Source organism: Propionispora vibrioides (assembly GCF_900110485.1).
GTDB lineage: Bacteria > Bacillota > Negativicutes > Propionisporales > Propionisporaceae > Propionispora > Propionispora vibrioides.
Map to the genome: position 1 here is coordinate 57672 of NZ_FODY01000007.1, position 113392 is coordinate 171063.

Consider the following 113392-nt stretch of genomic DNA (forward strand, 5'->3'; position numbering starts at 1 on the left):
TATTCTATATTGTACTCATTAATGCAAAAATCTATGACCTGTTCCCCGGTCACCCGCATCCTGAAAGCCCAGATACTCGATGCACTTATCGCAAAGCGATTGCACCTGCATGATGCCGGCAGCCGTATCGACTTTAATTATATCCTGGCGTTCTTTTGCCGTCAAGCAATCAAACCCAAACTTCGCATCATCCACTTCTTCGACTTCAATCTCATCGATTGGCTCACCGCAGCAATCGCAAGTATAGTAGATTCTCACGTTCTCGCGCCTCCACTGTCAGACTAAATTCCTACGAAACCCGCAGCCGCTTGACCGCCAAAAGGTTCCAAGCCAGGTGCAACACAATCGCACCGGTCAAAGCCAGCCCAATCTGCCCTGTTTCCCGTAAGGTTACAACGGTCGCGCCGCCAAACAGACTATGCCCGGCGACACTAAGCAAAGCCGCCTTACTCCGCCCCCTGCCGCCAGTCAGCCAATCATAGCCGGCCTCAATCACGCCAAACACGACATGGGTCAAAAAAATATCGGCTCCCAAATAAAAAGAGAGCAGTGTCTTGGCACTTTCTTCGATGACAGGACTGTAAGTAATCACCGTTTTTACTCCGATACGAGTTAGCAGCGCCTTATTGACAATAAAGCTCAGCGCCGCCATCAGCACAGCGATCAGATAAGCCATTTCCAGCCTCCAAAGAAAAGTGAGTGGTCCATTTACTGCGAACGGACCACTTCTCTCATTTACTCCTAGCATTTCCCATCTGGCTGCAATTTATACTTGCAGTGGCCCACCAACCTTAAAAGCAGAAACTGCTGACGGTCAAAATTGGGCGGACCACTAGTGTCTTGGCAAAGTTATGAATTAGAATTATACAGTATAGATTTTTCTGCAATGCAAGGCGTAGGAGGCGCGCATATCGGCCATATGTAAGCCGACGACAACGCAGCAGTGCGGAAAAAGATAGGCTGTATAAACTAAGATTTAACTTGGTCAAGACACTAGGGCAGCACTTGCAGCGGATTCAACGGTTGGTCATTGAGGCGGACCTCAAAATGCAAATGCGGCCCGGTGGACCAACCGGTATTGCCCATATAGGCAATCACTTCGCCAGCCTCCACATACTGCCCCGGCTGTACTACCGACTGGGATAAATGGCCATATAAAGTGGAATACCCTCTGCCATGCTCTAAAATGACGGTTTTCCCATAGCCGTCACACCAACCGCTGAACGTTACCTTGCCGGCCATGGCGCCCCGCACCGGTGTTCCCACATCGTTGGCAATATCAATACCGCTGTGCAGCCGGCCCCAGCGATACCCGAACGGCGAGGTTATTTCTCCTCTGGTCGGCCATAAAAAGCGGGAGGTTGTCCCTCTGGACACAGGAGAAGCCTGCCGCAAGGGCAGCCGGCCACCGGGAATAAACAGTTTTTCACCTTCTGCCAGTACGGCATTATCGTCCTTCTTGCCGTTAGCAACCACAATAGCCGGAATATCGGCCTGATACGCGCGGGCAATCTCCCATAACGTATCGCCTGACCGTACCGTGTGCAGTACGCCTTTACCCGGTAGAATGGTAAGCTCCTGGCCGATTTGCAGCGTATCGTCGGACAGATCGTTCGCCGCCAGCAAAGTGGCGATATCCAATTGATATTGCTCGGCAATACCGCTTAAGGTTTCTCCTGACTGCACTACATGCTTACGCAGGGGAGCCAGTCCGGCTACGACGGTTTGCGGCGGTTCCGACACGGCCGGCAGCTCCGGTTTCTCCTGATTCGCCTCAAAGGAATGCCCTGCCTCGTCCCGGTGGGGCAAGTTAAGCACACTTACACTGGCCAACACAATGATGGCTAGTACAACAAAAAACCGCTGCACTGCCGCTTTATGCTCAAGAAAGTTATTCATAGCGCCTAATCACTCCGGTTTACAGATATGAGTTGTCCCTGGTATATGATAAGCAGCGCACTCTTTATTTATGCATAATTGCGGAGTTTTAAAATGATCATTGGTTGCCAAGCCGACTGCTGCAGCCCGTTTGGGTATAAAGCACTGGTTTTCCCCTACCACTCAAATAAAAAAAAATCGTACCAAAAGCTGAAGCACTCCACCAAAGCAAACCAACTGTATCCAAAACCGAATTTACCGGAATCAAGAGTACCGTCCCCATTAACCAGCCTGGCTCAAACGAATGTACCCGAAACCGGACTTCTCAAATCAAAAGAACCGTCCCCTCCTGTAGGCAAACAAAAAAGAGAGGATATTCTCCTCTCTGGCTGTAGCATATATTATTGATTGTGTCGGGAACATTTGGAAGGAATTAGTTCAATAAGTTCTAATTGCTCGGCCTGCTGCAGGTCCTTATCGGTCGCGGCCGATATGGCCTGGCGGCCGCCGCAGTGCTGGCACTGAAGTTCGATGCAGTCAGGCAGCACGACCGCTTCAATATCGACGGAGCCGCAGAGGCAATAAATGTGTCCCTTCTCGGCAATGTCGTGGATTTTATTGAGTACGTCAAACAAGATTTGGGGATTTTCAATATTTTCGTCATAGCTGTCGTAGCTGTCAATATCATCGTCCGTCTTTTCCCGAAGCAGCCGCTCAAATTCCCGCTGATTTCCGGCGATCATCTGCTCAACAGCTTCCCGCTCGCCCATAAAGCCCAGTTCTACCGTCTCATTGGGGCAATAAATTTTCTGAACCTGCATCTTGTCTATATGTTTTCGCCAAAGCTGCTTGCTATCCAGGCAAATAATATGATTGACCTCACAAACCACGCAAGGGATTTTCAGGAGATACTGACCGTGACCCACGCCAGTAATGGTTGCCTGTACCTGGCCACAACTGCAAACCAGTTCCCGGGACTGAGCCTTTTTCACGGTGAAAGCTGAAACATCATGCACATGAATTTTCCCACACCGGGAACAATACAGCGCCAATGAATAGACTGTACGGATAACCATACCTGTCTCCCTCCTCTCTACAAGGAATCTTCGCCAAGGATCAGAGAATTCCTGCCTAGGATGTGTCGTCAAACTAACGGAATGATCGATGGCGAGAGATTTTTGCGCCAGACGAGTTAAAATCTTGCAGGAAAGCGGCCCTATTCCAAAAAATTTTAACAAAGTATGAAACAAGAAGCGCCGTCAGGGAGCGTTTCGGATAGTTTGCTGACTGCAACAACGAAGGCTTACGAAAAATAGACCCGTCAATATTCACGGGATAGGGTTGATAGGTACTGGTGCTTCGCCAACTTTGAAATTGTAAATTAAATTTGCGGGGAATTTTTCGTAAGGCAAGGCGAAGGAGGTGCTTCTATCGGGAATAGGTAAGCCGCCGACACGAAGCCTTAAGAAAAAAACCGTAAAGAAATTACAGTTTCAGAGTCGGTGGAGCACTAAATATATAAACAGACCGGATAAAGACCTCCGAGGCCCTATCCGGTCTGTCCAAAACCGTCTTGTCGAATGTCAGCCGATCATTAACCGTGAAGCTGCGCAGCCGGCAATGTTTTCCGCCACCATACGGCAAACCGCCATAATATCAAAAGGTTTGGTAATATAGGCGTAGGCTCCCATTTCCCTTGCCTGGTTTACCAATTCCAGCTCTCCGTAGGCAGTCATCATAATGACTCTATCTTCCTGACGCATGGTCTTCAACTCCTGGAGCGTCTCAATGCCATCCATGCCGGGCATCTTCATGTCCATCAGGATTACTGCCGGATTGACCTCCTTCGCTCGCTGCACACCTTCATAGCCGTTTCCCGCCGTAACGACCTCATATCCTTCGTCAGTCAATACTTCGGTTAAAAGCCGTCTGATTCCTGGCTGATCATCGATAACCAGTACTTTGGATTTAGCCGCAGTCGTTGCTGTCATTTTGTTCACCCTGCCTCTGTTTTTAATTTAACAAAACATTAACAAAACATTTCCTCATTACATGTTTATTCGCACTGCATGACAAATATCCTTCTATATTTTGGTAATTGTTGTATTTATTTTAAAAATTCGCCAGCAGGTTCCTCCGGTTTTAGCCGGCAGCCAAGTATCCAATCAGTGCTCTGCCAACCTTGAAACTGGAAGATGGTAATGAGTCAAAATTTTGTCAGCCAAGACGGAGGAAGAAGGCATACCGTCAGTATTCACTGGATTAAGGCTGATGAGGTACTAGTGTCTTGGCAAAGTTATGAATTAGAATTATACAGTATAGATTTTTCTGCAATGCAAGGCGGAGGAGGCGCGCATATCGGCCATATGTAAGCCGACGACAACGCAGCAGTGCGGAAAAAGAGGCTGTATAAACTAAGATTTAACTTGGTCAAGACACTAACGTCTGCCCAGCGATTGCCGCACACTGTGCAGCCAGCCTGACAGGTGAAATACGAGCGGATTGTGGTAAACCTTCAGCGTATAGGTGGCGCTCGTGTCGTCTACGGTGAAAACAATATCATTATAGGGCGTAGGCAAGCCCCAGGTATTCATAATGGGTTGGCCGTTTTTAAGAACGCTGATCCGGTAGGCGCTGTCCCGCAAATAGAGCGGATATTTCAGCGTAACCGTATGCCTATGAGCCGCGTCGCTGGGTAACGTTTTTCCCAACAGTTGGACAGCATATTCGCTGACTCCGAAGGAATCACTTAGCCGGGCGCCATAAACCGCCTGGAGGTTTGGGGTATAGTAGTCGATATAGGCGCGGACCAGTTCACTGGCCGTAGCAAACCGCAGAAGGCCCTTTTCGGCGTAGGTCTGAGCCAAATAAGCCAAATGTTCGTCCAATGCCTGGAATTGTCCTCCCTCCAGACTTCTCCAGTCCCCATTGCCCAGCATGAACATGGCGTGGGTAAAGCCGTCGATCAGGTGGATGCCCGGTTTGATCTGCCCGTCAGTCATAAAGGCCCTCATGCCTTGATCGGCTTTTTCGTTCATCACTGCCGCCGTATCGGTATCATAGGCAATCGACGGTTTGGGCGTAGGTCTGAACTCAACCAGCCCGATTTCTTTAAAGTCACCGGCCGGCCGGTTGATATCGTCGGCCTTGGTAAAATAAATTTCCTGGCCGTAAGCGCCTGACGTACTGCCGCCCAGGTTGCCGTCGGCGTCGCTGGAACCCCAAAGTCCCACTTTCCGGTAGGCGTTAGTGCTCATCTGTTCATCCGCATTGCCGTTGCCAATATCGAACGAACCGGCCCGGGTGGTAATGAGCTGTCCTTGCCCGGAATCGGCGCTAAGCTCTTCCATAATGCGCTGATAAGTATATAAAATACCGGCCCGGCTGCTGCCATCACTGAAATCGCCTTCGGTAACGACCGAATGAGCCCAGCCGTGATGCAGGTGATTGGCCCATAAACCATCCACCGCCGCATTATAGGATAATACATTGCCCGGCAGCTCGGGATCATAATCGCTATGCATGTGCAGGGCGTATTCATGACCGTGGCGGCTTTGTTCCGTCACCGACTGCCGGATAGCCAGAGTGGCTTGCTGCCACTTGCCGGTAGTCGACTGGCCGGCAGCCCATTCGGCGGCTTTAACCGCCGGCCAGGCTGTGTAATGGGTCCACTTGGCACCATGCTGTTCGGCAATGGCGTTCAGCCTTTCGGCTTTTTGCACCAACTGGACGGTAAATTCCTCCGGGTCCAGCCAGCCGTTTGCGTTGCCCCAGGCTTTGGCATAACCGGCCGAATCGATCGGCTCCAAATCCTCGGTCATAACATAATAGACTGTGCCCGGCCCGGGGTCACGGACAGCCAGCTTGGCCAGATCGAAAGTCCGGTCCTCCACCGCCAGCCGTACCGGCCAGGGTTTTGTGAAATTGACCGTATCGGGGCGCTGTGCCTTAATTGTCCAGGACAGGCCGCGCGTTTCGCCAGGCAGCAGTTCAGTAACCTCCTGTGCGGCCGCGCCGACCACCACATAGCCATAACCCTCGGGTTCCACACAGCGCACCGTCAGTTTGTCAATCGGCTGCCGGCTGTGGTTGGTCAACCGGGCCTCTACAGTCAGCGTATCGCCTAGCACCGCAGCATAGGCGGGCTGCACGGCGGACAGTTCCACGGCCTTCGCCGGCGCCAGACCGGCAGTCAGGCCCTTAATCAGCGCATGCTGCCCCTGGCCGACCTTGACGGTCAGCCGGTAACGGGCAGCCATAGCCGGTTTAAAGCCGGGAACGGCCGCGGTGAACAGTGCCTCCGGCTCGCGGGCCAGCGATTCCCAACGACCCTCATAATTATTCACATACCGCTTATCCTGCCATTGGCTGTTTTGCTGCTGCGGCGGCAACGCTCCGGTAAACACCGTTCCCAGCCGGGCAATTTCCCCGCCTGTGGCATCCAGAGCAGTTAATACCACCTGCCCCGTCCCCTGGGTGGATAAAAATTCTACGTCACCGCTGAAAAAGGCGGCTATATCGGCCGGCTCTTCCAGTTTGTATTCGATCGTCCCGGTGTTGCCGGCAGCCAGCTCCAGCCGTTGTTCCGGTGCCGTGCCAGCCGTCTGCAGTACCCGGGCGCTGTTCCCCTCCCCGGTTTCACTGATTCGCTCCGCCAGTTGCCACATCGCCGCCTGCTCCGGGGCGACAGGCGTCAGGGCGGTCTTACCGGCGGGAGCAGTTCCGTTCCCGCCACAGCCGGCAAAAAGCAGCGCTATGCACAGCGCTGCCAGTATATATCGTTTCATATCAACATCCATCCTTATTCGCCAGGGAACCGCCGATCTAGTGAGCCTGTCGGTATGACAGGGGATTTTTTCGTCTAACAAGAAAGAAAAACCTAGAGGACAGTTGGGCTATTGCAAAGTTTTTTTAACCCAGTTAGACGGAAAAAGCCCCATCAGGACGGCAGTGCGAATAAATCAATGGTTCCTAAGGTTACAGATTAGGCGGCCAGGGTATGACGGCACTGGCCAATAAGATCATAATAATGAACATACCCGCTACTCCTGCCAGCAGAGGTGTCAGGAGGATGAGCACTGCCTTGGCGCCGGAAACCTGATAAGTCCCCTTAATGGCGTAAACATCCAGCCACAGACTCCAGACAAGGATGACCAAAAAAGACCCTGTCACTAAAAAGGCACTGATACCCGGCGGCATCAGAGACGACAACACCCATAGCGGTACTAAGAGCACCCGGGGAAAATGGGCAAAACCCAGCGCGGCCAACAGGCCCAGCGCGGTGCCCCGGCCACCGAACAATTCGGCAATCAGGTGCCAGACAGCCGTTCCCAACAGCCAAAACAAAAGACTGCCAAACAGCTCCAGCACCAGCATGACCCCGGGCGCCTGCGGCAGGCCGCTGGCTTTGACACCGAAGTATACCGCCCACATGGGAATGATCACACTGATCAAAAAGATGACTAACGCCTGCCCGATCGGTCGCCGCTCCGCAATTTTTTGCAAGGCTGCACGGGGATGAAACAGCACATCGTATACTTGCTCAAATATCGTATCCATTATTCCACCTGCCATTTTTCCGGCAAGGCCATCGGCGCCACTACCGGCAAATCATTTTTCAATTGATGGAACAAAAGCTGCCTGAGATCCACGCTTTCACTGGCGCCCATCAGCATGGACCAAGGTGACATTTTGCCGTATTCCTTGATTTCCGGCTTGCCCTTGATACCGGCCAGTTGTGCCGTTCCCTCCAGGGCATCGTACATATTGCCCAGTTCATCCACCAGTCCCAGCTCCTTGGCCTGATTGCCCGTGTAAATGCGGCCGTCAGCCAGCTGTCTGACTTTGGCCGGATCCATTTTCCGTCCCTCAGCCACGATGGTGACAAACTGGTTATACATATCGTCCACCATGGTCTGCACAATAGCCCGCTCTTCCTCTGTCATCGGCCGGTCCGGGGACAGGATATCCTTATGGGGTCCGCTCTTGATTTTCTCCTCGCGGATCCCGATTTTCTTATATAATTCCTCCCAGTTGGCATACGGCATATAGACACCGATGCTGCCGGTCAGCGTCGCCGGATTGGCATAGATTTTGTCGGTGCAGGCCGCCAGCCAGTAGCCGCCTGAGGCCGCCATATCGCCCATGGAGGTTACAACGATTTTCCCGGCAGCCCGGACCTTTTTGATTTCCTCGCCCACTTCCTGCGAAGCCGGCGCACTGCCACCGGGACTGTTGATGCGCAGAAGAATGGCGCGGACCGAGCTGTCGTCACGGGCCTGATGCAACTGCTTGATCAGGTTGTCGGTACCGCCATAATCGGAAAGCAGCGACGCCTGACCGCGGCCTCCCATAATGACACCATCTACATAAATAACAGCAATTTTAGGTTTTTCCTGCCCCGCCGATTTGGTAAGCCTGGGGAATACAAACGCGGCGGCCAGCAGCGATACGGCCACAATGCCTACAATCACAAGAACTACCGTTTTTTTATACATGGTCTACCTCCTTTTGACTAGGGCGTGTTTGCAAACTAATGAAATGATTCATGGCGAGTGATTTTTGCGCCAGACGAACTGAAATTTTGCAGGAATAGTGGCCCCTATTTCAAAAAATTTTAGTGAAGTATGGCACAAAAATCGCCGTCAGGGAGCGTTTCAGTTAGTTTGCAAACACACCCTAGTATGTATACAAAAGAAACTGCCGGTACTCCGACAGTTTCCTATTCATTATTTATTCTGCAGCGCCGCCTTGACAAAATCCCTGAACAGCGGGTGCGGATTGGTCGGACGGGATTTAAATTCCGGATGGAATTGGGTCCCGACGAACCAGGGATGATCTTTGATTTCGACGATTTCCACCAGTCTGCCGTTCGGCAAGGTTCCGCCAATGATCATGCCCGCGCTGGTCAGTGTTTCACGATAGGCATTATTAAATTCCAGCCTATGGCGATGGCGCTCATAGACAATTTCATCCTGATAGGCCTGCTGCGTCAGCGTCCCTTCCATAACCTTACAGGGATACACGCCCAGCCGCATGGTGCCGCCCTTTTCCTGTATGTCGATCTGGTCGGCCATCAAGTCAATGACCGGATGAGGCGTATCGGGATTCATTTCGCGGCTGTGAGCGCCTTCCAGTCCACAGACATGGCGGGCAAACTCGATAACGGCACATTGCATGCCCAGACACAGCCCGAAATAAGGTACCCTGTTCTCCCGGGCATAGCGAATGGCCTGGATTTTGCCTTCCACCCCGCGATCACCAAAGCCGCCCGGTACCAAAATGCCGTCCACATCGGCAAATACCGCCTTCAGATCTACATGATCCTTCTCGATTTCCTCAGCGTTCACCCATTTGATGTTGATTTCGGTATCGTTGGCAATTCCGGCATGACGGAGCGATTCGGAGACGCTCATGTAGGCATCCCGCAGGGCCACATATTTGCCGACAATGGCAATCGTCACCGCATGGGAAGGATGCAGGATCTTGTTAACCATCTTTGACCAGTCGGCCATATCGGCCTCGTTGGCCTGAATGTCCAATTTTTCCAGAGCAATCCGGTCAAGGCCTTCTTCCTGCATCATCAGAGGCACCTGATAAATGGTAGCGGCGTTTTTATTCTGAATGACCGCCTCTAGATCAATATCACAGAAGAGCGCCAGTTTTTCCCGCATTTCCGGTGAAATCTCATGGTCACTGCGGCAAACAATAATATCCGGCTGAATTCCGATGCTGCGGAGTTCCTTCACGCTGTGCTGGGTCGGCTTGGTCTTCAGCTCGCCGGCCGCCATGATATAAGGTACTAGCGTTACATGAATATACAGGGCGCCGTGACGGCCCACTTCTTTTTTCACCTGACGGATAGCTTCCAAAAACGGCAGGCTCTCAATATCGCCGACGGTGCCACCGATTTCGGTAATCACCACATCGGCATTGTCTTCCTTGCCAACCCGGTAAATCCGTTCTTTAATTTCATTGGTAATATGGGGAATGACCTGAACCGTACTGCCCAGATAATCCCCTTTACGTTCCTTGTTGATAACCGACCAGTAGATCTTGCCGGCGGTCACATTGGAGCTTTTGCTTAAGTTTATATCGATAAACCGCTCATAATGTCCCAGGTCCAAATCGGTTTCGGCGCCGTCTTCCGTTACGAACACCTCGCCATGCTGATAAGGACTCATGGTACCGGGGTCAATGTTTATGTAAGGGTCAAACTTTTGGATAGTCACTTTCAGGCCGCGGCTTTTGAGCAGCCGGCCCAGCGACGCAGCGGTAATCCCTTTACCAAGTGAAGATACAACCCCCCCGGTAACAAAAATGTACTTCGTCATACAATTTCCTCCTAGCAATGCCTCTTGCAATATTCAGTATACCCTCGATGCCAAGCTTTTAACATGAATAAGAGCGTGTTAAAAAACACGCAATGCTGTCATTGGAGAACTTATTTCTTATCCATTTCACTAAAGCTGATTTTAATCACGCTGATAATTTTATACTTGCCTGGTGAGCAGTGTCAAGTCATTCCTTGTCGCTTTCGATAGATTGTTCGGCATATTCCTGCTGAATCCCTTCAAATAGTTTGGCCCGCCGGTTATTTACCGCCGGCGCCGTCTCGGTTTCCTCCGAGACAGCCGCACGGGAAACCGCCCGCGGCGACCATTCAGCGAGTCCCCACATACCTTTTCCCATATGCACAAACCGGCTATCCATATTAATCTGCGTATGGACCTCGGCGATGGCATGGGCTGATGCTTTGTTCACACCCGCCTTCGCCTCCAGCGATTTGGTAATAAGTTCTTTAAAATACATGGGTTGATGCTGCTGCTGCAGAATTTCATATACAATATCAATATCGGAATTGCGATTCGTCATAGTTATTCCCTCCGGCCTAAATCTCATGATGTTTCAAAAGGTTCAAGCTGGTCTCTTATACTATTATCCCGTTGAAAATGTGATAAAATTTGTGAGGATTTTTGTTCACTGCAAGGCGGAGAACGCCGGCGGGCTGATGCCCGTCAAGGACGACAACGCAGCGGTGGCAAAAAAGACCGCAAAGCTATCATGGTTTTGGTAGGATGATAGTATTACCCTTTTCCACCTCTTTTTTCGTGCTATAATTCACCAAAAAACAGTAAATTCCTCTTTTTTTACATTTTTTCCGGGGCGTCTACGCCTAAAATAGCCAACCCATGGCGAAGCGTATGCTGCACTGCCGTAACCAGCGCGATACGTGAGCGCTGCAGTTCCTGATCCACCCCGATGATGCGGCACTGATTATAAAAGGTATGAAACAGCCCGGCCAGTTCATGGACATAGCGGGCAACCCGGTGAACAGCCCGCTCCTTAGCGGCATTGGAAATTTCCTCCGGATAATCGCCCAGCTTCTTGATCAGATCAATTTCGGCGGCTTCCTCCAGCCGTTCCAACCGGCAGGCCGCCACATCGCCGACGGAAATGCCGGCCTCCTGAACCTGACGGAAAATGCTGCAAATCCGGGCGTGAGCGTATTGAATATAATAGACAGGATTTTCATTGGAACGGGATTTGGCCAAATCGAGGTCAAAATCGAGCTGGCTGTCGATGGAACGCATAATGAAGAAAAACCGCGCCGCATCCCGGCCGACTTCTTCCATCAATTCAGTCAGCGTAACCCCCTGACCGGTACGCTTGGACATCTTGACCAGCTCGCCGTTTTGATACAGGCTGACCATTTGGAGAATAAGCACTTCCAAACAGTCCGGATCATAACCCAAGGCGGCGATAGCGGCCCGTACCCGCGGTATGTAGCCGTGATGGTCGGCACCCCAGATATTGATAAGCTTGTCAAAGCCCCGCTCCAGCTTGTTACGGTGATAGGCGATATCAGCCGCCAGATAGGTGGGCACGCCGTTGTCCCGGATAACCACCCGGTCTTTGTCGTCGCCACTCGCCGTAGAACGCAGCCAGAGCGCACCGTCCTGTTCATACATATGCCCCTTTTCTTTAAAAATGCGGCATACCTCAGCAATGGACCGGGCTTCGTGCAGCGTCCGTTCACTGAACCAGACATCGAAGGTAACATTAAACGCGGCCAGGTCTTCCTTCAGGGCCGCCAGTTTCTCCGACAAGGCCAGTTCCTTAAATACGGTCAGCCGTTCCGCTTCGGTCATATTCAGGTAGCGGTCACCCTCGCGGTTAATAATCCGCTGCGCCGTGTCGATGATATCATGGCCGTGATAGCCGTCCTCGGGAAAGGCCGCCGTTTGTCCCAGCAGTTCCAGATAGCGGGCATTGACGGAAGCGGCCAAATTGTCAATCTGATTGCCGGCATCGTTAATATAAAACTCGCTTTGCACCTCATAACCGGCGGCCCGCAGCAGGTTGACCAGCGTACTGCCGACAGCAGCTCCCCGGCCATGGCCCACATGGAGCGGACCGGTCGGATTGGCGCTGACGAATTCCACCTGGACTTTTTGGCCCTGACCGGCCGTTGTATTACCATAGGCGCTACCCTGCCGCAAAATACCCTGCAGCATCTCATAAAGCCAGTCGGCTTTCAGATAAAAATTAATAAAGCCCGGACCGGCAATCTCCGCCCGTTCCAGCCAAGTCCCCCGTAAATGGGCCACAATGGCCTCCGCAATTTTCCGCGGATTGGCTTTGGCCACCCGGGCAGCCTGCATCGCAAAATTGGTCGCATAATCGCCAAATTCCTTCTGCGGCGGCACTTCCAGCACAACGGCCGGCAAATCCTCCATAGCAAGGGTAAGCAAACCTTCGCTTACGGCCTGGTGAACGGCCTCCCTGATGGCCTCCTGCAGTACAATTTTCATATCCATGTAAACCTAATCCTCCCGTAAGGTAATCGACAAAGTATTGGCGCTTTGCCAATCCCCTGCTATTTCCAGTTCATATTCAATGTAAATCGCCGGCAATTCCTGGGCGCCGGCAGTTCCCGAAATATGTAGAACGCCGGTGACGACCGCCATGTCCAGATTGCCGAACGGCGTGGTGTAAAGGCTCTGCGTCTTTTGCCCCGGACGAAACACCTGCTTTTGTTCCACCTTGCCCATACGAAGCAGCGTCACTTCATCAGGCCGTACCTTGATCACCGTAGTCGTTCCTTCCAGGCCGGAAAGCTCCGTCTCCCGGTACTTGATATAACCCACACCGTTTTTTCGCACATAATCCCCGGTGCCGACAAGCTCGATGCGGTTTTCCTCCCCCTGAGCGTCCCGCTGCAACCCCGTTACGGTTACGACCACCTGTTTTGTCCGTTCTGCCATAAGTTACCTCTTTTTGCAAATCTCCGCATTTTCCGAACCAAACCTACATCGGCTTACACATGAATCTATTATAGCGTAATCCATGGCAATTGCCAATTTTGTTATAAAAAAAATAACGGAATTCCGGTCCGCCAAATAGCGGCCTTCCGTCCGTCAAGGGTTCTCTGGTATTAATGCCACAAGGTCTCAATATGGGCGCCTACGTAATAATACTTAAGAATGTCGGCGGCCTTCCAGCCCTGCTGAACATAGGTATAGGCACCCCACTGGCACAGGCCAACGCCGTTGCCCCAACCGTTCCCCTGAAACACAAAATTTTTCCCGTCATACGCCATGTCCGTAATTAACGTCGATTTCAGACGGTCATATCCGACTTGTTTGCGAAAATCCGCTCCGTACATCTTAACATTGCCGGCCCCGATATATAGGATACGGCCGGAGGGACCCCGTTCCAGAATTTTAATATCCGCCGGATTGCCCTGATAGCCTAAAATCCTTGCTACCTCGGCAGCCGGAATTTTCACGGTCCATACCTGCTGCTCAGGCGGTGCGTTCCAGAAGCAATTGTCCCGGACAGGTTGAAAGTAAGGCGTCGGCACCGGAATTTCCACCGGGAAGCTTTCCTCCTTAGTTGCGGCAATTTGCCCGTTGCAGGCACTGTAGATGGCATATACCAGGCTGTCGCCGTACATCAGCACCTGGCCGCGAGTCAGGCGCACCGCTTCCCGCACGGTATCATTGACCCGCTCCCGGGAGTAAGCTTGCAGCTCTTCCTTGGCCGTACTGACATCGGCGTTATGCAGTTTTTTAATCGTCCCAGCCTCTATTGCGTTGACTGTCAGTGTGCGGGAAGTAATTGCCTGGACCATCAGGGCTTCCAGTGGCCAGCTAGGTTCCATCTCTTTGGCGATCACACCCTCCAGATAGGTTTCCAGCGGCATAGTTTCAATCGTTTGCTTATCGGCCATCCAAACCCGCACAACCGGCTCGCGCTGATATTTTTGTACATTAAAGTGATTTGCCCCCGGCACCAGGGTCACCGCCAGCGGGTCTCGCTGCAGCGGGGTAAATTCATGCTCCGTCGGCGCCGAAGGCTGCCGTTCCAGCGGCTTGGCAGCCGGCGGCCGCAAAAAAAGAGCGGTGGCCGCCGTGACAAGGACTACGGCCAGAAGGGCTGTGTAAAATGCTTGGTTGTTTCTCATGTTTCCACCTCACCACAAGTGCTGGACCAGCCTTGAACGCAGAAAATGCTGACGGTCAAAATGTTGCCATCCGGCTTGTCGTCAGTCGGCATACTAACGGTATGCCTCCTTCCTTCGTCTTGGCTGGCAAAATTTTGCCTCGCCATCCTCTTTCCGTTTCAAAGCTGGTCCAGCACTAGTATATCCGCTTCCCTCCGCTTCATGCGCTGCCAGGCAGGGCGGAAAAATCTTTGCAACCTTATCCTATTTTTTGTGACGCAAAATACTGGCTGGCACCTGTCATAGTTTTGTCATATTTCCATGATATTCTAAATACATCAACCGGCGGACGGCTTTTCCGCTGAGCTAAGCAGGGATACCGTCCCGCCGTTTCCATAGATTGCCGGCTTTGCCGGCAATAGATAAAGGAACCACTGATTGATTCGCTCTGCGTACCCTGACAGATCTTTTCCGCCAGGCCAACAGGCACATTTCATCAGCGATTCCTAAGACTAAGGAGGAGTTACTATGAAAAAGAAAATATTAACCATGCTTGCCGGAACTATGCTGGTAGCCGGCACGGCCATGGCAGCGCCGATTTCCGATATACAAGAAGGTCAGACCACCGTAGGGTATACCCATTACAATCTAAGCTCCAATACCCATGACGTCAAAGACGACAGCTTCTATCTGGAAAGCGCCGTATCGCAAAAGTTCATCTTAGGCATTGAAAACAACAGCGCCTTCCCATACAATGGCGTAAAAGCCACCGACGTATACGCCCAGTATAAGTTGGACCCCAATGTCCGCCTGATTGCCGGCAACCGCAGCTATGAAGACGGTCCGGACAAAATGTTCTACGGCGTTGGCGCCAACGTGGCCCTGGCTCCCAAGCTGGACGGCTACGTGTCGGTAACCAACAGCAGTATTGCCACCGAATGGCAGACAGGCGTCAACTACAAGCTCGACAAACAAACCTCTTTAACTCTGGGCTACAAATCCTATAAGGAAGACCACGCCTCCACTCTCGACGGAGTAGGCTTTGGCGCCAACTATACCTTCTAAAATTACCCAATGGGAAAAACTGCCGGCAACGGCAGTTTTTTTTGTCCCTTCCCTCATTTCCGCCCCAGCCAAATCAAGACAAATTTCGGGAAATTAATTGCAAAACCGCCAGAGACTGCCATGGTTGGAACAGGATTTTGCGGAACGATGCAGAATATTATGCTTTATTCTGGATTCAACTATCTTATCCCGCAATCTTTATCCAAACCAATTAGACGGAGGCTGTATAATGAGCGCAATACGAATCATGATTGTAGACGATTCCCCCTTCTCCCGTACATTGCTTGCCGATGCACTGCAGGAAGAAGGCTATGAGATCGTCGGCGAAGCAGACGGCTTCGACTCCCTGATTGAAGTTTACACAGAGTGCAAGCCGGATATCGTCACCATGGACATTGCCATGCCTGGCGCCGACGGCTTTGAGTGCAGCAAAGCCTTACGCCTGCACGATCCCAAGGCCAAGATCATTCTGGTCAGTTCCATGAAGGATGAAGAAACCGAAGCCGAGGCTCGCCGGGCCGGTGTGGTCGGCTATCTGCAAAAGCCAATTGACAGCGAAAACCTGAACCGGGTTATTTCCAATGTTATGGCCCCTGACAGCTTGTTTAACACCTTGCAGACTACAGGATTGGATACCTTTAAAGAAGCTCTGTCGCAAAGCGTCACCCGCATGACAAAAACGACGGCATCCTATACGGAGGACATTCCTAACGAAACTTATATTTCACAGGGAATCACGGTTGTTATCGGGATTATCGGCCGCTATTCCGGCACTACAGTGATGGATATGCCGGTGGATGTCGCCGAAAAGATGGCGGAGAAAATTCTGCGGCGTGAAGCCAAAAACCGCGACGAAGTAGTGGCCATGGCGGCTGAGTTCGCCAATGTGGTAGCCGGCATCGCCTGCTCGATGCTAAATAAAAAGGAAAAAGCCCTGGGACTGCGGGTAGCGCCGCCCAGTGTGTTCCACGGCACGCCAACCGAAATTGTCAGCCCGACGGTAAAACTGACCGGTTGCTATGTGGATACCGACTTTGGCCGCATTTACCTGAGTGTTGGCTTTAAGAAAGGATCTGTCTTATGGATGTAAAGCTCATTAATCCGGTTTTGCAGGCCTTTGCCAATATTCTGCCGCAAATTGGCTTCCAGCAAAACATTGAGAAAAAAGGACTTTCCCTTATCGGCTCCACCCTTACCAATCCGGGACTGCTGCTGACCATCAGCATCGTCGGCCCGTTAAAAGGCACCGTGTTAATCGGTATGACGCTGGAAGCCGCTAAACACTTCGCCTCCAAGATGATGATGGGCATGCCGGTGGCCGAATTGGACCCGCTAGCCCAAAGCGCCATTTCGGAAATGGGCAACATGGTTTGCGCCAACTCCTGTACTAACTTTGCTGAAGCAGGCATCGGCGGCCTGGACATTTCACCACCGACCATGATGATCGGCGAAGGCGGCCATGTTATGCTATCCGTACCCAATGTCATTATGGTTAAATTTTCAATTGACAATATTGATGTGGATGTCTATGTGGGACTTATAAAATAACTTGACAAGCAATGTGCCAAAAGAGACAGTCCGGTGAATTTTTATCACCAGTCCTGCCTCTTTTTGTATTCTATCCGGTAGTGCTCCGATACCCTGGTTTTCAGCTTTACCAACGAATATTCCAGTTGGAGTACTTCCTGTAAGCAGTCAACAAACACATTCCATTCTTCAGACGTAAATCCCTCCCGGACCTTCTTGTCACCGCCAATGTTGTACAATTGATGCATGGCGGCTTCTGCCTGCCGGATATTCTGCATAGTAGCAAGCATTTGTTCCTTAATGCTCAACATAATGACCAATCCCTTCATTTTAAAAGAAAATACCCTCAACACGGTATTTTCTTTTATTTTAACAAGAAACAGGCATAATAGCAATAACTGACAGTTAACTTAATTTTACTCTTGGTTAACAGGCTTGTTCCCCTATGATGTGTAACTTCTGTTATTGGGTGATATGATACTATGCAATTTGGTGAAATTATAAAAGAGGTTCGGGAAAAGAATCTGCTAAGCCAGGAAGAAGCCGCCAAACAAATCGAAAAAACCTATGCCATCCGCCTGTCCGCTTCTTACTTAAGTATGATCGAAAGCGGGGCGCGCACTAATATAACCGTGAAAGTACTGCGTTCGTTGCTGCACTTTTACAAGCTTCCGGTGTCTGCTGCCGGCAGTCTCTTTGGTCAGGCCGGTACCGGTCAGTCGAAAATTGCCGAAGCCGCCGTCCCCTACCGCCTCGATCCACTCTTAATTCCGCCGGAACAGCTTGCCGCCCTGCCGGCGGAAGCCAGGCACACGCTCCAGGATTTTGTTGCCTTTATGCTCACCAGATATGGTGTAGTCAAATAAATTCTTTTTCCCTGATCAAAAACGGGACTGCCGCCATTTTTTATGGCGGCAGTCCCGTTTGCTATTTGTCCGTCTGTTGGCGTCAGTTTCACACACTGTCAAGTAAGCCAGTGTTCCAGCAACTTTGAAACAGGAAACTGCTGACGACGTATTGACCGTCAGCAATTTCTGTTTTCAGGCTAGTCATGCAATGTGAAACGGCTTGTCGCTGTTTTCAGCTCATTGGCCAGCGTGGCCAGACTTTGACTTGCCGCGGCGATTTCCTCAGCCGCTGCCGACTGCTCCTCGGTCACCGCCGATATCGTTTGGGCCTGGGCCGACATATCGTGATTGATACCGGCCATATCCCGCACTACTTCCAGAATCTGGCCGCTATTGGCCGCCATCTGTTCGGTCACGGCTGCCTCTTCTTTCATCAACGTCACGCTATGACCGATCCGGGAAACAATGTCGGCAAACGCCTGACCGGCCTGCTGCACCAGCCCGGCACCTTTTTTCACTTCGGCGGCGCCCCGTCCCATGGAAGAGACCGCCTGGCCGGTGTCCTGCTGGACGTTCCGGATCAAGTCGCTGATTTGCTGAGCCGCTTCCTGGGATTGTTCGGCCAGATGCCGGACCTCCTCGGCAACCACCGCAAAACCCCGTCCCTGCTCGCCGGCCCGCGCCGCCTCAATAGCGGCATTTAAAGCCAGCAAATTAGTCTGGGCGGCGATGCTGGCAATCAGCTCGACAATTTGTCCTATTTCCTGGGAACGGCTTTCCAACTGCCCGACCGTCGTCACCGACTCACTGACCGTATGCTCAATGCTTTCCATTTGCCGGACAGCCGCATCCACCGACTGCAGCCCTTCACGAGCCGCCTGAGCCGATTCCTCCGACACCTGAGTAATCCGTCCGGTATTGGCTGCCACCTGCGTGACACCCTGGGCAAGCTCTTCCAGCCGATTCATGACGTCGTCTGCCATGGCAGCCTGCTGGTCGGCTCCCTGGGCGGCGCCGGTAATTGATGCGGCCACCTGCCCGGCGGCTTGAGCCGACTGTTCGGCCGTATCAGTCAACTGGCCGGCCGAACTATCCACTTGACCGGCTAAGGTACTCACCTTTTCCAACAAAACGCGCAGATTGTTCCCCATCGTCTGCAACCCCTGGTCCATTTGCCCGATTTCATCCCGGCTGAAATGAACGGCTTCCTGGCGGCGGATGTGCCCCTGCGCGATTTCCTCGATGGTCTGTACCGCTTGGCCGATCCGCTTACTCAGCGAACGCACCAGCCGCCGGCTAAAGAAGCCGCCGATAAGCATAGCCAGCACCGTCAGCGACAACAGCAGCATACCGGTCAACGACGCAGCTTTATCGTTATTCTGCTTGTTTTCCTCGGCCTGCCGGGAGTTAAAGGTGGTCAGGTCATCCAGCAGCTTATTCAGATTCCCGGCATGGACCGCCAAATTCTGAACATAATAGGCATAAGCAGCCTGCTTCTGTCCACCGGTGGCCAATTCGATCACCTTGGGGCGGTGAGTCCGCCAGGCGGCCAATTCATCCTGAAAAATGGCATACTGCTCCCGTTCATACGCCGATAGCGGCAATTTTTCATAGCGCCCCAGCAGATTCCCGTTTTCGGCCGTACGGGCAGCCATATCCTGAACGAGCTCTTTCTCCCGTTCCTTATTGTCGGTGATCATCAGCTCCAGCAATTCCCCCTGCAGTGCTCTGATATTGGTAGCCGACCGGTTCAAATATTCATTGGGCAGCAGGTCCTCTTCATAGGTTGTACGCAGATTTCTGGCAGCCTGCTGGTTAAAATAATAACCGGCTATACCGACAACAGCTAAGAAAGCGATCAACAATGCCACAATGGAATAAAATTTACTGCCCAGACTATTGCCAAAGCCCTTCATTCCTACCACCCCAATTATGTATTAATCCCAAGCAGAAAGTTTTGCTCCCTGATTGTTACCATAACTATAATTATGGAGGATTCCCGGGCATTCGTCAAACTACGAATAGGACCAAAGTCCCATTTCTAGCTGGATATTCGGCAAAAAAAAGCAAACGGCCTGCTTCACGCACCGTTTGCTTCCTTTATTTTCCGTTATCTTACCGTTTCGGCAGAATTTCCAGCCAATACCCGTCCGGATCGGCGATAAAGTAAATTCCCATCGCCTTATTCTCATAGCAGATACAGCCCATATTCTTATGGAGTTCATAGGCCTGTTCAAAGTCATCAGCCGTAAAAGCCAGATGAAATTCATTGTCTCCTAACTGATACGGTTCTTTCCGGTCCTTGATCCAGGTCAGTTCCAGCTTATGGGGTGTACGGCCGTCACCCAGGAAAACGAGCGTAAAATCCGGTTTTTCCATCCGGCGCGTTTCCTCCAGGCCCAGCGCCTGTTTATAAAAAGCCAGGCTTTTCTCCAAATTGAGCACATTGAAATTATTATGGGCAAATACAAAACTCATCGCATTTCCTCCTGTCGCTTATTTTTTACCGGCGTTCCTTTTGCCGCTTTCGTATAAGCTGGTCAAAAAGCGCCGAATATCTCCCTGCAGTACTACGCCGTGACCGGTACAGAAAAACTCCGGCTCATAAGGCAGCAATTTCTCCAGCCCCGCCATAAACCGTTCAAACTCCCAGCCGCCCTGTGCCGCCTGCCCGGCTACATACTGACAGCAGCCTGCCCGGACTACCTCGCTGTCCGACACCAGTTTGCCCTCCGGCAACTCTTCGCCAAAAAAGCAAAAGAAGTCTCCCACAAACAGAATGCGGGTGGCCGCATCATAAAGCGCCACCGAACCGGGGCTGTGGGTATTGACATGAATAACCGCCAGAGCGTCCCTGCCACCAAACTGGAGCTCCGGCCCAACGCCACCGTCCGTAAAGAGAGAAAACTGTGGCGCCAGCGTCTCGGGCACCAGCACTAAATCCTCCCGGTGAATGAACTTGGCAGCCTGCCGGAAGGCGGCTGCACCTTCCACATGGTCCCAGTGGCCATGAGTCAGATATACGGTCCGCACCTGCTCCGTCGTAAGTCCGATGTCCTGCAGGGCCGCCTTAAGAATACCTTCATAGACTCGCGCCCCGGCATCAATCAATACCGCCTGGTCGCCCTGCGTTAAAATATATACATTGGCATAGGAAGGAACTCCCCAGGATTGAACATCATAAACGGCTAGAGCAGTTGCCCCTGGCGTCAGTTCCGACAATAAATACTTCATGGCAAGCCTCCTTCCGTATCTGCGGCCAGCGGCCGCGCCCTCAGTTTCCTGTAATATCCTGATACTTACATTTATATACCATCCGATTTTTCTTGTCAACCGGTCACCCGCCGGCGCCGGAAAAAACAAAAAGCCCCTCGCCGGCAAAGCGAAGAGGCTCTTGCTATCTACGACAGGCAACCATAGCACCTTGCGTCTGCGTTAAGTGACGCAACATACTAACCTGTGCTTATTTTTTGTATTTGCTGTCCAGGTCGGCAACCATCTGGATTTTCGGTGAGGAAGGACCAGGGGTGAATACCGATTCCAACCAGGTGGTAACGATTTTCTTAGCCAGTTCGGGGCCAATAACCCGGGCGCCCATGGTAATGATCTGGGCGTTGTTGCTCTTGATGGCTCTTTCAGCCGAGAAGGTATCATGACACAAAGCAGCGCAAACGCCAGGGATTTTATTGCCCACGATGCACATGCCAATGCCGGTGCCGCAAACCAGAACGCCTCTTTCAAAGCCTTGCTCCTTTACAGCCAGAGCAACTCGTTCACCGATTTCCGGATAGTTGGTAGCATCCTCGGGAGAATCAATACCAAAGTCTTTTACTTCATGACCCAGTTCCGTCATGTGTTTGATCAGAATTTTTTTCAACTCAAATGCTGCATTATCACTGCCAATTGCAATTTTCATGGCTCAGTCACCTCAAATTAATATTTTTATTAGGATTTGCGAAAACTTATTGAAACAACCAGGAAATTTTCCGGTTGCAACTTAAAAGGTTATCGGAAAACCGCCGGGCGTGATGTATTCTTCGCCGGCCGGCAATTCCGGTTTATCACCGTTTTATTTCGGTACGCTTTCCCAGTCCTTCAGGAATTTTTCGATACCGGCGGTTGTCAGCGGATGTTTGATCATTTCGGCAATGACTTTATACGGTACTGTTGCGATATGGGCACCCCGTCTGGCGGCCTGAATCACATGAATCTGCGTTCTGACACTGGCGGAAATGATTTCGGTAGGGATGTCGTGAATAGCAAAGATTTCAGCAATTTCATCAATCAGGCGCATGCCTTCGTCGCCGATATCATCCAGACGGCCGAGGAAGGGACTGACATAGGTTGCGCCGGCCCGTGCTGCCAGCAAAGCCTGAGCCGCTGAGAAAATCAAAGTGACATTGGTTTTGATGTTATTAGCCGAGAGAATTTTTACAGCCTTTAAGCCTTCTGCTGTCATAGGAATTTTAATGACGATGTTTTTGTGGATTTTAACCAGTTCTTTCGCTTCTTTCACCATTTGGTCCGCTTCCAGTCCGATAACCTCGGCACTGATCGGGCCGTCCACCAGCGTAACGATCTCTTTAATAACCTCTTCAAATACTTTGCCTTCTTTGGCAATCAAAGACGGATTGGTCGTTACACCACAAATTACGCCCATTTCGCTGGCCTTGCGAATCTCGTCCACATTAGCGGTGTCAATAAATAATTTCATACGCCACATTACCTCACTTTGCTATATTTTCCCAAACAAGCTAAAACGGCCGGAATGGCGGTTCTGAAAAAAGCTTCCATCCGTTTTATTCCGTTTCATTTGTTTTCCTTGACTATATAGTAACACTTAGTCATTTTTTTGTAAAAATGACTTATGGTTTAATATTATTTGTTTTAGTTATTCTATCGTTTATTATCGTTTCTTTTCTTTTTTATTCGCATTATTTTTATATTTTGTTATTATTCAATAATTTTTTTATAATGTTTTAAGGATTATTGAAAACATATTTTCATATTATCATTTTTTTGTTACAATTTAACCTAGAGCTATTTTTCATTCTATATGTTAAATATCTAGAAAGCGGGGATAGGTATGCTTCCTTTGGAGCGGAGAACAAAAATTTTGGAAGTTTTATATAAACAAAAAAAAATCACTACCAACGAGTTGGAACAATTGCTTGGCGTTTCAGCCTGCACCATCCGTAACGATTTGCGCAAACTCGAGGAGGACGGACTGGTGGAGCGTTCTCACGGCGGTGCCGTCATCCCCCAAAGCATTCAGCAGAACTTCAGCTTTTCCAAACGGCAGTTGATCAACAAACATGAAAAAGACATCATTTGCCGCAAAGCGCTGGATTTTATCCGCAACGGCAACTGTATCATCATCGACGCCAGTTCCACCTGCCTGACGCTGGCCAAGCATCTGCACGACTTCGAACGACTGATGGTGGTAACCAACGGAATCTACACCGCCTTGGAACTAAAGGACAATCCCAACATCAACCTGATTCTGACCGGCGGCATCGTCCGGCCCAAATCGGGTTCCCTCGAAGGTCTGCTGGCCAAAAATTTGATTAATCAAATCAACGCCGACGTCATCTTCGTATCCGCCCAGGGTTTTACGCTGGAGGAAGGCTTGACCGACTTCAATCTGCATGAATGCGAACTGAAAAAACTGATGATTTCCAAAGCCAAAAAAGTGGTTGCGCTTCTCGATTACCTGAAAATCGACCGGAACTCAAGCGCCAGCTTCGCCCGCGCAACCCAAGTCGATGTTATCATTACCGACGCCAAAGCTCCGCAGAGCTGTATCGAAAAATACCGGCAAGCCGGTATTGAGGTCGTTATCTGCGAATAACCGCTCGCTTTTTATAAAACAGGACAAAAGCCGCTGTCAAAAATGACAACGGCTTTTGTCCTGTTTTCGTTTTACTTTTTTCCTCTTATCCAGACAACAACAGAAAATATGACTGCCAGGGCAAAAAGAAACAACGGCATCAGCCAGGGATAATCCAGCATCACATGAGACTGCCAGGGATATAAATATTTTTCCATTTACCCCGCCTCCATCAACTATTTTCCCGAAGCCTGACTTTCCGTATTTTTTGTCCCCAGGAGTTTCCTACCCCAGGCTACAACGAGCAGGATCGCCGGCAGCACCAGAAATAGCGGCACCCATAAGTTGTAGGGCAATATCTTTAGACCGGTTTCAATATGATCCAACACACTGGCTGCCATCTTCAGCCCCAAGTACAGCACCACAGTGGTCGCGGGAAGAATAAAAATCCGGCTGTTCTGTACCCTGGTAAGCTTTTGCATGGCATAAATCGCCGCAAAGATATGAATGGAAATTTTGAAAAACGTGGTCGTCAAAAAGTACATAACCCCCAGCGCATCCAGATTTTGAATAAAATCCGCCACATTGATCTGTTGAATCAGCACATACAGCGGATAAATACTGCGGGAAAAAGTAGCCTCACTCAATACCGAGACCGCCACCGCATCAAGCAGTGCGATAAATAAACCGGTCACCATCGTGGCCAACAGCGTAGTGCGCACAATCTTATCCTGCCTTTTCACCAGAGGCCAGATCATGGTAAAATCTATGGTTTCCCCAAAGGACTGGGTTACCCCCAGCGGCCAGGCGGCCGCCCATATTCTGTCCCAGCCCTTGCCGGCTACCGGCAGTAACCGCTCGGTCTGGACAATGTCCGAACCGACAATCAACACCAATTCCACGATAAACAGCATGATGAGCACCGGGAGCCAAATTTCACCCAACCGGGCCAACGTTTCAATCCCGCAAAATAAAACATAGGCTACCATGATCATAAAAACCCCCAGTACCACCCAGTGGGGCGTCAACGGCAATATGGTAGTGGGAATCAAGTCCCGGACATCACCTAAACCACGGCCGGCGTCATAAAGCAAAAGAAGCGGATACATCCAGGCAATGGGCGTCCCCAGCCAACGGCCAAATTGCCGGGGATACCACTCTACCAGAGTCAAGCCGGGATGCAGCTTCATAAGCGCCAGATACAGCCCGATGGTCATGGCGCCAAGCACGGTAGAAATACTGGCGGCCAGCCAGGCATCTCTTCCCGCCGCTGAGGAAAACCCGAAAATAATAGTTGTACCAGTCTGAAACAGCATGGTAAGCACAAATAACTGATAAGTTGATATTCGTTCCATAGCTCCCTCTTATTTTACAAACTCTGATTCTTCCCTAGTCAACGATTTGGTTACAAAGCCGACCCGCGGGATTCGTACGTTAAGCGCCACCGGAATATCAAGCTCCGGAAACAGCTCATCCCAGGTGTCTTTGTAAGCATGAAGCCACTCCTTGGGATATTTCCGGTACAGCGCGGTGCCGAAGCCGACCGTGTCACTGCGGAATTGTTTCTGGATCAGGAAAAGCGCCCGTTCCACCCTTTTTTGTATCATATCTCCTACGGCGTCTTCAATATACACGATGGATTTCGGGTCACTTAGATCCATTTTCGAGGAACTTTCATATACGACTGCCTGCGTGATAATCGTCAGACTCATATGCAGCGTTTCTCCCTCGATTTGCGGCTTAAATTTCGCCTTAGCCTCCTTTAAGCGGACACTAATTTTGCCGCCCCCCTTGTCTTCCGGAATTGCCACGGTAATAACGCCTTGCTCCATCTCATCCCGCAGCCAAATCAGACCTCTGGCTTCTGCGTCATTCATCCAGCCGACTAGCTTATCCTTGTGAAAAATGGCAGCCCCTCGAATGGAAAGCGTTTTCTTCGGCTTTTTTTTGTTTTCCTGGCCGCTTTCCTGACTCTTTTCTTGGTCCTTTTTCTGACCGTTTTCCTCGCCTTTTTCTTCGTCCTTCTTTTTATGCTCCATAACCAGCGGCACCATCTCAAGCCGGCCGGCAACAGGGTTAGTGCCCTCCTCGGTCAGCATGGCGATAAAATCCTTAAGGTCAATCCGGACGCTGATCCCCATTTCCCCTTCCTCATGAATCAGTTCCGACACCGTTCTTTCTATGCCGGGATCGCCGGCCATGAGTTCAGCGATGTCATCCTGGGTAACCAGGACATGGGCCCGCAGGTTGGACTGGCGGTAACGGGAAAAAAAATCCAGAGCTTCATTAACGCCTGAGCGGGCCAGCCGCTCGCCAATGACAATAAACCGGACGTGGGAAAACATGATTTCTCTGGACGATTTCTCCTGCAAACGCCGGAAAGCATCCATAATGGTTTTGCCGTATTCCGACATAACAATGGTCGGCGCCCTGTCACCGCCATCACCTCCCCCACCGCCGCCGGCCGACGGAAACAGCCTGGGCGCCGGTATCAGCAGGGTAAGGCAGATATGGCCGTCCTCCAGCTTATCCACACCGACAGCGGTAACAATGGCCAAATCATTAATCTCCATCCGGTCCCAGCAGCCGGTCAGCCACAGCGTATTGATGACAATCAGCAAACAAACAGCCAGTTTCTTCACTTTGTCACCTCTGTTTCCGTTTTTTCTTCGGTCTGTCCGGCGGCGCAACAGGCCTCAAATCAGCTTTCATCCGCCGGGAATCCAGGCTGCCGGTAAAACCGGGGCGGGTAAGCATATCCCACCAGGGTGCGCGGATAAAGACATCCTTCAAGCTGCTCAGTTCCAGCGGAGCAACAGGTGACAAGTAAGGAACGCCGAAGGAGCGCAGGCTGGCCATATGAATCAAGATGGCCAGAAACCCCATAAATACCCCATAAAGCCCCAACGTGGCAGCCAGGATCATCAATACGAAACGCAATACCCTGATGGCAATGGCCTGATTGAAACGGGGCACGGTAAAAGAAGCAATCCCGGTAATGGAGACGGTGATAACCATGGGTGCCGAGACAATCCCTGCCTGAATAGCAGCCTGACCGATAACCAGGGCACCGACAATGCTCACCGTCTGTCCTACCGGCCGGGGCAGGCGGACGCCGGCCTCCCGCAAACCCTCGAAGAAAATTTCCATAATCATGGCCTCCACAAAAGCCGGAAAAGGAATATTCTCCCGGGAGGCGGCCATGGAAAACAGTAACGTCGTCGGAATCATGCCCTGATGAAAGGTCGACACGGCAATATACAGCGCCGGCAACAGCAAAGCGACAAACAGAAAGGCATAACGAACCAGCCGGATCAGGCTGGACCCAATAAACCGTTCATAGTAGTCATCCGGGGCCTGTATCATCTGGAAGAAAGATTGTGGGGCAATCAAGGCAAACGGCGTGTTATCCACCATAATTCCCACCTGCCCTTCCAGCAGGCAGCTAACCAGCTTGTCCGGCCGCTCGGTATAGGAAAGCTGCGGGAAAATGGAAAACGGATTATCTTCAATCAATTCCTCGATATTTCCACTTTCCAAAATGGCATCCACATCAATGGAATTGATTCTTTTTTCTACTTCGGCAAGCAGTGCCGGATTGGTAATTCCCTCCAAATAAGTAATTACCACATTGGTTTGGGATAAACGGCCGACCTGCAGCATTTTCATTTTTAACCGGGGCGTCTTCAATCGCCGCCGGATCATGCTGGTATTGGTGCGCAACGTTTCAATAAAGGCTTCCTGCGGTCCTCTGATCGCCGGTTCCACCGTAGGCTCACTGACGCTTCGTTTTTCCCATTTTTTTATACTGATGACCAGAGCCGCCTCACTGCCGTCAATCAAGAGCGCGGCATCACCGCTCAGAATTCCGGTCAGGATTTCCTGCAACGTGCCTACCTGAACAACCTGGGCCGAAGAAATGACCTGCTGTTCCAGAAAATTGCCGATAGTCTCCTCCGTCCTTTCGTCGGACAAAGGAATTTGCTGCCGGTAATACAGTAACGGTTTCACTATATTCTCGTTAAGCAGCTTATTGTCAATCAGACCTTCCACAAAAACAAGCAGGGCCTGCCGGGTATTGCCTATTTTGAAGTTGCGGAATACAATATCGGAACAATCGGCCAGCACAGACCGCACCAATGGTTCAACCGCTCCGATATCCGGGGCAAGCCGCTGGTTGCCGGTTATATGGCGGCGAAACGTTAGCAGCATGGTTTCCAGCTCGCCGGCCGTGCGCTTTGCCGTTTCAAGCGTCCGGTACAGATTCTGCAAAGCCTGTATGGATCGGGGGCGATCGGCACCAGACAAAGACTCCGACAGTTTTTTTATATGAATATCCTTCGCGCGTCTTCCTGCCAAGACTCCCCCTCCTTCCAAACAGACTGACCGGCCAGACAGTCTGCCTGCAGAGCTGCCACCGGTTATAGTATTAGGCCGTTTATGCTTTTTTAGTCTACCGGCCGGGAAAGTTTCCGGGAAACAGTACAGCGCTGGCAACGGCGGCCATGATTCCCGTCCGGTTTCCGGGCTAGGTAACCACTGATTAAATGAACCTGTCGGGCTGGCGAGAGATTCTTTTGTCTGCAAGGAAGTAAAACCGCAGGAATAGCGGCCCCTATTTCAAGGTTTTGCTGACGCAGCCAGGCGGAAAAAGCTCCGTCAGGACGCGTAGCGTGAATTAATCAGTGGTTACCTGAGGAATCGGCAGGAATATAAAAAACAGCCTGATCCTCGGTTAAGGACCAGGCTGTTTTTATACCGCTTTGTCGGTGGCCGGTAAGTCCGGCTGCTCTAGCTTCCGGATAAGTATCCGGTTAATCCGTACGTGATCAACTTCTTCAATCATAAATTGGTAAGGCTCAGCTACAAGGGTCTGGCCCACCTGTGGCGGCATTTCCACCTGCGAATACACCCAGCCACCAATGGTATCCACATCATCCGATGCCAGGTTACTGTCCAGCACATGATTGACTTCTTCCAGCAGCAGCCTACCGTCCACGGAATAACTGCCGTCTTCACGCAGTTCGACCGTCGATCGTTCTTCATCAAATTCATCCTGAATTTCGCCGACAATCTCCTCCAGGATATCCTCGACGGTAACCAGACCGGCTGTGCCGCCATATTCATCAACGACCAGCGCAATCTGCGACCGGGTCCGCTGCAGCAGTTTTAAAAGTTCACTAATCGGCATGAATTCAGGAATAGCCGTAATCTCCCGGACCAATTCCCGGATGGCCGGTTTTTCTCCTCTGGCGACGGCGGCCAGCAAATCCTTACTATGAACAAACCCGATGATGGTGTCCTTATCCGGATCGCACACCGGGTAACGGGTAAGCTTTTCCTCCAGGGCTGTTTCCAGGTTTTCCTCAAAGGTGTCCTGGGCATAGAGGCAAACCATATCGGTTCGCGGGATCATGACTTCCCGGGCGTTGCGTTCGGCAAATTCAAAAATATTATCTACAAAGGTGAGTTCCGTCATGTTTATATAACCCTGCTTATGGCTTTCCTCCATAAGAATACGGATTTCTTCCTCGGTATGCGCGGCCTCGTGTTCACTGGCCATTTCCATGCCCGCCAATTTAAGAATTTGATTGGCCACCGTATTCAACACCCAAATAAAGGGATACATCACCCGGTAGAAACCAATCAGGGGAACCGATGTCCATAAAGTGACGGCTTCCGCCTTTTGGATGGCCAGCGATTTAGGCGCCAGCTCACCAAGCACAATATGGAGGGCTGTAATAATGGAAAAGGCAATCGTAAACGCTACGGTATGAACCACCTGGAGCGAAAAACCGGCTCCCAGCATGACCGGTTCCAGCAAGCCGGCAACAGCCGGTTCACCAATCCAGCCCAGCCCCAGAGAAGCCAGAGTAATTCCGAGCTGGCAGGCGGATAAATAGGCGTCCAGATGTTCAATCAAATTCTTGGCAAACCTGGCACGCGTATTTCCCGCCTGCAGCAGCGTCTCAATCCGGGTGCTCCGCACCTTGACCATGGCAAATTCCGCGGCAACAAAAAAACCATTCAGCATAACAAGCAGCATAACTAAAAACAAATTTAACAATATAGACGCAGGGTCCAACAACTCCCTATCTCTCTTCTGTCAGATGAAATAATTCTGTCACAAACATTTCTCTCTATTTTTATTTCATCTTTCACGACAGCGAGGAGAATAGGTTCACCTCCTTTAATATTCCGAATTTTTTATCATACACCGGCCGCCGCAAAAGTATCGGCCACAATCTGCCGGGCTTCGTCCTGTATTTCCCGCAGATGATCTTTTCCTTTAAAGCTTTCGGCATAAATTTTATAGACATCTTCCGTACCGGAAGGACGGGCCGCAAACCAGCCGTTTTCCGTACATACCTTAAGTCCGCCGATCGCAGCCTGATTGCTGGGGGCTTTGGTCAACTTGGCCGTGATGGTCTCACCAGCCAGTTGATCGGCTCTCACCTGTTCCGGCGACAGCTTGGCTAATACCGCCTTCTGGGCGGTGTTGGCCGGAGCATCAACCCGGGCATATACAGGTTCACCAAACTTGTCGGTCAAACTCCGATAATATTCACCGGGGTCCCGGCCGGTTTTCGCCGTAATTTCCGCGGCCAGCAGACAAAGAATCATGCCGTCCTTGTCGGTTGTCCAAACCGTGCCGTCCTTACGCAGGAAGGAAGCGCCGGCGCTTTCCTCGCCGCCAAAGCCAAACGAACCATCTACCAGACCGGCAACAAACCACTTGAAGCCGACCGGCACCTCGCATAGCTTACGACCTAAGCTCTCCGCCACCCGGTCAATCATCGACGAGCTGACCAGCGTTTTGCCGATGGCAGCATCCTTCCGCCAGCCGCTGCGGTTTTGGAACAGATACGAAATAGCCACTGCCAGGTAATGATTGGGGTTCATCAAACCCACACTGGGCGTTACAATACCATGCCGGTCAAAGTCAGGATCATTGCCGAATGCCAGATCGTATTTGTTCTTTAGTCCGATTAGCCCGGCCATGGCATAAGGCGACGAGCAGTCCATCCTGATTTTGCCGTCACTGTCGACATTCATAAAACTAAAGGTCGGGTCCGGGTAGTCATTCAGTACATCAATATTCAGACCGTACCGTTCGGCAATAGGTCCCCAATAGCCAAGTCCCGCTCCGCCCAGAGCATCGGCCCCCAGTTTCAGGCCGGTAGCCCGGATGGCTTCCATATCGATAATCTGAGCCAAATCATTTACATAAGGTGTAATAAAATCATGCTCTTGAACCGACTCCATCTGCTTGGCCCGTTCATAGGGCAGGCGTTTCACCTCTTTGTTGCCGTTTTGCAAAAAGCCGTTGGCCTTATCGGCAATCCACTTGGTAATGGAAGTATCGGCCGGCCCACCATCGGGTGGGTTATACTTAATACCGCCGTTATCAGGCGGATTGTGAGACGGCGTAATGACAACCCCATCGGCCAAGCCGTCACGGCGGCCCCGGTTATAGGTTAAAATAGCATGGGAAATGCCGGGTGTAGGCGTATAGTTCATGTCCTTGGCCATTCTGGTCTCCACACCATTGGCGGCCAGCACCTCAATAGCCGAGATAAAGGCCGGCTCAGACAATGCATGGGTATCAAAGCCGATAAACAAAGGCCCGGTTATGTTTTTTTCCCGCCGGTAACAGCAAATAGCCTGCGTAATGGCATAAATATGGTCCTCATTGAACGTACCTTTAAGCGAGCTGCCGCGATGGCCCGATGTGCCGAAGGCTACCTGCTGGGCCGGGTCGCCGGCATCGGGATGATTCACATAATACGCGCTGATTAAACGGGGAATATTATCCAACAAACTTTTCGGTGCTTTTTTACCTGCTAACGAATGAACAGACATGATCAAATACACCTCCATACAGACTTTTCAATCTATTTTCAGCTTGTCGGACGGCCAGACCCGTGCCGGCACAGCAAGCAAGAAACGCCAACATGAATAAATCAGTAATTTTCTACCTTGACCGGTAAATCTTACTAAGATTTTCTACCACCAGGCAGGAAATTCCTGCTGCCGGTTGCAAACCGGCAAAGTCGTTTTATTATTTTCCAGAATATGTTATATTATTATCAACAGGATACCAGCAGGAAGGAATATACTTCCATTAGTGCTCTACCACCTTGAAAGCAGAAATTGCTGACGGTTAAAATTTCGTCATCCGTCGTTGTCGTCAGTCGGCATACTGGCGAATGCCTCCTTCCTCCGCCTCGACTGACAAAATTTTATCTCGCCATCATCTTCCAGCTTCAAAGTTGGCAGAACACTAGGTAACCGCTGATTAAATGAACCTGTCGGCCTGGCGAGAGATTTTTCCGTCAGTTAAGGAAGTAAAACCACAGGAATAGCGGCCCCTATTTCAAGGTTTTGCTGACGCAGCCAGGCAGAAAAAGATCCGTCAGGACGCGCAGCGTGAATTAATCAGTGGTTACCTAACTTGAGATTCTCGGCAAATTCCGTTATGATAATAGCATTCCTACTTTTATTCCGATTGAAACCATAAAGAATTCACCGGTGTAGCTATCAGCCTGCTGCCATAGACGCGATGTAAACTGCAGCCTGGGCACACCGCTGTTTTCCGGAGGAGGAACTATGCTGCCCCATGTAAAATCGTTTGCTGTCGGTGCCCTGCTAACTTTAGCACTAGTTTCAGGCCTTTGGGGGCTGCAGCAGCGGGAAACCGCCGGACCATCGGTCCAGCCGCCTGCTGTTGAAACGACGCCGTCCCAGGTCGCCACTCCCAATATTATGACTGTTACCCCGCTGCCGACCTTGCGGGTCCTCTACGGCCAGTCAGTGCCGTTTGAGGGGAGCGCCGCCTTTCCCCAGGCCATTGCCAGCCGCTTTGCCCAAAACCTGCACATTGTAAGTTTTCAGGCCACCGGCGAACATGCCGAAAAATCCCTGATTAAAATTGTCTGGGAAAATGGTCAGACCGATACCGTTTCCCCCGGCACTACCAATCTGGTCTTTCCGCCCGGCCGGCGGGCAGTCGAAATCACCGTAACCGGCTACAGTATGCACGAACGGAAACTGTTTAAGGACAGCCGCCGCCCCGGCACCCTGTCCTGGGAAATCCAATACGAAGCAGGCGAATAATCTTCAGAAAAATTTCGTCACCTTATCTCTGCCCTGCCATAGCAGGGTATTTCTTTTTAACAAACCAAGCCTTTGAAATATTCATAACAATCAACGCAAAATACCGGCCCTTCAACGCCCAGTATCATGCTTACCATTCTTTATCCGGAGTATTATGTACTATTTATAGTAAATAATTTGGGGAGGTAGAAAAATGAAATGGAATAGTAATCTATATGATAATAAACATTCTTTTGTAGCTGAATATGGTAAAGCGATGATTGATTTTGTAAATACGCAAAAAGGACAAAAAATATTAGATGTAGGATGCGGCACAGGGATATTGACAAATGAGCTGGCGAAAAATGGCGCAGCTGTTATTGGAACGGATTCATCAAAAGATATGATTGATGCGGCAAAATCCAATTATCCCCACTTAATTTTTCAGGTACAAGACGCAACCAATCTGCCTTATAAAAACGAATTTGATACAGTTTTTTCAAATGCAGTTTTTCATTGGATCCAGAATCAGGAAAAGTTGTTGCATTCAATTCATAATTCTTTAGGAAATAACGGGATGTTGATTTGTGAATTTGGAGCAAAAAATAACATAAGTCAAATTCAAACTGCATTTGAGGAGGCAGCCGGGCAAAAACGGTATATTTATTGTTCACCGTTCTTTTTTCCTTCAAAAGAAGAATATAAATTATTATTAGAACAGGCTGGGTTTGAAGTAAAACACATCATTGAATACGATAGGCCAACACCACTCGCTGATGGTGAAAAGGGACTGTACAATTGGATTTGCCAATTTTTTGCGGGTGATTTGCTGAATTTCTCAAATGAAGAAAAAGAAGAAATATTATTGGAAACAGAAAGACTTTGCAGAAACAGTATCTGGAAAAGCGGACAATGGATAGCTGATTACAGGCGTATTCAAGTTATTGCGGTTAGAAAAGTTAAGAAAGAATGAGGCTTCTCCAAGTTATAAAAGCGTGACAGCCGCTAAATTGCAGCAACCCAGGCAGCGACAGCCAGCGCGCTACAGGCCGGTGACCGTGAAATCAGCAGCGTGCTTTATGCGTTTGGCAAACGATCTGGCGGAATACATAATCAAAGAAACGCAAGCCTGTGCACCTGTATGGTGCACAGCTTGCGTTTTCTTATAAGGGAAACCAAAGCGTTGAATAGTGGCAACCAACACGCCTATCCTGCCTCACTATTCCCTCAAACTTTACAATCAGTTTCTTTCCCCTTAACGTCCGGACGATTCCCGCATACAGCAAGGAGGTTCCACCTTTTTCTCCATGCGTGCAGCCAAATAGGTCAGAATCACCAGGACGCCGATACAGCCTGCTATCGCGGGCCAGGAAAGAAACTGTTCCGGCAGCGACTGGTACAAACCAAACAGACCGAATAAGTAAAAAATCATAGCGGCACACCACTTAACTACCCGTTCGGGAATACGTTGTCCCATTACACAGCCAACCATGATGCCCAGCCCGTCGGCAATCATCATGCCTGTCGTAGTCCCCAGCCAAACCGGCAGCGCGTGGTTGAACTGTGCCGCCAGGGCTACTGTCGCCAGTTGGGTTTTGTCCCCCATTTCTGCCAGGAAAAAGGCGATCACCACTGTCCAAAAGGGATTGTACCGGCAGGATTTATCCTCGCCGGACAGTTCATCGCCCCGGATGGTCCACAGGCCGAATAAAATGAATGAAGCCGCCGCCGCGATTTGCACATATTGCAGCGGAATAAATTCCGTCAAATAGCTGCCCACCACTACCGCCAACAGGTGATTAACCAGGGTGGCCACAAAAATCCCCCACAACACGGTCTGCCAGCGGTATTTCGCGGCAAACGCCATAGCCAGCAATTGAGTCTTGTCCCCCATTTCCGCCAGAACAACAAAGACCAGCGAAGTCAAAAAAGCCATTACGATCTCCCCTTTTCCTGTGATCAGCAGGACTGGTCTCCGGTCCGACCGAAGCTCTCGTCCTTATTTATCCGATGACTAACCCGCTCTAAGACTCCCGCTCTACAAGCGGGAGTCTTAGAGCGGGTTAGTCCCTGGATAATTTCGGCTACAACTCAGGCGGCGTCCAAACGCCGTCTGAATTAAGTCTCCATTTATCCGATCAGAAAGACTGTCCCTTCCGATCATACAAAAAACGAGACCTTTAGTATGACACTAGGCCATACTAAAGGTCTCGCTAATTGACGGTAAGCCAACAAACAGAGCCAGACGGGAAACCGCCAGTATGTTGACTCTGTTTCCAAGAGCTACTCCCCTTTAGAAACTATCTTATGATTTTTATATTCTATACCATAAACGGCTTCACGTCAACCGTTTTGCGGCAAAAGGCCTGTTATTCCGCAGCGGGAGCTACGGCAGCCCTTTTTTTCAGGAAAATTTCATGGAACAGGTAAATGGCTGCCAGCAATGGAAAGCCGGTATACAGCACGATACGCTGGGATTCGTCGAAGTACAGACTGATAATGACGACCATGTTCAGCCCGATGGCCAGCATCGGTACCAGCGGATAGCAGGGCGTCCGGAATACCAGTTCCTTCACCGAACCGCCTGCCGCCAGAAATTTCTTGCGGAAATTCATCTGGCACCAGCCAATAATAACCCAGATCAGGCAGCCGGTCAGGCCGGTACTGGCCATTAGCCACAGATAGACGGTGTCTGCCGCATATTCACTGGTCAGCAGCGACAGGCATGCCAGAATCAGCGTAGCAATAACGCCGTAAAAAGGAACACCGTTGCGGTTCAGTTGACCAAGAAAGCGGGGTGCCAGACCTTCCTGGGCCATTGACCACAATAACCGCGAACAGGCGTAAAGGGCGGAATTGCCGGCCGATAATGCCGAAGTAAGCACCACAAAGCTCATAATATCCTGAGCGATGGGAATGCCAATGCGTCCGAACACGTGAGCAAAGGGACTTTCCAATACGCCGGCTTCCTGCCAGGGAATCGTTCCGGCCAGAATAATCATCGCCAAAATGTAGAAAATCATAATCCTGTAGGTAATGCCGCGAATGACACGGGGCACGTTTTTGCCCGGTTCCTTGCATTCGCCTGCCGCAATGCCCACCAGTTCAGCTCCCTGAAAGGAGTAGGAAACGGCAATCATCGTCAGAAACACCGCCGAAAACCCATTGGGGAAAATACCGCCGCCGGTATTGAAATTGCTGAGTCCAATAGCCCCTTCATGACCGGTAAAACCGAACATCAGGCCGGCTCCGGCAACAATGAAAGTCACAATAGCGGCAACCTTGATGCCGGCAAACCAGAACTCAGCCTCGCCGTAGGCCTTGACGGAAATAACATTCAATAAAGCCAGTCCCAGTGCAAAAATGCCGCTCCACACCCAGGTGTCGACCTGGGGAAACCAGTTATGCATGATAATTCCGGCCGCCGTAAAATCGGCAGCAATGCAGACCGCCCAGTTAATCCAGTACAGCCAACCGGTGGTAAAGCCTACGCCAGGCGAAATAAACTGGGACGCATAGCTTTGAAACGAGCCGGAAACCGGCATAGCCACCGAAAGCTCCGCCAGACAGAGCAGCACCATATACATAACAAAGCCGCCAAACAAATATCCGATGATGGCACCAGCCGGGCCGGCCTGGCTGATCGTCTGTCCCGAACCTAAAAACAAGCCGGTGCCGATCGTCCCGCCAATGGAAATCATCATCAAATGGCGCGATTTCATCTCCCGCTTTAGTTCCGGTTTGGCCGGGCAAAGCTCTTTCAAAATATCTTCCTGCTTATACATATAATACCTCCTAGTCTTAATGACCTGCAGCCTACCCGCCATAACCGATTCCTTCCGCTCACACACAAAAAAAAACGGTCGTGAGCCATCTCACAACCGTACGATTACCGCATAAACCAGCGCAGTAAAACTTTCTGTGAGATAGCGCTTCATCCAATGGTGGGAAACCCGGATGACAGTGTTGTATTTATTCAATACAACCCCAGCAGCCGCCCTGGCCAGGGCACGGCCGCTTCGGCGGGTATTCCTCCCCTGCAGTTTATCGCCAGCCAGCTCACTGCAGTTTCATAATCCCCGCACCTCTATCTGATCACCGTATTAAACTAACTTTTATTATACTTGATCACCTGTATTTTAGGAAGAGACTTTTACGTTTTTGTGCTAAAAATAAAAACAAATTCCGGACTTTGTACACTAAATTGCTATTTTTAATAGTTTCGTACAGGCTCACTTTGCCGTTTGGCCTTTACCTGATAACCGATGTACAGGCAAAGCAGCCAGGCCGGTGCGATATAGAGCGAATACCGCATATCGGGAATTAAAGCCATGATGACTAAAATGGAGGCCAGAAAAGCCAGGCTGATATAGGACGAAAAGGGATACAAGGGCAGCTTGTAGGTCAGTACCACTTTTTCGGCCTCTTTTTGCTGCCGGAATTTAAGCTGTACCAACAGGATCATAGCCCAGTTGATGATAATGGCGATAGTCGCCACAGCCATTAAATACAAAAACACCCGGTCCGGATCGATATAGCTGAGTAAAACGGCAAACAGCGTAACGCCTGACGATACCAAAATGGCAGCTACCGGAACACCGGAGGTATTCAATTTGGCGAACAGCCGCGGGGCATTTCCCTGCAGGGCCAGACCGTACAACATCCGGCCATTGCTGTATAGTGCACTGTTATAGGTGGACAGGGCAGCCGTCAGCACAACTGCGTTCAACAAATGGGCTGCAGCCGGAATACCCACATGGGTAAAGATTTGCACAAAAGGGCTGCCTTGAGTCCCCATTTCATTCCAGGGGAAAATAGCCAAAATAACGGTCAACGCTCCGACGTAGAATAATAAAATCCGCCAAACCACCTGATTGATTGCCTGAGGGATGGACTTCTTCGGGTTTTCCGCTTCACCGGCGGTAATACCGATCAGTTCCACGCCGCCAAAAGAAAACATGGCCATGACCAACGATAAAATAACGCCGTAAACACCGTTAGGCAAAAAGCCGCCATGCTGCCAGAGATTACCCAGACCAATCGGCACGCCGCCGTGGCCAAAGCCGAAAACAATAATAGCTACACCAAACACAATCATGCCGACAATAGCCAGCACCTTGATAATGGCAAACCAAAACTCAAACTCGCCGAAGGCTTTCACATGAATGAGATTGATGGCGGTAATTGCCACCAGGCAGACCAGCGCCGATACCCAGATGGGGATATCCGGCAGCCAGTAATTCACATAAGTGCCGACAACGGCAAGCTCCGCCATACTGACTACAATATAGTTGAACCAGTAATTCCAGCCACCAATAAACCCGGGCAGCTCACCCCAGTATTGGTAGGCATACTGACTGAAGGAACCCGATACCGGCTGTTCCACCGACATCTCACCCAAGGCCCGCATGATAAAGAAAATAATGATGCCGCCGATTAAGTACGATACCGTAATGGCCGGTCCCGCCAGCTTGATGACTGAGGCCGAGCCGTAAAACAAGCCTGTGCCGATGGCGCCGCCCAGCGCAATCATCTGAATATGACGGTTTTTAAGACCCCGCTGAATGTTTCCTTCCTCCGCATTAGGATGGTTCATGCTTACTTCACTCCACTTCCGTTACTTTTTTCTCCCAACTTATTTACACTCAGTAAATTATACATAACTATGTCCTCTGTGTAAAGTACACAATCACCCTATTTAACGCTGTTATCCCTGTCTACTGGCGACAGACATAGAAAAACATACCGCATACACAGCCGATCCGGCGCCTATTATCTGATTTTTTCAGCCGCCCACTGTGTTCTCCCGGAAAACACAACCGTCCGGCAATCCAGTTGCTAATCCGAACCGAAAAAACATAAAAACGGGCTGATCGCGCCGCTTTCGCGCGCCCAGCCCGCCTTATTATAAGCTATAAGCATTCCATTTAGCCTGTCCCAAGGAGTTTTCTCCGTCCTGTGTCGTTATTGTCAACCGGCCTACTCCGGTATACCTCTTTCCTTGGCCTTTGCCCTACGGGAAATCTGCTCGTCATCATCCTACAGGATTAGAGCTGATACGGTACTAGATCACTTTTTTCCTCTCCCGCATAAAGCGGACAAACTGCTCGGTTAGCTGCGGATCAAACTGGCCGCCGCTGCCTGTTTCAACATGAGCCACGCCCTGCGCCCTGGTCATAACAGCGCCATAGGGACGTTCATGAGTAACGGTGTCAAATACATCGATCAGCGAAAACAACCTGGCCAGCAGGGGAATTTTATCACCCTTTATGCCATAAGGATAACCCTTGCCATCCCAGCGTTCATGAAGAGCCAAAATAACCTCGGCCAACACCGCCTCCCCGATGGCCTGCGCCATTCGGTAGCCGATATCGCTGTGGCTTTTGACCAGTTCCCATTCCTCAGTTGACAAGGTTGTCTGTTTCCCCAGTATATCCCTGGGGATGGCCACTTTGCCAATATCGTGGAGTGCCGACAGCAGCACCAGCGGTTTCATATCCGGCCCGTCCATATCCAGGCCGATATACGTGGCAAACTCAGCGGCCAACTGACACACTCTGGCGCTGTGCCCGGCTTCTTCAAAGCAACGGGTATGCAGGGTATTTTCCATACCCATGATGATTTCCCGCCGCACTGTCCGGCTTTCCAGCAGCTTATGGCTGTACATCCGGCTTTCCGCGATACCGAACAATTCGGCCAGGGTAGCAAAGCCGTCCTCCCTGGTCGCCATGCCAATGGCGGCACTCAATGGAATAGGGGTGTTCGCCCGTTGCCGGCAGGCCGTCCGGATTTTGCAGCAAACCGCTTCGCATTCCTGACTGCTTGTGAGCGGCTGTAAGATCAAGAACTCATCGCCGCCCCAGCGGACAATAATATCGGTGGAACGGCTGGACTGTTTCAACACCTCGGCCATCGCCATCAGCAGGCTGTCGCCCTCGTGATGACCGAATACGTCATTTACCAGTTTAAGCCCGTTCATATCTATCAGAATGACACTTAACGGCGAAAACTCCATCTTTTCCAGTTCGGCGCGCATCATTTCAATATAAGCCCGGTTATATAGAGTAGTCAGTTTGTCATGGTAACTGAGATACCTGATTTTTTCTTCTGCTTTCTGCTTATCGCTGATATCGGTCAATACCAGCATGATCACCTGGCGATTAATGCCGTCACAGGGCTGTAAAATCTGTTTGCATTCCACATAGACCACTTTCCGGTTGATATGAAAAACCGGTGGCAATTGCTGCAACAGCTCATTCCCTTCAGTTTCATCGACCAGAAACACCTGACTCAGCAACTCCGCCAGTTCTTCCTGCTCGCCCTCGGGGTCCAGCAGCTCGACAATACCGGCACCGTTGATCTTACCGCCAAAAATACGGAGACATTCCGCACTGTAATACCGGTTTACCCGTAAGTCCGCTCCGAAAGTCAAAAAACCCTGGTTGGCATGATCCAGCAAATTTTGCATATCATGCTGGTACTGCTGCAAAAATTTCCCCTGCGTATCACTGATCCGAAACGTTTTACGGGTCATTTGCAGCAGCCGCCGGTAATTCTCGGCCAGTTCACGGTAACGGGGCAAGAGCGCATTGTCCGCATAGCGGGGATCAACCAAGTCACTCATCGTCTGGAGCAAAACCTGCTGCTCATTCCCAAACAGTTCTTCATCTTTTATCGTCCAGCTTACCTTATTGATCTTATTGGTAGTATTCATACTTCTCACCTTCTGACCTCATACGTCTTCCTCCAGCGGAATCAGACGGAAAGGCAGTTCCAAATCTTCCTGAAACTTCACCGCACATTCCTGCGCTACTTCGTTATCCCTGTCATAATACCACTGGACGACAACCTGCTTGCCTGACCGATACGCCGCCGCCAGCTTCTCCAAGAGCAGCAGGATGCACTTGGTACTGCCGGCATTGATATAAGGTATCTGGAAATAAAGCTCCAGCAGCATGGAACTTTCACACCCCGCTAAATATTCGTCCAGCCACTGAAAAACGGGCCCATAAAAGGCAAACGCATTATCCGGATAAGATTGTCCAATTATTTTCAGCCTATGCCGATCCTGTTCAAACAAAATCCCTGGCGTAGAACTGGTTTGCTCAATATGTAATGGCTTCATAATATCCTGGTTTCTCCTTTTATATTTACAAAGAATACCTTTTCGCCAGTCTTCACCCTATTCCCTTCCTATCGTCGTTTTCCGGTACGGTTTTGGCAAGAAATAATTTTTTAAACCCCGCATCGTCTGGCTGATGACCCGCTTCGACTTGACACACCCGCCGTCTTGGCTTTATTCTAAGGAAACAGAGTTCTTTTTCAAGAACCGCACTGACAAAAACCGCATTCCGCCTGTGATTGTCACGGATCTATCCCGTCCATCCATGGCGAACAACAAAGGAGAAGATATCCGATGACCACCTCGTTTCGTACTGTGCTTTGCACCGGCCTGCTGTTGGTGCTATTAACCGGCTTAGGCTGCTCCCAACAGGCGCCGGCCAAACCGGCTGAACCGGCCCGGGAAACGCAGCAGGCGCAAAGCGCCGATGTCAAAAACCGGACTGCCGTCTTTGAAACCTCCAAGGGCACCTTTAAGGTTGAACTGTTTGACGATAAAGCGCCCAAAACGGCCGGTAATTTTGCCACCCTGGCGCAAAAGGGCTTCTATAACGGTCTGATTTTCCACCGCGTTATCGATAACTTCATGATCCAGTCCGGTGATCCCAACGGTAATGGCACCGGCGGTCCCGGCTACACCATTCCCGATGAATTCAGCCCTGACTTAAAGCATGACAAGGCCGGCATTCTCTCCATGGCCAACCGTGGTCCCAACACAGGAGGCTCGCAGTTTTTCATCACCCTCGATGCCACGCCCTGGCTGGACAATAAGCATGCCGTCTTCGGCCGGGTAACGGAAGGCATGGATGTGGTGAAAGCCATTGGCAAAGTCAAAACCGGCGCCCAGGATAAACCATTGGAAGATGTGGTAATCAAAAAAATAACGATAGTGCTTCCGCCGGCGGAATGATGGAGTATGGCACCGAGAATTTTTTTCAGCAGGCAAGGCGGAGGAAGCGCACATATCGCACATATGTAAGCCGACGACAACGAAGTCTGCTGGAAAAAAGGCCGGTGATATACGGTCTTTCGCCGGAGGAAACCCTAGGATAGGAATGTTCCATTATGAAAAGAACCAAAGCCAACCTGCTGCTGCTCTTAACCTCCGCCATTTGGGGCTTTGCTTTTGTGGCCCAGCAAGTGGGCATGGACCACATTGGTCCCTTTACTTTTACCGCCGTACGGTTTGCGTTGGGCAGCGCCTCACTCATTCCGCTGATTCTCTATTTTAAGAAAACCGAAAAGCCCGCACCGGCGGCCACTGCCAATACCACCTATGTCGGTCTGGCAGCCGGCTGCATCCTGTTCTGCGGCGCTTCGCTGCAGCAGGTGGGCCTGCTGTACACCACGGCAGGCAAGGCCGCCTTCATCACCGGCCTTTATACCGTACTGGTGCCAATTGCCGGCATCTTTTTAAAGCAACGTACCAGCCTCATTACCTGGCTCAGTTCGCTGCTGGCCGTCACCGGGCTGTTTTTCCTGTGTGTTAAGGAAAATCTCACGCTGTCTTACGGTGACCTGCTGGAGCTGGTCGGGGCTTTCTTCTGGACGGCTCACATTATCCTGATCGATCACTTCTCCCATAAGGTGGACAGTCTCAAGCTGGCTTCGGTTCAGTTCGCCACCTGTTCGGTTTTAAGCCTGACCGCCGCCCTGGCTTTAGAGACCATCACGCTTGACGGCATCCGGCTGGCCGGCATTCCCATCCTGTACGGTGGTCTGGCCTCGGTGGGCATTGCTTACACCCTGCAGATCATCGGCCAGAAATATGCCTCGCCAACCCACGCTTCCATCATTCTCAGCCTGGAAACGGTGTTTGCCGCCATCGGCGGTTATCTGTTTCTCCAGGAAATCCTGGGTGTACGGGAACTTTGGGGCTGCCTCTTAATGCTGAGCGGTATGCTGCTCTCGCAGCTAAAAGGAACAGCCCCTCACGACAACAAGACGGCTGCCTGACAGGCCACGCTGAAGAGGCCGTTGCGCTAAGAAAGCGCAACGGCCTTATTTTTTTTGGTTCCGGTTTGGCCTTTTCCGGAAAAATACATTCCGCAGGATGAAAAATTGCCAGCTTACGTTAAGAAATCCGCCTGTGCCCTTTGGGTAGTTGTTTGAGCGAAGCGAGTTTACGGATTTTAGTAAGCTGGCAATTTTTCACATGATCAGAAAGCATAGACTTTCTGATCATAAGTAAGAACGACTAAGGCTTCTGTCTTCGTCCTTAGGGACTCGACACAAGCCAAGTCTTTTCTTAAGTATTTTGGAGGACAGGCCTAGCCTTTTGGGTCCCTTTGTGGCAATGACAAAGGGACAACAAGCTTTTTCTCCACACATACGGACTGTTTAAATAAACAAAATTATTTTGCGACAGCAGCCTATTACTTTTTCTGAACCGCTTCCGCCAGTTCATTTAAATAGGTCCACCGATCCAAGAGTTCGCTTAAGCGGGCATTGGTCTGCTCCTGCAACGCCACCAACTCCTGCAGGCGGGTGAAATCACTGCCACCGACGGCTATCTGCCCGTTGATGAGCGCCAACTCCGCCTCCACGCCGGCAATGACCGTTTCAATCTCCTCATACTCCCGCTGCTCCTTAAAGGACAGCTTGCGGGGCCGTACACTGTCCTTCACCGCAGCGGCCGGCTCCGGCACTGGCGGCTTGTTCTTGGGTATTTCCTCCTGTTCGCGGGCCGCTGCGGCATAATCACTGTAACCGCCGATATAGGGTTTGATGCGGCCTTCTCCCTCGAAAGCGAAGATTTTATCCGTCACCCGGTCCAGAAAATACCGGTCATGAGATACGGTGATCACAGCACCGGGAAAATCATCCAGGTAATCTTCCAGGACGGTCAGCGTCTGAATATCCAGATCGTTGGTCGGTTCATCAAGCAAGAGGACATTGGGCGCTTCCATCAGCACCCGCAGCAGGTAGAGACGCCGCCGTTCACCGCCGGACAACCGGCCGACAGGCAGCCACTGCAGGGCCGGTGGGAATAAAAACCGCTCCAGCATCTGGGCTGCCGTAATGTGGCCGCCGTCGGCTGTCGGCAGAATATGCCCGGCTTCCTTGATGTAGTCAATCACCCGCAGGTTTTCATCCATCTCCCGGCCTTCCTGCGAAAAATAGCCGATTTTAACGGTTTGACCGATGTCCACACTGCCGGCGTCAGGCAGCAATTGGCCGGCAATGATATTGAGCAGGGTGCTCTTGCCGCTGCCGTTAGGCCCGACAATCCCCACCCGGTCCTGTTTCAGGACAATGTAACTGAAATCCCTGATACACGTGCGCCCGTCAAAGCCTTTGGTTACTTCCTGCAGCTCAATAATCTTCCGCCCCAGCCGGCTGGATACGGCGCTGATTTCCAGCTTGCCGGCAGCCTCGTCCGGTTTGTCGTTCTGCAGGGTTTCAAACCGTTCAATCCGGGCCTTCTGCTTGGTACTGCGCGCCCTGGCGCCCCGGCTGATCCAGGCCAGTTCCTGCCGGAGCAGGTTCTGCCGTTTCCGTTCGGACGCTTCGGCCAGTTCCTCCCGTTCGGCTTTCTTCTCTAAAAACAGGCTGTAATTGCCGCTATAGCTGTACAGCCGTCCTTTATCCAGTTCAATAATCCGATTAGCCACACGGTCAAGAAAATACCGGTCATGAGTGACCATGATCAGTGCACCTTTGCGCTTTTGCAGATACTCCTCCAGCCAGGACACTGTCGCGTTGTCGATATGGTTGGTCGGCTCATCCAGGATGAGCACATCGGCTGGTGTGATCAGCGCCCCGGCCAGGGCAATCCGTTTGCGCTGGCCACCGGACAGCGTACTGACGAGACCGGTAAACTCCTGGATACCCAGCTTGGTTAAAATACTCTTGGCTTCGCTTTCCAGTTGCCACGCATGGTGAGCGTCCATTTGCTGCGACAGGGCAATCAGCCGCTGGGCGGCCGCGGCATCGCCCGGCCGCTCCTGACTGGCCAGCAGCGCCGCTTCATACTCCCGCAGCAGCCGCATAACCGGTGAATCGCCCTTAAACACCTGCTCCAGAACGGTGGCTGTTTCATCAAAGTCAGGGTTTTGCGGCAAGTATTCCAAATGGATGCCGCCGCCCCTGACAATCCGGCCGCTGTCAGCCTGTTCCCGTCCGGCGATAGTTTTTAAGAAGGTGGATTTCCCCGTGCCATTAACACCGATCAGCCCGATCTTATCGCCCTCATCCACACCAAAGGTAACCTGTTCAAACAGCATTCTCACGCCATAGCTTTTCGCCAATTCTTCGACTGATAAAAGATTCATCGTTTCTACCCTTTTCCTTTTCTTTGCAAAATCCGCTCCAGGGTGGCGGCAAATGCCCGGTCATCCTCACCGGTACGCGGCCGGGGGCCTTTGGTCCGGCCGCCGCCGCGGCGAAACCGGGCCTTCATTTCCCGTTCCTCCAGCAAAAAATCCATCGTTTCCGGCAGATATTCACGGCCTGACGGACTAAAGCAGTAAGCCTGTTTCCCTAAAATCATCGCGGCCAGTCCCCAGTCCTGAGTGATCACCACATCGCCGGCACCGGTCAGGTTGACGATCTTTACATCAGCCTCCTGTGCCGCATTGCCGACCACAATATGGTGATCGGAAACAATCTGATGGTTAAAACTGGCCACCGTCCAGACTGGGCACTGGTATTGCCGGCCCAGGTCCAGACAGCATTGCAGCGCGGCTTTGGGGCAGGCGTCGGCGTCAATGATAAGCTTCATGATGCCCCTCCCCGCTGCGCCGGGACAGGCGGCAAAGCCGGCGCACCGGCCTGGTCGTTAAAAGTCGCCCGGCAGGTCGGAAAGGCCGTACAACCCCAAAAAGGTCCGTTCCGGCCGTTCTTAAGCTGCAAGGCTCCCTGCTGACAGCGCGGACAGCGGTATTTGGGCAGCTGCGGCACCCCATCCAGATCATCACAGGAAGCCTTGCACACCGGATAGCGCGAACAGCCCCAGAACTTACCGTTGCGGCCTTGCCTGAGCTGCAGCGCCCCCTTGCCGCACTGGGGACAGGGATGCTCCCCTTGCACAGGCAGCGAAGCGGCCAGCGCCGTCCGGCAAATTTCTCGGGTAAAGTCGATTTGCTGACGGATAAACTCCTCCAGGCTGGCCTCGCCGTCGGTCATCAATTGCAGCTGGCTTTCCCAGTGGGCCGTCGAATCAGGGTAGGTCAAGGTATCGGGCAACGCGTCAATCAAAAGATAGGCAGGCTCGGTAGGCACCAGATACTTCTTGCGGCCTTCCTCCCGGATAAAGCCGCGCTGCACCAGTTCCTTGATCATCGTGGCCCGGGTCGCCTCGGTGCCAATGCCGCTGACATCTTTGAGCTGCTTTTTCAGGTCCGGGTTCTTGACGTATTTATGAATTTCCTTCATGGCTGCCAGCAGCGTAGCCGCCGTAAACCGCAGCGGCGGCCGGGTGGTTTTCTTATCAGCCGTTACCTTGAGACAGGTGGCGGCATCACCCTCCGTCATTGCCGGCAGAATGCCTTCTTCCTCGTCCTTCTTATCATCCGGCTCAGCGGCATACAGCTCCTTCCAGCCAAGCTCGCGGACAACGCGGCCGCCGGCCGTGAAGATCTCCTGCTCATGGACCACATCCACCTTGGTCTGACTGTAGGTATGGATAGGATAAAACTGGGCCACATAGGCCTGGGCAACCAAAAAGTAAATATGTTTTTCCATCTCGCTCAGTTTAGCGAACGAACAGCGTTCCACCGTAGGAATAATGGCATGGTGGGCGGTGATTTTTTTATCGTTCCAGGCCCGGCTCGTGATGGAGTGGTCGGCCTTTGCCGACCACGCCGCCAGTTCGTCCTGCTCCAGCGCCGCCAGGTTAGCCAGAATGGCCGCTGCATCGTCCCGCTGGGATTCGGGTAAATAGTCACAGTCCGAACGGGGATAACTTGTCAGTTTTTTCTCATACAGCTTCTGTGCCGTATCCAGCACATGCTGCGGATTGTAACCGTAGCGCTTGCCTGCCAGCACCTGGAGGGCCGACAGCGATAGCGGCAGCCGCTGGGGCTCCCGTTTATCCGTCGTCTCGCAGGTGGCAATGACCGCCGTGGCCTGGCTGTCCTTCAGACGTGCCAGCAGCTCTTCCATAACGGCCTTGTCGGCCAGACGCCCTTCGCTGTCCAGTCCGGCCTGTCCCTCCCGCGGTTTCCAATAGGCGGTAAAGTTGCCGTTAGCATGGGCAAAATCAGCCTTCACCGTAAAATAGTTCTCCTGCTTAAAATCGGCGATTTCCCGTTCCCGGCGCACCACCAGGGCCAGCGTCGGGGTTTTCACCCGGCCGACCGGCAGCGTGATGCGGTGACCGGCCTGCTGGGCGGCCAGCGTATAAGCCCGTGACACATTCATACCAATCAGCCAGTCGGCTCGTGAACGGGCCAGGGCCGACTGTTTCAGATTAAAAAAGTCCTGATTTTCCCGCAAATGCCCGATGGCCTGGCGGATGCTTTTTTCATCCAGGGCCTGCAGTAAAATCCTTTTAACCGGCTTGCGGTTATCCACATAGTCCAGCACCTCGTCAATTAGGAGCTGCCCCTCCCTGTCGGGGTCACCGGCATGAACAATCTCGGCAGCTTCGTCAATCAGCCGCCGGACAATCTCAAATTGTTTTTTTGACGATTCGGCAATAATCAGCTTCCATTCGTCCGGGATGATCGGCAAATCCTCCATCCGCCATTTTTCATATTTGGCATCGTACTCATCGGGTTCCGCCTGCCGCAGGATGTGGCCAAAACCCCAGGTTACCACACCGTCGCCGGTTACGATATAACCGTCCCGGCGACTCAACGGCCCTGGCAGGCATTTGGCAATCTCCGCTCCCATACTGGGCTTTTCGGCAATATATAACTTCATACTGTCTCCTTTTTTCCATTCCGGCGGCCTGCCGCCCGAACGGCCTGTTACGCGGACCCAGTACCGTGCAACCACTAATCCCATACTATTCTGGCGGAATATTTCTGCCTATGTATGGTTTTAGAGGTTACGCGATACCAGCCGCTCCTGAACCACGGCTGTATTCATGTCACAGCAGCAATTCCACTAAAATTCTCTGACCTTAACCTGCAATAGTTCGGCCAGGTGCAAGAAATCCTGCGCCGCCGTTTCCTGTCCGGCCCGCAAGGCCAGCACGGCGCAGGTCCGCGCATCGTGCAGGGCATTATGATGCTCAAAGTCAATGGAAAACCGGCTGGCCAGCGTGGACAGTTTATAATTATCCAGTCCTGCCCAGGCCTTTTGGGCGATCTCCACGGTACAGGCATACCGAAAGGACGGCTTGGGCAGCTTGTACACCGCCAGTATACTGCGCAGCACCCCTATGTCAAAGGCGGCATTATGGGCGATGACAATTTTATTATCCAAATGAGGTCTGATCCGGTCCCATAGCTCGGCAAAGGTGGCTTTATCGGCCACATCAGCCGCCGTAATACCGTGAATCCGGGTATTCCAATAGTCAAATCTAAGCTCCGGCGGCCGGATCAGCGAATAGGCCGACCGGACAATCCGCCCCTCTTCCACCGTGACGGCTGCCATACTGCAGACGCTGGAACGGCTGCGGTTAGCAGTTTCAAAGTCAATGGCTACATAGTTCATACTATTACACACCGGTACCTTGTCCTGGTTAAAGGTCCAGGTTAGCTTACTGTACCGCCAACTCCTATATAAAAATGATTCTTTATATATTCGCTTTTTGGGAGCCACATCCTGCTAAGCGTCCCTGACGCTCATTCGGGCCTCAGGGAACCGCTGATTTAATGAGCCTGCCAGCCTGGTGAGAGATTTTTTCGGCTGGCAAGGAAGTAAACCGCAGGAATAGCGGCCCCTATTTCAAGGTTTTGCTGACGTAGCCAGCCGGAAAAAGATCCGTTAGTGGTTCACCAACTTTGAAAGTGCAAATTAATTTACGGGAATTTTTTCGTAAGGCAAGGCGGAGGAGACGCACCTATCGAACATAGGTAAGTCGACGACAACGAAGGCTTGCGAAAAATAGGCCGTCAGTATTCACAGGTTTAGGGTTGATGAGGTACTAGACTGCGCGGTGTGAATAAATCAGGGGTTCCTTAAGCCGGCCAGATTCTTAAGCTTGACCGAGGAACGGTAAAACTCCAGCAGCCCCTCGTCGCGCATGCGGCCCAATTCACGGGACAGGGCGGTACGGGACACCTGAAGGAAATCAGCCAGTTCGCCTCGGTTATGGGGCAGCGTAAAGGATAGTTTGCCGCTATGGCGCTGCTGCTCCAGAAGATAGGCCGTCAGCCTGGCTCGCAGGCTTCTCATGGACAAATACTCAACCTTACGGTGCAACAGCAACGCCCGCTCCGAAATAATCAGCAACAGGTTTTGCAAAAGCTGCGTGCCGGCCCGGTCATCGACCGCACAGCCCTGTAACAGCCGTTCCGGCGGCAAAAAGGCGACGGCACAGTCGCTCTGCGCCACCACGGTTGCCGGCCAGCGCCGCTCCCGGGAAAAGGCCGCCATTTCGCCAAACAAATCTCCCGCCGACAGCGCCGCCATGATCACCCGGTCCCCGGCCACCGTTTCTTTAAGCACCTGGGCCTGCCCGGTTATCAATACACCGATGCCTGCCATCGGCTCACCGGCTGCCGTCACATAGGCCCCCTTGGCATAGCTGAGGACCGCAGGCTGTAAAAAGGCCAGCATATCCGGCAGCGCCGCGGCGGGCACAGCACGAAACAGCGCCGAACCGGCCAATACTTCCCAACGCTTATCCATTCTCATACCCTCATGTTGGTAGCCATGGCTACCGACTTTTTCTTTTTATTATATTACAATCAAGGTAATAACGACAGTGGTGGTTTGTTTACCTGATCAATGAACCACTGTATAACAGGAGGAATCATCATGCTGCGAAAAATTATTCACATAGAAGAATCACGTTGTAACGGCTGCGGCCTCTGCATTGACGCCTGCCATGAGGGAGCGCTGCGGCTGATTAACGGCAAAGCCCGTTTGATCTCCGACGCCTATTGCGACGGTCTGGGGGCCTGCCTGCCGGAATGCCCCACCGGGGCCATCCGTATCGAAGAACGGGAGTCTGTTCCCTTCGATGAAGAGCTGGTTAACAAACACTTGGCCGCCAAAAACCACTCCTTGCCACCGGCTTCGGGCTGTCCCGGCAGCCGTTCCCGGCTGCTCCAGGCGGAATCTGCCGCCGGTCCGTCGCCGGCGGCCGGTCAGCCGGTTCCCTCGGCTTTGCGCCAGTGGCCCTGTCAGCTCCAGTTGATTTCCGTTCAGGCCCCCTACTTTACGGATGCCGACCTGCTCGTCGCCGCCGATTGTACCGCTTACGCCTACGCCAACCTGCATGCCGATTTTATGACCGGCAAGGTCACGCTGATCGGCTGTCCCAAACTGGATCACGCAGCCTACGCCGACAAGCTGACCGCTATCTTACAGCTGCATTCGGTCCGCAGCCTGACCCTCCTGCGTATGGAGGTTCCCTGCTGCGGCGGTCTGGCCCAGGCCGCAGAAGAGGCGGTGGCAGCCTGCGGCAAAGCCATTCCGCTGCGCCTTGTGACCATCGGCATCGACGGTCATGTACTGGCCGACTCCGCTGCTACCATCTGACCGGACAGGAGTCCCGTTTAAAAGCCTATTGACAGGCAGCCGCTCATCCATTACACTTAAGCCATAGCAAGAATATACCATGGCGATGAACGGGAATAGTAGAAGTGTGAAAGGGTTTCAGAGAGCCGGAGGTTGGTGCGATCCGGTACATTTCAGACTTTGAACTCGCCTGTGAGCTGCAGCCCGATGACTAGGTAGGGTGTGCCGGAGTTCCACCGTTACAGGGATAGATGGTGTTGGCCGTCGAACAAGCGGGTTCTTTATTGAACCAATTAGAGTGGTACCACGAGTTTACCCCCGTCTCTATCTATATAGAGACGGGGTTTTTTAGTTGTCCGCCGCCGGCAGCGGATAACGACAGTCCATACAGGAACCAAACAGGCTATTTAAAAAAGGGGGATATGAGAATTATGGGAAGAAAGATTGTTGTATTGGATACTACCTTGCGCGACGGCGAACAGGTACCTGGCGCCAAGCTGAATCTTCAGGAAAAGCTGCGGATTGCCCAGCAGCTAAAAACGCTTAAGGTTGATATTATCGAGGCCGGTTTCCCGATCTCTTCGCAGGGTGATTTCGAAGCCGTCCGGCGCATTGCCAAAGAAGTGGTGGACGGTCCGGTGATTACGGCGCTGGCCCGGGCAGTCAAGGCCGACATTGACGCAGTCTACGAAAGTGTCAAGGAAGCCCAGAAACCGCTTATTCACATTGTGCTGGGCGTCTCCGACTCTCATATTCAGGCCAAACTGCGCAAATCCAAGGAAGCCATTATGCAGATGGGCGTCGACGCGGTCAAATACGCCAAGACACTGCTGCCGGAAGTCCAGTATTCCACCGAAGACGCCACCCGTGCCGATTTTGAATACCTTTGGCAGACGATTGAGGCAGCAGTCAAAGCAGGCGCCACCATCATCAATGTGCCTGACACGGTGGGCTATGCCGTGCCGGAAGAATTCGGCGAACTCATCCGCAAGCTGAATTACCGCCTGAAAAACACCAATGACAAAGTGCTGCTCAGCGTGCACTGCCACAACGACACCGGCCTGGCCACTGCCAATACATTGGCAGCGGTGAAAAACGGCGCCGATAAGGTGGAATGTACCCTCAACGGCATCGGCGAACGGGCCGGCAACGCGGCGCTGGAGGAAGTGGTTGTCGGCATCAGGCTTCGTGCCGATTACTACGGTGCTTACACCAATATTGCCACCAGGGAAATCAAAGCCACCTCCACCCTGGTCAGCAATCTGATGGGCCTTGAGGTCCAGGTGAATAAAGCCGTCACCGGCGACAATGCCTTTGCCCATTCCTCCGGCATTCACCAGGACGGTCTTCTGAAGGACCGCGGCACTTATGAAATTCTGCGTCCCGAGGACGTTGGAGTCGAAAACATGGAATTGATTCTCACCGCCCGTTCCGGCCGCCACGCCTTTAAAAGCGCCATTGCCCCTTTCCTGCACGGTCAACCGTCAGAGGCCGACTTTGAACAGCTCTTCGCGCGGTTCCTGGAACTGGCCGACATGAAAAAGGAAATCTACAACCACGATCTTTATCACATTGCCGAAGCCTACTATGCGGCCCGGGAGGATAATCCCTACGCTGGCGCCGAAAGTCTCTACGAGCTGCAAACCCTGCAGGTGGTCAGTAACGATATTTTTCCCTCGGCCAGTGTCAAAATACGCTGCGGCAATCAGATTTTTAAAGACAGCGCCGTCGGCGACGGTCCGATTGACGCGCTGTACAAGGCTATCAATCAGGTGGTTAAGCTGGACGTCCAGCTTCTGGAATACAAAATCAGCAGCATCAGCAAAGGCAACGAAGCCCTCGGCCGGGTCCACCTCAAAATCTCCCATAACGGTGTCATTCATAGCGGCAAAGCCGTCGATACCGACATCATCAAAGCCAGTGCCGAAGCGTACTTAAGCGCGCTTAACCAGGTCCTGCTGGAAAGCTGGAAGGCCGAGCGAAGCGCCGTTCAATAACGCCGGCCATAGCGCCGAAAAAATAACCAGGCTGCCGCTGGCGACAGCCTGGTTATTTCCTTACATCCCCAATAGATTGAGCGTTCCCTTATCAACAACACCGGTTATCTTAACCCCTTTGTCATGCTGAAGCCGTTTGACGGCCGTTTCGGTATCGCGGTTGAAGAAGCCGTCCGCCCGTCCCTCCAGGTAGCCCAGTTCCTGCAGCTTCCGCTGCAGTTGCACCACATCGGCGCCCATCGACGCATAGCGCAGCGTCCGCTGCATACGGTACTGCTGATCTACGATACGGACCGGTGTCCCCACAGGCACCCATTCGAACAGTTCCTCCACATCCTTGTTGCGCAGCCGGACACAGCCATGGCTGATAAACTGGCCAATACTCCAGGGACGGTTTGTGCCATGAATCCCATAACCGCCCCAAGGCACATCCAGTCCCAGAAAACGGGTCCCCATAATATCGCCCGACCGGTGAGCTTTCCAGATAACCGTCCAATCGCCGATAGGAGTGGGCGTATCGTTGTCGCCGACGGCAATCCGGTATTGCTTATAGAGCACCCCGTCATTATAAACCTCAAGTATCCGGCTGGGAATTTTTATGATCAGGGAGATCTTTCCCTTGGGCGGTTGCAGCGGCTGATTGGGCAGAGCTGCCAGTTCCATCTCGTCCCAGTATTCAAAGCCGATCAGACTAAGAAATATGCCGGCAAACACCAGCGAAGCAAGCGTGAAGTAGATACGGGTTTTTCTGAGAAGCATTGCTCGCAACGTAACACATCCTCACTTAAACGCACTATTTCTACCATATATATGTGGCATATGGCGAGGATATCCCTCTACTATAAAAACACAAAGGGACTGCTGCCTGCTTTTAACTGCAGGCAGCAGTCCTTTTTCTTTAGCGTTTCCGTTACGTATCCTTATTGCTGCAACTGCTCCAGCTTCTGACGTTTTAGATTAAGCTGCGTCAGTTTGGCATAGTCAACCGGTTCCAGCTTGTCGCCATACTGAGCAGCCAATAATTTCTCCACTTCCGACGGCGGCAGCGTATAGGCTGCTACGGCGGAGCTTTTTTTATTTTCGCCGTGAATTTTGGACACCCTCCCTTCCCTAATACCTGATCCGCCTTAATCCGGCAAGTCCTGGCGGTCTATTTTTTACGCTCTTTGTTGTAGCCGGTCAGCATACTCCCGGTATGCCTCCCGTCGCTTTATACTGCGAAAAATAGCCTCGCCATTCTCCTACCATGTAAGACTGACAAGGTACTATATAGTGTGCCCATTTTAACGAAAAAGTCTCAAAAAAATTCCACCGGCCGTGGCATTCAACGCTCCCGGCTCCCCGGCAGGGTAAAGCCCCGGCCCAGTACTTCCGCCGCGTCGCTAACAATCATAAAGGCATTGGGATCGGCATTTTGCACCAGAAATTTTAGTTTGGCAATCTGAGTAAGGCTGACGACGACAAAAATCACCTGCTTGGCCTGGCGGGTAAAGGCTCCCTCCCCCCGCAGAATGGTGGCACCCCGCCCCACTTCCTTCAAAATAGCCTTGGAAATCTCATCCGTATTGTAAGAAATGATATATACCGTCTTCCGGCGATTAAAGCCTTCCACCACTTTGTCGGTAAGATTGGCACCGATAAACATGGCGATCAAGGTTAAAATAGCAGGTTTAAGGCCAAACAAGGCAGCGGCGACCAGCATGATCAGGCAGTTAGCGGCAAATCCCACCAGCCCTACATTAAAGGAGTAGTGTTTCTTGATAATGGCGGCCACAATATCCAGACCACCGCCGCTGCCGTTGACCCGGAAAATAATCCCCGAGCCGATGCCGCTGACCACACCGCCGGCAATGGCTGCCAGCAAGGTATCGTCCAGAACATTCCAGCCTCCCAGAAAGCGGGTCGCATCAACGGCAAAAGAAAACATGATAATGCCGTAGATGCACAAAACAGTATAATCTTTGCCCAACTGACGATAAGCGGCGTACACCAGCGGAACATTCAGCAGAAAATTCTGCACCCCGATAGGCAGGCCGAACAATAAGTAAGAAATAATGGCAATACCGGTTACACCACCGCTCAACAGCTGGTGGGGTACCAAAAAAAGATTAATTGATGCGCTGGAAATAAAGCAACCCAGCGCTACCGCGACATATTGTCCTACTCTCGCCTTCATAGCTTCCTCCTCTGACCGGCCGACCGCACCGGCAGTTACTGTCCAGCCGCACCACCGGTGCTGCGACAAGTCCACCTTAAGGTTGACACGGTACTATTTTTTACATAAAAAAAGGCTTTCAACCGTTTTTCGAAAAACTTCTGTCTTTATCGGCAGTCTCCCATTTTATAGTAGCAGAAAACACTACGGTTGACTACCGTCCGGTTGTACCGTTTAAAAAACTTAGCCTGCTGTAACATTATTACGACTCCCCCATATCATATAGCAAAGGGGTAATTCCCGAGGGGGCGTGTTTTCAAACTGTCCGAGACGTTCCCTGGCGGTGCCTTTTGTGCCATACTTGGTTAAACTTCTTTGAAATAGAGGAGCCTGCCATTCCTGCAAAAATTTTGCCTTGTCTGGCGCAAAATCATTCGCCATGGAACATTCCGTTAGTTTGAAAACACGCCCAAATTGTTAGCCTGCGCTAACCGTTTTTTTGCCCCCTCATGTTAGCTGAGGCTAACCTTATTTTAAATTTTTCACTGCCTTAGGCAGTCAGGAGGTATTGTACAATGCAAATGATAAATGATCCCGTTTCTCTGGCCGAAATTATGGTTGGCTCCTCTTGCCGCATTTCTTCGGTAGAACTGGACGGCTTACTCCGCCGCCGGGTATTGGACTTAGGTATTGTGCCGGGCACACCGGTCGAGTGTGTGCGTCGCAGCCCGGCCGGTGATCCTATTGCCTATCGGGTGCGCGGCACCACCATTGCCCTGCGCAACCATGATGCCAGTCTAATCAAGGTTTACCCCAATGAATAACGGAGGCGATATCCATTGAATAAGCAAATCGAAAATCGCTCTCAGGTGCTGCAGGAACATTTCGGCATTACCGCCGATTCCCAGCAGTTCATCATCGCGCTGGCCGGCAATCCCAATGTCGGCAAAAGCACTGTATTTAATGCCCTGACCGGCCTTAGGCAGCATACCGGGAATTGGCCCGGCAAAACGGTAGATAATGCCCAAGGCTTGTTCACTCACCACAAACAGAATTTTTTGCTGGTCGATCTGCCGGGAACCTATTCCATTCTGGCCCATACGGTGGAAGAAGAAGTGGCCCGTGATTTCATCTGCTTCGGCAAACCCGATGCCACACTGGTAGTACTTGACGCCACCTGCCTAGAGCGGAACTTAAATTTGGCGCTTCAGGTCATGGAGATTACCCCTAACTGCATTGTATGCGTCAACTTAATGGATGAAGCCCGTAAAAAGAATATTCACATCGACCTGCCGGCCCTGGAGCGTGAACTGGGTGTTCCCGTCGTTGCCACGGCGGCCCGGCAGGGCGAAGGGCTGGAAAGCTTAAAAGAAACGCTATATCAGGTCAGCATTGGCGTTAAACAGCCTTCGCCCCGTCAGATTACTTATTCACCGGTGGTGGAAGAAGCGGTAGCCGCCTTGCTGCCGGGCATCACCCGCCTGGTTGGCACGGCACTAAACCCCCGCTGGGTAGCGCTTCGGCTGCTTGACGGTGATACCAGGTTCATTGAACAGATCCACCGGCACATTACCCGGCAAACTGCGTTGCCTCTAGCCAAGGAGGTAGCAGCCATATGAGCGGAACCGTCAAGCCCATCACCAGCCTGTCCGAGACTCTCGCCACGGCGGATGCCCTCCGCCGTGGCACCGGCACCCAGTTGGGCGACATTATTGTTACCGATATCTATGCCAATGCCGAGCAAATTACGCAAAAAGTAGTCCGCCGTTCCCGGGAAACGGCCCGTTCCTGGGACCAAAAGCTGGATGATATTGTTACCTCGCGGCTTTTTGGTTATCCCATTATGCTGGCCCTGTTAGGTGTTATCTTCTGGATTACCATCGAAGGAGCCAACGTCCCTTCCGACTTATTAGCCGATGCCTTATTTGCCTTCCAGGATCAGCTAACTATTTGGTTTACAGCAGCCGGTTCCCCTGCCTGGCTGCACGGTGTACTTGTCTTAGGTCTGTACCGCGGCCTGGCTTGGGTGGTTTCAGTCATGCTGCCGCCCATGGCCATTTTCTTTCCCCTGTTTACCCTGCTGGAAGATCTGGGCTATTTGCCCCGCGTCGCCTTCAACATGGATCATATTTTTAAGAAATGCAAAGCCTGCGGCAAACAGGCGCTTACCATGTGCATGGGCTTTGGCTGCAACGCCGCCGGTATCGTATCCTGCCGGATTATCGATTCTCCCCGGGAACGTCTGATTGCTATCGTGACCAATAATTTTGTTCCCTGCAACGGACGTTTCCCCACCCTGATTGCCATTGCCACTATCTTTGTCGGCGGTTTGTTTGCTCAACAATTTGAAACACTGGTGGCCGCCGCCGTCATTACCGGTCTGGTTCTCCTAGGTATTCTGACCACTTTCGCCGTTTCCTGGGCACTGTCCCATACGCTGTTAAAGGGAGAACCCTCTTCCCTGGTTCTGGAGCTGCCGCCTTACCGGCCGCCACAGATTGGCGCGATTATTTACCGTTCCTTAATTGACCGCACCTACTTCGTCCTCAAGCGGGCTCTGATTATGGCCGCCCCGGCCGGAGCCATTACCTGGATACTGGCTAATGTGTACATAGGCGACAGCAGTGTTTTAGCCCACATGGCCGACTTTTTGGCGCCCTTCGGCCACGCGGTGGGCATGGACGGTTTCATTCTGCTGGCCTTTATCCTCGGCTTGCCGGCCAATGAAATTGTCGTACCGATTTTACTGATGGGCTATCTGGCTGCCGGGCAGATGACGGAAATAGATTCCCTGGCCGAGCTGGGAGAGATTCTCCTCGCCAATGGCTGGACCTGGCTGACCGCCACCTGCACCATGCTGTTTTGTCTGCTGCACTGGCCCTGCACCACCGCCCTCCTAACGGCCTACAAAGAGTCAGGCAGTCTCAAGTGGACCTTGCTGACCTTCCTCATTCCCACCGTCCTGGCCTTTGGCGTGTGCTTTCTGGTAGCCCAGACAGCCCGGCTGCTGCAGTTAGTATAAACAAATCGAAAGGGAGCCTTCTAACGAAGGCTCCTTGCTTTATTTAGTGGCGATTGTACTTTTCTATTACAGATCACTCTACTCCCGGGAACAGACAACGCCGTCCCGGGAATCGACCACGCAATTTTTCGAACATCTTTTTCCCAGATACAAGCCGTTATCCAGCACCCGCATGCTTTCATCCAACTCGGAATCGGCGGCCAGCACAATTACCGACAACGTGATAGTCAGGGAAAACTCACGGCCGCGATACAGAAAAACCTGTTTGGCAATAGCTGCTCTGACTTGTTCGGCACGCTGTTTCGCTTCAGTCAGTCCGGCTCCCGGCAACAGCATCAAGAACTCCTCACCGCCCCAGCGCGCCAGGTAGTTCTGACTGCCCAGCACTGACCGCATGCATGCCGACACAGTTTTCAGCACCATATCGCCGCATTCATGACCATAGGTGTCGTTTACCTGCTTGAAATTATCAATATCCCCCAAGATGAGCGCACACTGACCGCCTTCCCGTTTCAGCCGTTCCATTTCCTGCTGCAGGGTTTCCATCATGCTGCGACGGTTAGCCAACCCTGTGACGTAATCGGTTTTAGCGGAAATTTCCAGTTTCTCCATCATCTTTTTTAATTCTTCGTTCTTTTGCTCCATCTGTAGAATATATTGCTGCAATGTTTTCTGCGATTGCCTCAGTTCCAGATGGACCTTGATTCTAGCCTGCAGTTCCAATGCGTAGAAAGGCTTGATGATATAGTCCTGACCGCCGCTGCGAAAGCCCTCCACAACATCCCTGATCTGAGTAGCGCTGGTTATAAAGATAACCGGAATATCCGCCAAATCAGAACGGCTTTTCAAAGCGCGGCAAATAGCGAAACCATCGAGACCGGGCATGATAATATCCAATAAAATGAGATCTGGCTGGCAAGCAGCCGCCAGTTCAAGCGCCCGGTTCCCCTCCTGGGCCTCAATAATCTCATGCCTGTCCTGCAGGAAATTACGCACAATTTTTATTTCTACCGGACTGTCATCAACAACCAGTATTTTTGCCATAGTTATCCATCTGCCTTACTTATTTTTATTTATAATTTTCGCCGCCGCGCGAGTTACCGGGAAAATGACGAACAACCGCCGACAAAAAAGCATGCCCCTGCCCGGCCAGATCTTCAGTGAACTCCAAATCATGGGCAATTCCTTTCACGATGCCGCCTTTAGTTTCAATCGCCTGCACCAGCCGGTCCAAGACAGCCAGCACTTCTTTTTTCAGGCTGGCGGTTGCACCAAAATTCAGCAGCAACCGCGGCTCTTCCTCCAGGTGTTCCTGCAGTTCAATCAACAGACTCTGACAGCTAACCGGTGACAATGCGGGATAAATAGCAATTTGTACCACTTTGCCGTCCCGGAAAATCTGATAGGGCGGCAGGCGCACCTCTCCTGCCGTCTTCAGCCGTTCATCCGGCCCGGCAGTCCCCTTCAAACGGCGTACCAGTTCCAGGTGCTTTTGATAATCAAGTTTCTGATTCAGAACATTACCGACAACCTCTGCCACTTTACTGGCAGTAATAGGTTTTATAATAAAATGCCGGGCGCCCCGTTCCAGCGAATCCAGAATAACCGGCCGCTCCTCAATGGCGCTGATAACAATAATCCGCGCCTCAGGGTAACCGGCAATGATCTTGGAGATCGTCTCCGCCCCGCTAATACCCTCCATCGTCATGTCCATCGTCACCACATCCGGTTTGTGTTTGACATATTCAGCAAAGGCCTGTGCCCCATTCGCCGCTTCCGCCACAACCTTATGCCCTAACTCCTGCATGATCTCGATTAATTTTTTCCGGGCAACCGCCGAATCATCTACAATAAGTACACGAGCCATGAGCAGGCTCCCCCTTTTCCGGTTTTTCAGCCGCAGCTAGTGTTTTGACTAAGTTAAATCTTAGGTTAGACAGCATATCTTTTTTCGCACCGCTGCGTTGTCGTCGCCTTACGTATTCCCGATATGCGCGCCTCCTCCGCCTTGCATTGCAAAAAAATCTATACTGCCTAATCCTAATTCACAACTTTGCCAAGACACTAGTACCTTATCAACCCTAAAACAGTAGAATAATGGCGAGGCTATTTTTTACAAGACAAGGCGAAGGAAGGAGACATACCGTAAGTATGCTGCCTGACGACAACGAAGGTCTGCGGAAAATAGACCGTCAGTATTCACAGGATTAGGGTTGACAAGGTACTTAGCCCTGCTTATTCTTCTGCAGCACGGCAACAACACTTTTTAATAATCTGGCCCTGTTTAATTTACCTTCATATAAATCAAATCCGGCCCGCAAGCCTCTTTCCCGGTTGGTTGCACCGCTTAAGGAAGTCAGGGCAATCACCGGTAAATGCTTAAGCTCCTCCCGCGCCCGGATGGTTCGTACCAACTCCAGTCCGTCCATCCGGGGCATCTCCACATCACTGACAACCACATCAAAAACCTGACTGGACAAGGCCGCCAGCGCTTGTACCCCATCCTCCACCACCACAACCTCGTAGCCATCACTTTCCAGATAGCTTTTGGTCACACGGGCGAAAAAGGGAGTATCCTCGGCCAGTAAAATTTTCGCCCGCCGTGGTGCCACAGCGGCCGCCTGCTCCGCCGGAAACTGCTGGGAGGCCTGATAATATTCGGGTACCGCCGCCTGAAACAGAGCATACATATCCAGCAGCGTGACGATATGGCCGTTCACCAGAATAGAACCCAGGGCGCTCTGTCCACTGATATGGCAGCCCTCCAGTTGGATCGGCGTGGAAACCACATCATAAATTTCCTCGGCCATAATGCCAACCGGGAATCTGACAAACCGGGGCAAAATGACATACACCCAGTTACGCTTAGTCTTCCGCCTGCCGAGTGGCAAATGATATTCCGGCCGGATAACACGGATAATCCGTCCCTGAAAGGTAATATACTGCTGCGAACCGATTTTCTGCAAGGCCGTTGCCGCCACCTTCTCCACTCTGGCCACCATCGACAGGTCAACCCCCAGCATTTCGCCGCCGGAGGTCCTAAACAGCAGCAGCCCCGTCTCCTCCGGCCGGGAGGTTTCCTCCGCTGTCGGCCGCAGCTGTTCGTCCTGCAGCCGCAGCTTAGCTTTCAGGTGGACATGTTCCAAATCGAGGATCATCGCAATCCGTCCGTCACCCAGCACGGTTACCCCGGAATAGCAGCCGCTGGTTTTCAGGGCGGCCGGAACCGGCTTTACCAGAATTTCCTCGGTGTCATAAACGGCATCCACCGCCAGGCCGTACCACAAGCTGCCGCTCTTAATTACCAGAATGCGAAAGGTCCGGGTTTCATCGGCGAAATAAGCCGCGCTGTCGGTATTATTTCCGTCCATTTCGAGAATATCGGCGAGCCGGACCAGTGGCAACAGCCGGTTACGCAACCGCAACACCGGCGAGGTCTGAATAAATTCAATCCGTTTTTGCCGTTGATTGCCTGGCTGCAGCAACACCAATTCCTTGACATTGGCCTGCGGGATGGCAAAGGCCTCGCCTGCCGCTTCCACAATAAAGGAAGAAATAATGACCAAGGTCAGCGGCAGCAGCAGACGAAACGTGGTACCCCGCTCTCTGGTGGTGAACACCTCCACTTTACCGCCCAGTTTTTCAATGTTGGTTTTGACCACATCCATGCCGACGCCCCGACCGGATACGGCGGTAACCTGGTCAGCGGTGGAAAACCCCGGTTTCATAATGAAGCTCAGCAAATCGCTTTCCTTTAACAGCGCTGCTTCCGTTTCCGTCACCCAGCCTCTGGCCACCGCCTTGGTTCTGATTTTCTCCAGATCAATGCCGGTCCCGTCATCCTGGATATCAATCACTACCCGGCCGCTCTCATGGTAGGCGTGCAGCAGCAGCGTCGCCGGCAGGCGCTTGCCCTTGTCCAGCCTAACTTGAGGCAACTCGATGCCATGGTCCAGGGCATTGCGTACCAGGTGAGTCATTGGATCGACCAGCGCTTCAATGATGGAACGGTCCATTTCCACGTTCATCCCCTGAGTAACCAGTTCTACCTCTTTCCCTAAACTGCGCGCCAATTCCCGGACAATGCGGGGAAACTTATTAAATACATTGGCTACAGGCTGCATTCTGGCCTTCATAACCTTTTCCTGCAGTTTGGTTGTCAGACTGTCGATGCCATGGGTTACCACATCCAGTTGCGGCGCTTCGCAGCCGATGCTTTCGGTAATACGTAGCAGTTGATTGCGTCGCAAAACCATTTCACCGATAATATTCAGCAGATCGTCGAGTAGTGCTACCTTGACCCGGACGCTTTCCTCAAACAAGCCGTTTTTCGCCCGGCCGGCCTCGGTATAGGGCTCTTTTACCGCGCTATTGCCGGACGCCGGTACGGTATTTTGATTACCAGGTACTGGTAGGATTTCAGCCTGCGGCGCCAGTGCTTGTGCTGCGGCAACCTCCTGAGCGGCATCACCGGTCAACTGGTCCCACAGATCCCAAACACCCTGCGGACTTTCCATACTGGACAGTTCTTCCTGCGCTTCACCGTTCAGAGCGTTCAGAACGCCCAGAGGCCCCTCAATGGCGATGAATTCCTGATCGGCAGGATTATTCACCAACTCTTTCAACTGATCGGCAGCCGTTAACAGTCCGTCAATCATCGCTACGGTAATACAGCAATCCTGATTGCGCAGTCTTCCCAGCAGCGTTTCCATTGCGTGCGTCAGGGTTACGATTTTATCCATTTCAAAAAAACCGGCCGTCCCCTTGATACTGTGAACGGCGCGAAACAGCTCATTTAGCAGGGGCGTCTCGTAACTGCCCTCTTCCAGGCGCAGCAACCCGGCCTCCAGCGTTCCGATATGTCCTTTGGCCTCTTCAATAAATTCTTGCAGTAATTCCTGACCGAAATCCATCATTGTCACCACTCATTTTTTGATCTGCCGGCTGGCGCAGCCTGTCTGTGCCACCTTCCGGCGCGGACGCCGCTGCTGCCGGGAAATATGGCTGTCGCGGGTGCTTAGACCTTAAACTGTTCTACCAGCCGTTCCAGATGGCGGGCTGTTTCGCCCAGTTCACTGGCGGAGCCGCTGGTGTGTGAAGCGGTGGCAGCCATATCCGCCGTGGCGGCATCGGCTTCCTGAATACTTTCCGTAATATTTTGCGTCCCTTGCGCGATTTCTTTGGTTGCCAGGGCGATATTCCCCATCACCGCAGCCATTTGATCAGCACTTTTCGCCATTTCCATTGCTTTGATCGAAATATCCGCCGTGGCCTCATCCACCTGTCTGACCCCTTCCGAAGCCGCTACCGCCATTTGCGAGACCTGTTGGGCATGGGCTGCGATATCACTGATTTCCTTGCTGATACCCGCCACTTCCTGGACGCCGGCCGTCATCGCCGTCGTGATATCGCCGACGCTATGCGATTGTTCGGCCACTGCCGAAGCAATCGTGCGGGTAATGCCGGTCGTTTCCGTGATAACCGTGGCAATTTTCCCCACCGCACCGACTGCTGCCCCCATATCGCTGTGCATTTCCTCGATTTGCTGGGCAATATGCCTTGTTTCTTCCGCCGTCCGTTTCGCCAATTCCTTGACCTCGGCCGCCACTACGGCAAAACCCTTGCCTGCCTCGCCGGCCCCGGCCGCCTCAATAGTCGCGTTTAACGCCAGCATATTGGTTTGCTCGGCGATATTACGAATTACGTCGACAATTTGATTAATTCGTTTCGTTGTGGTACTTAGTTTTTGGATGATAGCCGTCGTTTCCTGCGACTGATTTTCTGCCGCCAGCGTTATCTGAATGGATCTGTCACATTGCTGGCCGACCTGACTAAGTGAATGGCTGATTTCTTGTACCGCCCGGTCTACATCCTCCATGGAGGCGGAGACATCGCCGGCCGCAACGGCCACACGGTTGATACTTTGCGATATTTCCTCCACTACGTCGCTGACCTGATCCACCTGTCCGGCAATCCGGCTGGTCGTTTCCGCCACATGCTGCGAGGCAGCCGACATCCCATTCGCCAGCCCGGCCACCGCGTCCACACTATGGCTTACCTCTTCGGCCGAGCTGGCCGTTTCCTCAATGCCGGCCGAAATTTCTTCCACTGTGGCGCTGATTGTCGATATCTGGGCGCTCATTTGCTCACTATTGGCCGCCAAGGTAGTCGAAACATCAATCAGGTCGACCGAAGATTCCTTCAACTGCCCCGTCGTCTGCCGGATATCCCCAACCATGCCGCCCAGTACCTGCAGTGTATGGTTCACTGCGCCGGTCAGCGCCCCAATTTCATCGTTGGCGTATACCTTGCCGCGCACCGTAAAATCACCGGTTTCCACTAAAGCCATCATGGACTGAAAATCATTAAGCGGCCGAATGATCAGTCTGGTGAGCAGCAACCCGGTCATCCCGATAATCAATATAGCCACAATCAACGGCGTCAGAAGGGAGATGCGGGTAATCGCCGTCAACTGTCCCTGCACTTCGTCCGCCGGTACCGAGGCCACCAAGGCCCAGCTGCCGCCGGACACCGGCGCATACCCTGCATACTTGTCCACATTACCCCAACGGTAAGGAGTAATGCCGCTCTCTCCCTGCAAGGCCTGTGTTAATGCCTGCTGCAGGCGGGAATCGCCTTCTTTGAGAAAATTGCTTTTCATTGCCACATTCTTATCCGGATGGGCAATGACCAGCCCGTCGCCCTGGACCAAAAAAGCATAGCCCGTTTTATATACCTTGGTTCCGGTAACCTTCTGCATCAATTTTTCAATATTCATACTGCCGCCAATCATGCCGATTACCCGGCCATCCCGTTTAAGCGGTACGGCTACGACAACCACCAGATTTCCCGAGGTTTTAGAGATAACCGGATCGGAAACCACTGTCTTTCCTTTCATAACTTCGGGAAAATACACGCGGTCACTGATGTTGGCACCGCCCTGAATAATCCCGCCTCCGTCATTGCGGGTGGCCGAGAAATAATCGCCCTTTTCATTAGCTACAAACAGGACATCATAATCGGTTGCCCGGGCCATCTCACGGGCCAGATACGGCCAGGTCCGTGCAGCATTGCCCACCTCTACCAGGGGGGAGTTGGCCAAGGTGGTAATATAGGACTTCTGCTCATCCAGCCACAGCCCCACCTCCTGGCCTGAACTGACGGCTAACGCCTGAATAGACTGTTCGGTATTCTCCACCAACGCCTTTTGTGCCGTCTCATAAATCAGAAACGATGATAACGCAAGTCCGGCTACGACGGCGACCACCAGAATTCCGATTAACTTTTTTCTAATACTGTGCATACCCTTACTTGCCTTTGTCCGTCCACCTGTTCCCATGCTGTCTGGCCTCCCGCAAAATAACATAATTCTACAAAGTATGAACTATTTATACAGTCGTCCTGTATTTTCCTGTATGATTGCCCGGATTGTCTGCTATTCTCACGTAAGATTATCTTTCTGGATAACCCATTCCCCTTCTGCTTATCCTCTTGGATAACACTTGCCCCGACAACAAACTCCGCAACTTCCCGCACCAATAATCTGCCAGCCCGGGCCGGCAGGAAACAACCCTCTCACAGGGAAATAAACATAATATATCTACCGTCTTACCCGCGCAGCAACCCGATAGACCATGCAGAACAAGAGGTGTCAGTCCCGTGATAAAAACCATTCTTATCGACGATGAACCGCCGGCACTCGAGGTATTATCCCACCTGCTCCGGCAATATCCTGTTCTTGAGATCGTAGGTGAATATACCGATATCGAGGCAGCCTGTCAGCGGCTCCGGCAGGAGCCGGTACAACTGGTCTTCCTGGACATACACATGCCGCCGGCCAACGGCCTCGACGCCGCCAGAAGAATGTATCAATACCAGAATAACCTGGCCATTGTCTTTGTTACCGCCCATAATCAGTTCGCCCTGCAGGCCTTCGAAGTCAACGCTGTTGACTATATTGTTAAACCGGTCATCAAACGACGGCTCGATGCCACCATCGAGAAAATTATGAGCAAGTGCCCGCCGGCTGCTTACGAACCACTGCCCAAGCGGCAGGGTGAATTTTTAAACCGTCTGCTTGGCGGGACGCTGACCGTCGACAAAGAAATAGCCGGGCAGGCCCGGCAGTTGGAGCTTGATGCTACCCAGCCCTTTTCCCTCTTTTTTCTGCTGCCGAATACCTGGGACAAAACACCGGCTACCAACTGCCGCGCCGCTATGCTTGACACATTGACCGGCGGTTCCCTGCTGGCCTGGGAAACACCCCAGGGCTTAGGCGTACTGGATTTTTCCTCCGTCCCCGCCGGCAGTGGCAAGGAAACGGAACGGCTTGCCGCCGACCGCCTGAAAACCTTGCTGGACGCCCGCTTCCCCCACGCAATCAGGGCGGTTGGAATTGCCCAGCAGAGGGGAGACCTGCGCAGCCTTGCCGACAGATACCGGGAGGCCCGCAATGCCGCCTTGATCGGCATACGAATATCCCCTCAGGCAGGAATTTATCACTTCCTGGACAGTGGACTGCAGGTGACATTAGCCCATTATATTCCGCAGGCAAAAATGGATGCCCTGATTAATGATACCTTCGGCAAACTGCTTCGCTATGACCAGCAAAACGGCACCGAACTGTTTGCTACGCTCGAAGCTATCTTGCTGAACGACAGCCTGCAGGTAGTGGCGGAAAAGCTGTTTATTCATTATAAAACCGTCTTGTTCCGCAAGCAGTCGATTGAAAAAATCCTGGGGTTCCCCCTGAATTCTTTTACGGGGCGCACAACCTTAGGCGTCGCCCTGACTTTGCTTTATTTAAATCAGCTTCCCTCTGCCACCACTGCCCCGTCAGCCACAGCGGCTGATAAAAATAAAACCAGGGCGTAGGTACATCTCCCCGGAAGGAAGCCCTACACCCTGCACTAATACCGCAACAACCCTAATCCCGGATAATGACGGTATATTTTCCGTAACACTATATTTATTGTCGGTCGGCATACGTTTGGTATGCCTTTTTCCTCCGCCTTGCTTTACGGAAAATCCCCTTTAAAGCTGATTCGGCCTACCCTGCCGGTTCCGCCGTAACAGGAATCCGAAAAGTTACGGTGGTTCCCTTGCCCACCTCGCTGACAAGTGTCAGCTTTTGCCCATAAAAGGAGAGTAAACGCCGGTTGATATTTCGCAAACCAATCCCGTCATTCGCCCTGTCGGCATCAGCCAATAGGCTGGACAGCCGGTCAGCCGGAATTCCCACACCGCTATCGGCAACCGTTATGACCGCATTGTCCTTATCCTTTTCCACCGCGATCCGGACCCGGCCTCTGCCGCCTTGTCTCATAATACCATGCTGAATCGCATTTTCTACTAACGGTTGGATGGTTAGCGGCAAAATATGGCCTTGCAATACATCGGGATCAATAGCATATTCTACCTCCAGCCTGTCGCCAAAACGGGCTTTTTCCAGTTCTACATAGGAATGCACCAATTCCAGTTCATTCTCCAGGCTGGTATAAACCGAAGTTCCTCGGATTTCAAAGCTTTTACGCAAATAATTGCTGAATTCGCTCAGCAGCATCCCGGCTTTTTCCCCGTCGGTATAGCAAAAGGCAACAATGGTATTGAGCGCATTATACAGAAAATGCGGCTTGATCTGGGATTGCAGAAAGGCCATTTCCGCCCGGACAACATCCTTTACGGCCTTTTGCAGGGACAACAGCGTCCCGACCCGTGACCTGATTTCCTGGCTGGCAAACGGTTTGGCAACAAAATCATTGGCTCCGGCGGCAAAAGCGGCGGCAATATCCTCCTGTGAATTGCAGGCTGTCAGGATGATGATCGGCAACTCCAGCATGGAATACCTGTTCCTGATCTGGCGGCACAGTTCGTAGCCCGACATATCCGGCAGCATCACATCCAACAGCACCAAGTCCGGACTGTTTGCCGACCCGGTCTGCGCCAACGCCTCCGCCGCCGTCGCCGCCGTAAGAATATTATAGTCATCCTTGGCAAATACCCGGAGCACCACCTGCAGATTAGACGGTTCATCATCCACTGCCAAAATAGTAAACTCGCCATTTTTTAATGTCTGCAGCGGCAGCACTGACTCCAAAGGCTGAAGCTGTCTATCTGTCTGACGGCCGGCGGCCGTGTCTGCCGGCTCCGTGGCTGTCTGGCTGACCGCCAGTTCAAAAACAAACCGGGACCCCACACCGGATTCCGACCAGTCAAGCCACAGTTTTCCTCCCATCAGTTCGATTAATTGACGGGAAATTGTTAGCCCGATTCCCGTGCCCCCCCGTCTATGCTCGGCTTGCTCAAAGGCGTCAAATATCTTTTCCCGCAGCCCTGCCGGTATGCCGCAGCCCGTATCCTCCACGGCAATTCGCAAGCAACTGCCCTGGCTGCCCTGGCTTTCAGCCTTAACCCGGATTTCCCCCTCACGGGTAAATTTCACGGCATTACCGATCAAATTGAATAAGACCTGCCGGAGTCTGTCCTCATCGGCCACAATAGTCGGCAGCGTGTCCGGCAATTCCTGCGCCAGCCGGACTTTTCCCGGCGGCAGCAAATACCCGGCAACATCCAATACGGCGCCAATGACCGGCCGGATATCCACCGGCGCCAGCTGCAGCCGGACTTCCCGGTTTTTAAGCCTGGAAAAATCCAGAATATCATTGATAAGATTAGTCAGCCTTCGGCTAATGGAAACTATTTGCTGCCAGTGTTCGGCCTGGTGGGAATTTACCGGATTATCCGAACTTTCCAAAGCGGCTTCCGCAATATTAAGAATACCCTGCACCGGTGTCTTAAGCTCATGGGAGGTGTTCAGCAGAAATTCATCCTTGACTTTATCCAAATTAAGCAGCCTCTGCGACATAGCTTCAATCGTATCATAGGCATCGGAAAAACGGATGACCAAAATCAAAGAAATGAGTATGACAAAGCTCAATGAACCAAAATCGCCAATCACCCGGGCCGGCAGAAAATCATTCTGGTATAAAAAAATTTCCACAATAGTCCCCGTTATGCAGCCGAAAGCACAAATCAGAATTTGCAGGCCCAGCCGCCCCAAATTGCCATACCTTTTTTGCTGCAGCGACCGGCACAGCAAAAAAACAATGCCGATATAGACGACACTTTCCAATACAACAAACGGTAGCTCCAGAAAAGAGTACAATTTGAGCGGCGACACTAAGATAAGCAGCAGGTAGCTGCCAAAGATACTGATAATAAAAGTAAGCAGCTTAGGCGGCAGCAATTCCCGTCCGGCCTCTTTCAAAAACAGGGAGATTGCCACAACATGGCCAAATCCGGCCAGGCTTTTTATCTTATAAATGGTTTCAAAGGATATGGTCGGAAAAAACTGGGCCAACAGCCGCTGCCCCTGCGTAAACTGGGCCAAAGCCAGAATCAGGCAGTACATACCGAAATACCCTAAACTCCGGTTATTGGGCCGGTAAAAAAAGGTGCAAATATGATACAACCCGATAAAAAACAATCCGGCAAACACAATAAGCTCCGTCCGTGACAGTCTGTTTTCCAAACCGATAATATCATTTTGCCGGCCCAGATAGATGGACGTGGCAATTCCGCTGTTCGGGCGGTACGTATAATTGGCCACCTGCAGCAACAGTTCCGCCTGATCACCCTGTACGGTAAAAAAAGTGGTATAAGGGGTATTGCCGGCTGTATAAGCAGCTTCGTCGGCAGCCGGACTGCCGCTTTGCCCCCGCAACAGGCCATCGATAAACAGCTTGTGGGATTGGCGGATATACTGGGTTTTTATTCCCAGCGTGTCCGTAGTCGGTTTAAGCTTAACCACCAGCCGGTAAGTGCCAAACCCCGCAGTCTGCAAGGTTTCGTCTGCCAGCTTTCCCGCCCAGAGTGACGGAACTTTTATGTACCCGGTCAGCCGCGGTTTTCCTGCCGCCCCATTGCCGGCGAAATCAGCCGGCGTCAGCAATTGCCGCCAGTAAAACTCCCACTGACCATCCAATGCAACATTGCCATCTGCTGCAAAATCCCAGCCCGCAAGATCGAGCACTCCCCGTACGGCCTGAGGGCCTTTTTTCTCTGGCAGCCTTCCGGCTAACAGCCAGGAACCGACCAGGGAAAGGCTGATTACCAGCAGCACAATACCATAGGCATTTCTCCGTTTTCCAATCCAGTTTATCAAGCAGGCACCCTCTTGCTGTATCGTTATTTCTTTGATTATACCTGCCCTGTTCTGCCAAAGGCAAGTGAAAATAAACAGCAACAGGGACGGAAAAGCGCACCGGCAAGCTGCGTTTTTCCGTCCCTGTTAGCGGGATTTTTGCACATACTCTAAAAAACGGGCGTATATATCGGGATTGTCCCGGACAAATACCATAAACCGCCGGATTGAGGCAATCGTCTCCGGCGAGAGATAATGTTCCATCGCTTCGGCTTCGGCCGCCACATCGCAGCCGGAACACAAAGTTCGCAAAAAATCCTGCAACAGCGTATTGCGTTCCACCAGATACGAGCCCATCTGACGCCCCTTATCGGTCAGTTCAATCATCCCGTACTTTTGATAGGTAATGTAACCGCCACTCTTAAGCTTTGCCATCGCCTTGGTGACCGAAGGCAGCGATACCCGCAAGGTCCGGCTGATATCGGTAACCCGGGCCTCTCCCCGACTGGCGGCAAACCGGTAAATCTCTTCCAAATAGTCCTCCAGACTAGGAGACAGCATGGCCCTACCTCCTTTTAGTACTCCACCAACCTTGAAAACAGAAATTGCTGACGGTCAAAATCTTGTCACCCTTCATTGTCGTCAGCCGACATACTGTCGGTATGCCACCCTCCTCCGCCTTGGCTGACAAAACTTTCGTCTCGCCATCAGCTTCCTGTTTCAAAGCTGGCGGAGTGCTATGCCTTATTAATAGTAAGCATATGCAGCGCCGGCCCGTTTATGTCTCATGATGAAAATGACAACAAGCAGCCTGCCGGCTGCTTGTTGTTGCTAAAACAGACTTATCTGGTTGTCTTAAGCTGATTGTACTGGGCAAGAATACTGGAGAACAGCGCCGTGCCGGCAGCAACTCCCGTATAGTGCTCAATAGCCTTTTCAATTCCCTTGTCCCGGATAAAGCTTTGCACTTCAACAGCTTCCGGGTCCTCCTGATAATCAAACAGCAAAGCGGCGGCAATAACGGTTGCCAGCCCGATCGGTTCAATTTCATAGGCTGCAGCCTGTGTGGCCGGACTTACCAGACGGTCGGCCGGCGACAGCTTGCGAACCGGCGACCGGCCCACCCGGGTCACTTCATCGCTGATATACGGATTGGTAAAGCGTTTTAAAATTTTATTGATATAGGCTTCATGCTTTTCCCGGTCAAAACCGTATTTGGCGACCAGAACGGCACCGGTTTCGTGCAGCACTTTCTGGGTCGTGGCCACAATGTCCGGATTTTTCATGGCCTGGTCAATGCTGGGCAATCCCTGCAGATAGCCAAGATAGGCTACCGTGGCATGGCCGGTATTGACAGTAAACAGCTTGCGTTCAATAAAAGGCTTGAGGTCATCCACATAGGTTACTCCGTCAATCGCCGGGACAGCGCCGACGATCTGGGACTGATTGACCACCCATTCATAAAAAGGTTCGACCGTAACCAGCAGCTTGTCGTCATTTTTTTGTAACGGTACAATCCGGTCAACCGCGGCATCAGGAAAACCGATAACTTTATCGGCCTGCTCCTTGTCGGCATCGCTCAGAGCAGCATAGACAAAGGAACGCAGTGCCGAACTGCCGCCAATCATGTTCTCGCAGGCGATGACATTAAGCGGTGCCCCGCCTTGCTGCAACCGGAGTGAAATGCCCTTGGCAATGACGGGAGCAATAAATTTTAAGATATTGGGACCAATGGCGGTGGTAACCAGATCGGCTTTGGCAATCTCCCGGGCTACCGCGTCTTCATCCTTGCCATTGACCGCCCGGACCGAGGTTACAGTAAAGGCTGTCTTTTCCTCAGCAGCCAGTACCACCGTATATTCTTTGCGGTTATTGATTTCTTCTACCAGTTCCTGATTGACATCAACAAAGCAAATTTCATATCCTGCCTGATGCAATAACTGTCCGATGAAACCCCGTCCAATATTGCCGGCACCATAGTGAACTGCCAGCATATTACATACCCCTTTCAAAAATATCGATAATCTCTTCGGCGCTCTTAGCTGCTACCAGTTTCTTTACATTTTCTTCTTCAGCACAGACCAAAGCGATATTGGAGAGAATCTCCAGATGTTCATCGCCAACACCGGCAATGCCGATTAAGAGATAGGCCGTATTACCTTCACCGAAATCAACGCCTTGCGGGACCTGGACGACCGAAATTCCCGAGGATTTTATAAACGGTTTAGCCTCGTTGGTGCCGTGCGGAATGGCTACGCCATTACCAATATAGGTGGTGATCAGCTCTTCCCGTTCATACATTTTAGTAATATAATCCGGCGCCACATGCCCGTTATCAACCAAGAGCTGTCCAGCCAGGGCAATCGCTTCCCGTTTGTCGCCAACACTGGCATTCAATTTAATTTTATTTTTTCCGATTAATGCTTGACTCATCATTATCTCTCCTTTTTTATCTTTGCTAATACATATTTATATAGATGGGTTGTAAAAAACGCGATAATGCGCTGCTGATTGCCGGACTCCAGGATAGGAGCCAGTTCGTCCTCAATAAGCAATGAGCTGACTTCGCTCAGCACTTCCAACCCTTCCTTGCTGATTCGGGCCGGAGCCAACAGGAGTAAAATCCGGTCGACATCCAGGTACTTTTTATCCATGCCCTTAATGAGCAGTGGATTATCCAGATGATATAGCCGTACCGCCGGCCGCAGCACCGCTTCGGCCTTGGCATGGAACAGCGCCAGCCGCATATTGGGAATACCCAGGCCGCCCAGGCTCTGTCTTTCCAGCAATTTTTCAATGATCTCTTCTTTATCGCGGATGACCTGCAACTGCTCCAATTTCCGGCAAATGGTCTCCAGGACCTCTTCTATATGCATGTTTTGATTCAATACGGTATCAAAACGAAAATTTTCAATAATTGATAAGGTATGACCGATATAAGCCTGCCAGCCTCTCAAATCGCTCAGCACTTCTTCAGTGTTCAGCACATTCGAAGCATCCGGCTGCAGCGGGCCTTTTCTGATCCCCTTCAGAAAAACATTGATATTGTGAACATCTTCCTTGGTTAGTAAGGGTGTAACCAATACATAATCATCGCGTTGCAGCGACAGAGGAACCGTCGAAATAATCAAGTCATACTCGGTTTCCGGAATTTTATTAATATCGAACAAGGATATGTTTTTCGCCAGGCCGATATAGGGTAATTCCTTCTCAATCCGGCTGGCCAGTATCTTGGAGGAACCGATGCCGCTGGAGCACACGACCAGGGCCCGGAATTTCTGGTTAAACTGCCCCATTCGTTCCAGCGAAGCGCCGATATGCATCACCAGATAGCCAATTTCCTCCTCGGGCACCGTCAGTTCGTCAAAAACCTCGGCCACTGCCTGCTTCAGGACCTGAAACAAATCGCTGTACCTGGCTTTGATTTCGGTGAGCAAGGGGTTGCGGATCTTCATGTTTTTCTGGATTCTAAATAACGCCGGCTCAATATGCGTGAGCAGACCCTGTACCAGATTCGGGTCAGCCTGGAATGAAAAGTCAAGCTGTTCTTCACAGTAGCGAATCATCCGGTTGACTTTAGTGACCAGTTCCAGATTTTTAAATTCAAACCAATCATCATAAGAGCTGCGCAGTTTCGCGCCGCGAAGATGCATGGTAATGTAACCGATTTCCGAGTCGGGAATATCCATCTGAAAAATACTGCGCAACCGTTGAATAATAGTTTCCGCGATCCGGAATTCGGGAGTAAGCTCCAGCTCCTTTAAATGCTCTTCGTCAAAAGTAATTTGTTCTCCCTTTTCAATGCGCTCAATGGCCAGCGCCAAATGAATCACCAGACCGATAAACGAGCTGTCCGCCAGAGGATAGGGTAATTCCTCCTCCAGGGTTCGCAGCGAGTTTTCAATCATAATCAGTTTTTCTTTTTCAATTAAGCCCAGCAGCCGTTCGGAAACGGTATTGATATGCCGGGTGGATTTGCCGTGAATATTTTCCTTTAAAATGCCCAGCAGTTCAAACTCATCCAAATGCTCCGTGATCAGTTCGCTCATCGCCTTGCGTTTGGCCGACTCCGAACCGCACAGTTCCACACCGTAACCGCGCTTTCTGAGCAGCGTCAGTTCGTAACGCCGCAGCCAGTCCACCATTTCATCCAAATCATAGCTGATGGTGGCTGTCGTCACTTTGAGATCAAAAGCCAGCGAAACCAGCTTGACAGGCTCTGTCGCCTCCAACAGCTGGCAAAGGATGAGCAGCTTCCGCTCGTCCGGCGCATACTCCACCGTAGTCTGATTATACAGAGACAGGCGCAGTTCTTCCTTCTGGCGGGCCTCGCCTTCAATGGCAACGCCGATGCCGGACCGTTTTACCAACTGCAACCCTTGCTGCTCTAACAGCGGTTCCAGTTCGGTTAATTCCCGGTGTACGGTACGGGTGCTCACCTCAATTCGGTCAGCTATATCTTTTATCGTAATTTCCTGTTCTTCAGTTAAGAGGATATTCAGAATCATCCGCTGCCTTGAGCTTACACCCATACATTACCCTCCCCGCAAATGGAGAACAGACTGGGCTCGCGCCCAGTCCCTCCGGATACAGGCAAACGCCCTTGAACCTCAATACTTCTGCTAAGGTGCCATCCGTTCTCAGTTCTGATCAGTTTTGCCTGTGAAAAAGAGTTCACGCTAGTTGGCGTACAACTAGCGTGATTTTTTTATTAGGACAAACGTTCTACCAGTTGATCATATTCCGGACTGCTCAGGAAGTTCTCAATGGAAATGTGCTCGGCGCCCGGCAGTTTGCCTTTAGCCCGTTCAGTCAGACTTTTCTGAGTGATAACAATATCGGCGTCGCCGGGAAGTTCGTTAATCGCTGTGTTGATAACAGTGATATCCAAACCAGCATCTTTAAATTTCTTGCGAAGGATGGAAGCGCCCATGGCACTTGACCCCATGCCTGCATCACAAGCGAATACTACTTTTCTTACGTTGGTAACCGCTTTGGTTTCTACTTTTTTGCCTTTCATCTGTTGCATTTTAACAGTGGCTTGTTCCAAATCGTCTTCTTCCGTTTGTCCGCCCATCTTTAAGAGAGCCGAAGCGATGAAGAAGGATACGGCAGTAGCTACGGCTACACCGGCCAATACCGGGAACAGCCCGCCTTTCGGCGACATAGCGATTAAAGCGAAGATACTACCAGGCGAGGGAACGGCGACCAGACCGGCTCCTAAGATTTGGAATGTCAACGTACCAGCTACGCCACCGCCCATAGCGGCCAGAATCAACCGGGGATTCATCAGAATATAGGGGAAGTAAATTTCATGAATACCACCAAGGAAGTGAATGATGATCGCACCAGGAGAAGACTGTTTAGCCATTCCTTTACCAACCAGCCAGTAGGCCAGCAGAATGCCTAAGCCAGGACCCGGGTTTGGTTCAAGCAGGAAGATGATGGATTTACCGGCTTGAGCAGCTTGTCCAAGGCCGATCGGGCTTAAAATACCATGGTTGATTGCATTGTTCAGGAAGAGTACTTTAGCCGGTTCAATGAAGACGTTGGCCAGCGGCAGCATGCCTGCACTGATAATTACGCCAACGCCGGCAGCTAACGCTTTGCTAAGACCGCCAACAACCGGTCCAACACCGGAGTAACCCACCAGGGCCACGATAGCACCACCAATACCGGCGGAGAAGTTGTTTACCAACATTTCAAAACCGGAAGGAACCTTGCCTTCGAAAGCCGCGTCAATCTTTTTGATAATCCAGCCGCCGAAGGGACCCATGATCATGGCGCCCAGGAACATCGGAATGTCTGCACCGACGATTACGCCGACAGTAGCTACAGCACCGACAACCCCGCCGCGGACGTCATGGACCATTTTACCGCCGGTATAACCGATTAATAATGGCAATAGGAAGGTGATCATCGGACCAACTAATTTTGCGAAGTACTCGTTGGGTATCCACCCAGTAGGAATGAATAAAGCCGTAATAAGACCCCATGCAATAAAGGCACCGATGTTTGGCATAACCATCCCGCTAAGGAATCGGCCAAACTTTTGAATCGCCACTCTGGCTCCCTGCGATTCGGTTTGAGCAATAGAACTTTGCATTGCACTTACCTCCTTATTATTTTGTTGACAAATTTTAATAAGTCCTTACAGCTACAACTATAAATCATTTAAAACAAGATATCAAGCAAATGAAAATTGAAATTCGTCAAATTACTTGTTGCCAACATTTAATTTCACTGTCTATTTTACCAACTATTTCACGCCCCCATCCGTTACATTTATTTCCATATTTTGCGTTATGTAAAGTTCAAAACAGCCAAAGGCACTACAAAATTCGTACTTCCTTTCCTTGTTATGACGACTAGGCCTTAAACCGGCAGATAATGGCGAGACTATTGCTTGCAACACCAGGCAGCGTCGGGAAATAGACTCTCTTATTCACAGGGCATAAGAAAGAGAAGGCGCTGCCCCTTCCAGGTGAATAACTTACTAATCGGCCTTACAAAAAAACAGTACGGCTTTTCCCCATAGAGGAAACAGCCGCACTGTTTTTGATCACGTGACTACCGCTTGGTTATTCCTTTATATCCTTACTTTGTTTCAAAGCCCCCAGGCCGTCCTGCGCCACCGCCACATCGGCTTCGCCAAAGGTTTTCATATCGTTCAGCATGTGCAGCGAAGCGTCGAGAATGGTTATCCCCAACGCCGCCCCTGCCCCTTCCCGGTCCTGCAATGCCAAATGTAGATAAGCCGGAACGTCGCTCAAGTCCAGAGCGGTTTTCTGCAAGGTCAGCCGGCTGTAATGAGAACCGATCAGATAGGCGGCCGCCGCCGGCACCACTCTGGCCGCCAGCAAGCCTGCCGCCGCCGTTACCAGATTATCCAGCACGACTGCCGTCTTATGAGCGGCGGCACCTACAATAACACCAACCCAGACAGCCAGCTCAAAGCCTTCCACGGCCGCCAGGAGAGTAACCGGGTCAAGCTCACCTGCCTGCATGCCGCTCAGGCGCCGCAGCAGTTCCCGGGCCTGCGCCAATTGCGCTTGTGTCAGTCCTTCCGTTCCTTCCAATTCCCGCTTATCCGCCAGCCAGGCCGTCAGCGCGGCAGCAGCCGGCACTTCCCGGCTGTCGCCTGTGGCAATACCGATGATCCGGGCACCACGGCCGGCCTCAATCGCCGCCAAACGGACTCCCTGTCTGATGGCCTCTCTGATTAGACCGTGTCGTACCGGCAGCGCTGCTGCGTCTTCTTCCCCGGTAAATAATTGGGCTACCACCAGATGAGCCTTGCAATGGCCGGCAGCCACCTGGAACACAGGCGACCGGTCCGCCTTATCCCCGCCATACTGCAACTGAATCAAGCTGCGCGATAAATCGCGCGGTCTGGGATTGGCCGTTATACCGGCCAGCTTAACCGCTAAATGCTCCAGGGCATGAAGGCTCCCCAGCGGCTTGGTCAGATTGTCGACCCTGATCTGACAGCGTTCCATGCTCGACCTGTCCAGCGGTAAAACCGCCGCCCCCAGGGCGGCAAGCAGGTCTTCCTCTCCGGCTGGTGCCGCCGTCAATTGGATAATCTCTTCCCTGTCGGTCAATTCCGGCTGTCCGTTAGCGAACCGGAGCAGCTTTACCGAATAAGTCAGCATATTGACCACAAAAGAAGCGCCAATCGCTTCGCCCAGCCGCACCCCCAAATCCAGCATGGCATCAAGCCCCAGATAAGCCAAGGCCACCTTGTGAGCCGGTTCACCGGACAAATGGGACGGCGCCAGATACGGTTTAATCCCTGGTGCTATCGCATAAGCCAGCAGCGCTGCCGCCGTAGTGTTCAGCCCGTCGATAACCACCAGGCAGCGATGAGCCGCCGCCCCCAGCACAACACCGGCCAGGGTGCCTAATTCAAACCCGCCGATTTTACTCAGCACATCCAGCCCATCCTTGGGATCAGGACGGTTGACAGCCAGCACCTGTTCTACGATAGCAATTTTAGCCGCCAAGCGACTGTCGGAAATGCCTGTTCCCCTGCCAGTGGCCTGGCGAGGCGGAATTCCCGTAAAAGCCGAAACAATCGCCGCACTGACCGTCGTATTGCCAATACCCATTTCACCCAGACTAAAGCAGTTATATCCCTGTTTAACTTTTTCCCTGACGATTTCAATGCCTGTCTCGATGGCCTGAACCGCCTGTTCCCGGGTCATCGCCGGCCCTTCGGCCACATCCGCCGTACCATAGGCAATTTTACGGTGCCAAAGGCCGGGTACACCGGCCAGGTCGACGGCAACGCCTACATCGACCACCGCCATGTCGGAACCGGAAAAGTTGGCCAGGGCATTGGCACTGGCGCCTTGCGAGCAGACATAGTTTTTAGTCATTTGTGCTGTGGTCTCAATCGGATAAGCGCTAACCGACCGTCTCGCCACCCCGTGATCGGCACAGGCAACCACCATGCAGCATTTCGGCATCGTTGGCGCTGCCGTCCCCGTAATACCAGCATACTGCACGACCAGTTCCCGCAGCCTGCCGATATCCTGACTGTCCTTAAGCAAATTTTCCATCTCGCCATGCACGGCGGTCATCGCCGCTTTATCCAGACCGGCAATACCGGCAATGGTTTCGTTCAGTAATTTCATAATTGCCTCCTAAATTCTTCTTCTCCCGGCGAACACTTTACTGCTGTCGCCAACACTACAAAAGGGCCCGTTCGCAACAAGACAGGCAGTACCTGCCACTTTGGCTGCAAACGGGCTCCGTTGAGTTTGCCTTTATAAAAGTTTTAATACCTGATCTTTGGTAAAGGGGCCGCCGTGGCCACCGTAAAACAGGCTGGCCTGACTCAACAAATGCCGTACGCTGGTCAACAGGCGCTGCTCATCGGTAGCAAAATACGCCAAACAGGGTTCTCCGGTAAACGGCGACGGCACAAGGATATCGCCGACCAAAGCCTGTCCCGAGGCCAGCACGACCGAGATGGAGCAGTCGGTATGCCCCGGAGTATATACCGCCCTGCCGTCAATTCCATAGTCACCCAGGTCAAATTCCTCGCCGGTCATGATAATATCCGGCTCTACCGGCGCGGCAACCAGCGGCAGATTAGGGCGCAGCATTTTAAGCACCTTTTCGCCTAACTCGTTGCGGGCCACAGCAGGAGCATGCCCGCCGTTCCGTAAAAGTGGTGCCGCTTTTTCATGACAAAGCAGCGGTGCACCGGTCATGGTCTTGAGCAGCGCGGCCTGCCCGTAATGATCGGCATGGCCGTGGGTAACCACAATCAATTGGATATCCCTAGCCTGCAAGCCCAGGCGGGCAAATTCTGCCGCATACCGTGTCTCGTCGACATGAATTCCCGTATCCACCAGCAACAGCCCCCGCTCCCTGACCAGCAGCGCGTTGGCAAAGCCTAATACTAATGTATGTATTTCCGTCATCCTGTCTCGCCCTTATCTTAAATTTCGTCGAAAATGAAAACCAGCCCACCGCACGCCTCCGGCGGCATAGTGGGCTGTGCTTTTTCATCATATTCGATGTTTTCCCGTTTGTCAAATCCTAGGGAACCACTGATTTATTCACACTGCATATCCTGGCGGATCTTTTTCCGCCTGGCTGCGTCAGCAAAAAACTTGAAATAGGAACCGCTATTCCTGCGGTTTTACTTCCTTGCCAGCCGAAAAAATCTCTCGACAGACCGGCAAGCTCATTAAATCGATTCTCTAGTGCATATTGCAACTAGCCCGCTCCGTCCGGGCGAATGACAAACACCGCTATATTCTAAACTTGGCCACCGCTGCCTGCAACTCACCAGCCAGTTGAGCCAAGCTTTGGCTTGCCGAGGCAATTTCCTCCATGGAAGCCGATTGTTCCTCTGTGGCAGCCGATACGTTCTGGGCCTCGGAAGAGGTCGCCGTGCTGACTTTGGCAACGTCCTGAATACCTGTTGCCATTTCTTCACTGCCGGCAGCCATATGATCAATCGACTGGGCAATACCGTCAATTTGTTCCGACAGAACTACAATGGAATCCACAATTTTCCCAAAAGCCTCCCCGGTTGAATTAACCATCCGGATTCCTGCCCGGATGCCCTCCGCTCCGGCTTGGGTAGCAGTGACCGCCTGTTCCATATTTACCTGATTTTTGGTAATCAAGGTGCCAATTTGCTGTGCCGCCTGATTGGAGCCTTCGGCCAGCTTCCGGACCTCTTCGGCTACAACGGCGAAGCCGCGGCCATGTTCTCCTGCCCGAGCCGCTTCGATAGCGGCGTTTAAAGCCAGCAAATTAGTCTGTCCCGCAATGGAAGAAATCAGCGTAACAATTTCCCCGATTTCCCGCGAGCCGCTGGATAGTTCCTCAATAGCCTGCTGTACGGCGTCCGAGCCTTCCCCGATACGGTTGATTTGTTCCACCGTCTGCTCTACCGCCTGCCGTCCCTGTTCAGCCTCAGTCGACGTATTCTGGGCAATATGCGCCACATCGCCGGCTGCTCTGACCACTTCTTTGGTACTTTGCATAATGGCGTCGGCAATCATGGCTATGTACTCGGCCGAACCTGCCTGTTTTTCCGTTCCCTGGGCAATTTCCGTAATCGAGCCGGCTACCTGATTAGCCGCCTCAGCCGACTGATGAGCGCTGGCTGTCAGTTCCTCACTGGAAGCGGCCACCTGCTCGGCCTGGGATAAAACCTGAGCCACAAGAGCGCGGAGTGAAGTCCGCATATCGTTAATGCATTGGGCCAGTTGACCGATTTCGTCCTCAGAAGTAACCAATGCCGGCCGCGCTCTCAGATCGCCCTGAGACAACAGCAAGCATTCATCGCGCATCAACTTAATCGGTTCCGCCAGCCGGCCGCTCACTACCATAATATAAATTGCCACCAGCACCAATAGAACAAAAGATGCCCCCACCAATGCCGGTGTTAATGAACCTATAGCTGCCAGCGCTTTTTCTTCCGGCAGATTAGCCAGCAATGATTGCCGGGACAAATAATAACCGATGGCCGACAATACGACAGCCGTTATAATTTGCACCGGCAGAAAAGCAAGCAGAAATCTCGTTCGAAGAGTAGTCATGTCCAATTCCATCCCCCTATTTCTCCAGTTCTCTAGAGCTATATTATATTTTATATTATTGAAAATTCGACAGATTCTAACTAATCCCTCCAACAGAATGCACCTGTTAGGGCTTGCCCGTTATTTTTTAGTATTTTCTCCCCCTCTCCGCCGGTTACGGCAAACATTTCAAGCCAGCCTAACAGGTACAGCCACCTAACTATGCTGAAACTTACCCTAATGGGCTATTTACTCTGAAATTACAAGCACTTCACGGTTATGTTTCTGCAAGACCTTATTGGCATCGACCCACATGCAGCCGATAGACTCGCTTCCTTGCAAAAAAAACGGCTTATTCAATTTGCATTTTCAAAGTAAACGGACCACTAGTCAGTGACAATCACTCCTGCGCCAGACCAAAATTGACGGTAAAAACGTACTAGCCCGCACCCGTCAATCTCCAGCTTAACTGCCTAACCGAAAAATTGATCTAACCATACCCTATTTTATAAATAAAAAACCAAGCTGTCGCCTGGCTAATATTACAATGGAGCAACCTGGCAATCATAGACAAAAAGTCCGTAGACCCATAGCTTTGCGCCCTTATTTTTCAATAAGTTTGCCGAATATCCTTAATTTGATTATATTATTCTACTTTATTCGGACGATGTCAATAAGAATCAGGACAAAATACCCAGTATCCAAACCATCGTCGCTCTTTTACAAGGCCGGACATTGGCAGGCTACTCTTCACAGCCGCTGCAGCCGTCACAGCCGCCCTGGCCTACCCGTTCATAAGACGGCCGCCGGGGAACCGGGTAAGCGGCAGGTTTGGCAGGCACTGCCGCCAGTGCTGTCACATATTCGTCAGGTAATCCCTGTTCCCGGGCGCCCTCAAGAATAACATTCAGGTATTGCGTGCTGGGTATCTCCGGCTGGCCCAAACGGGCCTTCTTATAAATGGTCGCCGCTACTGGCGCTTCCCCGTCCACCGACACTTCCACCGGATAGTGAAAGTATTCTCCCGTCCCGTCAGCCCGGGCATCTTCACAGTTATCCAGGCGTTCCCAGTCATACGGCTCCAGACGGTACAACACACCCCATACGGCAGACTGAGGATCGGGAATCACGGTCTCAACCGCGCCGTCCCAGGTGCGGGAATAACCAAAAAAATCAACCCGGTGTCCCTCCAGCCGGGCAATGCCCAATACCTGGGGATTACCACACTTTAAGTGCATCAATGCCCGATTGATATTGGCCCCGTAAGCAAAATACAAACGTTCCTCAATCTGTCTCATCATGAATTCCCCCTGCTCGATCAATTTCGTCCGGCTAGCCGGCGGTGCTCTGTAAACATTTCATAGTTCTTCCTGATAATCTGCGGAATGGCAAGTTCGTAAGGACATCGCGGCAGGCAGGCGCCACACTCCACACAGTTCGTCACACTCTCCATGGCCGCCTTGGAAAACTCAATGGAGACCTGCGGCGACATCCGCTTGGCCACAATGGGATAGCCCATGGCCGGTGTGATCATAACCCCGTGCGGACAAGGCTGACAATATTCACAGCGACGGCAAAACCGCTGTCCCAGTTCCCGACGGTACTCTTCCATGGCCGCCAGATCTTCCGGCTTAACCTGATTGGGCTTTTCATAGATGGTCAGTATTTCATCAATCGACGCAACCGAATCAAAACCGGGAATAGGAATAGCTTCGGGATACTGGCGCAGAAACTTAAACGCCAGCGCCGCATTATCCAGCGCCCCGCCGGCAAAGGGCTTCATCACGATATTGCCGAGATTCATTTCTTTGGCGATTTTGTGCAGTTCTTCCTTCGGCTCCTGTTCAATAAAATTAAACGGAAACTGGATGGTCTCAAACAAACCTGTTTTCACCAATTTGATGGCCATCGCCAGATTGTGGGACGTAATCCCGAGATGCCTGATTTTCCCCTGTTCCCGGGCTTTCACCACGGCTTCCAGCGCGCCGCCCGGCGCCGTAATAGCCTGCCAGTCCTTTTCCTGCGACACCTGGTGCAATTGGTACAAATCAATGTAATCCGACCGGAGCATGCGCAGGCTATTTTCCAGGTGGGTCGTCGCCCCGGCGGCATCACGCCGGCCCGTTTTCGTGGCGATGACCACCTTGGTCCGGCAATGGCCGAAGGCCTGGCCAATTTTGTCCTCACTGTCTTTATAGGCATTGGCCGTATCATAAAAGGTAATGCCCCGTTCCAGAGAATACTGCAGTATCTTAACCGCTTCTGAAGCCGGCAGGCGCAGAATGGGTATGCCGCCAAACCCCACCTCGGAAACAGTAAGATCCGTTTTTCCTAATATCCGGTATTGCAAAACAACCATCCCCCTTTGTATTATGCCGCCCGACACCAGCCGGCAGGACTTTTACTGCGCGGTACAACTCCCATCTTCTGTACGGCAAATGCAAATTCCTGCCAGCAGCCTTGCTTCTCATCCTGCCGGACCGACAAAATATTTATGTGCCGGGAATCTCTTTTTTATGATAAAAAATCCTGCTGCCTGTCATCGGTCTGCAAGGTGAAAAAGCCGGACAACCGCCTGAGGCCATAAAAGAGGCGCGGTCAAACACAAACTGTGTGTTTGGCCGCGCCTTTGCTGCGCCTTGTCCGGGCTATACTTCCATAATGATCGGCAGGATCATCGGCTTTCTTCCGGTCTTGGTAAATAAATATTTTGTCAGCGAATCCCGCATGTCCGACTTCATCGGCATCCATTCGGTAACCGGAGCATTTTGATACCGCTCCAGCACCTCCTTAACCACCCGCCGCGCTTCGTTGATCAGGTTGTCCGCATCGCGGACATACACAAAGCCACGGGAGACGATATCCGGCCCGTCCAGTACCAGCCCGTTCTGCTTGTCCAGCGTAACCACTACGATCAGCACGCCGTCCTGCGATAACTGCCGCCGGTCCCGCATGACAATATTGCCCACATCGCCAATTCCCAAACCATCGACAAAAATCTTGCCAGCCGTAACCTTGCCGGACACCCGGCCTGTTTCCCTCGTAAATTCCAGGACCTGTCCATTTTCGCCAATAAAAACATTCTCTTTCGGAATGCCCACCTCATTAGCCAGCTTGCCATGGAACTTGAGCATCCGGTATTCGCCATGGACCGGAATAAAGAATTTCGGACGGACCAGATTCAAGATGAGTTTTAATTCTTCCTGACTGCCGTGGCCGGACACGTGAATACCCGAAGAACGCTCGTAGACTACGTCTACCCCCAGACGCATCAGCGCGTCGATCGTCCGGCCTACCGACCGTTCGTTGCCCGGGATAGGGGTAGCGGCAATCAGCACGGTATCGCCACGGTGAACTTCCATACTGCGGTGGTTCTGGAACGCCAGCCGGCTTAATGCCGCCATCGGTTCCCCCTGGCTGCCTGTCGTCAGAATCAGAATCTGATTATCCGGGTAGCGGTTGATTTCCTCCACCCCGATCAACACCCCATCGGGAATAGTCATATACCCCAGTTCAGCAGCCTTGGTGATAACCGTCACCATGCTGCGCCCCAGCAAAGCCACTTTGCGCCCAAACTCGTAGGCCGAGCTGATCGCCTGCTGCAGACGCAGCACGTTAGAGGCAAAGGTGGTCATAATAATCCGGCCCTTGGCCGTCCGGAAATGTTCGTTCAGCGCCTCGGTTACCGTCCGTTCCGACTTGGTAAAACCGGGCCGTTCCGCGTTAGTGCTGTCCGACAGAAGCACCAGCACGCCCTGGTCGCCTAATTCGGCAAATTTGTGAATATCAATAATCTTGCCGTCAACCGGTGTCTGATCAATCTTAAAGTCGCCGGTATGCACCACCGTACCGATTGGCGTCTTAAAGTAAATACCCAGCGCATCGGCAATTGAATGGTTGACCTGGATAAAACCGACCTCAAACTGTCCGGCCCGGATCATATCGCCCGGTGCCACCGGCATCAGGCTGTTGGCCTGTACGTTATACTCCCGCAGCCTGCCCTCCACCAAACCCAAGGTCAGACGGGAGCCGTACACCGGCACGTCCACATGCTTCAACAGATAAAACAGCGAACCGATATGGTCTTCATGGCCGTGGGTCAACACCACCGCCCGGATTTTATCTTTATTATCCAGTAAATAGGTCATGTCCGGAATAACGAGGTCAATGCCCAGCATGTCCTCCTCCGGAAAAGCCATACCCGAATCCAGCACGACAATGTCGTCGCCATAGCAAAAGGCTGTCATATTCTTGCCAATTTCGCCAAGGCCCCCGATCGGGATAATTAATAATTTTTCATCACTACTCAAGAAAATTTCCCTCCAAATGTACAATTTACTATTCATATATTTATTGTTTACTACAAGCCCCCGCCGGGCTTACTCCGTCGTTTCCACTGCCCGCCGGTAGAAATTCAATCCAAACCGGTATCATTATCCGCTCATAATAATTCCTTTAAGTATATACATTTTACCGGATTTTTGCAAGAAAAATCCTTTTGTTGCTCTGCTTTGCAGCCCCCGCGCTAGAAAAAGCATTGCTTTATTATCAATAGTATTCCCCAAAACAAAGCTTTTTCCACAGGCAAATATAGTATGTGGCGGCAGCCGCCGGTCCGAAAAATAAAAATTCGCTTGCCGCCGGTCCCGGCACACCGTCAATCAGACCGGCAGCTCCCGATAAAAAAGAGGCTGTGCACGGCAGTTGCCGTACCACGAGCCTCTTATCTGCCTTATTATACCGGTTCCTCCGGGTTGCCGGCCGCCGCTTTATAGAGCTTCCGGTTTTGCAGCAACCACACCTTTTCCGAGAACCGGCCGGGCGGGGTATTCCCCAGTACCTTTTGCATATCGTACATCCGGGCATCAATCAAATCGAGATGGTGCAGCATTTCCGCCTCCGGAATCATCGGGCGTTTGGGACTGCCGAACTCCGGCTCATAATGATGGGAAAGAATCATGTGCTGCAGCAGCAGGGAAGCCTCCTCGCCGGCGCCGACCTTCCGGGCTACCCGGTCAATCAGCTTGATTCCCTGCACAATATGGCCCAGCAATTCCCCCTCGGCGGTATACTCGGAAACAATGCCCCATTCTCCCGCATCCATTTCATCCAGCTTGGCAATATCGTGCAAAATGATACCGGCAAACAGCAAATCCTTATTCAGTAACGGATAAATCCGGCATGTTTGTTCGCCAAGCTGCAGCATGGTAAGAATGTGATACAAAAGACCGGACCGCACGGCATGGTGATTACTCTTGGCCGCCGGGTAAATCAGCAGTTTCTTCTTACAATCGTCGATGATAAAACTGACAATGGCGTTCAGATCGGCATGTTCAATTTTTCTGACAAACTGCAGCAGTTCGGCATACATCCCTTCGGCATCACGGGGAGCCACCGGCACAAAATTGGCAATCACCAGCCCGTCTTCCGACCCGGCCAGCCGGAGCTTCTCTATCTTGAGCTGCAATTTCCCCTGCCATTCAAATACGGCACCCTTTACCTTAATCAAGGAACGGGCCACGTACTGAGCTTCGTCTGCCGGACTGCAATCCCATAGTTTAGCATTCATTTCTCCCGTCTGGTCAGACAGGGTAATATCTAAATAGCGTTTATTATTATTCGAGGTTTTGCAATCAACCGCTTTAATTAGAAAAAAGGTCTGTACACTGTCGCCAGGCTTCATATCACAAATCTTCTTGTTTTCCATATTTCTCTCCCATGATCGACGGACCGGTTCATTGCAAACAGCGGTCCGTGTCTTAATCGTATCGCAATTACTTCTCGAAAACTTTGCAAACTCCTGCCAGTGCTCCGCCAGCTTTGAAACAGGAAGATGATGGCGAGGCAAAATTTTGTCAGCCAAGGCGGAGGAGAGAGACATACCGTCAGTATGTCGACTGACGACAACGCCGGGTGACGAAATTTTGACCGTCAGCCATTTCTGCTCTCAAGTTTAGCGGAGCGCTATCCCGTTTTTAGGGAGCCACAACCACTGCCAGGTCAAACATGCGGTCCCAGGGATACGCAACACGGATAGCGGCAGGGTCAATCCAGAGAAAACGCCGGGCAAACCGTTGCAGCTTCTCGTTGGTTCGGGCGGCGGCCTCAGGATTAAGCCAGCTTAGATATTCCGTTCTGCCCTGGTTAAGATACACCACTTCCCAGCAAACCTCCGGGCGGATATTAGCCTGATAAGCCCAGTCCTCCAAATAACGGACGGCAAGAAGCCGTTTCCGTTCCTTATCATCCATATTACGGGCCAGCAAGCCCTGTCCCAGTGCATAACCCAGAGTATTGCTGGCCGTGTTCCAGCCCGAATAAGCAGCCAGCTTATCCAGCAAGCCCTGTTTGAACATGGCCTGCAGCAGTGAATTATCGGCGCCGTTTGCGTAGGCCACGTCGGCCATAGCCACCGGCCGGCCGGCCCGGATATCCTCGGCCATTTGCTGCGCCAGCTTCTCCGTTCGCTCTTCCCTGACCGGCAGGTTGGTAAATACATCGGCCTCCTCGGTCTTACCGGTAAGCGGCGTATTCAAGTAAAGAACCAGGTCGGCTTGCTGCGCTGTGGCAGCCACCCGGCCACCGGCCGCCTTAATGTGATCAACCACCGTAAGCCCCAACGGCTGGTCCTCGTAGCTGGCCACCGTATCCGGCCCGGCCCCGGCAGCATAACGGACGTACACGGCCGGCCGCTTGCCGGCCAGGCGGTTAGAAGCTCGCGTCAACAGCACCATGCCTAACTGGTCGGCACCGGGGAAAGAAGCGAAAGTGCCTGCCGGCAAATCCCTCACCAAAGGCTGTAACGACCGAAACTCCTGATGGGAACGGGAAAAGGGTGAGGTATCGTCCCGTCCCAGCAAGAGGTAATCCAATTGTTTTTGTTTGAGCAGAGCCAGCAACCCGGTATCGATTTGATAGTTCTTAGCCCGCCGCTCCAGCCAGTCACTCAGATATTCCTGCGGAAGAGACGCCTCCAGGCTTTGCAGCTTGCTTTGCTCTTCCTCCGACAACCCCCGCAGCTCGGCCTCATCCTGCAAAGCCGTAAGCTGGAACAAAGCACCGCCGTATTTTTCGTAATAGACCGGCTCCATGCCGCCGACACTCATTTTCGGTGACCGCATCAGAGTGGCAAAAACATAAACGGGCGCCCGTGCATTCATGAGGCGCAGCCCGGCGAACCGCTGCAGCCGCCCTTCCAGTATAAAGCCTGGCAATTCATGGGTGCGGGAATCGACCAGACCGCCATAAATCAAGGTATCGCCGGATAAAACAAATGCATCGGCGGCCGGCGCCTGCTCCGCCAGCCACTGCCACAAAGCCTCCGGCTTACCGGTTCGGCCCCGTCCGGCCAACAATTCGGCCGGCGGCACAATCAACTGACAGCTTGCAGCCTGCAGCGTATCAACCACATAACCCAGTGATACCGGCCGGTCGTCGGCCGGTATATACACAATGCTTTTAGCCTCGCCGCGGCCAATTGCCCCGCCGGCGAAACATAACAGGACAAAACTCCAGCAAAGCAATAGCCTGCTCATCCATCGGCCAGCCCCACGCTTCATAACCCCGACCACCAGGCAACCTCCCCCGTTACGCTCATCCATTCAGTAATATCCTTAGCATAACCGGAAAAGCTACCTTTTATCACAGAGGCACTACCGGCCAAGAGGCCAATCAAGGGTCCTTTTATTCAGATTGCCCTGAGTCTCTTTCTAAAACCAGATACGGTTCGGACGAATCAAAAATTCTATCATGCTCGCCTCGCACGGCTTTCTCAGTAACCGTGATCCGCGCCACACCCTGCCATTTGCGACAATAAAAAAACAGCCGGCATCAGTCTAATTGCTTAAGACTGATGCCGGCTTGTAAAAAGGGAGAACAGCCACTATTTTCTCAACACCTTACCGCTAAGCTTCCCGGTTGGCCGGCCATCATCTAAGGCTAAGCCACCGTTAACAAATACATACTCTATCCCCATAGGATATTGAGCCGGCTCAATATAAGTACCTCTATCCCGGACAGTATTGGGATTAAAAATAACCACATCGGCAAAATATCCCGGCTTTAGCAGTCCCCGCTCCCGCAGGCCGAAAGCTTCAGCCGGTTTACCGGTCATTTTGCGAACAGCCGCTTCTAGAGTAAGCACCTTTTCTTCCCGCACATACTGGCCCAGTACCTTGGGGAAAGAACCGTATACCCGTGGATGGGGCTTGCCGCCCAATAGTCCGTCGGTGCAGACATTTTGCTCGGGTCGCTGCAGAATGCGAATCACCTGGTCTTCCTTGCCATAAAAATCCACCATGCCGACGGCATTGCCCTCTTCGTTCAACAGATCAAAAGCCGCGTCATACACATTTTTGCCGCGCATACCGGCGATCTCCACCAGGTTCTTACCAACCAGATCGCGGTTAGCAGCTGTCTTCACACTGGTAACATAAATCTGATCCGGTCCGGCAAAATCCCAGAAGTTATCCCAGCCCGGCAGGCCTTGCTCGATATCGCGAATCATGCGCCGCCGCGCCTCCCGGTCCTGCAGACGTCCGAGCAGTTTGTCGGTGCCGCCGTCATGAGCCCAGGGTGGCAGGATAACCCCCAGCATGGTGCTGCCGGCAGCGTAAGGATATTGATCAAAAGAGACCCTTATACCCTCCCGGGCGGCTTTATCCAGTAAGTGTAGCATGGGCTCCAGATAACGCCAGTTTTTAACACCGCAAATCTTAAAATGAGAAAAATGTACCTTGACACCCGACTGCCGGCCTATATCCAGAATTTCCTCCATCGATTCCAATACGGTGTCCGCTTCGCTGCGCTGGTGCACGACAAATACCCCGTCATAGCCGGCAACCACCTGGCACAGCGATACCAGCTCTTGTCGGCCGGCGTAGGCACAAGGCATATAAATCAAGCCACTGGACAAGCCAAACGCGCCGGCCTCCAGTTCCCGCCGGACAATGTCCTGCATCCGCTCCAGTTCCAGCGCCGTCGGCAGACGGTTATCCAGCCCCATAGCTTCCATCCGTACATTGCCGTGAGGTACCAGATAGGCCTCATTAAGCCCGACACCATTCTGTTCCAGCAGCTGCAGATAGCCGCCAGTGGTTTTATAAGTCCAGTCTATCCGGTCGCTGTCGCCGTCCAGCCCGGCCAGGTTTTTTCGCCAGGGCGACACATATTCCACCGGCAACGGCGCCAATGAAATACCGTCCTGCCCCAGCACCTCCGTTGTAATTCCCTGACACAGCTTGGGTTCGAGCACGGGATTGAGCAGCACTGCCAGGTCGGAGTGGCTATGCGTATCAATAAAACCCGGTGCCACCACCAGTCCTTCGGCTTCGATCACCCGGTCAAAGTCACCCTCCCTGCCAACCGGACTAATACAAGCCAGTCGCTCGCCTTCAATCACCACATCGGCCGGGAAAAGCGATCGTCCACTGCCATCCGCCAGGCGGCCGTTCTTAATCAATATCCTCATACAACACTCACCTCAATACCGCGGCCAGAATGCCGTAATAAGCGGCCGCCGCCTGCAGCAGCTGGTCAATTTCAATATATTCGTCAATCGTATGAGCCAGATTCTCCCGGGAAGGTCCGAACCCGATCGTGGGGATACCGGCCTCCCCGGCGTAATGACTGCCGTTCGTGCAGAAGGAGTATTGTGTCAGTTCCGGCGTCAGACCGGCCCGGAGCAGTCCTTCCCAGGCCGCCGTAATAAAAGGCTCCTCCTTTTCGTACAGCCAGCCGGGGAAAAACCGTTCCCCTTCGATTTCTGCCCCGGTATAGCAACGCTCCTTGCCGGCAGCAAAGCCAACGGATGCCTTACACTCCGGATTTTCCCGCTCCATTGCCGCCAGCAGCTCCTGCAACGGCTTCAATACCGAGGCCGGCGTTTCCCCGACCAGCAGACGGCGGTCATAGGTTGCCCGGCAATAATCAGGCACCACCGAAGCACCGGGATAGGGTGAGGACTTGATGTCGGTCAGTTCCATAATGCCGGCTCCCATTACGTTATGGGCCGGCGGCGTTAATTGACGGATGCGTCGCACCATTTCAGCCATAAGATAGACAGCGTTGACTCCCCACTGCGGATTGGCCGAGTGGGCCGGTTTTCCATAGGTTTCCACCACAATCTCCGCTCTCCCCCGCTGTCCCCGTTTTAAGTTAAGCTCCGATGCTTCACCAATAACCACATAGTCGGGTTGAATTCGCCGGCTGATTTCCCTGGCGGACACCCCCTCGAAGCACTCTTCGTGTACAACACCGGCCACGTAGATTTCACCGGGAAAGTTACGGCGGCTGTCAGCGGCAAAATAAGCGGCCGCCGCCGTCATGGCACTGACGGCGCCCTTCATATCGGAAGTGCCCCGGCCATAGATGCGCCCCGCTTCCACTTCGGCCCCAAACGGCGCATAGCGCCATTGAGCGGCATCCACCACCGGCACAGTATCCAAATGTCCATCAAATAACAGCCTTTTTCCTGGCCGGTTTCCTCTAATGCAACCAATCATATTGCCATACCGGTCACGCCAAAAAGCATCGTAGCCCAAGCTGGCAAAGGCTTGCTGCAACCGGTCAGCCGCGTCTCCTTCCTCACCGGAATAACTTCGGCATTGCACCAGTTCCCGGCAGAGTTCAATAATCTCCTGCTCCCGTTGCTGATTTAGCATGGGTTCTCCCCCTCCTGCCAGGACGGATACGCCCCGTCCCAGACGATTTTACGATAGGAAGCCGGATCTGTATCGCCTTCGGTACTAATTAACAGCACCCGGGAATGCTGATCCAACCCCAACGCCATTCTCGCTTCCCACAGCTCTTTTCGCTCCAGGAGAGCAGCCAGCAAACCGGCGCCAACCGCCCCCGACTCTCCTGCTATCACCCGCTCATCCTGACCGACTGAATTGCCCAACACCCGCATACCCTTGGCCGTCACCCAATCGGGACAGGAGAAAAACATATCGCCATAGTCCCGGATGATACTCCAACTTAACGGATTGGGTTTGCCGCAGGCCAGCCCGGCCATAATAGTCGCCATGTCGCCGCTCACGCTTCGCTCCCGACCGTCCGCCGCCAGGACCGAACGGTAAAAGCAATCGGCCTGATTAGGCTCGACCAGCACCATCACCGGCCGCTCAGTACCAAATGCAGCGATAAAATGGCCGGCTATAGCGGCAGCAAACGAGCCTACACCAGCCTGTAAAAACACATGGGTAGGCCTTTCCGGCCCCATTTGCCGAAACTGGTCAATGATCTCAGCCGCAATATGGGCATAACCCTGCATAATCCAGACGGGAATGGTCTCATACCCCTCCCAGGCAGTGTCCTGTACCACTACCCAGCCGTTATGGCCGGCCTGTTCAGCCGCCATATCAACTGCTTCATCATAATTCAACTCGGTAATCGAGGCTTCCGCTCCTTCACTTTGAATATGCTGCAGCCGGGTGAGCGACGAACCTTTCGGCATGTAGACCACTGCCTTCTGTCCCAGCACCCGTGCCGTCCAGGCCACACCCCGGCCGTGATTACCGTCAGTTGCCGTCACAAACGTAATCTCACCCAGCGTTTCCCGGACGGCCGCCGAAGACAGAACGGCAAACGGCAGCGCTCCCAGGTCTTTGCCCAGCCGGCCGGCCAGATATTTGCCAATAGCATACGATGCCCCCATAACCTTAAAGGCATTCAGTCCAAACCGGTAAGACTCATCTTTGACATAGATGCCGCCCACCCCCAGCTTATCCGCCAAACCCTGTAAAGAGCGGAGCGGTGTGACCTGATACTGGGAAAAGCTGCTGTGAAACTGCGCCACTTCAGCCAGCGCCGCCGGGCCAAGGAAGGCTACATCGGTGCCTTGCTGTCTTTTCAGGGTACTCTTTAGCCAAGCTACCTGATTCATTGGTTCTACCTCGCTTTCTAAAAGAAAAGAAAAACGGCGCTCTAAAGATACCGGATGGTTCTTGCAGAGAGCGCCGTTGCCCATTTATCTCATTTTGAGACACAATTGGTAAAAAAATATCCCCGACAAATGTCTTGGTCTGCCTTTATTATATCTCAAAATGAGATATAAGTCTACGAAAATCGGTGACGCCAGCTACATGTTGTCCGGATATCTAAAGAACACTACTTTCATAAAGTTGCTTAAAGGAACACCGAATGTCCCGACGGAGCTTTTCCTGTGGCTGCGTCAGCCACCCCTTAGAAGAGCCATCAATTTGGTGCAGTTTCACTTCTCCCATGCCGGCAGGCTTACAATATCAGTGGCTCCTTAAGATAATTCGTACTCCTTAATTTTACGGTATAGCGTCGCCCGGCTAATACCTAGTAACTTGGAGGCCTTTTCCTTGCTCCGGACATCGCCGGAAAACTCGGCCAGAGCTTTGACAATGGCCTCTTTCTCCAAGTGGTTCAGGTTTAGCGGCAATGACGACCGCTCTGGTTTTGTTTCCGGCAAGGTCAAATTGCCGGCAATCAGCTCGGCCATTTTTACAATAAATTGCAGCATCCATTCCCGATTATCCAGCAGCCGTCGAGTCTGTTCCCGTTCAAAGCTGATCAATCCGATCACCCCGACAGGCTCACCTTGCACCAGAATAGGCGCAGCCATTTCCGCATCTTCAAAACAGTTCCCCTGACGCGGACAGGGTTGGCATAGTTCATGATTGCCCGGATTCTTAATCAGTACTGTTTCCCCTGTCTCCAGCACATGGCGGTATACAAAGCCGTCCAGCATAACACTGCCCCGTCCCTCCCGGTACTTGCCAGTACCGGCGACACGGATCAACTGGGCGTCGGCAATTTCCACATCAATCTTTAACACGTCCGCTATAGCTTCCGCTGTTTTCTGTACAGTATCCCGTATATCCTGCAAACCTATCATCATAGCTCACCTCAAGCACATTAACCGCCTGAACGGCTTACCAGCCGGTCATCTCCTCAGGGCGTGTTTGCAAACTATCCGAAACGCTCCCTGACGGCGCTTTTTGCACCATACTTCGTTAACATTTTTTTGAAATAGGGGCCGCTATTCCGGCAAAATGTTGCCTCGTCTGGCACAAAAATCACTCGCCATGGATCATTCCGTTAGCTTGCAAACACGCCCTAGGACAACAACAACTAGTTTCTACGTCAGTTTACCAAAAAACGTAGCAATAATAAAGTATTTTCCAAAGGAATTGGCATTTTCGCTGTCGGTGGCCTGCAGATCAACGGTTGGCAGCAAAAGGCTTGCGGCGAACAAACTGTCCGGCACCGCGCACACCGACAAAGTTACCGCCTTCCACAATCACCTTGCCTCTGGCAATCGTCATCGTCGGCCAGCCAGTGATCTTCTTTCCCTCATACACACTGTAATCAATTCCCTGATGGAGCCGGTCAGCCTGTAATGTTCCAGTCTGTGCCAGGTCGACCAAAACCATATCGGCCAGGCTGCCAGGCTGCAGAACGCCCTTCTCCGGGTATAAACCGAACAGTTTGGCCGGATTGGCCGACGCCACGGCAACCAGTTGCTGCAACGTGAGCCGCCCTTGCTGAACACCTTCCTCCAAAAGCAACGGCAGCCGGGTCTCAATCCCCGGTACACCATTTACCACTTTAGTGAAATCACGCCTGCCGCCTGTCTCATCTTGCGGCAAAAACATGGTCTTTTCAGCCAGCGTATAGGTGCAGTCATCAGAACTAACCACCAGAACATCCTGCCCCAAGCCGGTCCAGAGCGCCTGGCAGTCGTCAGCATCCCGGAGCGGCGGACTCATGATGTAACGATAGCCCTCATCCTGCCGGTACATTTCCTGCGTAAGCACCAGATAATGGGGACAGGTTTCGGCATAAACCGGATAGCCTCTAAGCCGGGACTGCCGCACCGTCTCCAGGCCACGCCGGCTGGTCAGATGAAAAATATACAGTGGCGATCCGGCGGCTTCCGCCAGCAGAATGGCCCGCCGCACCGCTTCCTCTTCGCAGAGCGGCGGTTTGGCCTTGGGGAAATCAATCCAGTCCAATTCGCCTTTGGCTCGCTGCCGTTCTATATGAAACTCGGCTATCGCATTGGACTCGGCATGCACTCCCGGCAGTGCCCCCCACTTGCGGGCGGCTTCCAGCACAGCCAGCATCCCGTCGTCCTCAATCATAACCCCTTCTTTGCGATAGGTCATAAACAGCTTAATACTGCTGCAGCCATATTCCACTATAGCCGGAATTTCGGCAATCACTTGCGGATTGGCTTCGACAAACTTGGCATGAGTGCTGTAATCAATGACGGCTTTCGCCATTTCCTCCCGCCGCTCTTTCACCCTGGCCAATACCGAGTCGCCCGGCCGGGTATTGGTAAAATCAATAAAAGTGGTAACACCGCCAAAAGCGCCGGCCACACTGCCGCTGTAAAAATCAAGAGCGCCCCGGCAGCCCATGAACGGTGCCTCAAAATGAGTGTGCATATCAATCAGCCCCGGGAGAACGTATTGACCGGCAGCGTTGATCACCCGTTTGGCCCGCCCCAGCAAAGCGGCATCGCCCAGGGAAACAATCCGGCCGTCTTGCACGGCAATATCGGTTTTTATTATGGCGTCGGCATTCACTATGCTGCCGCCCCGAATAATCAAATCCAGCATATTCTCACTTCTTTCCTGCTCGGGCGTGTTGAAAAACTATCGGCACGCTCCCTGACGGCGCTTTTTGGGCCATACTTCGTTAGCCTGTTTTGAAATAGGGGCCACTATTCCTGCAACAGGCTGCTCGTCTGGCCCAAAAATCACTCGCCACGGATCATACCTTTAGGTTTTCAACACACCCTACTCATTTACGCATACAGTCCGGTGCGGGAAGGACAAAAGCCGCCGGCAATCATCTGCCACAGCGCCGTACAGCCTGCCACCACCGGGTCAATCACCGTCAGTCCGGTCCGCTGCTGCAGCCGTGCCCCAATACCGGTCATTCCGGCACAACCAAGAATGATTACTTCCGCTCCAGCCTGGCGCAAACTTTCGCATTTTTCCACCATTAAATCTTCCTGGCTGCCCGGCCGGCCGGCAAAATCACCGATCGGCACCTCCAGCGCCGCCACACCGGCCAGCCTGGCCTGCAGCCCGTAAGACAGGACCAGCGACTCCATCATGGGCTTGGCCTTGGCCGAAGCCGCCAGTATACCAAACCGGTAGCCCAGCAAAAGAGCCAGCGAAAAAGAAGCCTCGGCAATACCGGTAACCGGCAGCAGTACTTGTTCCTTCAAAGCATAGAGAGCCGGATCGCCAAAGCAGGCTAACAGCAAACCGTCGAAATGGTCCGGCGGCTGCTTGGCCAGCCGCTGCAGGACACTGGCGCCGCCCAGTGTATAGTCACGGAAGCTTTCCAGCACGTCCGGCGCTCCCGGTGTAGAAGTAACTACAAAATCAAAATGCAGTCTGTCGCTCAACACCTGTACCGTTGCTTCAATATCACCGGTCATGACCGGCGAAGAATTGGGGTTAATCACCAGCAGATTAGGCCGTTTCATAACCGCACCTCCGACGCCATTGCCGGTACAGTTCCTCCGGCGTTGCGATGCCCCGGTCAATGCCGTATGCCTGCCAGGCCTGGGCCAGAGCAGTCAGCGACGGTGGCTTGAGCGATGCCTGATCAAGAATTTCACGGGCGCCAAACACCTCTCTGACTGTTCCGTCCAGCAGCATGTGCCCCTGGTGCATGACCACGGCCCGCTTGGCATATTGGGCAACAATATCCATTTCATGAGTAATGATAATGATCGTGTGACCATGCTGCCGGTTCAGTTCCTGCAGAAACTCCATAATTTCGATCGATTGCCGGTAGTCCTGGCCGGTAGTCGGCTCATCGACAATAATGACCTTCGGCTTCAACGACAGAATAGAGGCGATCGCCACCCGCTGCCGCAATCCTTTTGTCAGAAAGAAAGGATGTTCACCAAACAGCTCCGGCCGCACACCGGCAATCCGGGCCGCCTCGCCGACCCGCTCGCGCACTTCACTTTCCGCGCAGCCAATATTGCGCGGCGCATAGGCAATCTCATCAAACACATTATTATTAAACAATTGATGGTCGGGATTTTGAAAAACATAGCCAATAGCCGTAACCAATTGTTTTTTCACCTTGGGCCGGGTAGTATCCAGTCCGTCCACCGTTACGGTGCCCGAAGTGGGCTTGAAGATTCCGTTAAGCACCTTGGACAAGGTCGTTTTGCCGCAACCATTTTGCCCGATCAGGGCGATAAACTCACCGGGAAAAACCTCCAGAGTCACTTGATTGACCGCCCTGGTTCCATCGGGATAGCAATATACCAAATCCTCAACCGTTATAATAGACTGCTGTGTCATGACGTTCTCCCCCGTTTCAGTTCCTGCCCCAGCCTATCGCGGATGTCCTCAAAATAAACCGGCACCTTCGGCTGCGGACTGTCGGCGGCGGCCAGATAGGAAAACCGGATGATGTCGGGCACACGGATCCCGCTGGCGGCAATGCCATCCAGATCGTCAAAAAAGCGTTCCGCCTTTTCCCGGCGACGGATACTGCCCTCCGCCAGGAGTAAAATTTCATCGGATAATTCCGCTATCTTTTCAATATTATGTTCAATGACCACAATGGTCATCTGCAGCTCTTTTTTCATGGTAGCCAACAGGGAAAACACATTATCCTTCGAGTGAGGGTCCAGCATGGAGGTCGGCTCATCCAAAATGATGATTTTCGGCTTCATGGCCAGCACAGCGGCAATAGCTACCCGCTGTTTCTGGCCACCGGAAAGATCATAAGGCGGTTTAGTCAACAGTTCCCGGATACCGGTCAGCTCGCTTACCCAGTCAAGCCGCTCATTGATTTCTTCCACCGACAGCCCTAGATTTTCCAAACCAAAGGCAATCTCCTCCTCTACGCTCATCGCCGTAAACTGGGCATCGGGATCGGCAAATACCATCCCGATATGCTGAGCCAGTTCCAGCGAACTAAGCGACCTCACTGTCGTGCCAAAAACCTCGATCTCACCCTGCAGCACACCGGAAAAATGCTCAGGAATCAGCCCCCGTAAGGCAAGGGCCAAGGTTGTTTTTCCCGCTTCATTGGGACCGACTATACCTAAAAAACGGTTAGCCTCCAGAGAAAAGGAAATATCCTTGAGCGTCATAGACTCACTGCCGCTGTACTTCCAGCACAGATGCTTCACTTCTAGGGCCTTCACTCTCCTCCCCCCTTTACCGAGGCCAGTAAAGCCCGGTTCACCAGTGAATGACCGATATCAAACTGATTGGTATGCACTTCAAAGATCACAAAAACCAGAAAAGCGGCCAACATACCGGAAATCATGGCAATATCGCCGCCCCGCACCGGCGATTTGGCAACCAGGTAGTCGGACCGTTTCCGGCCGTTAACCTTGCCGGTCAGCACGGTGCCTTTGGCAAATAAAGCCATGCTGATATCGTCGCTGCGCCGGATGGCCAGCGTAAACAGCGGCACCATATACATGGCAAAATGCTTGATTTTACCGGTCCAGGACATATCCTCCGTATCCAATCCCCGGGCCTCCTCCGCCTCACGGATAATCCGGTAGTCTTCCAGAAACATGCCTGCCGACCGCAGTGACAGGCCCAGAAAATAAGAGCAGACAAACGGCATGCCCGTCGACCGGAACGCCACTAGAATGTCCCTTTCCCGGTTGGTCGAAAAATAAAAAATCGACGCATAAATAAGTGCCACAATGCGGATGTACACACTCAAAGCCCACATCAGGGAATGGTACTCCAGGCGTACCCAGCCGGCCTGATACAATACCAGCGGCTCCCCCTTGCCGACGGGGAAAAAGATGTACATGGCCAGAATAAATATTCCTATAGTGAATACCATGGGCAAATACACCCGCAGCTTGCGCAAATCCACCCGGGAAAACAGGAATAAACCCAGAATAACCAGTAGAAACGCAAGATTTCCCTCCGGCATTTCAATAAACAGGGGAATCACGCCGGTAATCACAAAAAGAGTTAGACGAACCAGGGGATGCAGGGCATAAATCGGTGATTCCAGCGGCACATAACCTAAAATGGTTTTTTGCATAGTCTGTGTCCCTGCCATACATAGCGCCTCCCAACGGCCAACCGGGCTTAGGCCCAGTATTTTTTACAAAAGGTTTTTGATTTAATAACAATGGGTGAAACGAATTTCAACATAATAACTCCCAGTATCCAGGAAGCCACCGCGTTACCGACAAACCAGCCGAAAAAGACGGGTAAATGAGCTGCCGGCGTAATCAGATCGAAAGTTCTCAAGACCGTGCTGCCCCAACCGGCGCCAATAATATTGGAAACGATAATACCCCAAAAAGTGAAGGCAATCCAGTCTTTCGGCGTCAAAAGCCGCGGATCGGCGCCAAAGGTGCGGAAGGCCCAGCCGGCAATAATGCCTTGCGCCAGATTGCCCGGTATGTAGGCCAGCGATACCGGCAGAGGGGCTGACCCGGAAATAGCATTGGATATAATCGGAAACACAAAAGAAGCAATCCCTCCCCACATACCATACCAAATGCTGCCGACCGCCTGAATAGCCTGGCCGGGCCAGAAGGCAGATACAAACCCCAGCGGCACAGCAATGCTGCCAAAGGTGCCGACAACAACGCCAACCCCGGTAAACAAGGCCATCATGACAAAATGCCCCAAACCTGATTTTCTTACTTCACCAGCTTCCAGTTCCCAGACATTATCCTGCTCTCTTGTTACTACCTGCGTGGACATACGAATCACTCCAGTCATTTTTTTATTATAATAACAACCGACGTTACCGCCGCTGCAATTACCAGACAAACAAAAAGTGCCCTGAGAAGGAACTTTCATCCATTCTCAGGGCACCCTTGCCCAAAAGTCTCATTTCGAGACAAAAAAGTTTAAAAAAATATACCGCTTTATTAAGTTGGTCTCAGTATATCTCATTTTGAGATTTTTGTCTACTCTTTTTATAAAGAAAATCCGTCGGGCCGCTGGTGCCTTGCCCGGCTATCCCTGCAATGTCAACAACCCTGGCGGGCCAGGTTTGCCCCGCCAGGGTTGTTGCATTACATATAATCATGGGGCCGACTTACACCATGAACAGTTTAGTACAGTGTCAGATCTAATCCAGTGGATCTGACGGTCTATTTTCCGCACCCTTTCGTTGTCGTCAGTCAGCATACGTCCGCCCTATTTCAAAAAATGTTAACGAAGTATGGCACAAAAAGCCGTCAGGACCCGTTTCGGATAGTTTGAAAACACGCCCTAGGAAAATATGCAGCACTTGGTAATGCAGTTGTATATTCATTATACTGTTAAACCGCTGTGATTGTATGGATAATTATGCTGATTTTTTCTTGTCTGCAGGAGAAAATCAGCTACCAAGTACAAAACCCACCCTTTTCCGGGTGGTTTTGTACTTAGCCGTTTATCTTTTGTTTTCTATTCTTACGCCATAAACATTTTCAAATCGTCTTCCACACTGCCTACGCCGCCGATCCCGAAGGTTTCCACCAGCACTTTGGCCACGTTAGGTGACAAGAAGCCGGGCAATGTTGGGCCGAGATGAATATTTTTCACTCCCAGGTAGAGCAGCGCCAACAGTACAATGACGGCTTTTTGCTCATACCAGGCAATGTTATAAGCAATGGGCAATTGATTGACATCGTCCAGACCGAACACTTCCTTCAGTTTCAGGGCAATGACGGCCAGCGAATAGGAGTCGTTGCATTGTCCGGCGTCCAGCACCCGGGGAATACCGCCGATATCGCCCAGAGGCAGCTTGTTGTAGCGGTATTTGGCACAGCCGGCTGTCAGAATAACTGTGTCCTGAGGCAATGCTTTGGCAAATTCACTGTAATAGTCACGGCTCTTCATGCGACCGTCGCAGCCGGCCATGACGAAGAACTTCTTAATGGCACCAGCCTTGACAGCCTCTACCACTTTATCGGCCAAACTCAGTACCTGATTGTGAGCAAAGCCGCCGACAATCTCGCCCTGTTCCAGTTCCTGCGGTGCCGGGCACTGTTTGGCATGGGCGATTAGGCCTGAGAAGTCTTTTGACTGACCGGCAGCTCTGGCGGGGATCTGTTTCAGTCCTTCAAAGCCAACCACACCGGTCACATATACCCGGTCCTTATAGCTTTCCTTCGGAGTAACCAGACAGTTGGTAGTCATCAAAATCGGTCCGTTGAAGCTTGCAAACTCTTTATCCTGCAGCCACCAGGCATTGCCGTAGTTGCCGACAAAATTGTCGTATTTTTTAAAGAACGGATAGTAGTGGGCCGGCAGCATTTCGCCATGAGTGTATACATCGACGCCGGTGCCCTTGGTCTGTTCCAATAATTCTTCCAAATCCTTCAGATCATGGCCGCTGATCAAAATGGCCGGGTTGTTTCTAACGCCAATATTGACCTTGGTAATTTCCGGATTACCGTAGGTGGTGGTATTGGCCTGATCCAGGAGGGCCATGACATCCACCCCGAATTTACCGCATTCCAGTACTAACGATACCAGTTGATCGGCGCTCAGTTCCTCGGTGGTAGCCTTCAGCGCTCGCTGCATAAAAGCGAAAATACCATCTTGTCCATATCCCAGGGTATAAGCATGCTCGGCATAGGCTGCCATTCCCTTCACGCCGTAGGTTAAAAGTTCGCGTAACGAACGGACATCCTCATTCTCGGTTGCCAAAATACCAACTGCCTCTGCCTTGGCTTCAAAAGCATAGGGTCCGTCGGTCCAGGTCACACTGTCATGACTTTCCTGCGGTGCCACGCCGGCCTGGAACAGCTCGGCTTTCACCTGATCGCGGATAGCCAGTGCATCCTGCACCTTGCCGACAAAGTAAGCTTTATCAAAATTTGCATTGGTAATGGTGGAAAAGAGTGCTTCCATTACAAAAACATCAACCGCCGGTTTATTCACGCCGGCTTCTCTGGCCTGAACATTAAGAACGGAAATTCCCTTCAGCACATAAATCAAAAGATCCTGTAAATTGGCGACGTCCGCTGTCTTCCCGCAAACACCGCGCAGGGTACAGCCGCTCCCCTTCGCCGTTTCCTGACATTGATAGCAAAACATTCCCATTGTATATAAGCCTCCTTGTTATTAGGGTGTAACAACCTTATTCATAGTGCTATCATACAGTAAACAGCCCGGAACGGCTGTGACCTGAATCACAGCCGTTCAAAAACATTTCGCCAAATACAAAAAAAAGATGGTACAGCGATTTCTACAGCGCCATACCATCTTTACATTTACCCTGGTTTTAATAGGTTTCGGCAAACACTTCAAAGAAAGCCTTCGGATGAAGGCAGGCCGGACATTTTTCCGGTGCGGCCGTGGCTTCATGGATGTAACCACAGTTAGCACATTTCCAAAATACCTTACCGTCTTTTACAAATACCGTACCGTTAGCCACATTGTCAGCCAGCTTGTTGAAGCGGACTTCATGACATTTCTCAGCAGCAGCAATCATACGGAAGGCGGCAGCCACTTCCGGGAAACCTTCTTCAGCGGCAACCTGGCCAAAAGCCGGGTACAAATCGGTCCATTCTTCATTTTCCCCACCGGCAGCGGCTTTTAAGTTAGTCAGCGTATCACCCTTTTCCACCGGGAAGGAGGCGGTAATTTCCAGCATAACCGGCAGTTCGTCTTTCAAACCTTCCAGCAGGAAGTTATAGAACCGTTTGGCATGTTCTTTTTCATTATCGGCAGTTTCAATAAAAATGGATTTAATCTGCTTAAAGCCTTCTTTATCAGCTACCGACGCATAGTATGTATACCGGTTTCTGGCCTGAGACTCTCCGGCAAACGCTTTCAATAAATTTTCAGCAGTTTTAGTACCTTTTAAACTTTTCACTTTTAAATCTCTCCCTTTTATTTATTATAACGGTTATTATTAACTAATAATAATTATCCGCTATTAACCATTATAGTAGTCTTTGTAAGCTTCGTCAAGATCCTACCATTTTGTAATTCGCCGTTTCCCACCGCTCCCCTGCCACTTTCACCCTGTTTGCCGGCAAATTAGTGCAAATCCCTTTGTTTTATGTTATAATCAAAACCGCGCTCCGGTCCGCCGCTTAACGGACGGAGACGCCTAACCGGAAAGTTACGGGCCGACCCATCAATAGATAATCACATAAAAATTAGAGAGGAAGCGTTATGGACCAAATCGTTCAGTTATTGCAAAGCTACGGTGTCTGGGGATTATTTTTGATTTCTTTTGTTGAATCCTTTATTTCCCCCATCCTGCCTGATGTCCTGCTAATTCCTATGGTACTCGCCATTCCTGATCAGGCGTTGTATTTTTCGATTGTAGCCACCCTGGCTTCGGTGCTGGGCGGCTTTATCGGCTACGGCATCGGCAGTAAGTTTGGAACACTGGCTTTACACAAATTCGTTCCTCCACGGCATAGCCAGAAAATCGAGGAGTGGTTTACCCGCTATGGCGGCTGGGCTATTTTTCTCGCTTCGCTAGCGCCTATTCCTTATAAATTTGTCTCCATTTCTGCCGGTACCTTCCGGACCAATCTCTGGGTCTTTATCGTTGCCTCTTTACTCGGGCGCGGCAAGCGCTTTCTTTTAATCGGCCTGATCGTTCACTATTTCGGTCCTGAAGCCTTGCAGATATTCCATCAGTTACCGGCCAACTGGGTCTATGCCGGCCTTGCCCTGCTGCTGCTGGCAATAGCAGGACTCTATTACTACCGGCGGAAAAGGCCGGTACAAAATCAGCCTGAATAGAAAACCGAATAGTCAAAGGGGATATTCCGTAGTCTCTTACGGAATATCCCCTTTTCCTGTTGTCCGTTGTTCATCGGTTAGCGCGACTTTGGCAAATACATCATCCCGGAATACCACCGTCTTGGGCTGCAGCGGTTCTTCCAACACGGCAAGCCGTTCCTCCAGCCGCCGGAGACTTTCCCATAACGTCCGGTAATCCTGCTTGTTGAGCGGCTGAAATTCCTCTTTGAGCAAAAAGCCGAACTTTCCGTTCGGTTCAATGGTGCCCCAGCGCACCTCTTCGCAACTGGCAATTCCCGCCTGCCGCAGTTCCATCTCCAGTTGCTGCACCGTCACCCGCACCTGCTTTAAATGGTCCTTGCGAATGACACCATCTTCAATAAGCAGGACCGGCTTTCCAGTAAATACTTTTTTTAGAAATGGAATCCGCAGCTCCGCATATTCCATAAAGATAAGCGTAAACACCGCCAGCGTGACCACCACAAAAGTACTGTCCAGTTCACTGCCCACCAGCGGTTCAATTAGAACGGTGCCGACTGCCAGCATGACCACTGTTTGAGCCACCGTCATCTGGGCCAGCGATTTGCGCCCGGCAATCCGTAAAATCAATGTTCCGTATAATATAGTTACAATGGTTTTCCAGACCAGAGACAGTTCCACTTCAGTTCCTCCTTACCAGACCGGCCTGCACCGGTTTACTTCCTAGTATACCCGCAGTCGCCCGGCTTATTGCCGTTTGGCAAGCTCCACTCCCCTTTTAAATGAAAAGGACTGTCGCAAAGAATTCTCCCCTGACGACAGTCTCTTACCCTGATTGATTATCTTTTGGACAACGCCAGTTTTACACCGAAGGAAAATAGCATAAAACCGACACAGCGCTGAAAGTTTATCCTAAACAGTGGTTTAGCAAACCAGGCCCGGATATAACCGAAAGCGGAAGCCACAAACAAAAACCACAATAGCACAATCAGCACGGCGGTCAACCCCAGGACAAACAGATAAAACTGCGCGTTTTCACCGGGAGTGACAAACTGTGGCAGCAGGGTCAAATAAAAAATCGAGGCTTTGGGATTTAAGACATTCGTCAAAGCTCCCTGCCAGAAATAGCTGCTCAGTTTTACGGCTGCCCCGGCGTTCTCTCCGCCGTCTGCTGCCGTAAGTTCAGCACTTTCACCGGCATGGCGGAAAGTCATCCAGCCCATATAGCATAAATAGGCAGCGCCAATATACTTTATCCATTCAAACAACGTGACCGACTGGGCGATAATCGCCGACAGGCCCAATACCGCCGCCATAGTGTGGACCAAAAGACCCGAGGCAACACCGCAGGCGCTCAGTTGCCCGCCGCTCCGGCCGGCGGCCAGCGTATTCTTCGTAACCAGGGCGAAATCGGCTCCTGGCAAGATAGCCGCCGCCAAAGCAGTCAATATAAAAACTCCGAAATTTTCCATACTGATATCTCCTTAGCCCAACTTATTCCTCTACTGTATTATAAGGGTCCCATTCCGTCAATCCCGCCAATTGACCTTTCATCTGCCGGCAAGCGGCAAGCAGCTTATCCTTATCCTGCGGCAAGCTTCCCGCCAACGGGGCGTAATTGGAAATATGATTGCTGCGAAACAGGCAATGGCCGCCTTCCGGCAAATTAATCATCGTCAGCAGTGCCTGCATTTCGCCGGCAATTTCCGCCGGCGACAGCACGGCAAACTGTCCCGCTTCGTATGCCTGGCGCAGTTCACTGCCGCGATACAGCATCAGCGTCAGGACACTGAACATATGGGGCCGAATAGCGTTGATCGCCAGCGCTGTATGGCGGGCATGCTGCTCCGACCACAGTCTGCCACCCAGACCGGCAATCACCATCAGCGACAGCTTCATGCCAGCCGCCACAATACGCTGACCGGCTGCCACCGCCTGCTGCGCCGTAACCCCCTTACGGACATACTGCAGCACCTCGTCGTCGCCCGACTCCAACCCGTAATAAACGAGCTGCAGACCGGCCTCGCGCAAGGCCAGCAGCTCTTCCGGCGTTTTACTTAACATATCGCGCGGACCGGCATAACAGGACACACGGCGCAGTTTGGGCAACTCCTGCCGTAAAAGCGCCAAAATCTCCAATAACCGTTCCGTCGGTAACACCAGGGCATTGCCATCGGCGAGAAATACCCGCCGGATACTCTCTCCATAACGTTTCGCCCGCTCAACCTGGGGCACAATCTCCTCCATCGTCCGCAAGCGGAAGGAAACGCTGCGGTACATGTTGCAATAGGTGCAACGATTGTGCGAACAGCCGATAGTCACTCGCAGGATGAAACTGTCGGCTTCGCTGGGCGGACGAAAGACCGGCCCCTCGGCCGTGTCAAAATACATAGCGCTCACCTCTCTCACTTATGGCAAAAGCGCGGCAGACCCGTCTACTTAGCCTTACCCGTGCCGGCAAACAGCTTCTCATACTCACCATAGCCCTCTTTAGCCAAATCTTCCCGGGCAATAAACCGCAGCGCCGCCGAATTGATACAGTACCGCAAGCCGCCCGGCAGCGGCCCGTCGGTAAACACATGGCCCAAATGGGAATCGGCCTGCTTGCTCCGCACCTCGGTACGGGTCATGCTATGGCTCCGGTCAAGCTTTTCCCGGACAGTTTCCCGCTGCAGCGGTTTGGAAAAGCTGGGCCAGCCACAGCCTGAATCAAACTTGTCCAGCGAGCTAAAGAGCGGCTCGCCGGAAACAATATCCACATACAGGCCTTCGGCTTTGTGATCCCAGAATTCATTGGCAAAGGGTGGCTCGGTTCCATTTTGCTGCGTAACTTCATACTGCAGGTCGGTAAGCTTCTTTTTTAAGATTTCTTTGCTGTTTGATTCGCTCATTCTGAACACTCCTCATCACAAATATGTATTGCCTTTCATCCTTTCTTCTTTCAACTCCCCTTACAAATAACAGCCGCCATCAATGCTAATCAGTATTGATGGCGGCTGTCGCTCAGCGGCTTCCGCCGGCAAGCCGTTAAGGAATCGCAGCCTCGTTCATGGCAATGTCCTTTACTGCTTGCAGCACATCCTGCTGGAACGTCAGCATTTTACTGCTGTAATTCCAAATCGCCTGCTCCGTCCCATTGGTTTTTTCATCAACCGATACCGGAGCCCCCCAACTAAGCAAAACCTGCTCTTTAGTCATGCCCGGTTCCACCGTACCGGCGTCAAGCTGATTCCAGATTTCATCAGACCAGCCCAAAGTAGTACGCGGATTTTCCAGGAACAAGGCTGCCTGCCAGGGAGACTGCTCCGTCCAGGCTGTCACAGGCTGATTGGTCCAACTGTAGGCAATCGGCAATACCGCCTTTTGCCCATGGACCTGGATAATCAGCCAGATAGGTTCATTGGCCCGTAAGCCGGTATATACATCCAGCACCTGCGCTGCTTCACCCAGCTTTACAGGCACAGCGGCAGCAGCTTCACCGGCCTGGGGATCGTACATTCCCTGCAGCATGCGCTGCTTTAAATAAATAGTCTTGCCTAATAACTGCTGTCTGGCTTTTGAAAGATCGGCCTCGGGTACAACCCCTTCCAGTTGCCCCCGCATCGTCCGGCCCAGGAACGTTTTGCCGGTTTTATCGTCTTTAAAATGAACCATATATTCATACTGCTGGTCACCGGCCAGATAAGGCACAACCGCCGAAACCGTCATTACCTTGCCCTCGAAGCTCTTATAAGGCAGCCGGACCGAGGTGTCGCCGGCAAAGCCTTGCTCCGCCTGTTCTTCGGGGAAAATTTCATAGCCCTCCGACTGTTTATCTGCCGGCAGCGCCAAGAATACAAAGCGTTGGCCCACCCATTGATCGGGAGTTAGATTCGGAGAATTGGCCAAGAGCGAAGCTTGGGCCCAGGCAACCGTGGAAAAACCGATACAAAGTATCATGCTCACCAGTACCAGGAAAAACAGGGTCACTCGTTTCACTTTTTCATCCTCCTTCGCCGCAGCGCGCCTTCCTGCCGGACAGGCGTGCTGTCAGGTATCGTGGTTTATTATATCATAAATAACTGGATAATATTTTTAGTAACTATTGTTATTATAAAATAAAGCAAACAAATAATTAATAATTAATATTAAAAAAAACTATTTATACTTTTATTGTTTTTTGGTAAAATATTACTAACAATTAAAAACCGAGTATATTTACCGTTTGTTTGATCTATATTTAAACAGTATGGCTATTGTACTCACTCAGGAGGGATTTTAAATGGAAAAAGGCTTTTTAACCGCTGTGAAAGAAAGAAGAACATTCTACGGAATCAGCAAGGACATTACTGTAAAGGAAGACCGCATTGAGGAAATTGTCAAGGAAGCCGTTCTCTATGCTCCTTCCGCCTTCAACTCGCAAAGCGCCCGGGCCGTTGTCCTGTTCGGTAAGCAACATGATGCTCTCTGGGATATTACCAAAGAAGCGCTGCGGCAGATCGTTCCCGCCGCCAATTTTGCCGCCACGGAGGAAAAAATCAACTCTTTCCAGAGCGGCTATGGCACCATTCTCTATTTTGAAGATATCTCGGTAGTGGAAAATCTGCAAAAAAGCTTCCCGCTCTATAAGGATAATTTCCCCCTATGGTCCCAGCAGTCTTCGGGCATGCTGCAATACATTATCTGGACAGCGCTGGAAATTGAGGGACTTGGCGCTTCCCTGCAACATTACAATCCGCTCATCGACGACAAAGTAAAAGAAAGCTGGAATATTCCGGCCAACTGGAAACTTATCGCCCAAATGCCGTTCGGTCAGCCTACCGCCCAGCCCGGACCGAAAGAATCCCAGCCCCTGCCGGAACGGGTTAAAGTGTACAAATAACCCAACTTGGTTTATGACCTAAACAGGCGTATGCCCTTCCGGGCATGTGAAAATCCTAAACTCGGCAGGCTATGCCGGTTTAGGATTTTTCTTTATTCCGTTCCCTTATACTGCTTACAAAAGGAGTGATACCATGCCACAACCAGTCGCTATCGTCACCGGCGCCGCCCGGGGCATCGGCAAAAGCATTGCCCTGACATTGGCCCGCCGGGGCACGGCTGTGCTTGTTGCGGACAGCAGCCAGCAAGGCCGGCAAACCGTAGACGAAATGAAGGAGCAAGGCCTGGAAGCGATATTTCGTCAGGCCGACGTCAGTGTGCCCCAGTCCGTACGGCAGGTCGTCGAAACAGCACAAAGCCATTACCGCCGTCTGGACTGGATTGTCAATAACGCCGGAATCAGCGCGTTCAAGCCGATCGATGAAATTTCCATCGATGAATTTGATCATATACTTGCTGTCAATCTGCGTGCCGCTTTTTTGTTCGCTAAGTTTGGCGCCCCGCTGCTCCGCCAGTCACCGCAGGCAGCCATTGTCAATATCGCCTCCACTCGGGCGCTGATGAGCGAACCCCATAACGAGGCTTACGCTGCCGCCAAAGCCGGCTTGCTGGGCCTTACCCACGCGCTGGCCAATTCCCTGGGTCCGGCCGTCCGGATAAACGCCGTCTGCCCCGGCTGGATTGCCACGGAAAACACCCCGGCCCTGAGTCCGGCCGACCATGCTCAGCATCCGGTCGGCCGGGTGGGACTTCCCTCGGATATTGCCAATATGACGGCCTTTCTGCTCTCAGCCGAAGCCTCGTTTATTTCCGGTCAGGCTTTCGTCGTCGACGGCGGCATGACTAAAAAAATGATCTACACCGAATAAGTTAGTACCTTATCAGCCTTAGTCCAGTGAATACGGCTGGTCTATTTTCCGCAGCCCCTTGTTGTCGTCAGTCAGCATACTACCGGTATGCCCCTCTCCTCCGCCGGCCAGCACTATTCGGTTGCGCCCCGCCTGCTTCGCCTCATACAGTGCCCTGTCGGCCGCGGCGATGAGTTCGGACGGCTGCTGGCTAAGCCGGGGTATCGCAGCGGCAATCCCCATGCTCACAGTAATCGCCGTCTGCAGTACCGAAGCGGGCAGCTCATCCTTCGCCCGGTGAATAAAGTCCTGAATCCGCTCTCCCACGGCCAGCGCACCGGCTTCATCCGTTTCCGGCAAAATGATGGCAAACTCCTCGCCCCCGTAACGGGCTACCAAATCGGTAGCCCGTTTTGTCGTAGTTTCCAGCGCTTCAGCCACAAAATGCAAACAACTGTCGCCAGCTAAATGGCCGTAGGTATCGTTATATATTTTAAAATAGTCCACATCCAGCATGATTAAAGCCAAGGGGGTCTTTTGCCGGACAGCCCGCTGCCATTCCCGTTCCAGCACTTCGTCAAAATAGCGGCGGTTGGCAATGCCTGTAAGCGCATCCAGAAAAGAAATGCGCCGCAATTCATCATTAAGCCGTACCAGCTCCTCGGTTCGCTGATTCACCTGGCTTTCCAGCTCATCGTGAGCCAGTTGCCGGACCTGTTCCGCTTCCTTCCGTTCGGTAACATCGGCCACCACCCCGTCCACCCAGAGAATTTGACCGTCTGCGGCATACCGGACAGTAATGCTGACCGAACACCATAGCCCTTCGTCGTCCCTGCGCCGCAGCAAGAGTTCACAGTTTCTGACAAAACCATTTCGCTTAAGTTCCGTCCGCAGCTTCGCCCATTCTTTCGCCTCCACACACAGACGTCGCAAGGAAAGCTCGTACAGCTCGGCTGCCGAAGAACAGTCAAACAGGGTCAACATGGCCGGATTAATCTGCCGGAAGCGAATTTCCTCCAGATCGCCACTGCGGAAAATACCGACGTGAAGATGTTCCACCAGAGAACGATATTTATCTTCACTTTCTTTTAGCTGGGTTTCCCGCTTGCTCAGTTCGTCCGTCATATGATTAAAAGCAACAGCCAGCAAGCCAATTTCATCACAGGACGTGCTTGCCACTTTCCGGCTCATATCCCCCTGCGCGATGGCGTTGGCTGCTGCCGCAATAGTGGCTATCGGCCTGGTCATTGCCGCCGCCAGCCAGAGACTCGCCAGCGCCGCCAGGACAGCCGCGCCAAGCACCAGCAACAGCCCTCTTTGCCGGACCGCCGTTACTTCGACCAGCGCCGCTTCCGCCGGCTGCTGTACAATTACGGCCCAACCGGTGCTGGGAACATAACTGTAGCCGGCAAACTGCCGCTTGGCCGGTGCTCCGTATTCCTCCCAGCCACTTTGACCCTTAAGGGCTTGCCGCAACAGCGGCAGAGCGGCGGCATCGGCCATCCCGCCGGCCTGGCCTTCCGGCTGAAGCAGGAACTTGCCTGCGGCATTGACAATATATACAGCCCGACTGTCGGTATTGGCAACCCCGATATACCGCAGCAGCTTATCCATCGCCACATTCACCACAATCAAGCCTACCACGGTCTCTCCAGCCTTGATCGGTTCGGCAATGGCAATACCGGGCTCACCGGTGCTTTTCGCCAGCACCGGCTCGGATATGGCCGACGTTCCGGTATGGATGACATCATAAAAATACTGTCTGTCCAGATATTGCAGGGATGGATCGGCCGCTTTTCCATCCCAGCGGGCCACTTGCCGGCCGGCCGGATCGACGGTCACCGCCAGCTGTATATCGGGATACCGGGCGACCAGTCGCTGCAACACGCTTGCCTGACGTCCGGGGTCCAGTGATCGAAGATCCTCGTTACTTGCCGCAAGCTGCAAGACCCGCAGTTTCTCGGCAAACATCCAGTCCATATCGTCGGCAATTTGTTCGGCAATACCTTGGTTGTGTACCACCACCGACTGTTTCATCGCCTCTTCATAAGGCTGCCAGATCACGAAGGTTGTCAGAACGACAGGCAGCACCGTCAGTACTACCAGCAGGATGCCCAGTTTTTGACGCAAGCCAAGGTTACCCCAGCGAGTCCGTATACAATTGGCCAACCGCTCTCTTGACATGGCACGCCCTCCTTCGTGATATGTAAAGTGTTACTTTATTCCGCGACAACCGCCTGATTCCTGCTTTTTTTCATTAGGGAAACGGTATTAAACGCCATTTCCCCGCTAACAGTGGGTACACCCAATTTCCCGGCATCAGAACGCCGCTTCCAATTGTCAAATGTTCCATAGCGCCTGATTTTCCCACCAAAGAAGGCATTTTTTACCCGAATAAGACTTTGCTTTTGGTGCGCAAAAAAGACCGGCCATGGCCGGTCCCTCGTATATACTACAACTATAAAGTCTCACCGGTGTTGCTCCCGGCTTTTCGCCGCTCCAGATTAGCCAGCAAAATAGCCAACAACGTCAAGGCACCGCCGATAATCTGGCTGGGAAATACCCTTTCGCCCAGCACCAGATAACCACAAACTACCCCGACAATGGGAACTACGTTTAAATACAGAGTAGTAACCGCAACATCCAGACGCTTAAGCACATAAATGTATAATACATAGCAAAGTACAGAGCAAAACACCGCGAGAAACACCAGGTGGAGCAAAGCCTGCAGTGAGAAAAGGCGCCACTCCGCATGTTCAAAAACCGACAGTGGCAGCAAAAACAGCGTCCCCAAACAGGTCTGATAAGTGGTCATCGCCACACCTGAGTATTTGCCCTGCAGTGATTTATTCACCAGTGTATAAAACGCCCAGGAAATCATCGCCCCCACCACTAGCAGATTTCCCTGAAAATTGGACGAACTGAAATCCAGCTCGCCATTAGCTGTTACTGCCAGATAGCTGCCCAGCAAACCGATCACTACGCCGGCTATTTTTAACCGGGTTACCTCGCTGCGAAAAACCAGCACATCCAGGCTGATGGTGATAATCGGCACCAGCGCTACAATCAACGAGGCGTTGGCTGCTGTGGACAGCTTGACGCCGATATTCTCAAAATAAAAGTACAGGGTAATACCAAAAATGCCGCCAAGCACCATGCGGGGAATATCCTTTCTCGCCAGCCTCGCCTCCGGTTCCAGATGCCGCAAGACCAAAACCAGCAAAACCGAAGCAATGATAAAGCGCAGCAGCGCCATCGTCACCGGCGGAATTTCCGCCACGGCAATTTTAATGCTAATAAAAGAAACTCCCCAAAACAGGGCAACTAATGTCATGATCAAATTAGAAATCAGCAGTTCATTGTCCGGACAGCGAACCCACTCTACAATCCGCGCTTGCATAAGAACCCTCCTATTTATCCGCCGGCCGGTTTATTCCAGCCCCCATGCCTTATACTATAGCATACCAGCCGGATATTTCACAATCTGAGAAACCGCATGATTCTCGCTAAAGCGGGAATGCTAAAGAAAAACAGTCAGGAGGAATGCCACCATGGCTTTACAATTAACCCAGAAAGAAAAACAATTATTACAGGACCAAAAGTCCCATGAAGAACTCTGTATCGAGAAATATCAGCAGCACGCCCAGCGGGCTGCCGATCCCAAGCTGAAACAACTGTTCCAGTCTTACGCCCAGCAGGAACAGCAGCACTTAAACACCATTGTCTCCATGCTCAACGGACAGGTTCCGATGATGAACCAATCCCAATCCGGCCAGAACCAGCAGCCTCAGGCGGGCGCGGCTCAAAGCCAGTCCGGCGCGGCCCCGTCTCAGTATAATCAGGCCGACGCCACGTTGTGCAACGACATGCTCATGACCGAAAAATATGTATCCGGTGCCTATGACACGGCCATCTTTGAATTCACCGACGCCAATATGCGCCAGGCGCTCAATCATATCCAAAAAGAAGAACAGCAGCATGGTGAAGGTATCTTCAACTATATGCAGAGCAATGGTATGTACAACGTAAAATAAGCCTTTGTAACAAGTGCTTTTTCTTGTCTTTTTGCAGTAGACATAAAAATGGCTGTCGCCGGTCTGATTCCGGGCAGCCATTTTTTATATACCTATTACCAGACAGTCTCCTGGATAATCCTATAGTTCCTGTTTAGTAGAACAAATACCCTGTTTATGCCATACAATTTACCCAGTTTCTTACAGGTAACATAATAACCTTTTGTTAC

The 113392-nt window shown here is 52.0% G+C and carries 94 protein-coding genes, 1 pseudogene, 2 riboswitches and 1 other annotated feature; of the genes and pseudogenes, 20 read left to right on the forward strand and 75 right to left on the reverse strand.

Going from position 1 to position 113392, the window contains the following annotated elements:
• Positions 1 to 18: 18 nt before the first annotated feature.
• The 5 genes from BMW43_RS07710 to BMW43_RS07730 all read right to left on the reverse strand — a co-directional run bounded on the left by BMW43_RS07710 (position 19) and on the right by BMW43_RS07730 (position 3869).
• Positions 19 to 258 (reverse strand): anti-sigma-F factor Fin, encoded by a 240-nt coding sequence (locus BMW43_RS07710; RefSeq protein WP_091745436.1) that lies wholly within the window; start codon positions 256 to 258, stop codon positions 19 to 21.
• A 31-nt stretch (positions 259 to 289) separates the two neighbouring features.
• A complete protein-coding gene (locus BMW43_RS07715) occupies positions 290 to 676 on the reverse strand; it encodes a hypothetical protein (protein ID WP_091745438.1) in 387 nt (128 codons plus the stop codon).
• 317 nt (positions 677 to 993) lie between these two features.
• Entirely contained in the window at positions 994 to 1899 is a 906-nt protein-coding gene (locus tag BMW43_RS07720; protein WP_091745440.1) for a M23 family metallopeptidase, read from the reverse strand.
• Between the two features lie 380 nt (positions 1900 to 2279).
• A complete protein-coding gene (locus tag BMW43_RS07725) occupies positions 2280 to 2954 on the reverse strand; it encodes a hypothetical protein (RefSeq protein WP_091745442.1) in 675 nt (224 codons plus the stop codon).
• A gap of 507 nt (positions 2955 to 3461) precedes the next feature.
• The gene (locus tag BMW43_RS07730; RefSeq protein ID WP_091745444.1) at positions 3462 to 3869 is read right to left on the reverse strand and encodes a response regulator; all 408 of its coding nucleotides are present in this window, start codon (positions 3867 to 3869) and stop codon (positions 3462 to 3464) included.
• Between the two features lie 210 nt (positions 3870 to 4079).
• Here BMW43_RS07730 and BMW43_RS21055 point away from each other — a divergent pair, with 210 nt between their 5' ends.
• The gene (locus tag BMW43_RS21055; protein WP_177173502.1) at positions 4080 to 4250 is read left to right on the forward strand and encodes a hypothetical protein; all 171 of its coding nucleotides are present in this window, start codon (positions 4080 to 4082) and stop codon (positions 4248 to 4250) included.
• Positions 4251 to 4316: 66 nt separating this feature from the next.
• Here the strand turns inward: BMW43_RS21055 and BMW43_RS07735 are convergent, their stop codons facing one another.
• From BMW43_RS07735 to BMW43_RS07770, 8 genes are all read right to left on the reverse strand, one after another.
• Positions 4317 to 6665, reverse strand: a complete 2349-nt coding sequence (locus BMW43_RS07735) for a hypothetical protein (RefSeq protein WP_091745446.1) — start codon at positions 6663 to 6665, stop codon at positions 4317 to 4319.
• 190 nt (positions 6666 to 6855) lie between these two features.
• Positions 6856 to 7437, reverse strand: a complete 582-nt coding sequence (locus BMW43_RS07740; protein ID WP_177173503.1) for a Yip1 family protein — start codon at positions 7435 to 7437, stop codon at positions 6856 to 6858.
• A complete protein-coding gene (sppA, locus tag BMW43_RS07745; RefSeq protein ID WP_091745450.1) occupies positions 7437 to 8375 on the reverse strand; it encodes a signal peptide peptidase SppA in 939 nt (312 codons plus the stop codon). The genes BMW43_RS07740 and sppA overlap by 1 nt, the downstream gene beginning before the upstream one ends.
• Positions 8376 to 8606: 231 nt before the next feature.
• Complete coding sequence (pyrG, locus tag BMW43_RS07750) at positions 8607 to 10211, reverse strand: CTP synthase (protein ID WP_091745452.1); 1605 nt, start codon at positions 10209 to 10211, stop codon at positions 8607 to 8609.
• A gap of 187 nt (positions 10212 to 10398) precedes the next feature.
• Positions 10399 to 10752, reverse strand: a complete 354-nt coding sequence (rpoE, locus tag BMW43_RS07755) for a DNA-directed RNA polymerase subunit delta (RefSeq protein WP_091745454.1) — start codon at positions 10750 to 10752, stop codon at positions 10399 to 10401.
• A gap of 275 nt (positions 10753 to 11027) precedes the next feature.
• On the reverse strand, positions 11028 to 12698 hold the full coding sequence (gene argS / locus BMW43_RS07760) for an arginine--tRNA ligase (protein ID WP_091745456.1): 1671 nt from the start codon (positions 12696 to 12698) through the stop codon (positions 11028 to 11030).
• Between the two features lie 6 nt (positions 12699 to 12704).
• On the reverse strand, positions 12705 to 13145 hold the full coding sequence (locus BMW43_RS07765; RefSeq protein WP_091745458.1) for a YwiB family protein: 441 nt from the start codon (positions 13143 to 13145) through the stop codon (positions 12705 to 12707).
• 170 nt (positions 13146 to 13315) lie between these two features.
• Positions 13316 to 14347, reverse strand: a complete 1032-nt coding sequence (locus BMW43_RS07770) for a SpoIID/LytB domain-containing protein (RefSeq protein WP_091745460.1) — start codon at positions 14345 to 14347, stop codon at positions 13316 to 13318.
• 507 nt (positions 14348 to 14854) lie between these two features.
• On the opposite strand from BMW43_RS07770, the gene BMW43_RS07780 reads away from it, so the two are divergent.
• The 3 genes from BMW43_RS07780 to BMW43_RS07790 all read left to right on the forward strand — a co-directional run bounded on the left by BMW43_RS07780 (position 14855) and on the right by BMW43_RS07790 (position 16939).
• On the forward strand, positions 14855 to 15391 hold the full coding sequence (locus tag BMW43_RS07780; protein ID WP_091745464.1) for a hypothetical protein: 537 nt from the start codon (positions 14855 to 14857) through the stop codon (positions 15389 to 15391).
• 229 nt (positions 15392 to 15620) lie between these two features.
• On the forward strand, positions 15621 to 16481 hold the full coding sequence (locus tag BMW43_RS07785; RefSeq protein ID WP_218140626.1) for a response regulator: 861 nt from the start codon (positions 15621 to 15623) through the stop codon (positions 16479 to 16481).
• Positions 16472 to 16939 carry a chemotaxis protein CheX gene (locus BMW43_RS07790; RefSeq protein ID WP_091745466.1) on the forward strand — a complete coding sequence of 156 codons (468 nt, stop codon included), beginning with the start codon at positions 16472 to 16474 and terminating at the stop codon, positions 16937 to 16939. Before BMW43_RS07785 ends, BMW43_RS07790 begins: the two co-directional genes overlap by 10 nt.
• Positions 16940 to 16983: 44 nt before the next feature.
• Here BMW43_RS07790 and BMW43_RS07795 read toward each other — a convergent pair whose 3' ends face one another.
• Positions 16984 to 17229, reverse strand: a complete 246-nt coding sequence (locus BMW43_RS07795) for a hypothetical protein (protein WP_143050586.1) — start codon at positions 17227 to 17229, stop codon at positions 16984 to 16986.
• A 171-nt stretch (positions 17230 to 17400) separates the two neighbouring features.
• Here BMW43_RS07795 and BMW43_RS07800 point away from each other — a divergent pair, with 171 nt between their 5' ends.
• Entirely contained in the window at positions 17401 to 17784 is a 384-nt protein-coding gene (locus BMW43_RS07800) for a helix-turn-helix domain-containing protein (protein ID WP_091745469.1), read from the forward strand.
• A gap of 179 nt (positions 17785 to 17963) precedes the next feature.
• Here the strand turns inward: BMW43_RS07800 and BMW43_RS07805 are convergent, their stop codons facing one another.
• The 5 genes from BMW43_RS07805 to fsa form a co-directional block, all read right to left on the reverse strand.
• Positions 17964 to 19682 (reverse strand): methyl-accepting chemotaxis protein, encoded by a 1719-nt coding sequence (locus tag BMW43_RS07805; RefSeq protein WP_091745471.1) that lies wholly within the window; start codon positions 19680 to 19682, stop codon positions 17964 to 17966.
• 199 nt (positions 19683 to 19881) lie between these two features.
• The gene (locus BMW43_RS07810; protein ID WP_091745473.1) at positions 19882 to 20244 is read right to left on the reverse strand and encodes a VOC family protein; all 363 of its coding nucleotides are present in this window, start codon (positions 20242 to 20244) and stop codon (positions 19882 to 19884) included.
• Positions 20245 to 20262: 18 nt separating this feature from the next.
• The gene (locus BMW43_RS07815; protein ID WP_091745475.1) at positions 20263 to 21000 is read right to left on the reverse strand and encodes an MBL fold metallo-hydrolase; all 738 of its coding nucleotides are present in this window, start codon (positions 20998 to 21000) and stop codon (positions 20263 to 20265) included.
• A 229-nt stretch (positions 21001 to 21229) separates the two neighbouring features.
• A complete protein-coding gene (locus tag BMW43_RS07820; protein ID WP_091745477.1) occupies positions 21230 to 21682 on the reverse strand; it encodes an RpiB/LacA/LacB family sugar-phosphate isomerase in 453 nt (150 codons plus the stop codon).
• A gap of 153 nt (positions 21683 to 21835) precedes the next feature.
• Positions 21836 to 22480 carry a fructose-6-phosphate aldolase gene (gene fsa, locus BMW43_RS07825; protein ID WP_091745479.1) on the reverse strand — a complete coding sequence of 215 codons (645 nt, stop codon included), beginning with the start codon at positions 22478 to 22480 and terminating at the stop codon, positions 21836 to 21838.
• A gap of 372 nt (positions 22481 to 22852) precedes the next feature.
• Here fsa and BMW43_RS07830 point away from each other — a divergent pair, with 372 nt between their 5' ends.
• The gene (locus tag BMW43_RS07830) at positions 22853 to 23617 is read left to right on the forward strand and encodes a DeoR/GlpR family DNA-binding transcription regulator (RefSeq protein ID WP_091745481.1); all 765 of its coding nucleotides are present in this window, start codon (positions 22853 to 22855) and stop codon (positions 23615 to 23617) included.
• A 71-nt stretch (positions 23618 to 23688) separates the two neighbouring features.
• Here BMW43_RS07830 and BMW43_RS21700 read toward each other — a convergent pair whose 3' ends face one another.
• From BMW43_RS21700 to pgm, 6 genes are all read right to left on the reverse strand, one after another.
• Complete coding sequence (locus tag BMW43_RS21700) at positions 23689 to 23814, reverse strand: hypothetical protein (RefSeq protein ID WP_281246119.1); 126 nt, start codon at positions 23812 to 23814, stop codon at positions 23689 to 23691.
• 18 nt (positions 23815 to 23832) lie between these two features.
• Positions 23833 to 24951 carry a GerAB/ArcD/ProY family transporter gene (locus tag BMW43_RS07835; protein WP_091745482.1) on the reverse strand — a complete coding sequence of 373 codons (1119 nt, stop codon included), beginning with the start codon at positions 24949 to 24951 and terminating at the stop codon, positions 23833 to 23835.
• Between the two features lie 9 nt (positions 24952 to 24960).
• Complete coding sequence (locus BMW43_RS07840) at positions 24961 to 26238, reverse strand: Ger(x)C family spore germination protein (RefSeq protein ID WP_177173504.1); 1278 nt, start codon at positions 26236 to 26238, stop codon at positions 24961 to 24963.
• 4 nt (positions 26239 to 26242) lie between these two features.
• Positions 26243 to 27955, reverse strand: a complete 1713-nt coding sequence (locus BMW43_RS07845; RefSeq protein WP_091745486.1) for a spore germination protein — start codon at positions 27953 to 27955, stop codon at positions 26243 to 26245.
• A gap of 394 nt (positions 27956 to 28349) precedes the next feature.
• Positions 28350 to 29681, reverse strand: coding sequence for a hemolysin family protein (locus BMW43_RS07850; RefSeq protein ID WP_245732268.1), 1332 nt, complete (start codon positions 29679 to 29681; stop codon positions 28350 to 28352).
• 125 nt (positions 29682 to 29806) lie between these two features.
• Entirely contained in the window at positions 29807 to 31459 is a 1653-nt protein-coding gene (gene pgm / locus BMW43_RS07855) for a phosphoglucomutase (alpha-D-glucose-1,6-bisphosphate-dependent) (RefSeq protein ID WP_091745488.1), read from the reverse strand.
• Positions 31460 to 32206: 747 nt separating this feature from the next.
• On the opposite strand from pgm, the gene BMW43_RS07860 reads away from it, so the two are divergent.
• Together BMW43_RS07860 and BMW43_RS07865 are read left to right on the forward strand one after the other, a co-directional pair.
• Complete coding sequence (locus tag BMW43_RS07860) at positions 32207 to 32713, forward strand: hypothetical protein (RefSeq protein ID WP_091745489.1); 507 nt, start codon at positions 32207 to 32209, stop codon at positions 32711 to 32713.
• 193 nt (positions 32714 to 32906) lie between these two features.
• A complete protein-coding gene (locus tag BMW43_RS07865) occupies positions 32907 to 33665 on the forward strand; it encodes a class I SAM-dependent methyltransferase (protein ID WP_091745491.1) in 759 nt (252 codons plus the stop codon).
• A 282-nt stretch (positions 33666 to 33947) separates the two neighbouring features.
• On the opposite strand, the gene BMW43_RS07870 is transcribed toward BMW43_RS07865, so the two are convergent.
• The 5 genes from BMW43_RS07870 to BMW43_RS07890 all read right to left on the reverse strand — a co-directional run bounded on the left by BMW43_RS07870 (position 33948) and on the right by BMW43_RS07890 (position 40817).
• On the reverse strand, positions 33948 to 34628 hold the full coding sequence (locus BMW43_RS07870; protein WP_091745493.1) for a TMEM165/GDT1 family protein: 681 nt from the start codon (positions 34626 to 34628) through the stop codon (positions 33948 to 33950).
• Positions 34629 to 35061: 433 nt separating this feature from the next.
• On the reverse strand, positions 35062 to 36477 hold the full coding sequence (locus tag BMW43_RS07875; RefSeq protein ID WP_091745495.1) for an amino acid permease: 1416 nt from the start codon (positions 36475 to 36477) through the stop codon (positions 35062 to 35064).
• 134 nt (positions 36478 to 36611) lie between these two features.
• A riboswitch (Lysine riboswitch) is annotated at positions 36612 to 36790 on the reverse strand.
• A 115-nt stretch (positions 36791 to 36905) separates the two neighbouring features.
• The gene (locus BMW43_RS07880; protein WP_091745497.1) at positions 36906 to 38288 is read right to left on the reverse strand and encodes an amino acid permease; all 1383 of its coding nucleotides are present in this window, start codon (positions 38286 to 38288) and stop codon (positions 36906 to 36908) included.
• Positions 38289 to 38756: 468 nt separating this feature from the next.
• Positions 38757 to 40406, reverse strand: coding sequence for a sensor domain-containing diguanylate cyclase/phosphohydrolase (locus tag BMW43_RS07885; RefSeq protein WP_091745499.1), 1650 nt, complete (start codon positions 40404 to 40406; stop codon positions 38757 to 38759).
• A gap of 18 nt (positions 40407 to 40424) precedes the next feature.
• Positions 40425 to 40817: a DUF1987 domain-containing protein gene (locus BMW43_RS07890; protein ID WP_091745501.1), complete on the reverse strand. Its 393-nt coding sequence runs from the start codon at positions 40815 to 40817 to the stop codon at positions 40425 to 40427.
• A 291-nt stretch (positions 40818 to 41108) separates the two neighbouring features.
• Between BMW43_RS07890 and BMW43_RS07895 the strand changes: the two genes are divergently transcribed.
• Both BMW43_RS07895 and BMW43_RS07900 read left to right on the forward strand, forming a co-directional pair.
• Positions 41109 to 41723, forward strand: a complete 615-nt coding sequence (locus tag BMW43_RS07895) for a peptidylprolyl isomerase (protein WP_091745503.1) — start codon at positions 41109 to 41111, stop codon at positions 41721 to 41723.
• A gap of 155 nt (positions 41724 to 41878) precedes the next feature.
• Positions 41879 to 42769 carry a DMT family transporter gene (locus BMW43_RS07900; protein ID WP_091745505.1) on the forward strand — a complete coding sequence of 297 codons (891 nt, stop codon included), beginning with the start codon at positions 41879 to 41881 and terminating at the stop codon, positions 42767 to 42769.
• A gap of 419 nt (positions 42770 to 43188) precedes the next feature.
• Here the strand turns inward: BMW43_RS07900 and BMW43_RS07905 are convergent, their stop codons facing one another.
• The 5 genes from BMW43_RS07905 to BMW43_RS07925 all read right to left on the reverse strand — a co-directional run bounded on the left by BMW43_RS07905 (position 43189) and on the right by BMW43_RS07925 (position 49558).
• Complete coding sequence (locus BMW43_RS07905; RefSeq protein ID WP_091745507.1) at positions 43189 to 45087, reverse strand: ABC-F family ATP-binding cassette domain-containing protein; 1899 nt, start codon at positions 45085 to 45087, stop codon at positions 43189 to 43191.
• 5 nt (positions 45088 to 45092) lie between these two features.
• Entirely contained in the window at positions 45093 to 45536 is a 444-nt protein-coding gene (locus BMW43_RS07910) for a YaiI/YqxD family protein (RefSeq protein WP_091745509.1), read from the reverse strand.
• On the reverse strand, positions 45533 to 47680 hold the full coding sequence (locus BMW43_RS07915; RefSeq protein WP_091745511.1) for a DNA topoisomerase 3: 2148 nt from the start codon (positions 47678 to 47680) through the stop codon (positions 45533 to 45535). Before BMW43_RS07915 ends, BMW43_RS07910 begins: the two co-directional genes overlap by 4 nt.
• A gap of 186 nt (positions 47681 to 47866) precedes the next feature.
• Entirely contained in the window at positions 47867 to 48418 is a 552-nt protein-coding gene (locus BMW43_RS07920; protein WP_091745513.1) for a 3'-5' exonuclease, read from the reverse strand.
• 456 nt (positions 48419 to 48874) lie between these two features.
• Positions 48875 to 49558 carry a Crp/Fnr family transcriptional regulator gene (locus BMW43_RS07925; RefSeq protein WP_177173505.1) on the reverse strand — a complete coding sequence of 228 codons (684 nt, stop codon included), beginning with the start codon at positions 49556 to 49558 and terminating at the stop codon, positions 48875 to 48877.
• A gap of 129 nt (positions 49559 to 49687) precedes the next feature.
• Between BMW43_RS07925 and BMW43_RS07930 the strand changes: the two genes are divergently transcribed.
• Both BMW43_RS07930 and BMW43_RS07935 read left to right on the forward strand, forming a co-directional pair.
• The gene (locus BMW43_RS07930; RefSeq protein WP_091745517.1) at positions 49688 to 50413 is read left to right on the forward strand and encodes an ATP-binding protein; all 726 of its coding nucleotides are present in this window, start codon (positions 49688 to 49690) and stop codon (positions 50411 to 50413) included.
• A 76-nt stretch (positions 50414 to 50489) separates the two neighbouring features.
• Positions 50490 to 50721, forward strand: a binding site (T-box leader).
• Positions 50722 to 50823: 102 nt separating this feature from the next.
• Positions 50824 to 52389 carry a 2-isopropylmalate synthase gene (locus tag BMW43_RS07935; protein ID WP_091745519.1) on the forward strand — a complete coding sequence of 522 codons (1566 nt, stop codon included), beginning with the start codon at positions 50824 to 50826 and terminating at the stop codon, positions 52387 to 52389.
• Between the two features lie 60 nt (positions 52390 to 52449).
• Here the strand turns inward: BMW43_RS07935 and BMW43_RS07940 are convergent, their stop codons facing one another.
• The 3 genes from BMW43_RS07940 to BMW43_RS07950 form a co-directional block, all read right to left on the reverse strand.
• Positions 52450 to 53148, reverse strand: coding sequence for a L,D-transpeptidase family protein (locus BMW43_RS07940; protein ID WP_091745521.1), 699 nt, complete (start codon positions 53146 to 53148; stop codon positions 52450 to 52452).
• Positions 53149 to 53309: 161 nt separating this feature from the next.
• Positions 53310 to 53489 (reverse strand): hypothetical protein, encoded by a 180-nt coding sequence (locus BMW43_RS07945; RefSeq protein ID WP_091745523.1) that lies wholly within the window; start codon positions 53487 to 53489, stop codon positions 53310 to 53312.
• Positions 53490 to 53713: 224 nt separating this feature from the next.
• Positions 53714 to 54565, reverse strand: a complete 852-nt coding sequence (locus BMW43_RS07950; protein WP_091745525.1) for a YitT family protein — start codon at positions 54563 to 54565, stop codon at positions 53714 to 53716.
• 554 nt (positions 54566 to 55119) lie between these two features.
• Here BMW43_RS07950 and BMW43_RS07955 point away from each other — a divergent pair.
• Genes BMW43_RS07955 through BMW43_RS07965 form a run of 3 tightly spaced genes read left to right on the forward strand, consistent with a single transcriptional unit; the run spans position 55120 to position 57566 of the window.
• Positions 55120 to 55368, forward strand: a complete 249-nt coding sequence (locus BMW43_RS07955) for a FeoA family protein (RefSeq protein WP_218140628.1) — start codon at positions 55120 to 55122, stop codon at positions 55366 to 55368.
• Between the two features lie 15 nt (positions 55369 to 55383).
• Positions 55384 to 56163 (forward strand): FeoB small GTPase domain-containing protein, encoded by a 780-nt coding sequence (locus BMW43_RS07960; RefSeq protein WP_091745527.1) that lies wholly within the window; start codon positions 55384 to 55386, stop codon positions 56161 to 56163.
• Positions 56160 to 57566 carry a nucleoside recognition domain-containing protein gene (locus BMW43_RS07965; protein WP_091745529.1) on the forward strand — a complete coding sequence of 469 codons (1407 nt, stop codon included), beginning with the start codon at positions 56160 to 56162 and terminating at the stop codon, positions 57564 to 57566. Before BMW43_RS07960 ends, BMW43_RS07965 begins: the two co-directional genes overlap by 4 nt.
• 78 nt (positions 57567 to 57644) lie before the next feature.
• On the opposite strand, the gene BMW43_RS07970 is transcribed toward BMW43_RS07965, so the two are convergent.
• The 4 genes from BMW43_RS07970 to BMW43_RS07985 all read right to left on the reverse strand — a co-directional run bounded on the left by BMW43_RS07970 (position 57645) and on the right by BMW43_RS07985 (position 64905).
• Positions 57645 to 58610, reverse strand: a complete 966-nt coding sequence (locus BMW43_RS07970) for a diguanylate cyclase (RefSeq protein ID WP_091745531.1) — start codon at positions 58608 to 58610, stop codon at positions 57645 to 57647.
• A 25-nt stretch (positions 58611 to 58635) separates the two neighbouring features.
• Positions 58636 to 59433, reverse strand: a complete 798-nt coding sequence (locus tag BMW43_RS07975; protein WP_091745533.1) for a response regulator — start codon at positions 59431 to 59433, stop codon at positions 58636 to 58638.
• Between the two features lie 358 nt (positions 59434 to 59791).
• Positions 59792 to 62482: a hybrid sensor histidine kinase/response regulator gene (locus tag BMW43_RS07980; protein WP_091745535.1), complete on the reverse strand. Its 2691-nt coding sequence runs from the start codon at positions 62480 to 62482 to the stop codon at positions 59792 to 59794.
• 101 nt (positions 62483 to 62583) lie between these two features.
• On the reverse strand, positions 62584 to 64905 hold the full coding sequence (locus BMW43_RS07985) for a methyl-accepting chemotaxis protein (protein ID WP_177173506.1): 2322 nt from the start codon (positions 64903 to 64905) through the stop codon (positions 62584 to 62586).
• A 320-nt stretch (positions 64906 to 65225) separates the two neighbouring features.
• Between BMW43_RS07985 and BMW43_RS07990 the strand changes: the two genes are divergently transcribed.
• Positions 65226 to 66440 (forward strand): response regulator, encoded by a 1215-nt coding sequence (locus tag BMW43_RS07990; RefSeq protein ID WP_091745539.1) that lies wholly within the window; start codon positions 65226 to 65228, stop codon positions 66438 to 66440.
• Between the two features lie 175 nt (positions 66441 to 66615).
• Here the strand turns inward: BMW43_RS07990 and BMW43_RS07995 are convergent, their stop codons facing one another.
• The 26 genes and pseudogenes from BMW43_RS07995 to rbr form a co-directional block, all read right to left on the reverse strand.
• Positions 66616 to 69729: an ATP-binding protein gene (locus BMW43_RS07995; protein WP_143050587.1), complete on the reverse strand. Its 3114-nt coding sequence runs from the start codon at positions 69727 to 69729 to the stop codon at positions 66616 to 66618.
• A 126-nt stretch (positions 69730 to 69855) separates the two neighbouring features.
• A complete protein-coding gene (locus BMW43_RS08000; protein ID WP_091745543.1) occupies positions 69856 to 70269 on the reverse strand; it encodes a metal-dependent transcriptional regulator in 414 nt (137 codons plus the stop codon).
• Positions 70270 to 70550: 281 nt separating this feature from the next.
• The gene (locus tag BMW43_RS08005) at positions 70551 to 71702 is read right to left on the reverse strand and encodes a mannitol-1-phosphate 5-dehydrogenase (RefSeq protein WP_091745545.1); all 1152 of its coding nucleotides are present in this window, start codon (positions 71700 to 71702) and stop codon (positions 70551 to 70553) included.
• Between the two features lies 1 nt (position 71703).
• Positions 71704 to 72141, reverse strand: a complete 438-nt coding sequence (locus BMW43_RS08010) for a PTS mannitol transporter subunit IIA (RefSeq protein ID WP_091745547.1) — start codon at positions 72139 to 72141, stop codon at positions 71704 to 71706.
• A 2-nt stretch (positions 72142 to 72143) separates the two neighbouring features.
• Positions 72144 to 74240, reverse strand: a complete 2097-nt coding sequence (locus tag BMW43_RS08015; RefSeq protein ID WP_091745549.1) for a BglG family transcription antiterminator — start codon at positions 74238 to 74240, stop codon at positions 72144 to 72146.
• Between the two features lie 179 nt (positions 74241 to 74419).
• Entirely contained in the window at positions 74420 to 75814 is a 1395-nt protein-coding gene (locus BMW43_RS08020; RefSeq protein ID WP_091745550.1) for a PTS mannitol transporter subunit IIBC, read from the reverse strand.
• 475 nt (positions 75815 to 76289) lie between these two features.
• Positions 76290 to 78347: a nicotinate-nucleotide--dimethylbenzimidazole phosphoribosyltransferase gene (gene cobT, locus BMW43_RS08025; protein ID WP_091745552.1), complete on the reverse strand. Its 2058-nt coding sequence runs from the start codon at positions 78345 to 78347 to the stop codon at positions 76290 to 76292.
• 132 nt (positions 78348 to 78479) lie between these two features.
• Positions 78480 to 79142: an MBL fold metallo-hydrolase gene (locus BMW43_RS08030; protein ID WP_091745554.1), complete on the reverse strand. Its 663-nt coding sequence runs from the start codon at positions 79140 to 79142 to the stop codon at positions 78480 to 78482.
• Positions 79143 to 79475: 333 nt separating this feature from the next.
• Positions 79476 to 80777 (reverse strand): methyl-accepting chemotaxis protein, encoded by a 1302-nt coding sequence (locus tag BMW43_RS08035; RefSeq protein WP_245732269.1) that lies wholly within the window; start codon positions 80775 to 80777, stop codon positions 79476 to 79478.
• A gap of 527 nt (positions 80778 to 81304) precedes the next feature.
• Positions 81305 to 81390, reverse strand: a riboswitch (cyclic di-GMP riboswitch).
• A 109-nt stretch (positions 81391 to 81499) separates the two neighbouring features.
• Entirely contained in the window at positions 81500 to 82057 is a 558-nt protein-coding gene (locus BMW43_RS08040) for a gamma-glutamylcyclotransferase family protein (protein ID WP_091745557.1), read from the reverse strand.
• Between the two features lie 17 nt (positions 82058 to 82074).
• Positions 82075 to 83115 (reverse strand): aldo/keto reductase, encoded by a 1041-nt coding sequence (locus tag BMW43_RS08045; protein WP_245732271.1) that lies wholly within the window; start codon positions 83113 to 83115, stop codon positions 82075 to 82077.
• Between the two features lie 289 nt (positions 83116 to 83404).
• Complete coding sequence (locus BMW43_RS08050) at positions 83405 to 85102, reverse strand: ribonuclease J (RefSeq protein ID WP_177173507.1); 1698 nt, start codon at positions 85100 to 85102, stop codon at positions 83405 to 83407.
• Positions 85103 to 85491: 389 nt separating this feature from the next.
• A complete protein-coding gene (locus tag BMW43_RS08060) occupies positions 85492 to 86463 on the reverse strand; it encodes a 3'-5' exoribonuclease YhaM family protein (protein ID WP_091745564.1) in 972 nt (323 codons plus the stop codon).
• Between the two features lie 268 nt (positions 86464 to 86731).
• Positions 86732 to 88357, reverse strand: coding sequence for a DUF4127 family protein (locus tag BMW43_RS08065; RefSeq protein ID WP_091745566.1), 1626 nt, complete (start codon positions 88355 to 88357; stop codon positions 86732 to 86734).
• 281 nt (positions 88358 to 88638) lie between these two features.
• Positions 88639 to 90225 (reverse strand): N-acyl-D-amino-acid deacylase family protein, encoded by a 1587-nt coding sequence (locus tag BMW43_RS08070; protein ID WP_091745568.1) that lies wholly within the window; start codon positions 90223 to 90225, stop codon positions 88639 to 88641.
• Positions 90226 to 90232: 7 nt separating this feature from the next.
• Positions 90233 to 91417: a YgeY family selenium metabolism-linked hydrolase gene (locus tag BMW43_RS08075; RefSeq protein ID WP_091745570.1), complete on the reverse strand. Its 1185-nt coding sequence runs from the start codon at positions 91415 to 91417 to the stop codon at positions 90233 to 90235.
• Positions 91411 to 92640, reverse strand: coding sequence for a diaminopropionate ammonia-lyase (gene dpaL / locus BMW43_RS08080; RefSeq protein WP_091745572.1), 1230 nt, complete (start codon positions 92638 to 92640; stop codon positions 91411 to 91413). Before dpaL ends, BMW43_RS08075 begins: the two co-directional genes overlap by 7 nt.
• Positions 92641 to 93009: 369 nt before the next feature.
• Positions 93010 to 93624 (reverse strand): GAF domain-containing protein, encoded by a 615-nt coding sequence (locus tag BMW43_RS08085; RefSeq protein ID WP_143050588.1) that lies wholly within the window; start codon positions 93622 to 93624, stop codon positions 93010 to 93012.
• Positions 93625 to 93946: 322 nt separating this feature from the next.
• Positions 93947 to 95356: pseudogene (gene hydA, locus BMW43_RS08090) on the reverse strand (dihydropyrimidinase); the annotation flags it as partial.
• 182 nt (positions 95357 to 95538) lie between these two features.
• Positions 95539 to 96231 carry an aspartate/glutamate racemase family protein gene (locus BMW43_RS08095; protein WP_091745578.1) on the reverse strand — a complete coding sequence of 231 codons (693 nt, stop codon included), beginning with the start codon at positions 96229 to 96231 and terminating at the stop codon, positions 95539 to 95541.
• Entirely contained in the window at positions 96218 to 97066 is an 849-nt protein-coding gene (locus tag BMW43_RS08100) for an energy-coupling factor ABC transporter ATP-binding protein (protein ID WP_091745580.1), read from the reverse strand. Before BMW43_RS08100 ends, BMW43_RS08095 begins: the two co-directional genes overlap by 14 nt.
• Positions 97063 to 97920, reverse strand: coding sequence for an energy-coupling factor ABC transporter ATP-binding protein (locus tag BMW43_RS08105; RefSeq protein WP_091745582.1), 858 nt, complete (start codon positions 97918 to 97920; stop codon positions 97063 to 97065). Before BMW43_RS08105 ends, BMW43_RS08100 begins: the two co-directional genes overlap by 4 nt.
• Positions 97917 to 98807 (reverse strand): energy-coupling factor transporter transmembrane component T family protein, encoded by an 891-nt coding sequence (locus tag BMW43_RS08110; RefSeq protein ID WP_091745584.1) that lies wholly within the window; start codon positions 98805 to 98807, stop codon positions 97917 to 97919. The genes BMW43_RS08105 and BMW43_RS08110 overlap by 4 nt, the downstream gene beginning before the upstream one ends.
• Before the next feature lie 29 nt (positions 98808 to 98836).
• Positions 98837 to 99463, reverse strand: coding sequence for a hypothetical protein (locus BMW43_RS08115; RefSeq protein ID WP_091745586.1), 627 nt, complete (start codon positions 99461 to 99463; stop codon positions 98837 to 98839).
• A 699-nt stretch (positions 99464 to 100162) separates the two neighbouring features.
• Positions 100163 to 101800, reverse strand: a complete 1638-nt coding sequence (hcp, locus tag BMW43_RS08120) for a hydroxylamine reductase (RefSeq protein ID WP_091745587.1) — start codon at positions 101798 to 101800, stop codon at positions 100163 to 100165.
• A 181-nt stretch (positions 101801 to 101981) separates the two neighbouring features.
• On the reverse strand, positions 101982 to 102575 hold the full coding sequence (rbr, locus tag BMW43_RS08125) for a rubrerythrin (RefSeq protein WP_091745588.1): 594 nt from the start codon (positions 102573 to 102575) through the stop codon (positions 101982 to 101984).
• Between the two features lie 305 nt (positions 102576 to 102880).
• Between rbr and BMW43_RS08130 the strand changes: the two genes are divergently transcribed.
• Positions 102881 to 103462, forward strand: coding sequence for a YqaA family protein (locus BMW43_RS08130; RefSeq protein WP_091745590.1), 582 nt, complete (start codon positions 102881 to 102883; stop codon positions 103460 to 103462).
• Between the two features lie 36 nt (positions 103463 to 103498).
• On the opposite strand, the gene BMW43_RS08135 is transcribed toward BMW43_RS08130, so the two are convergent.
• From BMW43_RS08135 to BMW43_RS08155, 5 genes are all read right to left on the reverse strand, one after another.
• Positions 103499 to 104122 carry a DUF421 domain-containing protein gene (locus BMW43_RS08135; protein WP_091745592.1) on the reverse strand — a complete coding sequence of 208 codons (624 nt, stop codon included), beginning with the start codon at positions 104120 to 104122 and terminating at the stop codon, positions 103499 to 103501.
• A gap of 158 nt (positions 104123 to 104280) precedes the next feature.
• Positions 104281 to 104913 (reverse strand): LysE family translocator, encoded by a 633-nt coding sequence (locus tag BMW43_RS08140; RefSeq protein ID WP_091745594.1) that lies wholly within the window; start codon positions 104911 to 104913, stop codon positions 104281 to 104283.
• A 22-nt stretch (positions 104914 to 104935) separates the two neighbouring features.
• A complete protein-coding gene (locus BMW43_RS08145; RefSeq protein ID WP_091745596.1) occupies positions 104936 to 105832 on the reverse strand; it encodes a radical SAM protein in 897 nt (298 codons plus the stop codon).
• A gap of 44 nt (positions 105833 to 105876) precedes the next feature.
• Positions 105877 to 106332, reverse strand: a complete 456-nt coding sequence (gene msrB, locus BMW43_RS08150; protein ID WP_091745598.1) for a peptide-methionine (R)-S-oxide reductase MsrB — start codon at positions 106330 to 106332, stop codon at positions 105877 to 105879.
• 136 nt (positions 106333 to 106468) lie between these two features.
• Positions 106469 to 107419 carry a hypothetical protein gene (locus BMW43_RS08155; RefSeq protein ID WP_091745600.1) on the reverse strand — a complete coding sequence of 317 codons (951 nt, stop codon included), beginning with the start codon at positions 107417 to 107419 and terminating at the stop codon, positions 106469 to 106471.
• Positions 107420 to 107702: 283 nt separating this feature from the next.
• Here BMW43_RS08155 and BMW43_RS08160 point away from each other — a divergent pair, with 283 nt between their 5' ends.
• Both BMW43_RS08160 and BMW43_RS08165 read left to right on the forward strand, forming a co-directional pair.
• On the forward strand, positions 107703 to 108302 hold the full coding sequence (locus BMW43_RS08160) for a nitroreductase family protein (RefSeq protein WP_091745602.1): 600 nt from the start codon (positions 107703 to 107705) through the stop codon (positions 108300 to 108302).
• Between the two features lie 133 nt (positions 108303 to 108435).
• Positions 108436 to 109170, forward strand: coding sequence for an SDR family NAD(P)-dependent oxidoreductase (locus BMW43_RS08165; protein WP_091745604.1), 735 nt, complete (start codon positions 108436 to 108438; stop codon positions 109168 to 109170).
• 18 nt (positions 109171 to 109188) lie between these two features.
• Here BMW43_RS08165 and BMW43_RS08170 read toward each other — a convergent pair whose 3' ends face one another.
• Both BMW43_RS08170 and BMW43_RS08175 read right to left on the reverse strand, forming a co-directional pair.
• Positions 109189 to 111333 (reverse strand): diguanylate cyclase domain-containing protein, encoded by a 2145-nt coding sequence (locus BMW43_RS08170; protein WP_091745606.1) that lies wholly within the window; start codon positions 111331 to 111333, stop codon positions 109189 to 109191.
• A 274-nt stretch (positions 111334 to 111607) separates the two neighbouring features.
• The gene (locus BMW43_RS08175) at positions 111608 to 112549 is read right to left on the reverse strand and encodes a DMT family transporter (RefSeq protein WP_091745608.1); all 942 of its coding nucleotides are present in this window, start codon (positions 112547 to 112549) and stop codon (positions 111608 to 111610) included.
• 151 nt (positions 112550 to 112700) lie between these two features.
• Between BMW43_RS08175 and BMW43_RS08180 the strand changes: the two genes are divergently transcribed.
• On the forward strand, positions 112701 to 113183 hold the full coding sequence (locus BMW43_RS08180; RefSeq protein ID WP_091745610.1) for a spore coat protein: 483 nt from the start codon (positions 112701 to 112703) through the stop codon (positions 113181 to 113183).
• Positions 113184 to 113392: the final 209 nt, after the last annotated feature.

Excerpts from the sequence above, each read along its gene's own strand:
- BMW43_RS07715 (WP_091745438.1), bottom strand. The coding sequence starts at position 676 with ATGGCTTATCTGATCGCTGTGCTGATGGCGGCGCTGAGCTTTATTGTC.
- BMW43_RS07720 (WP_091745440.1), bottom strand. The coding sequence starts at position 1,899 with ATGAATAACTTTCTTGAGCATAAAGCGGCAGTGCAGCGGTTTTTTGTT.
- BMW43_RS07725 (WP_091745442.1), bottom strand. The coding sequence starts at position 2,954 with ATGGTTATCCGTACAGTCTATTCATTGGCGCTGTATTGTTCCCGGTGT.
- BMW43_RS07730 (WP_091745444.1), bottom strand. The coding sequence starts at position 3,869 with ATGACAGCAACGACTGCGGCTAAATCCAAAGTACTGGTTATCGATGAT.
- BMW43_RS21055 (WP_177173502.1), top strand. The coding sequence starts at position 4,080 with ATGAGTCAAAATTTTGTCAGCCAAGACGGAGGAAGAAGGCATACCGTC.
- BMW43_RS07735 (WP_091745446.1), bottom strand. The coding sequence starts at position 6,665 with ATGAAACGATATATACTGGCAGCGCTGTGCATAGCGCTGCTTTTTGCC.
- BMW43_RS07740 (WP_177173503.1), bottom strand. The coding sequence starts at position 7,437 with ATGGATACGATATTTGAGCAAGTATACGATGTGCTGTTTCATCCCCGT.
- sppA (WP_091745450.1), bottom strand. The coding sequence starts at position 8,375 with ATGTATAAAAAAACGGTAGTTCTTGTGATTGTAGGCATTGTGGCCGTA.
- pyrG (WP_091745452.1), bottom strand. The coding sequence starts at position 10,211 with ATGACGAAGTACATTTTTGTTACCGGGGGGGTTGTATCTTCACTTGGT.
- rpoE (WP_091745454.1), bottom strand. The coding sequence starts at position 10,752 with ATGACGAATCGCAATTCCGATATTGATATTGTATATGAAATTCTGCAG.
- argS (WP_091745456.1), bottom strand. The coding sequence starts at position 12,698 with ATGGATATGAAAATTGTACTGCAGGAGGCCATCAGGGAGGCCGTTCAC.
- BMW43_RS07765 (WP_091745458.1), bottom strand. The coding sequence starts at position 13,145 with ATGGCAGAACGGACAAAACAGGTGGTCGTAACCGTAACGGGGTTGCAG.
- BMW43_RS07770 (WP_091745460.1), bottom strand. The coding sequence starts at position 14,347 with ATGAGAAACAACCAAGCATTTTACACAGCCCTTCTGGCCGTAGTCCTT.
- BMW43_RS07780 (WP_091745464.1), top strand. The coding sequence starts at position 14,855 with ATGAAAAAGAAAATATTAACCATGCTTGCCGGAACTATGCTGGTAGCC.
- BMW43_RS07785 (WP_218140626.1), top strand. The coding sequence starts at position 15,621 with ATGAGCGCAATACGAATCATGATTGTAGACGATTCCCCCTTCTCCCGT.
- BMW43_RS07790 (WP_091745466.1), top strand. The coding sequence starts at position 16,472 with ATGGATGTAAAGCTCATTAATCCGGTTTTGCAGGCCTTTGCCAATATT.
- BMW43_RS07795 (WP_143050586.1), bottom strand. The coding sequence starts at position 17,229 with ATGTTGAGCATTAAGGAACAAATGCTTGCTACTATGCAGAATATCCGG.
- BMW43_RS07800 (WP_091745469.1), top strand. The coding sequence starts at position 17,401 with ATGCAATTTGGTGAAATTATAAAAGAGGTTCGGGAAAAGAATCTGCTA.
- BMW43_RS07805 (WP_091745471.1), bottom strand. The coding sequence starts at position 19,682 with ATGAAGGGCTTTGGCAATAGTCTGGGCAGTAAATTTTATTCCATTGTG.
- BMW43_RS07810 (WP_091745473.1), bottom strand. The coding sequence starts at position 20,244 with ATGAGTTTTGTATTTGCCCATAATAATTTCAATGTGCTCAATTTGGAG.
- BMW43_RS07815 (WP_091745475.1), bottom strand. The coding sequence starts at position 21,000 with ATGAAGTATTTATTGTCGGAACTGACGCCAGGGGCAACTGCTCTAGCC.
- BMW43_RS07820 (WP_091745477.1), bottom strand. The coding sequence starts at position 21,682 with ATGAAAATTGCAATTGGCAGTGATAATGCAGCATTTGAGTTGAAAAAA.
- fsa (WP_091745479.1), bottom strand. The coding sequence starts at position 22,480 with ATGAAATTATTTATTGACACCGCTAATGTGGACGAGATTCGCAAGGCC.
- BMW43_RS07830 (WP_091745481.1), top strand. The coding sequence starts at position 22,853 with ATGCTTCCTTTGGAGCGGAGAACAAAAATTTTGGAAGTTTTATATAAA.
- BMW43_RS21700 (WP_281246119.1), bottom strand. The coding sequence starts at position 23,814 with ATGGAAAAATATTTATATCCCTGGCAGTCTCATGTGATGCTGGATTAT.
- BMW43_RS07835 (WP_091745482.1), bottom strand. The coding sequence starts at position 24,951 with ATGGAACGAATATCAACTTATCAGTTATTTGTGCTTACCATGCTGTTT.
- pgm (WP_091745488.1), bottom strand. The coding sequence starts at position 31,459 with ATGTCTGTTCATTCGTTAGCAGGTAAAAAAGCACCGAAAAGTTTGTTG.
- BMW43_RS07860 (WP_091745489.1), top strand. The coding sequence starts at position 32,207 with ATGCTGCCCCATGTAAAATCGTTTGCTGTCGGTGCCCTGCTAACTTTA.
- BMW43_RS07865 (WP_091745491.1), top strand. The coding sequence starts at position 32,907 with ATGAAATGGAATAGTAATCTATATGATAATAAACATTCTTTTGTAGCT.
- BMW43_RS07870 (WP_091745493.1), bottom strand. The coding sequence starts at position 34,628 with ATGGCTTTTTTGACTTCGCTGGTCTTTGTTGTTCTGGCGGAAATGGGG.
- BMW43_RS07875 (WP_091745495.1), bottom strand. The coding sequence starts at position 36,477 with ATGTATAAGCAGGAAGATATTTTGAAAGAGCTTTGCCCGGCCAAACCG.
- BMW43_RS07880 (WP_091745497.1), bottom strand. The coding sequence starts at position 38,288 with ATGAACCATCCTAATGCGGAGGAAGGAAACATTCAGCGGGGTCTTAAA.
- BMW43_RS07885 (WP_091745499.1), bottom strand. The coding sequence starts at position 40,406 with ATGAATACTACCAATAAGATCAATAAGGTAAGCTGGACGATAAAAGAT.
- BMW43_RS07890 (WP_091745501.1), bottom strand. The coding sequence starts at position 40,817 with ATGAAGCCATTACATATTGAGCAAACCAGTTCTACGCCAGGGATTTTG.
- BMW43_RS07895 (WP_091745503.1), top strand. The coding sequence starts at position 41,109 with ATGACCACCTCGTTTCGTACTGTGCTTTGCACCGGCCTGCTGTTGGTG.
- BMW43_RS07900 (WP_091745505.1), top strand. The coding sequence starts at position 41,879 with ATGAAAAGAACCAAAGCCAACCTGCTGCTGCTCTTAACCTCCGCCATT.
- BMW43_RS07905 (WP_091745507.1), bottom strand. The coding sequence starts at position 45,087 with ATGAATCTTTTATCAGTCGAAGAATTGGCGAAAAGCTATGGCGTGAGA.
- BMW43_RS07910 (WP_091745509.1), bottom strand. The coding sequence starts at position 45,536 with ATGAAGCTTATCATTGACGCCGACGCCTGCCCCAAAGCCGCGCTGCAA.
- BMW43_RS07915 (WP_091745511.1), bottom strand. The coding sequence starts at position 47,680 with ATGAAGTTATATATTGCCGAAAAGCCCAGTATGGGAGCGGAGATTGCC.
- BMW43_RS07920 (WP_091745513.1), bottom strand. The coding sequence starts at position 48,418 with ATGAACTATGTAGCCATTGACTTTGAAACTGCTAACCGCAGCCGTTCC.
- BMW43_RS07925 (WP_177173505.1), bottom strand. The coding sequence starts at position 49,558 with ATGGATAAGCGTTGGGAAGTATTGGCCGGTTCGGCGCTGTTTCGTGCT.
- BMW43_RS07930 (WP_091745517.1), top strand. The coding sequence starts at position 49,688 with ATGCTGCGAAAAATTATTCACATAGAAGAATCACGTTGTAACGGCTGC.
- BMW43_RS07935 (WP_091745519.1), top strand. The coding sequence starts at position 50,824 with ATGGGAAGAAAGATTGTTGTATTGGATACTACCTTGCGCGACGGCGAA.
- BMW43_RS07940 (WP_091745521.1), bottom strand. The coding sequence starts at position 53,148 with ATGCTTCTCAGAAAAACCCGTATCTACTTCACGCTTGCTTCGCTGGTG.
- BMW43_RS07950 (WP_091745525.1), bottom strand. The coding sequence starts at position 54,565 with ATGAAGGCGAGAGTAGGACAATATGTCGCGGTAGCGCTGGGTTGCTTT.
- BMW43_RS07955 (WP_218140628.1), top strand. The coding sequence starts at position 55,120 with ATGCAAATGATAAATGATCCCGTTTCTCTGGCCGAAATTATGGTTGGC.
- BMW43_RS07965 (WP_091745529.1), top strand. The coding sequence starts at position 56,160 with ATGAGCGGAACCGTCAAGCCCATCACCAGCCTGTCCGAGACTCTCGCC.
- BMW43_RS07970 (WP_091745531.1), bottom strand. The coding sequence starts at position 58,610 with ATGGCAAAAATACTGGTTGTTGATGACAGTCCGGTAGAAATAAAAATT.
- BMW43_RS07975 (WP_091745533.1), bottom strand. The coding sequence starts at position 59,433 with ATGGCTCGTGTACTTATTGTAGATGATTCGGCGGTTGCCCGGAAAAAA.
- BMW43_RS07980 (WP_091745535.1), bottom strand. The coding sequence starts at position 62,482 with ATGATGGATTTCGGTCAGGAATTACTGCAAGAATTTATTGAAGAGGCC.
- BMW43_RS07985 (WP_177173506.1), bottom strand. The coding sequence starts at position 64,905 with ATGGGAACAGGTGGACGGACAAAGGCAAGTAAGGGTATGCACAGTATT.
- BMW43_RS08000 (WP_091745543.1), bottom strand. The coding sequence starts at position 70,269 with ATGCTGTCTCCTAGTCTGGAGGACTATTTGGAAGAGATTTACCGGTTT.
- BMW43_RS08005 (WP_091745545.1), bottom strand. The coding sequence starts at position 71,702 with ATGCTGGCAGTTCACTATGGTGCCGGCAATATTGGACGGGGTTTCATC.
- BMW43_RS08010 (WP_091745547.1), bottom strand. The coding sequence starts at position 72,141 with ATGAGTCAAGCATTAATCGGAAAAAATAAAATTAAATTGAATGCCAGT.
- BMW43_RS08015 (WP_091745549.1), bottom strand. The coding sequence starts at position 74,240 with ATGGGTGTAAGCTCAAGGCAGCGGATGATTCTGAATATCCTCTTAACT.
- BMW43_RS08020 (WP_091745550.1), bottom strand. The coding sequence starts at position 75,814 with ATGCAAAGTTCTATTGCTCAAACCGAATCGCAGGGAGCCAGAGTGGCG.
- cobT (WP_091745552.1), bottom strand. The coding sequence starts at position 78,347 with ATGAAATTACTGAACGAAACCATTGCCGGTATTGCCGGTCTGGATAAA.
- BMW43_RS08030 (WP_091745554.1), bottom strand. The coding sequence starts at position 79,142 with ATGACGGAAATACATACATTAGTATTAGGCTTTGCCAACGCGCTGCTG.
- BMW43_RS08035 (WP_245732269.1), bottom strand. The coding sequence starts at position 80,777 with ATGACTACTCTTCGAACGAGATTTCTGCTTGCTTTTCTGCCGGTGCAA.
- BMW43_RS08040 (WP_091745557.1), bottom strand. The coding sequence starts at position 82,057 with ATGATGAGACAGATTGAGGAACGTTTGTATTTTGCTTACGGGGCCAAT.
- BMW43_RS08045 (WP_245732271.1), bottom strand. The coding sequence starts at position 83,115 with ATGGTTGTTTTGCAATACCGGATATTAGGAAAAACGGATCTTACTGTT.
- BMW43_RS08050 (WP_177173507.1), bottom strand. The coding sequence starts at position 85,102 with ATGAATAGTAAATTGTACATTTGGAGGGAAATTTTCTTGAGTAGTGAT.
- BMW43_RS08060 (WP_091745564.1), bottom strand. The coding sequence starts at position 86,463 with ATGGAAAACAAGAAGATTTGTGATATGAAGCCTGGCGACAGTGTACAG.
- BMW43_RS08065 (WP_091745566.1), bottom strand. The coding sequence starts at position 88,357 with ATGGATGAGCGTAACGGGGGAGGTTGCCTGGTGGTCGGGGTTATGAAG.
- BMW43_RS08070 (WP_091745568.1), bottom strand. The coding sequence starts at position 90,225 with ATGAGGATATTGATTAAGAACGGCCGCCTGGCGGATGGCAGTGGACGA.
- BMW43_RS08075 (WP_091745570.1), bottom strand. The coding sequence starts at position 91,417 with ATGCTAAATCAGCAACGGGAGCAGGAGATTATTGAACTCTGCCGGGAA.
- dpaL (WP_091745572.1), bottom strand. The coding sequence starts at position 92,640 with ATGAATCAGGTAGCTTGGCTAAAGAGTACCCTGAAAAGACAGCAAGGC.
- BMW43_RS08085 (WP_143050588.1), bottom strand. The coding sequence starts at position 93,624 with ATGATGATAGGTTTGCAGGATATACGGGATACTGTACAGAAAACAGCG.
- BMW43_RS08095 (WP_091745578.1), bottom strand. The coding sequence starts at position 96,231 with ATGAAACGGCCTAATCTGCTGGTGATTAACCCCAATTCTTCGCCGGTC.
- BMW43_RS08100 (WP_091745580.1), bottom strand. The coding sequence starts at position 97,066 with ATGACACAGCAGTCTATTATAACGGTTGAGGATTTGGTATATTGCTAT.
- BMW43_RS08110 (WP_091745584.1), bottom strand. The coding sequence starts at position 98,807 with ATGGCAGGGACACAGACTATGCAAAAAACCATTTTAGGTTATGTGCCG.
- BMW43_RS08115 (WP_091745586.1), bottom strand. The coding sequence starts at position 99,463 with ATGTCCACGCAGGTAGTAACAAGAGAGCAGGATAATGTCTGGGAACTG.
- hcp (WP_091745587.1), bottom strand. The coding sequence starts at position 101,800 with ATGGGAATGTTTTGCTATCAATGTCAGGAAACGGCGAAGGGGAGCGGC.
- BMW43_RS08130 (WP_091745590.1), top strand. The coding sequence starts at position 102,881 with ATGGACCAAATCGTTCAGTTATTGCAAAGCTACGGTGTCTGGGGATTA.
- BMW43_RS08140 (WP_091745594.1), bottom strand. The coding sequence starts at position 104,913 with ATGGAAAATTTCGGAGTTTTTATATTGACTGCTTTGGCGGCGGCTATC.
- BMW43_RS08145 (WP_091745596.1), bottom strand. The coding sequence starts at position 105,832 with ATGTATTTTGACACGGCCGAGGGGCCGGTCTTTCGTCCGCCCAGCGAA.
- msrB (WP_091745598.1), bottom strand. The coding sequence starts at position 106,332 with ATGAGCGAATCAAACAGCAAAGAAATCTTAAAAAAGAAGCTTACCGAC.
- BMW43_RS08160 (WP_091745602.1), top strand. The coding sequence starts at position 107,703 with ATGGAAAAAGGCTTTTTAACCGCTGTGAAAGAAAGAAGAACATTCTAC.
- BMW43_RS08165 (WP_091745604.1), top strand. The coding sequence starts at position 108,436 with ATGCCACAACCAGTCGCTATCGTCACCGGCGCCGCCCGGGGCATCGGC.
- BMW43_RS08170 (WP_091745606.1), bottom strand. The coding sequence starts at position 111,333 with ATGTCAAGAGAGCGGTTGGCCAATTGTATACGGACTCGCTGGGGTAAC.
- BMW43_RS08175 (WP_091745608.1), bottom strand. The coding sequence starts at position 112,549 with ATGCAAGCGCGGATTGTAGAGTGGGTTCGCTGTCCGGACAATGAACTG.
- BMW43_RS08180 (WP_091745610.1), top strand. The coding sequence starts at position 112,701 with ATGGCTTTACAATTAACCCAGAAAGAAAAACAATTATTACAGGACCAA.